This is a genomic window from Vibrio sp. 10N.261.52.C11 (assembly GCF_041471405.1).
GTDB lineage: Bacteria > Pseudomonadota > Gammaproteobacteria > Enterobacterales > Vibrionaceae > Vibrio > Vibrio crassostreae_C.
Genome location: NZ_JBFROI010000022.1, coordinates 57,672 through 150,477, shown reverse-complemented (window position 1 = coordinate 150,477; position 92,806 = coordinate 57,672). Strand labels below are relative to the sequence as shown.

The window sequence follows — 92,806 nt, the reverse complement described above, 5'->3', positions numbered from 1 at the left end:
GACCCTGTAAATAATTCTGTGTAACTGTCGGGGTTACATGTATTGAGTGAGTCGGTCTTCGAACATAATCATAAAGCGGTTTAGAGCTTGTCGCCAGTTTCTGATCGGCATCGTCCATTTCTTGGAAGCATCTCGGATAGCCAGGTAGATCACCTTTCTAGCTGATTCATCCGTTGGGAAGAGCTTGCGCTTCTTAATCGCTTTTCTAATAACGCTGTTGAGGGATTCAATGGCGTTAGTCGTGTAAATGGCTCGGCGAATATCCTCTGGGTAGTTAAACAGGGTGTTGAGGTTGTCCCAATGCGCCGTCCAAGAGCGACTGATTTGAGGATACTTACTATCCCATCGGTCAGAGAACTGCGCTAGAGCCAGCAGAGCCTCATCTTCTGTGGCTGATTGGTAGATTTTCTTCAGGTCAGTCGCCACCGCTTTATAGTCTTTCCAAGGGACGTACTTGACCGAGTTTCGCACCATGTGGACGATACAGAGCTGTATTTGCGTCTCTGGGAACGCAGTGTTGATGGCGTCAGGAAAGCCTTTTAGCCCGTCAACGCAAGCGATAAGGATGTCTTTTACCCCACGGTTTTGAAGCTCAGTCAGCACGTTAAGCCAGAATTTGGCACCTTCCGTTTCAGAGAGCCACATGCCGAGCAGCTCTTTTTGGCCTTCCATGTTGACGCCTAACGCAAGATAGACCGCTTTGTTGATGACTTGCTTGTCTTGACGCACCTTAACCACGATGCAATCGAGATAGACGATAGGGTAAATTTCGTCGAGAGGTCGCGACTGCCATTCAATCACTTGCTCAAGCACCGAGTCCGTTACTTTTGATATCAGCGTTGGCGAGACATCGGTATCATACATTTCCTTGAACGTTGCGACGATTTCACGTGTGGTCATGCCTTTCGCGTACAAGCTCAATATCTTGTCGTCCATGGATTGGAATCGAGTTTGGTGCTTGCGGACGAGTTGAGGTTCAAAGCTGGCTTCACGGTCGCGGGGAACGTCGATATCGATTTCTCCATCATCGGTGATGATTGACTTGCCCGAGTAGCCATTGCGGGAGTTGGAGCTGGTTCTAGATTGGTGTTTTTGATATCCAAGGTGCTCATCGAGTTCAGCGTTTAACGCCGTTTCAACGGTCACCTTGGTTAACATTTTGCGGAAGTCATCAAGATCAGATTCTGTCTTAATTGACTTTGCTGCTTCACGAGCAAAAGCTTCGAGTGCTTTCTTATCCATATTGTCCATCCTTAGCCTTTAAGGCTTAAGTTTAGACAGTTACACAGAATTCAGGACACTCTCCATAAAAAATCTCATTGATATGCGCTTTGAGCAACTGAAATAGCACAAGTTGTGGTTGCAATGCGACACTCTCGTTAACAAAAAATCAAACCTTTTTTTAAATAACAAAAAAGTCAACACTGAAAATCAGAATACTAACTGCTTTCAGCCTCAATTCACAACCTTCAATAAGGCCCTATTTATAGGGCTTTTCTTTATTTTCGTCCATCTGGTGCCCATAGTTATACGTTAAAAAACCGAATTCAAGTCCAAAAGCGAAACTTCACCATTTAAGTAACCACGCATATTTCTCTGAACATGAAGGCTCATTGCCAAAAACTCGAGACACTTCTTCGGCCTGCAATTAAGCATCTAATGTTTTGCCAATCGCTTCGAGATTCTTAAAATAACGATCATTGTCGGCTGTAAACCGTGCCTTCATGCCTTTTGTAAGGCATCAGTATATTCAAGGTTGTCTCTCTGCGACGCCTTTATCTAATTTACAGTACCCTCATAATAGCTACAACTTTAATCCTTTTACCTTTGCGATACTCTTTATGTCCTTGCCTAAAGTGTCGGCAGAGCTTATCTTTATTAGCCTTCTCTTCAGCTATATATCAATAAATCAGCACATGCCTCCTGGGTATTCCTACACCCGTTAAAACTCCTAAAATTTAGTCTGGACTCCAGTTACGCCCAACCAACAATCTGATGAGCTGAACCCGTTCAAGTAGAATGATGTATTTCGCAGACAGCTTCCACCTACCTAAGTGAAATTTATTAAATTGACTATGATTTTCGTCCAAACAGTTAAAGTGTTAAAATGATCACAACAATGTTGATGGGGCTTAAGGTGGTCGTAAAAATACTTCTAGTCCCCCCACTATCTGATTTTTTCTTTTGGTACCCCACCTGATACCCCATCAGATTTACCATAAAAACAAAAGGTATATTTTTCATATGGTTGCAAGTAAAATCCAATGGTTTCCGGGTCACATGCATAAAGCCCGTAAAGAAATCGAAGAAGTTATCCCACAAGTTGATGTGATCATCGAAGTACTGGACGCTCGTATCCCGTTCAGTAGTGAAAACCCAATGATCTCTTCACTGCGCGGCGATAAGCCTTGTGTAAAAGTGCTGAACAAGCGTGACCTTGCAGATCCTGAACTGACTCAACGTTGGATTGAGCACTTCGAGAAGGAGCAAGGCGTTAAAGCGATTGCGATTACGACTAGCGTAAAAGAAGAAGTTAACCACGTTATGGAGCTGGTACGTAAACTGGCACCGCACCGTGAACAGATGGGCAAAAACATTCGTACAATGATCATGGGCATCCCGAACGTGGGTAAATCGACCATCATCAACTGCTTGGCTGGACGTACGATTGCGGTTACTGGTAACCAACCTGCGGTAACTCGTCGCCAACAACGTATCAATCTGCAAAATGGCGTGATCCTTTCAGATACTCCAGGAATCCTTTGGCCTAAAGTAGAAAACCCACACAGTGGCTTCCGCTTGGCTGCAACAGGTGCTGTAAAAGATACAGCAATGGAATACGATGAAGTGGCATTTTACACAGTAGAGTACCTAGCAAAACAGTACCCTAACCTTTTGCAAGAGCGCTACCAAATTGAAGAGCTGCCTGAGTCTGACATCGAACTGATGGAAGCGATTGGCCGTAAGCGTGGTGCACTTCGTGCCGGTGGTCATATCGACATTCACAAATGTTCAGAAATCCTGCTTCACGAATTGCGTAATGGCACTTTAGGTAAGGTAACGCTTGAGTTGCCAGAAATGATCACACAAGAGCTGATCGAAGTTGAAGAAGCGGCTGCGCTGAAAGCGGAACAACAGATTAAGAAAAAAGAAGAGCGTCGTAAGCGTTACCTGAAGAACAAGCGTTAATCGCGATTAGTTTTTATAATCTGCTTTAATTTCTGTTTACCACTCTTACACCAGCCTCTAGATATTCACGCTCTATCGATAATAGAGCGTGAATATTGCCCGCTACCGTTTGTTGATCTAGCTAACATACTGACAAATCTATAGAAATGGTCGTTTACAATCCCAAAGACTGTGACATACTACGCAAATTATTGTGTATCAATCTCGGCTAATTTCTCAATGCGCTCTTATTCTGGGTTCAAGAATCAAAGATTTAAAACCTATTTCGATAATGAAATTTATTTGCCGTACATAAATTTCATCTACATCCCTATCTCAATATTCTGTGCTTTTATCGTCACCGACTACATCCACTTTGGTAGCGAGTGCATTACGCCTATCATTTTCCGAGTCATACTTTTTTTATTGATGATGGCCGCCGCCAGATACTGTATTACAAACAAACCCAACGTTTTGGAACTCGTAGAAAGTGCCTTCCTTGTAATTAGCTCACTTTTCTTGGTCTATGTCGGTCGACTAGCCATCGAGCTGAACAACTTCGATTACCAAGGTGGCATCATTTTAGTGATGATCTACATTGGTACGTTTTCAAGATTGTCAGCCAGATACAGTATATCTACGCTGTCGTTTATCTTTTTGGCTTATCTCATCGGCCTTGCGCCACTGCTTTATGAAGCGGAGCCAGAGCATGAAATAGAAACAATTTCCGTTTATATCTCGGCTTACATCCTAATCTCAGCGGCCTGTGTTAGACGTGACCTGGAAGTACACAAACGTTTCGCTCAATCCGAGCAACTCCGCAAACAAGCGATTCAGCTTCGCAAGCAATCTAATATGTTCGAGGCCCTTTCCTATCAAGACGCACTAACGGGCTGCTACAACCGCCTTTATCTTCATCAGGTGATAGAACCGAGCATAGACCGTCAGCGATCCATTACATCGCTCATGATAGATATTGATCATTTCAAATCGATTAACGACACCTACGGCCATCAAATGGGTGACATGGTGATTAAAGAACTGGCCGATGAGATTCAAAAACGACTACCGACTAGCAGTAACTGCTTTCGATACGGCGGTGAAGAGTTTTTGGTGCTGGTCCAAGGAGAAACCGAGGCTTCAATTGAATCGCTGGTTAATGCCCTTTTAGAATCCCCTACTCGCCTTAGATTAGAAGTAACAATTTCAATCGGTGTGAAACATGCCCCTCAAGCCCTTGGTTCTGTCGAGCAGCTTATCGACGACGCTGACCAAGCACTCTACATTTCGAAAAAAGGCGGTAGGAATAAGATCACATGGTGTGATTAATCGCCCAATATTTCACGCATCTTTGCGAATCATTAAAACGACCACTAATTCAATCAAAAAAGCCCCGAGCAACTTAATACTCGGGGCTTTTGTCTTTGTTCTTCTGCTTTAAAATAGCTTCGTTAAGAACCTGCTACTCAGCAAAAAAACAGTATTCAACAAGAATCGACTAAGAATACACAACGCTCGCTGTTTTCTGTTCAAGTTCAACGGGAGAGCTCCAAGAAATCACTTTTTCATTCACTTGGCTGCCACATGGTGCGTTCCAAACTTGCTCTAGTTCTTCTTTGCCACCAATCGCCTGATAAAAAGCAATCGCTTGGTGGTTCTCAGACATCACCTCTAGGTAAAGCCCTGAGTCCGAATAGTATTGCTGCAACCACTTCGACAATTCAGACAACAGACGCTTGCCTACACCTCGTCCACGATAATTATTATCTACATGTAACGCATCGATGAACGTACCACGCTCAAAGTTGTGATTACCGAACGCGCAGACAAAACCAACCAGTAAACCGCCTTCCTCAAGCAATAAAACATGTTGGTTGAAAGGAGGATTAATCAAACGAGTCTGCCAAATAACAGATCTGTCCTCCAAAACATCATGTTCTAGGTAATCATCAGCAAGAATGCCACGGTAATATAGCTTCCAGCTATCCGCGTGTAATTGGGCAATCCGCTCATAATCTTTATATTCAGCTACCTTAATTTCCATTTATTAGCCCTTAGTACTTCCATTTATGACTTGCTACTACATTTCACACTACCTTTATACAATATTTAAGCAAAACATACTAATACACGTTTACACTTTCAATATTGACTTACACGTGTACGCTGATATTCTAGCGCACAGATGTAAGCCCAATGGAAATTTGCTAATGAATAGTGCCGACAAACAATCTACAAAAAAGCCGCCATTAATCTGGCTCAATATTTTTGTGTTCTCTTTTAGTATGCTGCTTGCTGTTGTAGCGGCTCCCGTTTATGGCTACTTTTTTGGCTATGGCATGGAGCACTGGATATGGCTAGCAATCTGCTTTACGTTCTGTAACCTTTCAATCACGACAGGTTATCACCGCTTATGGTCACATAAAGCGTTTGAAGCGCATTCAAGCCTAAGATTCCTGTTTGCATTAGGTGGTGCATTTGCCCTGCAGAACAGCGCGCTACACTGGTCTTCTGATCACCGTGTTCACCACAAGCATGTCGATAACAACGACAAAGACCCATACTCTGCAAAACGTGGATTTTGGTACTCACACATTGGCTGGATGGTTCGTAATTACAGCACCTCAATGTACGAAAACTACGAAAACTGCCGTGACCTTAAAAAAGATAAGATTGTTATGTGGCAGCACAAGCACTATGTTCTGTTAGCATTACTAATGAATTTCGGTGTTCCTATCGCTTTAGGTGTGATTTACGGTGACGTGATTGGCATGTTGTTAATCGTAGGTGCAGTTCGTTTGGTACTTAACCACCACACAACATTCTTTATTAACTCTCTTGCTCACATCTGGGGTAGCCAACCTTTTACTGACAAAAACACAGCGCGTGATAACGGTGTGTTAGCAGTACTCACTTTCGGCGAAGGCTACCACAACTTCCACCACATCTTTGAGAACGACTACCGTAACGGCATCTACTGGTGGCAATACGATCCAACAAAATGGTTGATTAAGAGTGCTTCGTTGATGGGACTGGCAAGTAAGCTTAAGAAAACCCCTCAAGCTCGTATTGAGAAAGCTGAAGCGTCAATGTTACTTAAACGCACCCAGCAAAAAATCATGCATCGTGCCGACAAGCAACAAATCGCAGAGAAGCTTCAACAAGAGTTTGATGCTCTAGTATCAAACATGAACGAATATTACGAAGTTAAAAAACAGCTACTTGAAAGCAAGCGCGAAGACGTTGTGAAGAAGTACGAACACTCTGTTCTTAAGGTTCGTTATCAGCAAATCAAAATGAATTTCGAACAACAGAAGAAAAATTGGGCAATGACAGTGGAACAATATGCTTAAAGCAAAAAAATACGCTTAACACACCAATAACAACACAGTTTGATTCTTATTCTGAAGCCCTTATATTGCTATGAGGGCTTTTTTAATTCACAGTTCTAATTAAATTTATGAATTTTAAGTCTTTATTCTAATTACAGACACTAGTTCCAAATGTCACATTTTCAATGCAACAAGATATCACTTCAGAGCCTTGCCTGTGACAAGAATCACTTACAGAATGATATCCATCTCATAACATGCGCGTCCCAAATTTCTTTCAGCAATTAGCGGACCCACTTTATGAAATTGTTAAAAACATCTATCGCTTTCGCCATCTCTTCTGCACTTTTGATTGGTTGCAGCAGTGACACAGATTACGTTCAACCTGAAGAAGTAAAGATCGCGACTTATAACTTGTCTTTTGATCGTGCCACCTTCGAAGACCTTGTAACAGAAATGCAGATTGAACCAAGCGCTCAAACAAAGCTAGTAACCGACTATTTGGATAACACGATTGATGACGCTGACAAAGTAACAGCTGCCAAGGTTATCCAGATCCGCAACGTCGCTGCCGTGATTCAAAAGAATCGACCTGATGTGCTGATGATGGCTGAATTTAACAATAATGGTACTGGTACCGACAAATCAGCGCTCGAAGGCTTCCAGAAGAACTACCTTTCTGTTGCTCAAAGTATCGAAGGTGCAGGTGGCGACGCGAACCTAGAACCAATTTCATATCCATATTTTGAAAGCTACTCGACCAATACAGGTTTGTTGAACGAATTTGGTTTTGATTTAGACAATGACGGTAATTTTGGAACACTTCCCGGTGATGCGTGGGGCTTCGGTTTCTACCATGGTCAGTATGCGTTTGCTCTAATGTCTAAATATGAGATAGACACGGCCAACACTCGCACATTCCAAGAATTTAAATGGAAAGATCTTGAAGGTGCAACCATCCCAACAATCACAGTTTGTGATGATCCTAGTAAGTTCCCTGTCGGCATGAACTGTGGCGACGAGTGGTACACAGCAGCTGAATGGGAAGAAGTTCGTCTATCGTCAAAAAACCACGTTGACGCGCCGATCCTAATTCCAACTAAAAACGGGACAGAAACCGTTCACTTGTTGATGTCACACCCTACTCCTCCAGCTTTTGATGTGGGTAAGAACATTGAGCAAAACGCAGCGGAAGTCGACTTCTGGCACCAATACATCCAAAACAAGTCGTTCATCTATGATGACACTGGAAAAACAGGTGGCCTAGAGCAAGGCAAGCACTTTGTTATGATGGGTGACCAAAACCTAGATCCTGTTGATGGCGACGGCATTAGCTCTGTAATGCAAGATTTGCATAACGACTCGTTAGTTAACCAAGACGTCACCAATGGCAGCTTGTATCCAACAAGTTATGGCGCAGCTGAACATGCGGTAGATAAATCATCGTCTCACCCACAACCGAACCGTATCACTTCAACATTTGGACTTGCTGTAGATTACGCACTGCCTTCAGCAACACTTAACATCGTTGATTCTGGTGTTTACTGGGCCGCTTCTTATGAAGAAGGACGCAAGCTATTCAATGACTCACGAATTGGTGATTATGGTAACGGTAAAGATGTTTCATCTGACCACCGCATGATCTGGGTAAAGGCTGATTTCAGTAACTAATTCATTCACTTTTTAAAATGCCCGGCTTAGTGTCGGGCTTTCTTATGAGCGTAATTCATTAAAAATCTCGCGATTACAAAGAGAATTATGGACACAAACAGCCATAGTAATTGGATAGATCGTATCTTTTTCTTTGGTTTATAGATACTTATATTACCCGGACCCAGAGATTTATTGCGCTAGGAATTCACAATGACTAAGCTAACCATTATTGCAACGATCGTCTCTAAAGAAGATAAAACTGAGCTAGTTAAATCAGAGATGATTAAATTGATCGATAAAACCCGCTCCGAAGAAGGCTGTATCAACTACGACCTCCATCAAGATAACAGTAACCCTGCTCACTTCGTTTTTCATGAGAACTGGGATTCTGAAGCTCATCTAGAGAAACACTTAGCGAGCCAACACATCGCTGACTACATGGCTGCGACTGAAGGTTGTATTGAAACCTTTGTGCTTAATAAAATGACGCACATTGCCTAACCAGTCACTCAGTACTAATTCAATAAAAAGCCCTGCTCTGATCGCAGGGTTTGTCTTTTCTACAAGCTTATATCTGCTCATTCTAATAATGAAAAAACCCGCCAGAGTAGCGGGTATGGTCAATAATCATGACTGTCAAAGACAGATAGGTAACAACCATCAATCCAATATTGAGTACCACTTTACAGTGGCACTCTGACATTTCTTTTGCTGATCGCTAGCACGGGGGCACTAGTTAAAAGCACGAGCCAAAATGCCATTCCCTTGATATTGGTAAACACTTGAATTACTACTTACAAAGACCGATTCTCCGGGCTTAAGAGAAACTGACCGCCCTTCTGAAGTGACGGTCGCCTCTCCTTCCACACAGAACAAGATCTCCGCGCTACGTAGATACAGTGACTTGCTCTCATCAGTCGCAGACAAGATATCAAAGCCAAAGTCATCCACTGGAATCGGATAACTCATCTTGCCCTCTTTCAATACAGGCTTAAGGCGGATATCTTCTGGCTTAATCGGCTCAAAGATTGTGTTGTCGATAAGCTCAGGGACATCGATATATTTGGGAGTGAGACCGGCACGCAGCACATTGTCTGAGTTTGCCATAATCTCTAAACCCGTACCTTGAACATAAGCATGTGGGGTTTCTGCGAACAGGAACATCGCTTCACCGGGCGCCAGCTCAACCGTGTTAAGCATTAATGGCGCAAATAAGCCAATATCACCTGGATAATGCTGTTTGAATTCGATGCTGTATTGAAGAGCTTCACGCCCCATGACCGTTTTGGCTGGTCGCGCATGTGCAGCATAAAGCTCATTAAGCGCAGACGCTTTGCGGTCACCTTCAAGAGACATAATGGCGCTAAAGAACGACTTCAAAGAATCACTGTCGGCATTGGCTTTTAGTACATTAAGCTCAATCGCTAACGAAGGAATATCCGCTTCTTCGAACAAGGCAATAATGTCGTCGATTGGACGAAAGCCATTCATCGCTTTGTAGAAGGTCAACGCATAAACCAACTCAGGTTTATGGTTTGGATCTTTGTAGTTGCGATTAGACGCATTCAAAGGGATACCAAGTGCATTCTCACGCTCAAAACCTAATTCTGATTTTCGCTTGTTCGGGTGAACCTGAATCGATAACGGTGTTTCAGCGGCCAACACCTTAAACAAGAAAGGCAATTCACCGAAACGAGCCGCCGTGTATCCGCCTAAGACATCGATTTTGTTTTCATCAATCATGTGAGAAAGCGATTCACCGGTATCGCCTACCTTTGAACAACCATTTGGATGAGCACCCATCCAAATTTCTGCTTGAGGTTCCTGGTTTGGGTTCACAATACCAAACAATTGGTTAATGGAGTCTTTGCTTCCCCATGCGTAGTTTTGAATAACGTTGTCGAGTTTAAATAGAGACATAATTACTTCTCATTAAAAATCTGGCTACCAAGCTTGAGCGTGGCGGCGATATTACGGGCAGTGCGAGTCAGGTTTTGATTCGCTTCTGATAAAACTTGGTCTAAAGACTGAGGAGAACGTACGGTTCCAAACAAGCTAGACATTGAGCCGTAAAGCTTTTCAACCTCTTTACCCAAAGAGCCTGCAATACCAATGGTTGGAATATTCAGTTTTTGAGCGCGCTGAGCTATACCAAAAGGTGTTTTACCTTGCAGGGTTTGGTTGTCCATCTGTCCCTCTCCGGTCAAGACCAGTGAAGCACCTTCAAGAACCTTATCTGCATCCAAAGCATCTAGTACCATCTCAATACCCGCTTTAATTTGGATATTGAATGCCAGACTTAACCCCAAAGGTGTACCGCCAGCCGCACCAAAACCAGCGGTGTCGCGGTGATTAGTACCTGTATGTGTTTGAGCGATATCGGCAAAGTGATCGATCGCAGTATCAAGTTGTTCAACTTGAGCTTGTGAAGCCCCTTTTTGTGGACCAAACACGGCACTTGCTCCGCTTTCGCCACACAGTGGATTATTCACATCACATGCGACCACGAACGTCACTTCTTTGCATCTAGGGTGCAGTCCATCAAGATCGATGCTTGCTAACTGGCTTAACTCGGCGCCGCCACCAGATAGCTCGTTGCCTTTTTTGTCGAATAACTTGCCTCCCAACGCTTGTAAGATGCCAGCACCCGCGTCATTAGTTGCGCTGCCGCCCAGACCAATGATGATTTGTTCAACACCTTGATCTAATGCATCTTTGATCAATAACCCGGTACCAAACGAAGATGCGATTAGCGGTGCTCTTTCTTCTACTGTTAATCGGTCTAAACCCGATGCTTGAGCAAATTCCACCAAAGCAGTTTTTACGTTGTCGCCATCAACTGTCTGTTCTAAAGATGCCCAGTAAGCCGAGCAATCCCGTCCGATTGGATCCGTCGTTAGCAACTGCTGCTTCTTGCCATTGAGCGCCGCTAACAACACATCTACGGTGCCTTCTCCACCATCGGCGAGTGGCATTTTCACAAACTCTGCGTGAGGGAAAACGTCAGCAAATCCGCGCTCAATACAAGACGCTACTTGATGGGCGTCGAGTGATTCTTTAAATGAATCGGGGGCAATTACAATTTTCATTGTCGTTCACCATTCCCGCCCACTAAGGTGAGCGGGTCATTGAAATTAGAATTTGATTTGGAATGTTTTCGCTTGGCAAGATGCCAATTCACCAAAAGATAATTCGCCAAAAGACAAGTCACCAAAGGTTTCAATTGCTACATCACCTTCACGAACGCGCTCGTCCATACTTGTCTCTTTCCAGCTTGAAACCGCTTGAGTGAAAGAGATTGAGTCCGATACTGAACCACTTTCTGCTGGGTTGTAGACACGCATGATCAACGCATCTTCGTCTTCAGCTTTCTTAAGCACACTTAATACCGCACCCGCTTGTTGCTTCGATAGCAAGCTGAAGCTCATTGGTAGGTTTTGTTCGCCCACATTCAGCTTCATCGCGTTGTAAGGGATCTTGTTGTAGCATTCGATTTGAGTGACATTGTCACGTGCTTGCGCCATGATGTTCGCGTCAATGTGGTTACCCGAGAAGCCACACAGTGTGAATTCACACACTAACTTGCCGCGCACTTGTGAATCTGGGGTCGGGATCTTGATACCAGAAGGACGCCCCGGACGAAGCAATAGCTCTTCTTTACCCAACACGCCAATACCACGGAATAGTGTCAGTGCGAAGGTATCTCTATTTTCGTCACCTTTAGATGCAATCACTTCAAATTCACGCAGACCATTCGACATAATAGCCATACCCGCTTTGCCGTTTTCTAGCGCAGCAAAGTTCATTAACTGATACACAGGAACCGGTGCTTCTTTCCACTTCTCTTCTTCCCAAACCGCCATTGCAGGGTCATTGGTTGGTCGAGTAATACAACCGAACTGGTTATCTGCTACTACAGTTTCAGAAATAAATGGCGTAGGTACTAATACACGTACACGGTGGTCGTCGGCTTGGTTGTCCAATTCCATACGGACTTCGATGCGGCGAGAACCTTGCTTCAATACCACTTGGCATTGCGCTTCAACGAATCCATTTTGACCCGTGCGTTCTTCACGCTCTGTAAGGTTTGCTGGCACGTTCATGCGGAAAGCGATGTTTGCTACCGATTGGAAACCTTGGTGGTCAATTGATGTTTCTACCGGGAATTCATCAGAGTACAACAGCCACTCTTGACGAGATGGAGAGTAATCGTACTCATCGCCGTCATCAGAACCATCTTCTAAACGAAGTGCTTGGTCGAATACTTGCTCTGTCTCTTTATCGAAAATAGTCAGAGTACCGTTGTCGTTTACATTAATTCGGTAGTATTCGTTCTCTAGCAAGTAGTCTTTCTGCTCTGCGACTTTAACTGCGCCCTTCTCATTACCTTGGATGTGTAACGTGGTGAAACCCATCGCTGGCACAGTGCGTTTGATTTGAATATCAAACTCCATGAAAGGGTCGTAGTTGCCGTAGTGAACGATTTGACGGTCTACTTTACCTGGGTCGATTTGGCGCTTGTCTTGGATGAAGTATTCAACTGGGTTTTCGTTTTCATCAAAGATAGAAAATTCTTGAGCACGGATAGTGATGGTTGTGTTCACCACTTCTTCACGCTCATACGGAGAAAGGTTAAACATCGCCAGTTTGTCGCAACCTTCGCGATCCGGCATATGGTCAACGATTTTACGTTTGTAGAAGTGGATTAGGTTTGTCGCCATGTCGTCCGCAAGGATGTAACGGTTTAGGATTTCAGCGTGTACCTTGTCTGAACAACAGCAACCAATAGAGTCATGAGCATGGTTCTTCATACTCTCTTTCCACATTTTCTCAATCAAACCGTGGTGATATTCGAAACCTAATGTCCAAGCGATAGACGCTAGAGGTTCTAGGATGTTTACAATCTTGTTTTCGATTTCCGCATGGATCAGTTTGATGTCCATACGTGTTGACGAAATCGTGCGGTGAACACGCATGTATTTACCGTCGTTGAATTCGCCTTTGATTGTGTCGAGTTGGTCGCGCGCTGCTTCTACTTTCTCGAATACTTCTTCAAAGCGACTCATTGAGAACTCGCGATCTGGGTAGATTTCGCGAAGCTTGTCCATTACTTCAAAGATATCTTTTTGAATCGGCATTTGATCGTGGCCGTTCGGTAGCAAGATATCTTTAGTCACCGATGGCTTTTCTAGCACTGGGAAGTACTTATCTAAACGAGCACGCAAGCCTTCTTCGTCTTGTGGAAGGTATTTACCAATCGCGTAACCTAGCGGAAGCACTTGTGCCACCACTTCACTGCCGTCATTAGACTGCCATAAGAATTCTGTTTTGTTTGTGCCATGACGCTCTGAACAACCACGCCAGAACATTGCACGCGTGATGTCGAAGCCGTTGTAGATCATTGGCAGCTGTGAGCTCATGCTGAATGAATCTGGTAGGTAACCAATCTTCATTGCATCGCCAAACTTCATGCAGTCACGAATACCATACATCATGTTACGTACAATTGACTCACCAGAAACTTGCATTGTGTCGGTTTGAGAATACCAAGGGCCAATAATTAACTTGCCCGCTTCAACCAATGCTTTTACGCGCTCTGTGTTTTCTGGTTTGATTACAAAGTAATCTTCTAGAACGGCGGTTTGACCATCTAGAACGTAATATTTGTATTCTGGATCGCTCTCCAGACGGTTCATGATTTCTTCCATGTTGTTCACAAGAAGAATACGAGACTCTTCTGTTGTGAAATACCATTCACGATCCCAGTGCATGTGAGGAGTAATGTGTACGCGTGATGTAGTCATAATCATTTACCTAAATGTGTCGCTTCGAGTAAAACTAAAGTTCGAACCCAAATACGACTAAATTAAAGTTTTTCAAGGGGTTAAAATTGGCTGCCACTAAATTTAGGGTGCAGAAAACCACGCCCAGAATCTGTGTGAATAAAACCGTTAGGAGCACAGGCATTTAGGACAGCCAAGTTGTTCGTTATTTTTTATACGGTGTTTTAATTGCGAGCTAGAAGCTAGCTCAAAATTCAGTTAGTTCTGTGTTGCAGTACTTGCTTCAAACTTACCCTTTTTTACAGCGTGACCACGCCACATCAGAAGAGTAACAGTTGAAATCACTGTGCCGACAATCGCAGCACCGAACCAGATTGCAGCAGCAGAGAATGCGCCCAAACCTGAATCGTGTAACAAGAAGATAGAGAAGATACCTGCACCCGGAGTCGATAGACCAATACCTGCCGCGCCAACCATCGCACCTGTAACCACTGATCCTAGTAAGAATGAGCCGATTACACGGATTGGATCTTCAATCGCCATTGGGATTGCACCTTCGGTAATACCCGCAAGGCCAAGTAGCCATGTCGATTTACCGGTTTCAATCTCAAAGTCTTTGAATAGGCGTGGAGCAATCATGGTTGAAGCCGTTACAGTGAACGCCGATACCATTTTTACTGAACCAAAGATTGCGTAAGGGCCATAAACACCGTTCGCCATCGCACCTAAACAGAATGCGTAAGCGGCTTTGTTTACCGGACCACCTAAATCGAATGACACAAACAGACCAAGAATCGCACCCAATAACAGCGCATTGGTGCCTGACATACCGTTCAACCAATCCGTTAGACCTTGGTTTAGGAACGCTACCGGTTTACCGATAACAAATAGCATCAAGCTACCCGCTACCAAAGTACCAATCACAGGGTAAAGGTAGAAAGTAAGGAATCCGTTAAACGCAGGACCTAAGCGAACATGCTCTTTTACCCAACGCATCACATAACCAGCAATCAAACCACCAACAACACCGCCTAGGAAACCAGAGCCAATGATGTTTGCTGCAATACCTGCGGCAAAACCAGGGCCAAGTGCGGGCTTGTCTGCTAGTGAATAAGCTGTGTAAGCCGCCAGTACTGGCACCATCAATGTACCCAGTAGGCCGCCACCTAGTTTGCGATACATCCATAGCCAAGAATCTTTTGTTGCGTAAAGATCTTGCAGGTCAAAAATTTGTGCGATAAGAACAGCAACCGCAAGAACAGTACCACCAGCAACGATAAGAGGAACCGCGTAAGAAATACCAGAAAGCAGTGCTTGTTTAAGCTCAGTTTTCAGTGGCAACTTTTTAGGCTTGTTGTCAGTAGCCACTGTGCGTTCTGCACCATTACCTTTTTTCGACTCTTCAATCGCTTCATTAAGAATGCGCTCACCGTGTTTAATCGGTTCTGCAACTGGTGTTTCAACACGAGGAATGCCGTTAAAGCGCTCAGATTCTTTAATCGCAACTTCAGCAGCAAAAACACACGCCACAGCATTGTTAAGTTGTTCCGCAGTTAAGCGATCTTCAATACCGTTTGCGCCCTGCTTTTCAACATGAACCTTGTAGCCAAGCTTTTTTCCCGCTTTTTCTAGGTACTCAGCCGCCATATAGGTGTGAGCAATGCCTGCTGGGCAAGCAGTAACACATACAATTGTCGGCGCATTTGTATCTAATTTGTCTTGTTTTTCTTCTTGTTGATTGTCGCCATCAAGAAGCGCAAAGATTTCTTCAGCGGTTGTCGCTTTTAATACAGCTTCGCGAACATCGTCATCAACCAATGTAGTTGTCAATGCAGTAAGCAGATGCATGTGGGTAGAACCCGCTTCTGCATTTGGAATCGCAATTAGGAAGATAAGATTTACATCTTCGTCTTCATCCAAGCCTTTCCATTTCATGTCTTCTTTAAGCGTTGCTACAGCGAAGCCAGCTTCTTTAACCGCGTCAGCCTTACCATGCGGTACTGCTAAGCCTTCGCCAAGCGCTGTCGGGCCTTGCTCTTCACGAGCAAATACTGCATCAAGGTACTCTTGCTTGTTATGCAGTTTGCCTTGCTGATCCAGTTGGTCAGCAAGTGCGTAAATCGCTTCTTCTCGACTGCTAAACGTAGTTTGCAGATTTACGAGCGACTTATTCGTTAGAGTAGTAAGTTTCATAACCTTTGTCCCATAGTCACGGATTAGTACGACAGTCGTCCCTGCCGACGATAGTGATAATACAACTTCAAGACATTTAATCCGTGATCACGATCTCACCAATACATATTTGTATTTAATTTGTATTTAAATCGTATTGGTAAATCCTTTAAGAAAGCTTGTTATGTATCGTTTAATTTGTATTATATGTACTACAAAACGCCGATACGACGCTCACACTAACCTTTAAAACAAGGCTTATATAGAGCAAATTTACGTATTTAAGGTACAGGTTGTTAATCAAAGTCTAGTTGTTCTAGCGCACAAACGAGGCAAAAATGGCAAGACTCCCGATGTATCGCCAAATCGCAGATGCAATAAGAGAAAAGATCAGTTCTGGTGAGTATAAGGTTGGAGAAGCACTCCCAACAGAAGCGCAACTGCGTGAAGTTTTTTCTGTAAGCCGTGTAACGGTTAGACAAGCGCTCAAGCTCCTGATCGAAAATGATGAACTCGAAAGCGTTCAAGGCAGCGGCACTTATGTCAAAGAGAACAAAATCAATTACGACATTTACAAACAGTCGAGCTTTCAAGAAAAGTGGGCGCATTTGGATGTGGTTACACACAGTGATGTTCTAGCCTTTGAAATGAAGCCCTGTTCTTTGGCGATGTCTGAACATCTAGATATTAAAGAAGGCGAATTAGTTTTCTACGTAAAGCGTGTTCGCTTCATAGACAACAATCCAATCACGGTTGAAGAAACTTGGTTACCTGTTGCCCTATTCCCAGATCTCACCTATCAAGTGATGCAGACATCAAAGTACGACTTTATTGAGAACACCAAAGGCATGGTGATTGATAGAAGTGAGCAAGAACTGGTGCCGATTCTTCCGCCTGAAGACGTTGCTAAACAGTTAGGGATTGACCCAACTCAGCCTATCATTGAAAAACGTACTCGAGGTTACCTCGCCAATAACACGGTGTTCGAGTACAGCCGTAACTACTTCACATCTAACGATTACAGATTTACTTTGGTCGCAAGACGCCAGAGATAATACTCATCAGCAAGTTTCTATAACAGTAGATGACCAACACAGAGAGCGCCTTGTTCTCTGTGTTTCTGTGCTGTTATCTCAATCATAAACCTAACTTTCTCCCCAAAATATTCCTAAACCAATATCAAGCAACCTCACGAAAGATCATTCACGTTCATTTAAATACTGTTCGCGCACTTTGAACATAAACTAAGCGCCAAATGACAAGAACAACAGTCGACAGGAATGTAGATGAATACCAAACAACTTGAGGACGCTGTAAGTGAAGTGACCTTGTTCAACCAGCACCTGCACTTAATCCAATCCGTGCATACCATTCCGACCCCAAAAATGAATTGGGAGTCGATTGCGATAGAACCTGCACCAGTAATGCCAACAGTTCGATTCGATCATAAAGTCAAAGCCATAGAAGCGCTTGATGAATACAAACCATACTGGCTAGATATTCTGTTGGGTAACAAGTCTAAGTTTCACACCCTCACAAGCAATGTCGAGCGAGCAGCAGAAAAAGACATAGAGCAATATAAAACGGAATTTGTACATTGGGTTCAGAACTACAGCTACTGGGTAAAAAGCAATCAGTTATCGAAAGGCGTTTTGAATAACGATAGCCAAGCAAAGTTGTCTGCCCTTTCTAAAGCTCAGCAAAACCTGATGAACGTAGCGGTGGTCGACACCAAACTGATTAACCATAACTTCAATACCTATAAGAATGGTCACCTGTTAGAAATCAACATTCAGGTTAATAAGCACAACGTGATCCCTAAAGAAAAAAAGGTATTGTGCCAAGGCGAAGTAAAGCTTGAAACGATGTCTCTTTATGAAAGCAATACCTTATATCGTGAGTACGTGTGCAGCTGTATTCTTAAATGTGCGCAAGATGCTTTCAATGTCTTACCCGAGACGAGCGTCTTGGTCAACGTTGAACAGATTTCAGCAGATCAATCGAGCGAAACCATCGTTTCATGCCATGTAGAACAAGGACTACTCGAGTTCTTATTAATCGAAGACGATAAACCCTCTGAGACACTTGAATTCTTTGTCCACATTGAAGATTTTAATCCTCATCGAGGTAATGGGTTCTCAGCGATAAAAACGATCTTTTCGCCTTTGCCTATTGCGTCGTAACTCACTCGCATTTTCGATTCAATCATTGACGACTCTTCACGACTAACCTTGCGTTCATCGTGTTCAATCACCTTATATACCAAACCATTATGTCGACACACGCTATCTCACAAACAACGCGCCCATTAACCAACACAGTTTCATACACACGATCCTTAATAAAGCTACCTTTAGTTCTAATCGCTATCTCTATGCCCGTATTTGCCGAAGAAGTTGAAGAAGTAGAACTCGAGGGCGACATCGTATTAAGCGAAGGTTCTGACTTACAAGAAGAAGCTCAAGCATCCCCTTTTACAACCCTGACCAAACTCGGGTTTATCTACTCACAAAACACCAGCTCATCTTTGTCGATCAACTCTGGAATCTCTGTTGGATACAAAAAAGAGAACTGGGGCCAACGAGTTCAGTTTGATACCTACTATACCGATGCTGAAAACGATGAAGACGGCACCAATCGCTATACCACCAACTATGGCATCAGCTATGACTTGAACGAAGTCACCTATTTGGTCGCGACAACACGTTTTGAACACGACCACTTTGGTACTTATCGTAAGCAATTTATAACGGCTACAGGATTGGGTCGCCACTTTTATGATACTGAAAGAATCAAACTTCAAGGCTCTGCTGGTCCGGGTTACCGAATCAGTCAACGCCAATCCTCCGATGAAGAGTTCCCGAACAAAGAGAACTATGAACTGATCGTGAATGCCAGTGTTGATGGCTCTTTGACGATCACAGAAACGTTTTCTATGGGGGCAACGGCTAACATGGCTTACGGTGAAGAGAACACCAATTACAACCTCAAAGGCTATCTAAAGAACATCTTAATGGGCAATTTGGCGCTGACTTTTGATACAGAATACATCTACAACACCACTGTCGCATCAGACCAAAGTAACGCCGAAATCTACAGCTCAATGAACCTCAACTACGATTTCTAACCGCTCTCCTCACTTAATCTAGCCCACAACAGCAAAAGGCCCTCACAATGAGGGCCTTGAAGTATCTAGCTAAACCTAAAACATCTCGCTACGCTGGTTTCGTTCTCAATCGAGTCAACAAATCCATTTGCTTTAGGTTCGCCATACCGACATACGCGACTGGCACTAAGAACAATGAGAAAAAAGTTCCGACAGACAAGCCACCGACCAGAACCAAACCAATATTGATTCGACCTAAGGAACCCGGGCCATCCGCCAGTGCCAATGGCAATGAACCGAGGATCATCGTCAGTGAGGTCATCAAGATTGGACGTAACCTTGAACGTGCACTGCTGATCGCCGCTTCTTTCGCACTCGCGCCAGATTTGCGTTTCTCGTTGGCAAACTCCACCAGCAAAATACCGTGTTTGGTCACGAGACCAACCAGTGTCAGCAATCCTATCTTCGAGTAAATATTGAGGCTTTGACCAAATACCGAAAGCGTCAAAATCGCGCCCACAATACACAATGGAACCGTTAGCAAGATGATCATTGGGTCAACAAAGCTTTCAAACTGCGCCGCCAAGATCAAGAAGATGAAAATCAACGCCAATACGAACAGCACTTGTGCGCCCGCGGTTGAATCAACCAGGTCTTTAACTACGCCATTGAACTCGTAGCTCTGAGCAGGTTTCAACAGACTTGGTACCGTGTCATCAATGTATGCCTTCACGTCGCTCGCCGTATATCCGGGCATCAAGTCCGCGGTGATTTCAGCACTGTCTTTACCCATGAACGTCTTGAAATTAGATTCCGATGTCACTTGCTTGATTGATACAAACTGAGATAAAGGAAGCCTTTGACCCGACTGTGAATCCACGTACAGCTTATCGAGCACCTTGAAATCGCCAAGATCACTAAGATTTACTTGAACTTGAATTGGGTACGTATAGCCATCATCCGCTTGTAGATCTGCCGCTTTCACTGATCCTAAGAAAGTAGATAGCGCATTGGTGACATTACTGTAATCCACACCAGACAATACGATAGCATTGCGGTTAATCGACAAGTCATAACGCAATTGGTCACGCAACATCGAATTTTTAATGTTGGTCACGCCCTCATAACTCTCAAGCGCCTCCACCACCTCATTCGCCGTTTCCGACAATACGGTGGTATCACGGTTAACCGTCGTTAACTCTAGGATCATATTAGTGGCAATGTTCAAGTTATCAGCCGAGCGAACCTTGAAAGACATGCCATAAGCAGAGACCGAACTTTGCGCTTTAGCGATAAACTCGTTCACCAACTCATCAGCTGACTGGTCACGCTCGCCCCATGATTTCAATAAAACGTGATTGGTCGGAGTCCCTTCGATGTAAGATAAATTCGCTTCTACTGAATTATCACCTTTGAACACACTGTTGAGTTGCTCGTTGTTGTCTAGGTGATACTGACGTCCGACTCCTGTAGGAGGCGTTGAAGTGACCTCAACAAAACCAGTATCTTCCGTTGGAAGCAACACTTGAGGCATTGTCCAAACCGCTAAGGCCGATAAAGCGATCAGCACTAAAGCAATACCACTCATCAGAGCCTTACGATCAAACCATTTCCCTAGCTCTTTGGTGTATAAATCCGATAACACATTGAGTTTCGCATCAACCTTTTGATACCACTTCGCCGGGGTTGATACTGGCTTCATTAAGTAAGCACTCATCATTGGTGAGAGCGTTAACGCCACAAATCCAGAAATGATCACCGCTGCAGCAAGTGTGAACGCGAACTGCCTGAATAGATCGGCGGTTAAGCCAGCCATCAAGCCAATTGGTAAGTAAACAACCGCCAAAGTTAGCGTCATCGCAATCACTGGGAAGACGATCTCTCGACACCCTTTAATTGCAGCATTGAACGGCGTTTCACCCTCTTCGATATGGCGGTAGCAGTTTTCAGCCACAACAATCGCATCATCAACCACCAAACCAATGGCGAGAATGATCGCCAGAATCGTCAGTACGTTGATGCTAAACCCAAGTAAATGCATGACGGCAAATACGCCTATTACGCACACAGGAATAGTGATAATCGGAATTGAAGCAACTCGAAAAGATCCAAGGAACAGAACCACCACTGCTGAAACCAGAACAATCGCTTCAACTAAAGTCATGAAGCCTTCATCAATTGCCGTTTTAATGAAATCAGCTTGGTTATAAACCATCTTCATCTCAATGCCTTCTGGCAACTGAGGCTGAATCACATCAATTTGTTTCTTAACTTTATTCGCAACTGTAACTGGGTTTTCACTTTTTAGCGGTAACACCTGAATCGACATTGCTAGGTTGTCATCTACACGCAGAATACTTGGTGTAAGGCTCTCCTCACCCATTTTGACTTCAGCAATATCACCTATACGAATGATCTTGCCGTTATCAACACGAACCACCAAGTCTCGTACATCATCAACGCTGGTTACTTGGTTTACTGGGTTGATGGAGAAATCTCGCACCTGCCCCTTGATGGTACCTGCGGTAAACGTTGCATTGTATGAGCTCAATGTTCCAACAACATCGGATGCACTCATATTGAGCGCCATCATGCGATCCGGTTCCAACCAAACACGCACCGCCTTCTCGCTGCCACCATACGGTCCCCAAATACCACCCACACCTTGGATGTGCTTAAATTGAGGCACGACTTGCTGACTAATGTAGTCGTACATGTCTTGCTTAGACATCTTGCCAGTATTCACAAACGTGATGATGTTACTCGGCATACTGGTGTCAGAAGAGTCATCCGTGACCGTTGGCTTATCCGTCATACTCGGCGGGAAATCACCAATCGCTTCGACGCTGCTACGCAGGTTGTTCATCAAGCTAGTGTATTCGACGTCATTGATGTCATCTTCAAAGATGATTTTTAGATTACACGTGCCTTCCTGACAGTCCGTCGTCATGGTTTTCACGCTGTCGAGGCCCGTTGCAGCAGTAATGAGTTTATCTGCCACATTGCGCGACATGAACTCAGCACTAGCGCCATTGATCGCAGCCGTTACCGTTGCTGACGGTGTTTTATGTTCTGGAAAGTATTGGATTGAGAGCTTTTGAAACGACAAAAGCCCAAGCAAAACAATGGTGATGCTCAGAACAGACGCAAACACAGGGTGCTTGATACAAATCTCAGGAAGCTTCATTCAGATTCTCCTTTGTTACGGCTTCCTTGCTGTGAGTTTCCTGGCTTTGGATTTCGCTCGATGATTGCTCAGCGGCCGCATTAGTTTCCGCACGCTCGTTATTTTCGTTGACCGCTTCGTCTACACCTTTTGTTGCTTCCGTCCAATCAACCGAAGGCTCAACCGGATGTGCTTCATCAATCTGTGTTTCGGTCTTTTCTACCTCGGGCTTAACGGTCTGCTTAGTGACCACTTTATCTACCGGCTCCGTTATTAACTCAACCGTTTTCTGCTCCGCATTAGGGTTCATTACCTTAACTAGAGACGCTTTCTTTAGGTTCTGCTGTCCCGTCACTACGACCTGATCACCCAGTTTCAATCCGCTTTCTACAACGACATACCCATCGTTAGTATTCACGCCCAATTCAACAATGCGTTGCTCGATTTTTTCGCCATTCACAATCCATACAAAACGTTGTGTATTTTTTGCTTGAACGGAATTTTGGGAAACCACCATTTGAGTCGTGTCTTCGCTCGTCATTTGGCTTACTTTGGCAAACATGCCCGGAACTAAGCGATGATCTGGATTGGTCACGTGCGCGTGTACTTCTACGCGACCTGAACTCTCATCAACCGTGGGGGCAATGTAATCCACCACACCAGAAAACGCTTCATCGACAAAAGCATCAACTTGGATAGAGACATTCTGCCCAAGTTTTGCGTTGCCTAAATCCGATTGTCCAATGGAATACTGAACTTCGACAGGATCGAGTTTAATCAAACTCACCAACGCGGTTGCGCTATCAATCTTACTGCCCACTGAGTGGGTGAAGTTAGTTAACTGCCCATCAAATGGTGCTACCAATAAATAGTCATTCATCAGCGCTTCTTTCTGACGGAAATCAGCTGCGGCTAGGTTCGCCTGTTCGCCCAGTTCTTCCACATCTTGTTGAGACATAGAGTCAGGCTGTTTCTTTAGTAATTCTTGTACTCGCTTTAATTTCGACTTTGCTAACGCTAGAGAGCTTCTTGCTTTGTCTAAATCGGCTTTCGCTTTGGTATTGTCCAGTTGAGCGATCAACTCGCCTTTTTTAACTGAATCTCCATCTTTGAAATGGATGTTGAGAATTTTGTCGGAGGCACTGAATGTCAATGCAGCAGAATCCGTTGCCCTGATTTTGCCAACCTCGTTGATTGAAGATGTGAATGCTTGTTTGTGCGCTTTTTCGATAGTCACAGGAATCAAGTTTGAGTCTTGGGCAAACGATGGAGAGATATGTAAGGCAAACAGTGCCAAACAGATTGTTTTACTAAGCTTTGTAAATTTCATTTTTAATAACCATAACCGTTGAATTCGTCTGAATTAAAACGTTTTTCTAAGCAGCTATTTAAATAATGCTAAAACAGCTAATAATGAGAAAAGGGCTCAACTCACTGTCGAGCCCTACAATTTTTATATGATTCCTAAATTTTTACGTTCTGAACTCCAAAGTAAAAGTTAAAAACGATGTTGATATTGAACACCAAGCAAGAGAGCATCGGCAGTCACATCAGCAGTTATATTGGAACTCGTTCCTGGAATCGTCGTCAGGTTTTCGTCAATATCTTGTAATTCTCCGATGATAAATCCGACTCCAACGTCCACAGAACTGGCATTGGTGAAGTTATATGTCCCTCCGACCGTGAGCCAGTGACGGTTAACATCAGGAATAGAGAGCGATGTGAGTTCGTCAGTTGGGGAAATGTCGTACATGTAACCCGCTCGTAGAACGATGTCTTTCGACATGCTGTATGTACCACCGACAGAAACATGTCCTGCATCTTTCCATTGATACTCTTTAATAGAGTCGTCATAAGAGTCAGATGTTAGCGAGTCAAATTCAGACCAATTCACCCATTGCAGGCTGTAGTGAAAAGCCCACTGTTCGTTGAGCTGGTGCCAACCGGAAAACTCTAGAGTGTCTGGTAGAGGTACGTTCATCTTGTCGGCAGGGACACCGCCTTTGGTAATGTTACCTTCCACTTCGATATCTGGGCTGTAACGATAGGAAATACCAAATTTGTTATTCTCATTAACTTGATAGGTAGCACCAATATTGGCGCCCAAGCCAAATCCATCAGCATCAACACCGAGTAAACCTTGACGCGAAATTTCACCTTCACCGTAGATAACATCAATACCAACACCTAAGTTGAGCTTTTCAGAGATCTCATAAGCGACAGCGAAGCCAACATTGATACTGGAAAGCGCCGTTTTGCCTCCAAACTCATCCGCTTCGAACGAGTTATCAAATTCGACGTCGGTACCAAAGTTAGAATGAACCGTCGCACCCAGAGTGAACTTCGAACCCTCGATAGGATGAACATAATGAATGTTTGGAACTAATGTCCCTGCGTCTAATGATTGGTCATCCAACATTTCAGTATCACCAATCATTGGCGTGTAGCTAACATTAGACACAATTGCCACACTATCGGCCATAACAGCATCACCCGCGAATGCACGACCTAACCCTGTTACGGACTGTGCGTTAAGTTGAAAACCGGCCGCGTTAATCAGGCAAGGAACAAGAGCAACTGCAGTGCCCAAAAAAAGTTTATTCTTCATTTTGAGGCACCTCTGTTTCGATATGATCTTCGTTATTAATGACAACAAGCGAACCGTCAGTCATCACCATCGAAGCAACAGCTAACTGTTGGGTTGTCACGGCTTCACGTACATCTGACATATTTTCGCCAGGCATACCCGGTAGGCCATTTTCATCAACGGGGCCTTCATAAGGAAACAAATACGTACCGTGTCCACCGGTTGTCGTTCTTATGACTCCACCGAGTTCGATCTGATCACGCTTTGTACCCCGTCAGTAACAACGATCGAATAAGTCGTCCCCTCTTTTAATCCTGATTCGCACTGAATAATTATATTGGAACCATCGGCCGATATTTGAGTGTCAACTTCATCACCTGTTATTTCATCAATTAATACAACATTCCCGGCTAAGGTTTCGTTATTGAGTGGATAACGTTTATCAGAATTAACACTTTTTAGAGGAATCAAAATCGGTTCTGCACAAAGTCCCCAACCGTCTAGGGCTGCGTATGAGTTGTTGTAGTCCTGATAATACGCGTCGTTAGTCGATGACATTACGACAACGTCTTCACCGACACCGGATATTGTTCCATCCTCGTCATACCCATAACCATCGTTCGGTTTTGGTAATTCATTAATGTTGTAGGGAACCAATATCAATACGGCATCTTGAGCCGAGTCTTCAGACTGACAGCCGAGTAAGGCAAGCGTAATTAGTCCACATATATACGGCTTATTGAAATCTTTCAAAACAGCTCCTTCGTAGCTTTCGCATTTAACTGGTGTGGTCATGCGATTTATCGTTATTTGAATTGCCGATTGAGTCGGAGGTAAGCTCGACTTTTATTCGTAGAGAGCAAGGCAACACAGAGTTGGAATGACACGTTGATAAAACTACGTAAGAAATTTGAGCAGTTAACCCACACCCACTAAATCAGCGTCACCCGTTAATGATCTAATAGCGACTGGCGGCAAGCACCTGAAACCACATTAAACAACCTCAAAAAGGTTTATAAGGGAATATGAAAAGAGGGATAATCAAACAAATTCAATTATTTAAACATAAAATAAGACAAAGTGAGTGAGTTTATATTTATAGTGGTATTTGTTATATTTAAGTGAGAACGCTTATAACAATGAGAACCCAGATGTCTGCTGAATTTATTATCAATGATGATATACAGGTCAATTTAGAAGAGAGTGAAATCCATCACTTTAAGACAGGTCGTACGTACCCAATAGGTTCTAACGAATCAGAGCTACTTAAGTTTTTTATCTCGAGACCCACACGCGCCAAGTTCTTATTGAACAAGTGTGGGTGTCTAAAGGTATCTACGTTGAAGATGGCAGCCTAATGCAAACCATCTCGATTTGCCGAAAAGCGTTAGAAGATAAGAGGGGGATGATCATCGTCACTGAGCGCGGTAAAGGCTACCGATTTGCAGGACAAGTGACACAAGACAAAGAACGCGCGCTGCGTATAGTTCAATCGCAACCAATACAAGAAACGAAACAACCTGAAGACAACACAGCGCCAGAAAGATCACCAACCGAGACAACGGCCGCTACGAAAAAAACAAACAGTGTGTTAGCACTGGTTGCATTATTTGTAGTGGCTGCAGGTTTATCCCATTATCTGTTTTCTTATTTAGATAGAAATAGCCTAGGCGAAGATCTCGTGGGTCAACATTTTATCTCTTGTAAAATCGAATCCGACGAGTTCACTTTTAATGAGTTATTCAACGTGACGCTTTACGAATATAAGGGAAAAAAAATCATCATCGATAATTCAGGAAAATCTCTGAGCTTCCCGAGTGAATTTAAAGGAGTGACTTGTGAATAAAGAAAAACAGATCTTCGTTGCAATCGCCATAATCGGTATTATGGCCGGATAGATGACAACCTTTATTCCTCAAAGTTATCTTAAAGATCATTATTTATCCAACACAGCCTCGGTGGTCAACCCACAAGAAAAAGTCATTTATAATCAAGCTGCCGTTAATATCGAGTTTAAGAAGAATAACAGCTATGAATTGTTATATGTCTCTACGAAAGAAGCTGGCTTTGCGTCGTCAGGTACTTACGTGGTAACCCAACACGACATTTCTTTAGACGAGACTCAACATGAACAAATCATACCAAATAGAGAGCTCACATTTTACGAAAAGGTGATGATCAGTGAAGGTGCAGTGCTTTCTTCAGATGCCATGGCTTATATCCCACTAAATAATGATGAATTATTATTGGTCACTCAGCGCGGAATGATTCACTTTTGTAAAAAAGTGATATGCGCCGACCTGCCCACTTACTCGAATGTAGATCCTGAATTGAACATTAACTAATCGTTTAACTATCAACTATTTCGGTCAGTAGCTGTACTTAAGCCAATACGTTAGGAGCTATGCATTTCCACATCAATTCAACTCTCGCTGAAGCCTACTTAACTTTCCATTCCCAGTAGGCATCAGTTCATAAATTAATCCGATATCATGTAAAAATACACACTTCTTTTTAGTTCTGCACGTTAGGCTCCAAAAGTCATAGATTTATAAATCCACACCTCTGTATACAACTCCTCACTATAAAGGTGATCCAAGTTATATTCTATTGAGATAGATAATTTGTTTATTAACATCTAAACAACAGTAGTTGTTCATGATTTACAACCACAATTAACATCAAAGAAAATGTTTGTCTTAGATCATATCAACCTCAACTATGCCTCGTGCCACAGTGCAGTTTTCTGTACATTCATTGTCATATTCTGAAACACTTTCTTATATTTTTTTAAACTTTGTGGAGATTTCTATGTTAGAGCTCTTGATCGGATTAGTGATTACTATCGCTGTTGGTTACTTTATTGTGAAAGGCTATAAAGCGGCAGGTGTATTACTGACAGCTGGCCTTGCCCTACTTCTTATTACTGGCCTTATAGGTCACACAGTCTTACCCGCTAAGGTCGCTTCAACAGGTAACATGGTTACCGACTCACTAGAATTCGTTAAGTACATGCTTCAGTACCGTGGAGGCGGCCTAGGCATGCAAATCATGCTTCTTTGTGGCTTTGCTTCTTACATGACGCATATCGGCGCAAACAATGTGGTAGTAAAACAATTCTCTAAACCGCTTGCTGCTATCAAATCTCCATACGTACTTCTTGTTGCGGCTTACATCGTAGCGTGTCTAATGTCTCTAGCAGTAAGTTCTGCAACAGGCCTTGGCGTGCTATTGATGGCGACCCTATTCCCAATGATGACGGCAATGGGTATTTCTCGTCCAGCAGCGGTGGCGGTTTGTGCATCACCTGCAGCAATCATTCTTTCACCAACGTCGGGTGATGTGGTTATCGCAGCAGAAAAATCAGGTATGTCTCTTGATATGTTTGCTGTTCAAACGGTACTGCCTGTTTCTATCTGTGCGATCATCGTGATGGCGGGTGCGGCTTTCTTCTGGAACAAATACCTAGATAAGAAAGAAAACACGCCAATGGAAAAAGTAGACGTTTCAGAAATTGAAACGAATGCGCCGGCTTTTTATGCTGCTCTTCCATTCTTACCTATTTTTGGAGTATTTCTATTCAACGGTCGTACCATTCCGGGCCTTTCACTTGATATCTACACCATCGTAGTAGGTTCAATTTTCGTGGGCGCTGTTATCGATTACGTTGTGAAGAAGTTTGACGGCGAAAAAACACTAGAAGACCTAGATTCTTGCTACCAAGGTATGGCCGAAGCATTTAAAGGCGTAGTAATGCTGTTGGTTGCGGCGGGTGTATTTGCTCAGGGCCTAATGTCTATCGGTGCAATTGATAACCTAATCGGCCTTGCTGAATCAGCTGGCGCTGGCGGTATCGCATTAATGCTTATCCTGACTGGTCTAACAGTTGCTGCTGCTATCGCGACAGGTTCTGGTAACGCGCCATTCTATGCATTCGTAGAACTGGCTCCGTCACTTGCTGCGAAAATGGGCTTGAACCCAGCGTTCCTAATCATCCCAATGCTTCAAGCATCGAACCTAGGTCGTACAATTTCACCAGTATCTGGCGTAATCGTAGCGACTTCTGGTATGGGTAAAATCAGCCCATTTGAAGTCGTAAAACGTACGTCTGTACCCGTAATCTGTGGTCTTATTACGGTTATCTTCGGTACGCTTGTATTGGTTCCAATGTCGGCGTAAGCCTTAAGTTTCTAATCTCAAAGAACGAAGAACAAACGAACACCAATACTGAATATAAAATGCGTAAACAAAAAGGCGCTGAACTTAATAAGTTCAGCGCCTTTTTTAATGTCACTTTCTCAACATCGTTAAAACTATCGAGACATGTACAAAATGTATAAACAGTCAGGCTTGAAATAGTGTTATCTCAAAGGAACAAGCCCTACTTCATTTCACCATAGCGTTCTAGATACAGAACCGTGGCAGCGGTACGGGAAGGCACTTGCAGCTTTTTCAGTAGACTCTTCATATGTACCTTAACTGTCGATTCAGAAATGAACAGGTGATCAGCGATCTGCTTATTGCGGTAACCTTTCGCGACTTCTTGAAGGATCTGCATTTCGCGTTCAGTCAGTTGTTCGAAGATATCATTGCGGCTTCCAGCATCATTTAGGTAACGAGCAACCACACTGCTGTAAGCCTTGTCACCGCTGTGTGCTTGCTTAAGCAGTTCAATTAACTCATCGGGTTCAGTGTCTTTCAACAAGTAGCCATCAGCGCCTGCTTTTACAATCGCTTCAATGTCTGCAGGGCTATCAGAAACCGTTAGAATAACAATGTTTGCGCTAGAACCGTCAGTGCGAAGTGCTTTCAAGGTATCTAAACCAGACATGCCCTTCATATTGAGATCCAAAAGGATCAAATCAGGTTCTTCTTCATGAGCAAGAGCAACCGCTTCAGTGCCGTTACTTGCTTCTGCAATCACTTCGAATTCGTCTTCAAAGCTCAGTAATTGGCTTATACCTCTGCGCATCAATGGATGATCATCAACCAGCATTACTTTACAAATCGTCAACTTTAACTTCCTTCAAACTTTTATATTTCAATATGACTGTACAGCCTTCACCTTGCGCCGCTTCAATCGTCAAGTCGCCATTCAGTCTTGCCGCACGCTCCTGCATAATGCTCATCCCGTAGTGGTTCACCTTGGAACTACTTGAGTCAAAGCCATCTCCATTATCTTTTATCACGACTAATACTTCACCGTCCTCATCGATACAGCATACATCTATCAAGTCGGCATTGGCGTGTTTTATTGCATTTATTGTTGCTTCACGAATCAATTGAAGCAAGTGAACCTGACTATGCGCATCAAGCTCGATCGATGAGAGATTATTAGTGAGGTTAATCTTCGCATCGGTTCTCTCGCTGAGCGCCTCAAGCATGGTACTTAAGGCGTCTCCAAAGTTGCCCTCTTTAATGGTCAACCTAAATGTGGTGAGTAGCTCTCTTAACTGGGTATAAGCGTCGGCTAAGCCGTTTCCGATCTCAGACGCGATTTGTTCAGATTGCTCTCGGTGCTGTTGCTCTGGCAGTTTGCCAATCACACGCTTTAATAGTGTAACTTGAATTTTCAAGTACGACAGTGATTGAGCCAATGAATCGTGGAGTTCACGTGCAATCGTGGCACGCTCTTCCATGATAATAAGCTGTTCAGCTTTCTTTTGAGCACGATTGTAGTAGATCGCTCTCGATAGCAGTTGAATGAAGCTTTCGATCAGAGCTTTAGTTGAGTGCCCGTGGTGATATGAACAGTATAAATAGCCGAGAATAAGTTCGTTATCGTCGAGTTTCATCTCAAACTTTTCGTAGTCTAAATTCGAATCGTAACCTTCATCCATAATCAATGAACGGCCTGAGTTATCGACAATCTCGAGCCTCAGTGATCCAATCCCTTCCAAGCTCACGAGATGCTGCAAGATAGCTCGGAAGTTTTCAGGAGCAATACGCGTCACCGTGAGCTCTTGTGACGAGTTATAAAGTGCCTGCAGCGACTGGTTCGCATTTTGCAGCTCAATCGTCTTTGCATCCACCACATCTTCAAGGTTTCGATAAAGCACGCCTAAATCTTTGGCCATCGAGTTGAAGGTTTTGGTCAAAATGCCCATTTCGTTGTTACTGGTCACCTTGAGTTCTACCTCGAAGTCGCTGTTTTTGATTCTTTGGCTCGCACCGACAAGAGCATGTAGCGGTTTAACAACCTGTTTACGTACAAAGTGAACAACAAAAAGAGATATGACCAGAATCCCACCAAGGCCGATACCACCAGCCCACGCTAACTTTATTAACTTGTCTTCAGAGAACTCTTGCAGCTTATAAACGAAGCCATCGATTTCAGCCACGAAGTTTTCAACCAACACGAGATAGTGATCGCGCTCTTCGCTATTCAAGACCTGTTTTAGCTCATGCCAACGGCCGATAATTAAATAGTAATCTTCTGTGATGTCTGTCGGAACATTCCAACTGACCAAATTAGTCATGGATGGCGAGTAAAGAGAACTTTCGAATTCACGAATATGAGATTCATAATCGACAGATTCTATTTGAATATCATGGGCTAAACGGTAGCTTTGCATTCGCATTGAACCGGCCACGTTAACCGCTTCCGCATCATTCAAACTTGAAGCCAAAGTAAAAATGGCAAAGCCAGTCGTAGCAACCGACAACAGCAGTATAGAGAGCAAAGATTTTGCTATCGTACTTGTTACAGATGAAACCGGTTTTATAAGCAAAAGTGCCTTCCTATTGATAAATGACTTGCCAGCGATATCGTATTGTCACACATCAAAAATCATAGCTCCATTCAATATGTGATCACTCGCTCCGTAATTTATTGATCTAAGACAATATATGCCCCCAATTAGCCCTTAGGGGGTATTTATACAATTGTTTCTAAAACTACACTACTTGTGAGGACTCATTACAAGATATTAATAGAATAATGACCTACAATTACAACATCTTAGTAACATCTATAGGTATCTAGTGGTAGATCTATCAAAACGCCGTCTTTTTTCAAGACGAAAAGTTGACTCAAGCCAGATTCGTTTGCCTTGGATTGACAGCCTAGAAAGCTTTACAGATGACTGTACTCGCTGCGGTAAATGCATCGAGAGTTGTGAGACTAAGATAATCATTGTAGGCGATGGTGGTTTTCCCACTGTAGATTTCTCTATTGATGAGTGTACGTTCTGCTATCAATGTGCAGATGTTTGTCCCGAACCCATTTTTAAGCCAAAGCAAGGAGAGCCTTGGCAAGCAAAAGCACAAATCTCTGATAAGTGTTTAGCGCAACAAAATGTTGAATGCCGAAGCTGTGGTGACATGTGTGAACCTATGGCCATTCAATTTGAACTTAGAGCAGGCAGTGTTGCTCTACCAAAAATCGAGTTAGATGAGTGTAGCGGTTGTGGGGCCTGCGTAGCAATTTGCCCTACTTCGGCTATTCTTGTGAGTAATGCATAAAACAAAAATAACGAGAGCAATTTATGGCACTAAATGAAGTGCATATATCAAGTTTAGTCGTGCATGTGAGCCCTGAGCATCTAAATGAGATCAAAGCGGAGATCGATCAATTCGATAACGCTGAAATCTACGGAGATAGCCCTGAAGGCAAAATCATCGTGGTCCTAGAAACTGAAAACCAAGGTTTTGTAACGGACACCATCGAAGCAATAAACAACATTAAGAACGTTTTGGGGACAGCTTTGGTTTATCACCAAATCGAAACTGGACTCGACGAAACGGATTTAGAAACTGGAAGCAACAATTCTCAACTTGAGGGTGAAGTATGAAAATGACAAGACGTGCGTTTGTGAAAGCAAACGCAGCTGCATCAGCGGCAGCCGTTGCAGGTGTAACACTACCGGCAACAGCAACCAACCTGATCGCTAGCTCTGATCAAACAAAAATCACGTGGGATAAAGCGCCTTGTCGTTTTTGTGGTACGGGCTGTTCAGTACTAGTAGGTACTCAAAACGGTAAAGTGGTTGCGACTCAAGGCGATCCAGAAGCTCCTGTAAACAAAGGCCTTAACTGTATCAAAGGCTACTTCCTTTCAAAAATCATGTACGGCAAAGACCGTCTAGAACAACCTCTTCTTCGTATGAAAGATGGTGAGTTCCATAAAGATGGTGATTTCGCACCCGTATCTTGGGACAAAGCGTTCGACGTGATGGCTGAGAAATGGAAAGCTTCACTGAAGAAGAACGGTCCAACAGGTGTTGGTATGTTCGGTTCAGGCCAATGGACAGTAATGGAAGGCTACGCAGCCGTTAAGATGATGAAAGCGGGTTTCCGTTCAAACAACATAGATCCAAACGCTCGTCACTGTATGGCTTCTGCTGTAGTAGGCTTCATGCGCACTTTCGGTATTGATGAGCCAATGGGTTGTTACGATGACTTTGAACACGCAGACGCATTCGTACTGTGGGGTTCAAACATGGCAGAAATGCACCCAGTACTATGGACTCGTATTACAGACCGTCGTCTAAGCCACCCACACGTTAAAGTAAACGTACTGTCTACTTACTACCACCGTTCTTTCGAGCTTGCAGACACGGGTTACATCTTCAACCCTCAGTCTGACCTTGCGATCGCAAACTTCATCGCAAACTACATCATCCAAAACGATGCGGTTAACTGGGACTTCGTGAACAAGCACACGAACTTCAAGCAAGCAACGACAGACATCGGTTACGGTCTGCGTGACGATGATCCACTACAGAAAGCAGCCGCAAACCCTAACTCAGGCGAAATGACTGCTATCTCTTTCGAAGACTACAAAGCGTCTGTTGCTGAATACACAGTTGAGAAAGCGTCTGAAATGTCAGGTGTATCTCAAGAAGACCTTATCAAGCTGGCTAAGCAATATGCCGATCCAAACATCAAAGTAATGTCACTTTGGACTATGGGTATGAACCAACATACTCGTGGCGTATGGATGAACAGCCTTGTATACAACATCCACCTTCTTACAGGTAAGATTTCTACTCCAGGTAACAGCCCATTCTCACTAACTGGCCAACCGTCAGCGTGTGGTACAGCGCGTGAAGTTGGTACATTCGCTCACCGTTTACCTGCCGATATGGTGGTTGCTAACCCTAAACACCGTAAAATTGCAGAAGATATCTGGAAACTTCCAGAAGGCACCATTCCACCGGTACCCGGCGCTCACGCTGTTCTTCAAGACCGTATGTTGAAAGACGGTAAAATCAACGCTTACTGGGTAATGTGTAACAACAACATGCAAGCGGGTCCAAACATCAACACTGAACGTCTGCCAGGTTACCGTAACCCAGATAACTTCATTGTATGTTCTGACCCGTACCCAACGGCAACAGCTCAAGCGGCTGACCTCATCCTTCCAACAGCAATGTGGATTGAGAAAGAAGGCGCTTACGGTAACGCAGAGCGTCGTACACAAGCATGGTACCAACAAGTGAAAACTGTAGGTGAAGCTAAGTCTGACCTATGGCAAATCATGGAATTCTCTAAGCGCTTCACTATTGAAGAAGTTTGGGGTGAAGAACTGGTTGCGAAAATGCCTGAGTACCGTGGCAAAACCATGTACGACGTGCTTTACAAAAACGGCAACGTTGATGCATTCCCACTGTCTGAAGCTCAAGAGCTTAACGACGATGCACAAGCTCAAGGTTTCTACGTTCAAAAAGGTCTATTCGAAGAATACGCAGCCTTTGGTCGCGGCCACGGTCACGATTTAGCACCATACGATCGCTACCACCAAGTTCGTGGTCTACGTTGGCCTGTTGTTGACGGTAAAGAGACACTATGGCGCTTTAAAGAAGGTTCAGATCCATATGCTAAGAAAGGTTCTGATTGGGACTTCTACGGCAAACCAGATGGTAAAGCACTGATCATCAATGCACCATACGAAGCGCCACCTGAAGTACCAAACGATGAATACGATATGTGGCTATGTACAGGTCGTGTTCTTGAGCACTGGCACACAGGTACTATGACTCGTCGTGTACCAGAACTTTACAAAGCAGTACCGGATGCACTTTGTTACATCCACCCTGCTGATGCTAAAGCTCGTGGTCTTCGCCGTGGTGATGAAGTTCTTATCGAAAACAAACGTGGTGAAGTACGCGTTCGTGTTGAAACTCGTGGTCGTAACCGTCCACCACAAGGCTTGGTATTCGTACCATTCTTTGATGCAAGAATTCTGATCAACAAGTTGATCTTGGATGCAACGGATCCTCTGTCTAAACAGACGGATTACAAGAAGTGTCCAGTTAAGATCACTAAGGTCGCTTAAGGACAATATGTTCTTACCACTTAGCTCGTAGATCTGACGTTTTTAATATTGCGACTGCTTTTTTCGTTACTTTTTGAAAGAAGTAGTCCACTCAAAGAATTAGCCTTTAGGCGGAGAAATTAACCATGAAAAAACTGATTACTGCCCTACTATCAGCTGGTCTTTTGCTAGCTGGTGCAGTTCAAGCTGAAGCTGAACTGGATAACCCAGGCGGCATTGGTGGCGTAGAATCTCTACGTGGTGCAAGTGAACTTGAAGCAACTCGCGCAGCAGATGACTTCAAAAAGTTCCCTCGTGACCAAGTACTTGAGAGTGACTACGTATACCAACCACCTCTAGTGCCTCATACTATTCGTAGCTATGAAGTTTCTCTTAACGCTAACAAGTGTCTTTCTTGCCACAGCTGGAAAAACGCAAAAGAAATGGGTGCTACTAAAGTGAGTGTAACTCACTACATGAACCGTGAAGATGCGGTACTTGCAGACGTATCACCTCGTCGTTACTTCTGTCTACAGTGTCACGTACCTCAAGCTAATGCTAATCCACTAGTTGAGAACGAGTTCAAACCTGTAGATTCACTGCGTTAATCGTAGCCGGACTGTAAGAGAGGCTATATATGATAAAATTACTTAAAGCGTTTTGGAAAAGACTTGCGACACCAAGCAAAGCAGCCGTAGGCGTTGTTTTGTTCTTGGGTTTCTCGGGTGGTCTTTTGTTCTGGGGTGCATTCAACACGGGTATGGAGGCAACCAACACGGAAGAATTCTGTTCTGGCTGTCACGCACCTATCGTTGCTGAAATCCAAGAGACAATTCACTACTCTAACCGTTCTGGTGTTCGTGCTATCTGTTCAGACTGTCACGTTCCTCATGAATGGACAGATAAAATTGTTCGTAAGGTTCAAGCATCTAAAGAGCTATACGCACACTTTATTGCGAAAACCATCAATACTGAAGAAAAGTTCAAAGCACGTCGTGCTCACCTAGCGGAACGCGAATGGGCTCGATTGAAGAAGAACGATTCACTTGAGTGTCGTAACTGTCACCAGTTTGATTACATGGACTTCTCAGAGCAGAGCCCCCGTAGTGCGAAACAACACTCGACTGCGCTAGCTTCTGGTGAAAAAACGTGTGTAGACTGTCACAAAGGTATTGCACACAAACTACCAGACATGCACGGCGTTGAAGGCTGGCAATAAGGAGCGATTGAATGAGTACTTTAGAAAGCGTAATTTGGCACATCCTAGGTTACAGCGCTATGCCAGTTATCATTCTTGGTGGCTTTGCAGGTGTTGCAGCCGTATCTCTTTGGATTTTATCTATGGGTAAAGACAAAGAAATCGATTAACAATCGAGATTCCATCAACTTCTACCAGATAATTCTGATATGAGTTGATACGAAAAAGCCACTGATTTCAGTGGCTTTTTTTATTGTCTGGTGCTTCGTATTTCGACTGTTAAGGTATTCCTACTGTTAAGTAAGAGGCAAAACGTTAAGCTTGGTTTTCCGAAGCTTCTGGATCGACGTTCTCTTTATCGACATCTTCCTTATCAAGAATCGGCAGCACCTGCTTTACGGAATCCCGACAACAATACTCTCATATCATAAAAACTGTAGACCCATTGTTTAAACGGAATAGCCAGATACTGCTTATATCGGATTAAATATAATGAGGTGCCAATAAAGAAGCCCACTCTGCGATAAAGTAAGATTTCAAAAATTTTACTTATGAACGGTAACCCTAAAGAATATTAATACGTCCAACACTTAAAATGGGGCGATTTTTACTTCGTAAATATTTCATTTGTATTTACATCAAGATAAATTTTGTTTTCAAGGGACAACCCACCACAATAAATAAAATATACATCTCGATTGCTGTACTTAACAGATTTCACCCATCCGCCTAATTCTTCAAAATCACTTGGGGCACACTCCCCCTCAGAGATCAGTTTAGCCACCGAATTACGGAATTTTTCTTGATGGATCTTGAGATCATCAGACTTAACCAAATAGGAATCCAATATCTCTTTGCTTTCTTTTTCCGAAATAATGACTTCATCATTCGATAAGCCTGACATAGAGACCCATTCCGCCGTCTGTGGGCCGCCATCTTTAAGGACAATATAGTCTGAGATACGAGCCCATTCTCCCTGTTTCTCGAGTACCTCCACCTTTTCCCCTTTGTAGAGGTAATCCGTTATCAAGCCATCAATTTCAGGTTGCTCGACCACTTCTAGCTTTCTCTCCAAAACGTAAAATTCCGTCTGCTCTGGTTCAGGCTGAAGATCCATGATGGGTACGAGGTCAGATTCAGATTGCTCGGTAGCTTCTAACGCCGGCTCTTCCGTTTTCTCTTGTGGGATTGGTGCTTTATTCATGACTAAGAAGTAGTATGCCGCTCCTCCCCCTCCGCCCAATATCAACAACACAAGTAAAGCGATCAGCGCTTTTTTCATCAAATCCACCAGCTCTTCCGTTATAGGTATGTCTCAAGTGTACATCAACTCATGCTGCTGCTCATCTATACTCTCAGTAGAGCGCACGGTAAGTAGAGGAAAGTCATGAGTTTTTGGGGGAAAGTTATCATTGTAAGCGTAACTTTGAGTGCCAATGTCGCTCTAGCGAATCATTGTGACCGTGAAAACTGGCAAACACTGTTGGATCGTCAGCTCTCTTTTGAAGGTCGCTATAGTCAGTACACCAAAGAGTTCAACCAAGTTCTTTCAACCTATGAGTCACAGACATTGTTATCTAAACACTTTAATGAAAAGCAGATCATTGAGCTTTGGGCAAAGTACGAAGAAAGGTTTAATGTGCAGCTCAATAGTCATATGAATACCGCGTATGACGTCTCCGAGGTTTTGCTACAACAGGCGTATTTTGTGTCTAGTGAACTTGAAGGCGCTGACTCTCTAGCGTATTCATGGCAAGCCGTCGCCAAACACTGCACCAAAGCAAAACTCCCACGCCAGGCAGAAAGCGCGCAGGTGCACGTCCAAAGCTCACAATCACTCTCCCAAGATCTCCATACACTCAGTGAAAAATTCCGTCAGCTGTCTTCAAAATACCGCAGAGAAGCGACGATGATTGACGAAGCCCGCCACATAAACCAACCAGCAAACGGTGCATCAAACTGAAATCACCATTAGATTCTCTCACTCGTTCGACTGGACTTTTCCGATAAATATGCTCAATCCCATTCATAATATTCTAAGAACTCGTTAATCAAAGCTTTATCAATAGGTTGTGAAAGTAATGTGCTATCTATCAACAATGAGGTTCAATTTCCGACCAATGCAAGCGAGTATGTGAGATATTCATCACAAAATAGATTTACAAACGCCAGAAAATTGTTATCATGAATCTTCATATAACTTAATAACAAGAAACATTTTGGCTAGGTAATATGCAAAAGACTATGGCTTTCAACTGCTTGAGTAACACGGAATGGACTGCAGAGATAAGAGGTAAACTTTTATCTGTAGCTAAACACATGGAAGAGTTCGGTTCAGTAAGTGAGCTAGAGCTATGTAAGATATTTGGAGAGACAATTTGGAATGACGGCGTGGATTATCATTCACATGCTTTTTCATTCAGAATTAATGCACAAACTGGGGATTGTTCAATCTCTAACTTTAAGTATCACTAAGTTTTGCACCTATCATATACGGAGTACCTTTCACGAGGTGCTCCGTTTTTTATTGCTTGAAGCCTGACACTTAATGGATGATTTTTGATATTGACCGCGCTTCTACTTCAGGAGTAAACCATTTCGTTTTCAGCTCATTCTGCCTTCGTGTTACTGCTCAGAGTTTGGCTTAATCGGTATAAATTGGCAGTGGTGCATTGCCTTTTACTTGTCTTATCGCAAGGTGGGTATGAATATCTTTCACGTTAGAGAGCCTTTGAAGTTTTCTTGTAAATGCCTCGTAGGCCATCAAGTTCGGGCTAACCACTTCTAGCAAATAGTCATAAGCCCCAGATACAACGTGGCAACTGATCACCTCTTCCATCTCTACAACAGCCGCCTCAAACTTATCTATCGACACTTCTTGGTGGTTGTTTAGGCTCACCTCAACAAACACACTCATTGCGATGCCGACTTGTTCTCGTGACAAGCTCACACGATAACCGTCAATAATGCCCTTTTCTTCTAGCCTTTTGACTCGTCTTGCACAAGGCGAAGGTGATAAACCCACTTCATCAGCAAGTTCAGCCGTGGTTAACCTGCCATCTTTTTGTAGCAGTTCGAGAAGATGCCTATCAATTCTATCCATAGTAAATGCCAAACATTAGTTAAATCCGTTAATTATTTGGTGAATATTAGCAGAAATCATCAACGATAGTTCAATTTTAGCCAAAACTTGCCAACCTGTGGCACACCAACTGTTCCATAATGAGTCATCACCCACTCTCCTTCTATATTATGAATCTTGGCTACTTATCTATTACTGTCACCCTACTCATTTGGGCGAGCTTTTTTCTTTCTCTTAAAGGCGGCGCAAATTCAGATTTAACACCTGCCGATATCGCTCTCACAAGATTTCTCATACCGGCTTTGGTGTTATTGCCTTTGATGTGGAAAGCACGCAGCGCAATTGCCGTCGTCCCTAAACGGTATCTAACGGGTATGTTCGTAGGTAGCGGATTACCTTATCTGCTTGTTGCCGGAACGGCCATGCAGTTTGTTCCGGTATCTCATGGCAGTGCTCTTGTTCCGGGCACGCTTCCTCTGTTCGTTACAGGAATTGCGGTACTCTTTTTTAAGCAGCCACTCAGCCGACATCGTGTTGTTGGTTTAGGTTTGGTTTTGCTCGGCATACTGTTGTTTTTAGGGAGTAGCTTAAGCAGCTTCAACTTCGAATACACCAAAGGTCATTTGTTGTTTTTATGCGGAAGCTTAATGTGGGCGATGTTCACCATCTCAGCCCGTGTCGCTAATCTTAATGCGTTAGTCAGTGCCGGTTTTATTTCTCTCTGTTCTACTTTGCTTTTACTCGTCCTAATCCTGACTGGAACCCTCCCAAGCCACCTAATGGACACACCAATCGCTAATTGGCCCTTCACGGAGCTTGCCGTTCATTCAACAGTGCAAGGCGTTGGGGCGGGTTTAATCGCTGCGTTCACTTACCTTTATGCGGTTAATACCTTAGGGGCTGAACGCTCTGCCGCTTTTGGCAGTGCAACACCCGCAGTGGCGACCTTGTTGGCGATCCCACTATTCAACGAGATTCCTGATGCGATGACTTGGCTCGCCCTTGGTTCTATTTGCATCGGCAGTTTGGTCGCGAGCAACATATTCATGAGAAACGACCAGTCGATGCAGTACCAACCGCCAAGCCATAGCAAAGCCTGATACTGCGTTCAAACCTAAATACAGTTCCCCTAAGCATCGATTTTAGGGCTTGTAGTACACAGATAAGCCTGCCAACGCAGGCTTATCTAAAATCTGCTTTTTCTAAACTCGCTTCTCCATTAAACTGTCCGACCTTTTTGCAGATCCAAGAGAACACCATGCAACGCGACTACACCTTAAATTGCTTAATCACCATGCCTCGCCATGAACTAGAAGAATTTAGTTTAAGAATGATTCATCGCCTTGTACCTGAAGATGCAATGACGGAATTGTTTACGTTCGAGCAAGAAGAAGTCACCAGCGAAGAACGCATGCAATCAGCGAAATTTGACGCAATGCTTCGAATGACAGCTATCGCGCTTGGTGAAGTAAACCTAGCCTTCTCAGAGTCGGATAACTCGCAACAGAACATCGAGCGAATGACTCGCCTACTGCTTTGGCACTTCTACTCAATTTCTTTCAACCTTGAAGAAGCAATCGCAATCGAAGTGCACTGTGAGAAAGTAGAAAAGATCTTAAAGAACGCACCTAAAGATGCGTTTGGCTGGGTTAAAGAATTAACTGAGCTACTTCACTTCTACGCGAAAGTGAACGAAGGCAACGAAGACAGTAAAGACGCTTAACGTTAGTTCTACGTAAGTATACATCGAGCTAAACGAAGGCAGACAGAGCTATACTGAAGGCAAATAAAAGCTTTGCTGAAAGGAGTTCTCTGCCTTTGTTGTTTCTAGCACGCTGTGATGTAACATCAGTATCGACTGCGCGATCTTGGTTCCTATTCCCAAAGAACCATTCGGCGCTTCCAGTTCAACCTCATTATGAATCACCACCTTCACCCGTTTGGAATCCGCTTCAAAACCAACATCTAACGACACCACAGTGCCACTTGGGCTATGCCTCAATGCATTATCTAACAGATTCAAAATCAACCTCTCAAGCAGATCACTGTCACCCACAGCCTTGATTCCAATAGGCATATTAATGTTCAACTCAACATTTTTATGGCGATATTTGCTTTGTATCGTTTCTAAGCATTCGCTCATCAGCCCATTGAAATCGATTGAAGCGTATTGATGTGTGGGTACCGGGTTATCTTTCTTGGCGCTATCTAACAGCGAATGGAGCTGTTCAGATAACTTGTTGCCATTGCGATATGCCACATCTATGAGTGGATCCGAATGTGGGTTTTGAATCCTCCACGTTTCTAGATACCCCAATACACTCGACAATGGCGTTTTCAAATCATGACTGAGCTGTAATAAGCTTTGTCTTCGATATGACGACTGATATTCAAGTTGCAAAAATTGCTGTTGAATGTGCTTCGCCATCAACTGATACGAGCGTGCAATCAGCACCAATTCTGGTACTTGATGAATGAAGTTCGGGTCCAATCGAAAATCTTGCTCTGCTTGTTGTTGCAGCTTGTTTGTAACTTCTTCGATAGGGTTTAAGAGGCTGCGCTTCACGAGCAGGTAAGCCCCAATCGCAAAACCTAAGATAGAGATCAGCATAAGTCCTGCTAGCGCCATATAAGGTGTGTCGACTTGCGAATTAGCAATCACGGTATGGCGATTACTGCCAATCAACACATACAGATACCCAACTGTTGAACCCAACTCTTCAATCGCAGCAACGGAAAACACCTTACGAGAATCAGGATTGATAGGGTCTTCGCCAAGAATCGGATAAGGCTCTTCATTTAAAAATTGTCTAATGGGTGCTAAGTCTATCTGGCTTGCCAACACAGTGCCTTCTGGCGCAGCGTGCGTCGTGATATTTCCTTGGCTGTCGAGAAAATAAATGTCGAAATCGGGACCAATCAACATCAAGGTATGAAATATGGATTTAAGGGCTTTGGGGTTGTAGTCAGTCCCTATCATCAGAGGGTTATCATCGCGCATATGAACCGCGAGCTCTTTGTGTAAGCTCTGCTTAGTTCTTTGTTCTATGGTCTCTTTTTGCCAATTATAGGTATAAGCAATCACCACACTCATGAGCAGAAACCACAAACTGGTGAACAACACTAAACGCGATTTGAAACTCATGTTCTCTCCTCGATGGCTCTTAGGTCTTACTGGCCTTTTAGTAAACTTCGGACGCGACACATAGGCCTAAGCTTTCGACTCAAACTTATAACCAACACCCCAAACGGTTTTAATGAAATCATCATCACTATTCGGCATCGCAAGCTTGGTTCTTAGACGGTTGACTGTGCTACACACGGTATGGTGATAGCCAGAGTGATGAGTATTCCAAACATGATCGAGCAGCTCGTCTTTGCTATACACACGCCCCGGGCGGGTTGCTAAGAAATGAAGTAAGGTAAACTCGGTAGCTGTCAGCGGTACGTCTTGGTTATTGAGTGACACCTGATGGCGTTCAGGTTGAATAGTGAGCACACCAAAATTCATAATCGATTCTGCTGTCACAACCTCTTGAGTCGCTGATTCGACATGGCTTAAACGGCGAAGCACGTTCCTCACTCTTGCTTGAAACTCGAGAACGCTGAAAGGTTTCGTTATGTAGTCATCAACACCGGCTTCTAAGCCTGACACCTTATCTAACTCAGCGTCTCTTGCGGTTAGCATGAGTACTGGCGTCCAATCCTCTTGCTGACGCAACATTCGACAGAAATCGAGTCCGTCACCGTCTGGTAAGCCACGATCCAGTACGATCAAATCGAAATGACCCTCTTTATAGAGCGCCTGAGCCTTTTCAATCACATTAGCTCTGATTACGTTATGCCCTTGGAACTTAAGATGCATCTGCACCAGTTCAGCCAAGTCATCATCGTCTTCAACCAACAATATGTTTACCATCAAATTTACCGCAGCACTATTCATGATCCCTGCTCTATTCTGAGTCTGCCCACCTTTCAATTGACCGGAACAGAGCAGGAATTCTTTCATCGTACTTTGACCCTGTTACTCAGTTCGAGTAATGGTGATTCTTGCTCCGGGGTTAAGGAAACGATGATTGGCACTTAAAGTAGAAGTCGTAAGGCCGTCATCTTGGCTAATTACGCCAGAGTGGAAACTCACTACATCGGTGTCGTCTCGTGTGGTATTAAAACCTTCACCACCGCCTGCTGGTCCCGGAATGGTTGCAGCAAGCTCATCGTTCAGCTCAGTTCCCGAATCCCAAACATTCATGTTCATGGTAAAGGTATCACCCACCGCTAATGACTTGAGTGATAATCCGGATTCGCCGACAAACGCATCATTGGTGTTCACCAACATCGAAGCAACTGAGATATACCCTTCTTGATTTGGGTCGACACGAATAGACACCGTGTCTTGCTCACCTGAAAGAATCAGCCCATTGCCTGAGATGCCTTGATAAACATTGGCGTCACTGTCACTGAGCGCAAGCAATTGTGCATTACTACCCCCTTCCGCCAAGTATTCCAGATCGACAGAGGCACTTTGCCCAACTTCAAACAGATCAAAATTCGTATTGTGAGTCAACACCGCGAGTGGTGACATTGGTTGATTGGGGGTGAGGTTAGTAACACTCACATCATAGCGATAGTAATCGTCGTCATCGTCCGGACAACCCGCTAACACAGCTACTGATGCAGCGATAAATAGAATTCTAGCTTTCATACATCCCCCTTACTTCACAACAATGGTGATAGTTGCAACAGGGTTTAACCATCGATGGCTACTGCTATCGAGGTCACTGATGCCGCCCGCCGCATCACCATCACCAATGTTACCTGGATGAATATGAACCTTAGCGTTTGATACTGCCGTTTCTACACCTGTGCCACCAGCGCCAAAGGTAATGAATGGAGGGTTCGGCATACTGCCCGCCAGCTCATCATTGGCTTCTGTGCCTGCGTCATAACCATTTAGAGTCGCTTTGTAGGTGCCCGCTTGAGTTGGGATCTTCCAGCTATCTAGACCAACAAAGCCGTCGTTTGTCGGCAGCAACATTGCACCCAATGATAGGTACTCTAAATCACCAGTACTGATATCAAACGTAGTTGCGACGCCTGGATTGAGGATGCCGGCCGCTGGGTTCTCAACCACCACGCCTCCCGCGTTGGCAATGACACCAGATAAACCTGAAATATCGCCTCCTTCGGCCATGGACTCTAGTTCCGAAGAAGCCGTTTCACCCGTTCTAAACATGAACAAGCTTGAGTCATGAGCCGCCGCTAAGATAGGCGTAAAGTAGATCCCTTTCGTTGCATTAGTGACAGTGACTTCAAGCTCAGCAGCCTGAACTTGAGCCGCTCCGAAGGCCAACATAGCCGAGCTGATCACTAAGCTGATTTGAGTACGTTTATTCATTTTGATTCCATCCTTTATCGAGTCCTATCGTTGCCAACAAAACGAATAACAGCGATATACCGTTACCTTTGCCAGAACGAACTGTGGTGTTGTTGACTCTAAGAATGACGATCAAATCTATCAGCAACTTCATTGAATTCTCATAAAACTCTCACAAGTTTATCCAAACTTATTACTGCAAATAAAAATAGCGATAAAGTACTAATATTTAATCGAAAAATATCAATTTATCATTTACGTCAGAAGGGATAGAAAAGAAGATAAAGAATAGAAATGGAACGAATAAAACGCAAAAAGGCCGAATCGATTTAACGATTCGGCCTTTATTCTAGCGTACTGTTGTTACTCTTTCCTAAGCCGTATTTGGCCTTTCAATCGAGCTAACAACACAACATCAAATTAGAACGCGTAGTTTGCGTCAATCAGTTCGCTAACTTCCACTTTGCTTACTTCAGCACGAGCTTCAAGCCATTGAGCAACTTGCAGTTGTTCTGCTTCTGTTACTGAACGGTAGCGCTCAATTGAGCATAAGAAACCTTCAAACAGCTCAAGGCCGCCGCCACCAAAGCACAGACCGATGCTGTCGATGAAATCAATGAACTCATCAATGAACACATCGTATTGATCAAAATCAGTAATCGATGTCTTGCAGCTTACTTCAAAACCCAGAATCGCGAATTCACCTAGGTATAGCTTTTTGCGTAGGCGACGATTTTTGTTTTCGATTTTATCTAATTTCATAACTGCCTCTCTTTTCGTTTGATAAAGCATTTATACACAGTTCCACATCAATCCCCAAGAGTTTTGTATTACACAAGGGTGTTAATGGCAAAAATCGTGCTACAGAAACAAAACCTTAATCAAATCTATAAAAATCTGTCACTTAACTGCTTCACGATTAGTCACACATTGACCCAACTTATTAACCAATTAGTTAGTAGGTGGGTAAGTCATGAATAACGAATAATAAAATCAGCCAATAGGAAGCAGTAAAGATGAGCAAGGAAACATTTGATAGCACTCGTTTTAATAAGAGCAAAAACAAACCCTTCGAAGAAGTTTTAGATGCGAACCTTTCAAGAAGAAATGTTCTCAAAGGCGGTTTAGGCATCAGTGCAATGACGGCGTTTGGTGCTTTTGGTTTAGCAGGCCACAGCACAGCGCACGCGGCGACAGCATCATCTAGCGCACCGCAAAAAAGCACTGCTACACTTGCATTCGAATCGGTTAAAGGCTCACTGACAGACAGTGTCGTTGTGCCAAAAGGCTATACAGCACAAGTATTGGTTCCTTGGGGTACTCCACTTAACAAGCAAGGCAATGCTTGGTTAAAAGATGGAACCAACAACGCACAAGATCAAGCAAACTCACTGGGCATGCACCACGACGGCATGCACTTCTTCCCGCTTAATGGCAACAGCAACGACGGTTTGTTGGTGATTAATCACGAATACATCGACCAAAAAGCACTGCACGCTAATGGTCCTACATACGATGAAGGCAACCGCCCTAGCCTTGATGAAGTACGTAAAGAGATCAACGCACACGGCGTGAGTGTGGTTCGTGTAAAACTTGAAGGCAACCAATGGGTGATGGTCGATAACGATCCTCTGAACCGCCGCTACACAGGCGCGACCGTAATGGATCTGTCTGGTCCTGTTGCACACAGTGAATTTACCAAAACCAAGTTCTCACAAGACGGCAGCCAAGCTCGTGGCACGTTGAACAACTGTGGTAATGGCTACACACCATGGGGCACTTACCTAACGTGTGAAGAAAACTGGCCGGGTTATTTCGTTAACAAAGGCGAGACAACACCAGCGCAAGAACGTATTGGTATCGCTACCGACAAAACACGTTACGGTTGGGACACGCTTTCTGGTGACAAACAAGAACGCCTAGACGAATTTGCTCGCTTTGACGTAACACCAACAGGTGAGTCAGCAATGGACGATTACCGTAACGAAGCACACGGTCACGGCTACATTGTTGAAATCGACCCATACACAGCAAACTCTCGCGCTAAGAAACGTTCTGCACTGGGTTGTTTCCGTCACGAAGGCTGTACGTTTGGTAAGTTGACCGAAGGCGAGCCGATCGTATTCTACTCTGGTCACGATTCTCGTTTTGAATACCTATACAAATTCGTTTCTGAAGAGAAATGGGACCCGCGTGACGCAGAGCCGAGTAATCGCCTAAGTGCGGGTGACAAGTACATGGATAAAGGCACGCTGTATGTGGCTAAGTTCAACGATGACGGTTCAGGTACGTGGCTACCACTAACGTTGGGCAGCAAGACTACAAACGGCGGCAAGCTAGGTGATTCATTTGACTCTCAAGCAGCGCTTATCATCAATACAGCGGGCGCTGCCGACCTTGTTGGTGCAACGCCAATGGATCGCCCTGAATGGTGCTCTGTTGACCCAATGACGGGTACGGCTTACCTAACGCTGACTAATAACAACAAGCGTAAAGAAGCGAACTCTGCGAACCCTCGCGTAGACAACAAGTTCGGTCATGTTATCCGTTGGGATGAAGGCAAAACGGCAGGCGAGTTCGATTGGGATATCTTCGTATTTGGTTCACCAGCAGTGGAAGACAAGTCTATTAACCGCTCTGGTCTAACAGACATGAACCAGTTCGCGAGCCCTGACGGCTTAGCGTTTGATGCTCGTGGCATCTTGTGGATTCAGACAGATAACGGCGCAGACGAAGTAACTGGCTACACCAATGACCAAATGCTGGCAGTGGTTCCATCTCATTTAACGGATGACAACGGCAACAGTGCGGTGATTGATGCAAACAACCAAGCACAGCTTAAACGCTTCTTTGTGGGTCCAAACGGTTGTGAAGTGACTGGCTTTACCATCAGCCCAGATTTCAAGTCACTGTTTGTGAACATTCAACACCCGGCAAACTGGCCATCGTCTGAAGATGCAACCGCACAAACTCAAGGCAAAGTCCGCCCAAGAGCATCTACGGTTGTGATTCGTCGAGAAGACGGCGGTGAAATCGCGGTTTAAATATACAACGCAGGCTAAGATCAGAAACATTTCTGTTATCTAGTCTCTGTTCGCTAGCTAAGTAAAATCAAAAAGAGCGATAAGGCCAAATGCCCTATCGCTCTTTTTATATTCTATGCATTCTTCGGTTTAAGTAAGAATCCGAATTTTCAAAACTCACCGTAATCCTAAGTCGTCATCATCCCACGTACGCGTCACCCTCGAGAAGGAGGAACGACTGAGTCGGGGATCTCTGCTCGTTGTAGGCTAACCAGAATTAGCTCACGAACAACCAAACACCAACGCCCATCATCAACGTACCTGCAATGCGGTTCATCAACTTAACATTGTCGGCTTTGCCCAGCATATGCTTTAAGCTCTTTCCGCCTGTCGCGTATAAGGTCATGCAAACAAACTCAGAAACCAGAATGATTGACACGAGAATGAACAACTGCGGTGCTAAGTCTTTATTGCTGTTAATAAAAGGAGGCAGCAAAGAAATCATAAACGCCCAGCCTTTTGGGTTCGCAATTGCAGTGACAAAACCTTGAACCACCAAGTCCCAATCATTGCTGACTTTTGTTGTTTGGTTGTCAGTACTGATCGCCAGTTTGCCTCTCGAACGCCACATCTGAACGCCTAAATAAAACAGGTAACCCGCACCAACAAATTTAAAGCCCGTAAATAGCCATGGGTAATTCAACATGATCGAAGCGATACCCAATACCGCGGCAATAGAAACCACAGCGACACCAGCCAGTTCACCGATCATCATCCATAATGTACGCTTGTATCCAACACTCATTCCAAGTGTCAACGCCAAAGTCATACACATACCGGGCGTGATTGACACGAAGAAAAACGTGGGAATAAAAGCCCAAAGTAGTGCGCTATCCATATTATTACCTTATCGACTTGTTTTTATTTATTAGTTCTTGTTTCTTGATCGGGCTTGAAATGAAGCGAGGTTGAAACGAAGCAGTAATGACAATAAACAATATTGCGATCAATACAAACAAAAAGAGCCACATAACAGTGGCTCTTTTCAATCACCAACCGTAATTACTTACGACGGTTTTTAATTCGCTTCATCATAGTCAAACGACGTTCAGCGCTTGCTTGATCTTGTGGCTCTTCGTTCGCGTTGTTCTTACGACCCTGACGGTTTTTGTAAGCCGATTTAGTGTTCAGCTTCTCGATGTAAGCATCACGTTTCTTCGGTTCATAACCCGGTTGTTCAACACGACGAATGCGCTGTTGAATCAGTTTTTCAACTTGAACGACAGTCAGCTCTTCTTCGCGGTTAACGAAAGAGACAGCGTGACCTTGCTTACCTGCACGACCTGTACGGCCAATACGGTGAACATAGTCTTCTGCTAGGAAAGGCATGTCGTAGTTAATTACGTGTGGTAAGTCTTCGATATCAAGACCACGAGCCGCAACGTCGGTTGCTACCATTACACGCGCTTTACCTTCTTTAAAATCGTCTAGAGCACGACGACGAGCACTTTGCGCTTTATCACCGTGACACAGTACTGCTTTAATGCCGTCTAGCTTAAGCTCTTTAACTACATCGTTCGCTGTTTCTTTGTAGTTAACAAAAACAAGCACTTGGCGCCAGTTTTTACGACCAATCAGCTCAGAAAGCAGTTCTGTTTTACGCTCTTGATCCACTGGGTAAACCACGTGGCCGACAGTAGCAGCCGTTGAGTTTTCGCGCTCAACACTAATACGTTTTGGTTTACGCAGAATATCAACAGACAGTTGGTTTAACTGAGTAGAAGTCGTTGCAGAGAACATCATGATTTGCGGTGATGTTTCTACATCCAACATGATCTTACGAACGGCATTGATAAAGCCCATATCAAGGATACGGTCAGCTTCATCAAATACTAGAAATTCTAGGTTAGCAATAGACACGTTACCCGCTTCTAAGTGCTCTTCTAAACGGCCAGGTGTTGCAACCAAAATATCCACACCCAGTTCTAGTTGACGAACTTGTGAAGACATCTTGTTACCACCGTAAACCGCAGAAACACTTAGATCTGTGTATTTAACGTAGTCTTTAATGTTTTGAGCGATCTGCGCAGCAAGCTCACGAGTTGGAGCAAGAATAAGGCCGCGAGCCGTTCCTCTAGACGCCTTTTTACCGCTGTTCAAAAGGTGCTGAATAACAGGCAATGAAAATGCCGCTGTTTTACCCGTACCGGTTTGAGCAGTAGCAAAAATATCATGGCCTTTACGAGCCATTGGAATCGCTTTTTGTTGAATTGGAGTGAGTTTTTCATAACCACACTCAGTCAACGCTTTGACTAATTCAGGAGCAAAACCTTGAGAGGAAAATGACATTGTTACGGGTTCCTTAAGCAGACAGCCTACATTCTTATTTCAGCCGAGCACTATAAAGTAATTAGAGTGATTTATCTCACATTTATCGTGATATAACGCAAACTTTCTCATTTAATCTGGTGTTTATCCCGCCTTCAACGAGGTAAACACCAAGATCCTTGGTTCAAACAGCAAAAACAGGGCTATTTGATGCCACACAGCTTGAGTAGAATCTGCTCGAGATCGCCCCATGGCATGAGCTGCGAGTCGATCACTTCCAGTCGAGATTCAAAGCCATCAAGCGTAATTTCGTTCACAGACACGACTTGATTCGCCACATTGAATGCGTAGCAACCTTGGTCGGTGTTCACGACAGCTTTTACACGCTCGGCCGTTAGATCTGACAACATAGAGAATAGCGCATCGAAGTCGAACTTATGCTCTGCGCCAAACAACCAACCACAACTGAAATAGCCCTGTCCTTTATTCTCTTTACGGATGAAAGCTTCACCAGGAGGAAGTTGGAATTGAGGCTCTTGTTCAGCGTGATCGTGATGATGCGCTTCAATATGAGATGAAGCACTGCCGTATACTCTTTCAATGTCTAACACTTCCAATGGCACTTCACCATCGTGAATTAGCTTATGGAAGACTTTTGCTGGCGTTTGATCCGTCACCCAATCATTGAACACATCGATGTCTTCAGAATGAACAAGGTCAACCTTAGTACCAAGAATCACATCTGCACTATTTAGTTGATCATTAAAATTCTGATTCGAGGTGTACTTTTCATTAGACAGATTTCGTGGGTCAACCAAACCAAGCGTCGCTTTTAAATCGACATATGGTGTGTACTGATCGGAAGTCAGTGTCGCTATAACCTGTTTAGGGTGACCAAGCCCTGTCGGCTCAATCAATAAACGGTCTGGCTTTTGGCGAAGTAAGGCATTAATACCCACTGACATAGGCACGCCCGCAGTACAGCACATGCATCCACCCGGCACTTCTTTAATCAAAGCGCCTTGATCTGTCATCAATGCACCGTCAATGCCGATTTCCCCGAATTCATTAACCAGAACAGCCCAGTTTTCATTCTCAGGTTTATTTTTTAGCAGGTTCAAGATGGCTGTCGTTTTACCAACACCCAAGAAACCCGTAATGATGTTTGTAGGAACTTTTTTAGTCATATCAGTTCTCCTTTTTAAGGGAGTATATACTCAATCACCAAAAAGTTGACCCCAATCGATTGTTTACACTGAGATTCGTTAATAGAGGTTGGCGCGAAAATAATCAGAAGAGATAAAGCAGTAGAAGCGGAATGAGGAAATGGGATGCTCCAGACGAACTAAAGGCGTACTTACTCAGTACGCCTCACCCTCGTTACTCAATCGTGAGTTCGCGAATCAGGAAGCCTTAAATATCGACCTGAACATTTAACGAGGAACTAAAACTTTGTTTCTGAATCCATCCAAATTGTGTGTAAAACCTCACTTCTCCTTGCGGTTCGTTATGTTGCTTTACGATTTAACTATGGTTCATTTTTGGGGATATTCAAGCCGCCGCCAGAGAATCGATCAAAACTGTGACGGTGATTCCACTATTGAGCATATATTCTATTTATGTAACACGTACATTCCATAAATGAAATTCAACTTTTCAACTTTGTTGCTATAGGATATGCAGAGGAAGCGTATAATTTAATGCAACCCCGCCTTAACTCATTCAGGAAACTTATCTTTATGATCAGAAGAGAGAAAATTAAGCAATCCTTATTAGCCAAAATGCCAAGGGATGCTATTAATCAATTTCTCTCAAGAGATAAGACACCCGCTTCCGTTCTCTTTCTTTCTTGTATTGTAGGTGTACTTGCTGGCGTAGTGGGTACCTATTTCGAAGTCGCGGTTCATTTCATCACAGAAACTCGTACCGATTGGCTTAAAGATGAAATCGGTAGCTATTTACCCCTTTGGTTGGCCGCTTTCCTTATTAGTGCTGCATTTGCCTTTATTGGTTACTTCCTCGTTCACCGCTTTGCTCCAGAGGCTGCCGGTTCAGGTATCCCTGAAATCGAAGGTGCAATGGACGGCATGCGCCCTGTTCGATGGTGGAGAGTATTACCCGTAAAATTCTTTGGCGGCATGGGCGCGTTAGGCTCTGGTATGGTTTTAGGCCGTGAAGGGCCAACCGTTCAAATGGGCGGCAGTATCGGTCGTATGGTCACTGATATCTTTCGAGTCAAAGACGATGACACTCGCCACTCACTGTTGGCTTCAGGTGCCGCTGGTGGCTTAGCCGCCGCATTTAACGCACCACTGGCAGGAATCATGTTTGTGGTTGAGGAGATGAGACCACAGTTTCGCTACTCACTCATATCAATCAAAGCTGTCATCATCTCAGCAGTTTCAGCCAACATTGTATTTCGTTCTATCAATGGCCAATCTGCCGTTATCACAATGCCTCAGTACCAGCCGCCTGAACTCGACGCACTTTGGTTATTCTTATTATTAGGTGTGTTGTTCGGCCTGTTTGGTGTGATTTTCAATAAACTGATTACGCTTTCCCAAGACCTGTTTGTGGCGATCCACAAGAATGACCGTAAACGCTACTTGATGACAGGCACCCTACTTGGCGGTTGCTTTGGCTTGTTGCTCCTTTATATACCTGAATTAACTGGTGGTGGTATTGGTATCATCCCGAACATCACGAATGGCAGCTACAGCGCCAATGTGTTGTTGTTGATTTTCTTAGGCCGAGTCCTCACTACCCTGCTTTGTTTCGGCTCTGGTGCGCCAGGCGGTATCTTTGCACCAATGCTTGCGCTAGGAACACTCTTTGGTTATGCGTTCGGGCTTATCGCAGCGGCATTCTTTCCCGAACTGAATATTGAACCGGGTATGTTTGCAATTGCTGGCATGGGAGCATTATTTGCCGCCACCGTGCGAGCGCCTATCACTGGCATACTGTTGGTTATCGAAATGACCAATAACTACTACCTGATCCTGCCGTTGATCATCACCTGCTTAGGTGCGGTAATCATTGCTCAAATGTTAGGTGGGCAGCCAATTTACAGTCAACTGCTTAACCGTACGCTGAAAAACGAAAAACTAAGACAACAAGATCTCCCTCAACAAGAGGAAGTACGTTAATTACAAATGACTCATGAAACAAAAGCACACATTCAACGTGCTTAATCTCCCGATTCCGTATCAAAATCAAAAAAGCAAACGTTAAACTTGGTATCATCCACTCAAAATTAGTTGAGTGCCCTCAAAATCTATTGATGGAAGACCTACACACTCTAACTAAGGCAAATAGTCCAATATTCTGTAATTAACTAAGTCGGAGCAAGTCGTTGAACTGGAGAAGATTAACCCAAGTAAAAAATGTGCCGCCATCTCAGGCGTCTTTAGCACTTGGCGTTATTGGGTTAGGACAAGCTTGGGCGTTATATATCCCGGGCATTGGTGAGATAATTCGTCCCTACCTCGCTGCATTCGGCGCGCTATTATTGCTGCCTGTTTTACTGCGCTATTTAACGAGCTTTAATACCTTCCTTAATGATATTCGCCACCCGTTAAGCGGAAGCTTGATGGCACCAATGAGCATGGCTTTACTGATTCTGTGCGACTATTTAGCCGAGATATCGCCAGCTATCGCCTACCCAGTTTGGTTCTGCGCGCTATTGCTGCACTTTACCATGATGGTGTTGTTCTTCAGTTTTCAGATCATCAACTTCAAAATGTCGAACATTGTACCGAGTTGGTTTCTGTATCCGGTCGGTTTGATCAGCAGTTCCTTAGCTGGCACACAGTTCGGGCACACCGTATTTTCAGAAACACTTGCGGTCACTTGTATTGGTATCTATTTCCTTATGTTGCCAGTGGTGTTGTACCGCTTGGTGTTCGAAGGCAATCTTCCTCGCCGAGCAAGACCAACACTCGCTATCATGGCAGCTCCGGTTAACTTATCTTTAGCCGCTTACTTGGTTAACTTCGACAACCCAGACCCGATTCTAACAGGTGCATTGGCGGGCATTGCCATCACCATGACTTTGTTGATTTACTTGTGTTACATCCGCCTGATGCGTTTGAAGTTCCAACCTTCGATTGCTGCCGTCACCTTCCCATCTGTGATCAGCGCTATTGCCATGCATCGTCTAACTACATTTTTCGGCGCGGAATACCCACAATGGTATTGGCTACACAAGTTTGGTTTCTTTGAGCTAACCATCGCCACCATTCTAGTGATTTGGGTTGCCGGTGGTTACGTAAAAATGTACTGGCCTGAGTTTTTCGATTCCGACTACATGTCCAAGAAGATGAAACGTTCTTAGATAGAAGCGAAAAGATCTTAGCTGAACCATCGTGTTCTGCAGTAGTCGATGATGTCAGACAAAACCAACCAAACCCAAAAAGGCCTCACACTGTGAGGCCTTTGAATAGGCAAGGTATTAATAGTTCAGGCGAGTGTTACTAGAAATGCCGAGACCTATTAGAAGTTAGCGTGAGGGCCGAATACTTCGTAGTGAACGCGTGAACGGTCAACTTTCATTGCATCTAGCTGCTCTACGATATTCTTCATGAAACCAACAGGACCACAGATGTAGAAATCGCTCTCTTCAAAGCCTTTAGTATCAGAGATAGACGCTAGATCCATTTGACCTTGATGCGTGTTTTCACATGCAGATTCATCTTTGTTCATGTACCACGTTTTCGCTTCCCAACCTTTGTCGGCAACAATATCTTTAACACGAGTCGTGAAAGAGTGTTGGCCTACGTTCTCACAAGCGTGAAGGTAAAGTACTGGCTCGTTTTTATCTTCCGTGTTTAGGAACTCAAGCATAGACTGCATTGGCGTTACACCAACACCTGCAGAGATAAGTGTTACTGGCTTGCTGCGCTCTTGATACATGAAGTCACCCGCTGGTGCGTATAGGCTAACCTCATCACCAACAGCAACCGTATCGTGTAGGTGGTTAGATACAACGCCTTGTGTCTCTTGGCCTTGTCCTTCACGTTTAACAGAAATACGGTATTGCTTGCCGTTTGGCTTATCAGACAGTGAGTATTGACGAATCTCGCTGTATTGAGAGCCTTCTGGTTTCACTTCGATACCGATGTATTGACCTGGTGTGTAATCCAGAACTTCACCGCCGTCTTTTGGCTGAAGGATAAAGCTTGTTACTAGCGCTGACTCTTCGATTTTGTCTGCAATCACAAACGCACGCGCTGCTTCCCAACCACCAACAGCTTGCTTACGCTGTAGGTAAAGTTCAGCTTCACGATCGATGAATACTTGCGCCAAGAATAGGTAAGCGGCTGTCCATGCTTCTTCCACTTCTGGAGTAAAGGCGTCAGCAGCTAGTTCACGTAATGTCTCAATCAGGTGCAAACCAACAATTTGGTAGTGCTCTGGTTGAATGTTAAAGCTTGTGTGTTTCTGAGCAATACGTTCAACGGCAGTTGTTAACGCTGCTAGATTTTCAATGTTCTTTGCATATGCCGCGATAGCTTCAAACAGTGCTACGCCTTGGCGACCTGTTCTTTGGTGAGTCATATTGAAGATATCTTTCAACTCAGGGTTATGCGTGAACATACGTTGATAAAAATGCTGAGTTAAAGCTGGGCCTGCGCTCTCAAGTAGAGGAATAGTAGATTTGATGATTTCGATATGTGCATTGTTAAGCATGAATTTACTCCGAACACTGAGCCTTATGACCTATATGTCATTTTGACTACTAAAAATTAAGAATGACTTATCGATTTTCTGAAACCTTAGTTATTTTTAGAAACTGAGTTATTTTGACTCGTTTTCATTTCAAAAAATCGCGAAACCTGATTAATGCAACCTGATTGATTGAGATCAAGAATAGTCTGTTTAATCAGCGCTATAATTGGGCTTCTCTGTATCTTATGCACAATCAGTGCCAACTTTATCAATCCCCGTCATTACTGGTTTTCTTCTCAAAACTCATCTTATAAAAATGTCAAAAAGACCTTTTTTTTAAGTCAATAAGACTCTATTATGTAGATAAACACACAGTTAGAGTTTTTTATGCAAGATATCTCCGCATCTACCCTCATGGAAATGACCATTGGCCTCGCAAGTGGTGTCAACGATCAAGATCGTTTCAATCGCCTGATCGATGCCATTCGCAAAACCATAACGTGTGATTGTGTCGCGCTTTTAAGCCTTCAAGGCGACACGCTAGTACCTATCGCAATGCAAGGGCTCAGCCGAGATACATTCGGTCGTCGCTTTATCATTTCAGAACACCCACGATTTGAAGAGATCTGCGCGTCTCGCTCTCCTGTTCGTTTCGATGCTGACAGCTCCCTACCCGATCCTTTCGATGGTTTGCTTATTGACCATGATGGCGATTTACCAATGCATGCTTGTATGGGCTTGCCTTTGCTATTTGGCGACAAGTTATTGGGCATTCTGACTCTAGATAGCTTGAAACCTGATGTCTTCGCGAATATTCCGGCGCGGAACCTTGAAGTACTGGCAGCTATTGCAGCCTCAACCATGCAGATGGCACTGACCTTCTCGCAACTTGAGCATCAAGCAAAACAGTCAAAGCAATTACTCGAAGAATTGAACGTAGAAGCGTGGGAACGTGACGGCGGTGAGTTGATTGGTAACAGTGACACCATGGTCGCGCTTAAGAACGACATCGCTGTTGTAGCTCCATCTGAGTTTAATATCTTGATTCATGGTGACACCGGGGTTGGTAAAGAGCTTGTGGCTCGCACCCTGCACCACCAATCTCAACGTAAACGTAACCCACTCGTCTACGTAAACTGTGCTGCAATTTCTGAAAACTTAGTAGAGAGTGAACTGTTTGGTCACGTTCGTGGCGCGTTCACTGGCGCAGACAAAAACCGCTTAGGTAAATTTGCTTTAGCCGATGGTGGCACACTGTTCCTTGATGAGATTGGTGAATTGCCTTTGGCCGCTCAAAGTAAGCTCCTACGTGCGCTGCAAAACAACGAAATCCAACCGGTTGGCCAAGACAACATTCAAACCATTGATGTGCGAGTATTGGCAGCGACAAACCGAGATCTAAAACAAGAAGTTGAAGACGGTCGATTCAGAGCCGATTTGTACCACCGATTGAGTGTGTATCCTATCGCGGTGCCAGCACTGAAAGATCGTGGTGACGACATCAGCCTATTAGCGGGTTTCTTCTTAGAACAAGCGCGTCGTAAGCTTGGTATCAACCAAGTTAAGTTCCGCTCCGACGTTCTTTCTTTCCTAAACCGTTATGGTTGGCCGGGTAACGTGCGTGAACTTGAGCATGTGATCAGTCGTTCCGCATTGAAAGCGTTAGCGCGCAGCACCAATAAAAACCTGGTGACAATCACCAAGGAAGATTGTGGTCCTCTAGACCAAGATCAGCCAATTGCGACGACTCAGGTGAAAAACACACCATTATCGACACCAACGATCGACCTTTCTGCAGGGCTACGTGGTGCAACGGACGATTTTCAACGCAGTATCATTACTGAGGTGTTGGAAGATGCCAACTTTAACTGGGCACAAGCAGGGCGAGTTCTGAAAACAGACCGAGCAAATCTGACTCGACTGTCTAAGCGTTTAGGGCTAAATGTGGCTAAGTCTCATACGATCGAACGGACAAAATAGATATTAGCGGTTTGTTGCGAGCATCTGACAAAACTTGTGTATATAATGCTGCAAATTGTAACGCTAATTTTAAATATGTAGAGAGAGTTATGAAGTTTATCCGTTGGTTCTTAGGTCGTGTCATCTTGTTATTGAATTTTGTTTTCAGCCCACGTGGTGTGAAGCGTTCTCAAGAAGAACAAAGCAAAGTAAATGAGCAAGCAAAAACGCACACGTTATACCAATTCGAAGCGTGCCCATTTTGTGTGAAGGTGCGCCGCGCGATGAAACGTCAGTCGGTTCAATTTGAACTTCGTGATGCAAAAAACAACGAGCAACACCGTGCTGAGCTTGAAGCTGGCGGCGGTCGTGTGAAAGTGCCTTGTCTACGTATCGAAAAAGACGGTAAAACTGAGTGGATGTACGAATCTTCAGATATCGTGACTTACTTAGAAAAGCAGTTTGCATAAGCAATAAAGCAACAAAAGTCAGATACAAAAAATCCCTCGAATGTGAGGGATTTTTTATGTCTGTTATTTGGCGTTAATCGCTTCAAATTGGGAGCGAAAACTCAAACGACTACTTCGCTACAATCAGCATCAATTCCACACGGCGGTTACACGCCTTGCCTTGCGCAGAAGCGTTCGTACAAGCTGGAACATACTCACCGAAGCCACGAGTATAAATAGAACGACTCGACACATAGTTACTCTCTAATCGAGCCTTCACTTCTTTTGCTCGTTGATCTGAAAGCGGATCATTGATTCGATCTGTGCCCGTGTTATCGGTGTGCCCTTCAATCACCACATCAATATCTTGGCGCTGAGCAAGGTAGCTGCCTAGCGTATCTAGCCATTGATTATAAGCTGGCTCAGGGAATGCTGAACCTGTTTTAAAGTTCACGTGCTGCTCAAGCTTTACCATCACATGGTTGCCCGGCAACACTTCAAAATCGATACGGTTTTGTCTTAAAAAGACTTCCAGTGGATCGTTAGTCGAAACGCCACGTCCGTAGTTGGTCGTGATGGTTCTGTGTTGATGAGTGCTGCTCTGAATCGAGTAGCCACGATTACTTGCTACATGAGTCGTTTGAACCACACCCCATTCAGGATGCATCAAGTCGTAATCGGTTTGTGGTGCAGTCTCTAGCATGTCACCGCCAAGTAAGTCAGTTGGTGACGTGGCTTCACACCCAGCCAAAGCTATGCTTAACATTATCGCTAAATATCTCATTACTTCACCAACCACTCATGCAGATAAACCATTCACTAATGTCTATATCGGCACCGAGGGAAAAACTTTAGACGAAAAGAAAGCAGAACCCAAAAAAGTGCTGTTGATCACAGTTAACCGTCTACTAGCTTGTCTTCAGCCGCTAGTTCGAACTGTTTGCATTTATTTACCTTATAATTGTTTTCCAATTCGTACTAAATAGTTAGAATCTCACGACTTCTCAACGCTAGAGCAAACATTATGTTTAAACCATTTACTAAATTCATCACAGCACTCGCTGCCGTACTCATTATCGCGGGTTGTAGTGAAACAGACGAGCCACAAAAAGGCGTTCAATACGAAGCGCTTCCTACTGCTCTAACAGAATTTAACTTGTCTCCGATCACTGAAATCTTCTCTCTTAACTGTGGTCACTGCCGTCAAATGGAAAGTGCCATTCCAGAGATTGAATCTCTAACAGACCAAACTATTGGCAAGATGCACGTGACGTTCAACGAAAGCGCTCAAATCAGCGCAATGATCTACTACACAGCAGTGATGCAGCTTGATGCGACGCCTGACCACGCATTCATGGACGACCTATTTGGTGCCGTTCAAATGGGTGCAGATGCAACACCTGAGCAGCGTCAACAAGCACTAGAGACAGCGTTTACTTCTCGTGGTTTGGTTAGCCCATACCAGCTGAATAAAGAACAGCAAGTCGCTCTTTTCGACTACGTTAAGCAAGCAGAAGAGATCTCAGTAAAAGGTCAGATCAACTCAGTACCAACCTTTATCATCAACGGTAAATACCAAGTACTAACAGCAGGTCACCAAGACGTTGCTGGCATTGCAAAAACGATCAACTACCTTTTGACTCAACCATAATCACGGCTTTAGTCAACTGATTAACACATTTTGTATTAACTACGAAATTCAGCACTCAATATAAATAGGTTTTACTATGTCTAAATTTGTCATCCCGGTCATTGTCTTTCTTTTGGCGGGTTTCATGATTTACCGTACTTGGACGAATCATAAGTCTGGCGGAGAAAACTTCGAACAAGGCCAACAATTTCTAATTGAAAACGGCACTAAAGAAGGCGTGATTACGACTGAAAGCGGTCTTCAATACCTTGTTCTTGAAGAAGGTACAGGCACAGAGCACCCAACTAAGAACAGCAAAGTAACGGTTCACTACCACGGTACGCTGTTAGCATGTATACCACAGTTTTTAAGTTTGCTTTAGTGTGCCACTTTACTCAGTAGTCTTTCATGGCATACTACGGCCTCCTAAAAGGTAGTAACATGAAAGCATATATATACTCTCGCATTAGCTCCGCAATACAAAAGAAAGGCCACGGCCTTGACCGCCAGCAAGACATCGCGCTCACTTATGCCGCTCAACTAGGTTTTGATATTTCAGAAGAAGTCCTTCAGGATGTTGCCAGTGGCTATCATGGCAAACAAATGGAAGGCCGCCTCGGGGTTTTCTTAGAGGGTATCAAGCGAGGTAAAATCGAATCACCTGCGGCATTAATTGTAGAATCCTTAGACCGCCTCGGTCGTGAACACACAATGGATGCCCTACCACGCTTTATAGACATCGTTAACCATGGCGTAGAGATTCACGAAGTTTCGACTGGAATCGTTTATAACCGCGAAGAAACACACAAGATACACATTGCAATCGCCATCATGGAGCGTGCTCATAATGAATCGTTAATGAAGTCAAAGCGAGCGCGTGCGGCGGCGAACAAGCGCCTACAACGTGCTCAGCAAGGCGAAAATGTTGTTATAAATGTCAACTTACCTTGTTGGATTAGAAGCCAAGATGACAAGCTAGAACTTGTTCCTGAATACGCTGTCGTTATACGACGCATTTTTGAGCTTTACCTAGAAGGGAAAGGTTCGAACACAGTCGCTCAAATTCTGCGCGAAGAAAATCATCCGTACTTTACGTCCAACATACACTCGAAGAAAATCCGTAGTCGAGTTTGGACAGATCAGCGTGTCATGGACATTATCAAAAAAGACTCCACATGTGGCGTGTTTAGAAGCACTGCCAATCCTGATACTGTAATCGACGGTTACTACCCTGCCGCCATAGATAAAGCGACTTTTGAGCGCGCACAAGTACTTAGAATGTCCAGAGTACGAACGGCGAAGAAATCAAAGAAAGGTCTTAACATTCTGAGTGGCTTACTTCGCTGCGGTCACTGCGGTAGTTCGCTACAATATACTCGCTCATACAGTAACAAGAAGAAAACAAGAATGTATGAGAACCTACGCTGCCGCGATCGAGCTGCAAGAATGAACTGTGACAGCCGCTCCGTTCCTTTACGTCCTTTAGAGAAACTCATACTAGGCTGGGTAGGCACCATACCCCTCTTTGATATCAAAGCTGCAAGCAATGATGAGCTAGAGCAGAAAAAAGCAGAACTCACCCAACTTGAACAGCAAGCAGAAAACCTCGTAGAACTCTTGGCAACTGGCCTGACTCGTGTAAAAGACAAATATCTTCAACTCGAGCAACAAATTGACTCCGTCAAGAAAGAGATCTCTTCACTCTCAGTAACTAACAGTTCTTCAGTCGATAAGATTGATTACTATCAGGCAATAGACCTTGAAAATGAGGAGTATCGTGAACAGGTTCAACAAGAGCTGGCGTTAATCATTGATAGAGTCTCTGTAAAATGCGATGGCGAAGACGCTGAAATCGATATCTTTCTGAACAGCAAAATTCACAATCATCAGCGTTTTATCGGGAAGAAGAAACAGCTCGATAAAGCACGCCAGACCATACGTACACTGCGCCCTTGCGCTGCTCATGTTGATAGTTTCGTTGACTAGCTGTTGATACGTAAATTCGGTTGAAAGGATGCAATCGAATTACTTCCATGATATTGCTCAGTACAAATACTTGTATTAGTTAAGAATAGATTTGACAAAGTTTCCTAAGTTATTTTTATTCTTTTTATTCTTTTTATTCTAAATGATAATATTTGGCCAGACTCATTTTTATAGATAAAAATGTACCATTCCTTTTAGTCTACCATATATAATACATGGGAAGTTATTAGCCATTTAAAAACAGTTCAATGGTAGTGATAAAACTAGGTTTCTTATCTCTAGTATCCAGTTCACAATATTTTTCAGCAAAACGAACTTTAATCCCTTCCTGATCAAAAAATTTCTTCAAATTATCTTTCTCAGACTGCCTCAGATCGAAAGCTAATCCAGATGGGAGATCATAGTTTATATCATCATTATAGATGAAATTACACTCAGTATTTTTTTCATGAGTATTAAAGAAGTTCAAAGTTTCTTCAAAAACCTTTGCATCCAAAACATCTTCTATTTCTGTAGGGGGGTTTACTATTGAATCTGAAGGTTTAATTAGCTTAGTGCAACTATCCAAGTTAATTAGTCTTCTAAACAGAAGTTTTTTAATCGGCTCCTTGATAGTAAAGCAACTATTCTCTACATCGGTATCAACCATGAAAAAAACTTTTCCTTTGATATCACTTTTTATCTCGTCTAAAGCTAACAATAAGTACTCATATAATTTTTTGACGTATGGACACCCTCCCATAGAGAGCACAGTTAGTTCTTCATATTCGGAAAGAAAATGCTCTAGAAAAATTTTATCAGAATACCCTTCGCAGACAACCCATTTTCTTTTAGAATACGTAATCGATGCTACTATTGACTGAACAAGATCATTTATACTCTTAAGTTCAATGTTCTTAGGTGAATTACCGTTTGTTTTTCTTCTTATATCTTTTATGTCTTCTCTAAATCTAGATAACTCGATTAAATGGGAAATTTTCGAATCATCCTGACTAGATATATAGACCGCAGATCCGGATGACACTGCGGGAAAAAATCCATACCAATGTGTAGATATTATTGTTTGGACATAGTTTTTGGATATGTTCTCTAGTTTGCTAAATTGTTCAAAACACGATGATGTATGTAGAGACACTTCAGGCTCATCCATGGCTAGAATAACCGTTTTACTTTTAAGATCTCTGTTTGAATTCAAAATAAATGCTTGAGCTAAATCGATAACAGCTTTCCTTTTTTCACCTGAGCTTAGGTTATATATTGGAGTAATCTTGTTACCTTCCACAAGATTTAGAACTTTCGATTCGAAATATGTTTCTATTATCTTAGAAGTCAAATGACTTAAATTAAATAACGTTTGTCGCTTTGTTGGCTTCTTATATATATATTTATTAAGATTTTTCCCCACTTTTTCTAGGTATTTATCCAATCCACTATTTATATCTTTTATTGCTGTTTCATTTATACAATCTTTAATTATTTCATCCACAGACGTTCCCATGAGAGATTGAATAGTCTTTCCTTCTATTTTTGTGTAATGCTCGTAATCAATCTCAGAAGGTATGTATATATACTCCATTTCATTTTTAATGTATTCAAACAATTCTTTTAACACATCAACCACGTCAATGTCATGAATACTCTTTAAATCATCACTATACTCACGAATATTATCTAAAGCTCCCATTGAGAACTGAGAACCATTATCAATCTTCGTAAACCCACAAGGTACTAGGAAGTAATTCTCGTCAACCTTACTATTAGTCTTTTTTATTTTCTCTATATGCTCAATTATAGGCAAAGCTATATGATGCAACGAAGAGTTGAAATTTTCAGGTTCTACTTGCCATGTTATATCACTAATTGTTTCTAGTTGTTTATATAACTTTCTTGCCTTGCTTACCTTCTCTTTTTTGATTATAAATATTGGGCAAATGCTAGGTTTTGACGTATTTATCCCACTTTTACTAACACTATGATTGTAGTTCCATTCAGTGTGAGGTTTATTGAAAAAAGTATCTAACGCCTCTAGAACAGAGCTTTTTCCAACTCCATTCTCACCTAAAAGTGCACTAAAATTTCTACCATTTGACAATGGAACATAATGCCAACCTTTATAGGTTTTATAGTATCTAATCAATAAACCAAAGATCATATATATCCTGCATTTTAAGTCTGAGATTTGTAAAAGCTCTACAATAAATTGTACTTTTCCCTGAATATTATCGCATTCTCAGTGGCTAATGTGTTACGTACATAGAGAATGTGCAAATCATGTCACATAAAACCTGAAGGTAGTTGAAGAAGATAGTATCCCTTTGCTCGCCCTAGTTTTCGTATACTTGCTACAATTCGTAGATTGTCGAAGTTGCAAAATCATAGGCTCACTACTGAACAAGTTTGAGTAGCCACCTACAAAGTTAAAGTCATGATTAATCGTTTATTTTTTATATCGTATGAACTAGCTCACAACTAAAAGCCGTCATATCGATGCGCTTTCAGCAAGTTGATCAAATATTGGTGAACCAATTGCTATCTAAAGTACCGTATCATCTCTGTTAAATTTGGAAAATGATGGCCAACGCTTGCCCTAACACATTGCGCACACAACAACCCCTTGCCATAGTGTCCCTCTCTGATACCGCAGCAAGCACACATCGTCGAATCTCTGTGCTTTGAAGGCCCATTGATTATTTCACTTTCAGTCGGTTGTACTCTGGCAACTGTTTTCTCTGTAAAATCACTCTGAACAACAGGCCACCGCAACATAGTCACCCAATCTTCCCACCGCTCTAGCAACTTAAGAAAAATTTCCTCTGCGCTTAGCAACTCAGGTTTTCGGTCAGACGAGTAAAGTGCCCGAGCTATCGCGTGAGTATCAACACTCAATACAATGTCTATATCATCTGGTACTAACTCAGAGCCCAAGCCTTTGTCATTTGCAAAAGGTATGTCGAAGACGACCTTCCGTTTACTATTGAGGTCTTGCGTATAAGCATCGAAAACAATGCCGTCCCTAGGCACATCAAATTGCCAACAAACATCGCTGAATGACCACTCATCCAAATCGAATGTTTGTAGGTGTGGTAACTGCTGACGAATAACTAAAGCAATCGCGGTGACGGGCGAGAACTCACACTCACTAGCTGTTGTCGTTTCATTGACACGATGAGCAAAATGCCACTGGTTTACATCTGCCTGTCTCGCAGTAACTGGAGTTGCGCATGATAAGCATCGACAATCACATTTATCACCTCTTTCGGCTTCTTGGATTCCAATGATCTTTCCGGTTTTATTGCTTTTCGCAAAGGGCATCAAAACTGCAAACTCTGACACAAGTGGTTTCCCTACAGTTACTCTGGATATGAATCAGTACTGAATGATATTCACTGACCTGCGCATTATGCAACAGAACTCTATCCAATAATCCCACCAATTACTAACCCTCTGTTGGATAATGAGATTTAGACAAGATTTGTTAGTAAATCCAACCAAGCTTTCTCCGCTTCGAAGCTGTAGTCAGAGATATCAAATGTTGGTTCGTATCGTTGCTCGTACAGCGCCACTAGCTCACTTGTAGATGAAACCTTATCGTAAGGCAGCCCTTCATTCCAAAAGTACGGCATCACAGCTGCTCGTGTTACTGCGACTGATTCAAGCAGCACGTAAGGGTAAACTTCAATACATGATGGCAAGAACAGTATTTTGTGTTTTGCTATCTCATTAGTAATTTGGCTGTTCGGTAGCACTTTTTGAGTCCAGTTATCCGGCAGGTTTAACTCTGCACTCGAAAGAAGCGTTACTGGAATATCAGCTGGTATTAACTCAATGGCTTTGTGCAACTGCTTACGAGGCCAACCAGCACCAACAATGATGATTCCATCTTTGTGTTCTGGCACTGTGTATTCCGAAGGATAGAACGGCAACGGTATCACGTCTGTTTCTATACCCAGCTTGGTTAAGCCAGCCTTAAAACTGTTATGTAAGCTGACGTTTGTGCCTTCGAAGCTAACTTGTTTGTTCAGATAGTCAAAAATATACTCACGCGGATAATCCACTTTATCAGGCGTATGCATAACTCCAAGCACATCACCCATGTGATTAACATTGATGATGTTTTTACCATTTGCAAAGGCAAAGCTATAGGCATCATTTGCAATATAGATGTCACTACCATGCTGATAATTGCGTTCTTCCGTTGTCACTTCCAGTTCATGACCATGCTTTTCAAGGCAAGTTCGCAAGTGATGAATAAATGTATTCACACCACTGGTTTGATTAATAATCGTACTACTGCTCGCTACTGCAACTTTCACCTACGCCTCCTTCTTGTTTTATTTCTCGGTCGATTAACTGGCGTAGCATGTTGCGTTCCGCTGATAAGATACTGTCGTTATCGATCCAGCGACGCTCGAACTCTCGAAGCATTAGCCCATCAGTGGCATACAAATGATACAAACTGGGCGTAATACCGCTCGCTTCATGCAAAAAGCAATGCTGATAGCACTCTAATCCATATGAATCCATCGTATTGTTTGTCACATAGCAATCAGCCTCTAGCGCATTTAGCTCATCAACTTGTTTGTCTAGCAAACTAAAGAATAGAGAAGCTGGCTCACCGACCACATAGATCATATAGTCAGCGTCAGCTCCAAAATCGTCATAACCATAAGACTGTGTATAGTTGATATGGTCGTAAGGCACGTGCATTCTGGAAACCAATAAAACGGTAGTCTCCATATCAACGACCGTTTTAATGACCCGCTGCGCAAGCTGTAAGGATGCGGACGCATCCCCAGCTATCACGATAATTTTTTTATCCGGAACTAACGGTAGTTCCTTTGTTTTTGGTGTAATGAAATGAAACATCCTGTCTCCTTATAGGTAACGTCCCGTGTTATCCTCGAACCAAATCCATGCGTGTTCTCCTGCATTTGGGGCTTCAAAACCTGCAAATGCACGAATCGCACTCCGATTTCCGCTATAGTCGATATCCCGCGTTCCATTACTGTGAACGACTTCAATTTCAATGGAGCGAGGATATGAGCGGCAGTACCCGGTATAGAAACCACCTCCACAACCACCCTGCTGTGTGAAGTCGACTTTGATAGCCCATGCGTAAGTAATGGTGCACCTTGCAATCACGCCTCTCGTTAGCGCTACATTAACCACTTTAGTGTTTGGCGCTGCACCAGGATTAACACCGTGTGTCTGATTCCGACTTCCATACTGATATCGATTACCTGATACCTTTTTAGCGATAGACGCACCTGTATCGATGGTAAATTGATAGGTTTTGATTCGGTGACCACCGCTTGCATCCAGAGCTATCGTGGCTGAAACTTTTCGACATTCGTAAGGGTAGCCACGGCTAGGTATGGTTGGCTTGTCGATATAGCAAGTTGCTTTGATTCGTGGTGCAATGTAACGCTTCGGGTAACGATTTGTATTTTTGTACAACGTGGTACCTTCAAACCTTTCGATTCCTTCCGCTGTGTAGTTATAGGTCGCGATAGACTGATAGTCCGTCCACACACTTTTGGCCGCAGTTCGTCCACCAGCAGAACGCGTTACGCTGTAATTAGATGAAGCAAGATAGCGAGTCCCTTTTCCTTTATCAGCCTCCGTTGGTACAACCGGAGCATTGACATTACTGTTCGTAACAAAGTAAGCCCCTTCAATGATACTACCCATGATCCGCGAGCCATATAGTGTGCCACTACCTACTAAGTTCTTACACTTGATGACACCATCTTTGTTGATGTGCCAACCAGAAGTCGGAATGCCTTTGCTGTCTTCTGCATAGGAGATAGATTCAATTACGTTGCCGATTTTGCCGTTTGTAATCGCACCATCATCAATTAAAGCCGAATTGGCTTTAATCAAACGCGCTTCAAGTTTGTCAGCCTTGATACTACCCGCTGCTATTTTACTTCCGCTTAAGTTGTCGATAAGCGCTTCTTGGACAACCAGTTTACCGCTTTTGACCGCAAACGCCGCGACATCACTCTTTCCATCGTAAATCAGAAACTTGTCAGCTTGCACACTGAACGCTGATGTTGAGCCGTCATTCGATAGACCAAAACCAGCCACCTTTTTGTTCGATGTCAGCCTAAGCGTATACATCGATTCAACCTTGCCATCAATGGAAGCTGCTGTTCTGATAGCTTGCTCAGCTTTTGAAGTCGCGGTATTCGCTGTTGCCTGTGCTGTGCCTGCCTTGCTACGTGCTGTTTTAGCTGTGGCCTCCACAGTCGTGATCTTACTTGCGTTTGCTCCTGCTTTTGAATTAATAAGATTAACTGCTTCGTTAAACTTGCTGTTTGTATGTGTAACGGCCTCTTCCGCTTTGTTGTAAGCGTTCGCGCCCACATTTGCCATCAATGCCGAAAGTGGCGGTTCATTACCATTCACTTCATCAACACGAGGCATCCAAAAGTATTGCTTTGTTGATGGTGTTTTAGAGTAGTAATGATAAGCCCTCAATAATTGGTCACCGTAACCCGCACGAATTCGAAACTCACTTCCATCCAATATTTTGCGACCCGTTTCAGGATCATAGACACCAGCAATGCCACTCTCAGCGGTAGCCGCATCATGGTGAAGGACACCAACAATCAAGAACCATTTGTTTTGCTCTGGTAGGTCACCAGTCCAAAAGTATGGGTTGCTGTTATTTGAACCACTTAAATCTTGAGTGTGGTTTCCCTGACAACCAAGATAGGTTGTACCGCTGCTAGCTGTTGTTTTCGCGTAAATGCTGAAACGGTACGTTTTCTTGCTATCACACTTAAACCGAGCTGTTGAGATACCTCCATCGGCATCACTTGTCGAAGATGAGTTGGTATTCATTTCCCATATCGTTGACCGAGTACCAAATGGATCAGAATCAACGATAAATCGATTTTCGTTCGAGTGACCATTTTGACCCCAGCCACAGTCACTGGGATGCTTACCGACTTTCCAATTAGCAAAGTATTTCTCAAGCAAATTCCCCCGCTTTTCTAGCTCCTTAATAGCCGCATTACGAGCTTCGTTTGCCTTGTTTTGCGCATCCGCTTTTGCGGCTGTTATCGCATCAGCTTTCGCTTGATTTGCCCTACTCTGGCTATCACTTTTCAGTGATGTTTCCATACTGGTCACGCGGCTAGCCATTGCTGAGTTTTTGCTATTAATCAAGTTAACGGCTTCGTTATATTTACTGTTCGTGTAGTTTTTAGCTTCGGTTGTCTTGGAGTTTGTGTGAGCTTTCGCATCAGCCAATGCTTTGTCCGCTTTCGACTTAGCAACAGAATCAGCATGTAATTTCGCGCGCTGCTCTGCATTATTGGCTTTTGTTAAGCTGTCAGAAGTTACCGATGCCTCCATCTGAGTCACACGTCGCGCCATTGCTGTATCGTTATCAGTAAGCGTCTTTTTGACTTCATTGATTTTTGCAGTCACTTCTTGGCGAACAGGTTCACAAATTTCATCAGGGGACAAGTTCTCAACCTTTGACAAACCCGCGTATTCTTTCTTACCCACCAACCGAGCATTGATTTCTTCGGTTGTCCAAGCTTGCGTTCTTGGAGCGTCAACAAACTGCTCGTAAGTTGCATGTGATTGAGCTGAACGGTAAAGCAGCTCGCCAGTGTTTGTACCCACATGAATTGGACAATTTACTTCTTGATAAACATGATAAACAGCACCACCGCCACGCAACCAAATACAAAAATACATCTGATAAACTGCGTTGTTAGCACCAGCAAACAGTGTTGTGTATTGCTGTTGGATTTTGTTGATGTTCCAGTTGTAAGTTTGGCCACCCCATCCACCGAAGTTAGCGGTCAAATCAAGTAACAAAGCCCCTTTGTGCGTCTTGGTATGCCAATCATTAGGCCCGTATTCACTGTAGTTGCGCGACACAACAATACGACGAGCTAAGTTTTGATTACCTCCCTTAAAATACACAGGGTAATACTTGTCACTATCACCGCCTACGGTTATGGTTTGCTTGTTCGCAAAGCCAGAAGTCTTCACGTTGTTTGTAACTGATTCAAGGTTACTGATTTTGGCCGCTGTCGCTGAGTCCTTGCTGTTTACTAAGCTAACCGCTTCATCGAATTTAGCTGATGTGTATTGACGCTCCTCATAGGCTTTTGTATCGGAGTAACTTTTCGCTGCTTTGATAGCATCAGCTTCTGCTTTGTCTGCTTTCTTCTGCGCTTCGTTGATAGCTGCTTGTTTGGCCGCGTTTGATTTGTTAGTTGTATCTGCCTTGGCTAGAAGTAGTACTTCATCTGCTTTACGTTTAGCCTCATCTGCTGCCTCTTTTCTCGCTTTAGCAATCGCAGCATCTGATGACGCCTTGTTCGAGCTAACTTTAGTTTCGAGCTTAGTCACTCGACTCGCTTGAGCAGATTCATTCTCACTGACGGTCTGCTCTACAGTGCTAATTCGAGCATGAGTTTCATCACGCTCGGTTACGTCTTCAAAATTGACCCAAGAAACGCGAGCTTCGCCCTTGCCACCACTGTAGTTCGCAATAAACATGATCTTGATAAAGCAAGTGTCAGGACGAAAGGCATTTCTGCTGTAGCCATTAATGCCCGTAATTTGTCCAGAGAATGTTGTCCATTCTTCAGGAGTATTACCGCCACCTTTACCACAATAAGTGTATGTACCTGTATAGGGTTTAGTATCAGCACCGCGCGGAGACGTTGAGATTTCTTTTTTGTCTTTATCGTAACATTTGACGCCTAAGTAAGAGCTTTTGGAACCATTAACGATTTGCTGCTTGATACGAAAGCTTAGCTCGTAGACTCGATTAGGATTAACTGGAATGAAGAAGTCATTGGTAGGCCATTGACTGGAAGTCAATTTCATACAATCGCCTTCGTCTGGATCAGTTACGTGTACAATTGTTGAACCTTGCGTCCAATTACGTAACCCATCTTTAAAATCCCAGTTGGCATCTTTCTTATTTAGCGCTGCGAGTGAATAGCTTGTCGCGGAATCCAATGTCGATATACGTTTTGCCAGTACTTGCTCTTTATCCGCCAGAGAAATTTTAGTTTCACTAATATCTGCTGATGCTTTGTCGGCTCTCGCTTTCACTTTGCTGATTTGTGCAGATAAAGCACTGTCTGCGCTTGTTCGGGCTGTGCGCTCTTTGGTTAGCTCCGCACTAGTAAATGCCTTAGAACCCGATAGAGCGGCGTCTGCAGCGTTATTCGCATGGGTTTTGGTTTCTGCTTTAACTTGCTCGATTGCTGTAGTCGTCGCTGACTGGTTATCCGCTACAGTCTTTTGCAATGAACTGATATTGCTGGCATTTTGATTGGCTTTCGCTTGAACTGTATTTACCTTACTGGCTAACGCCTTATCTGCATCTTTGGAGGATTTCTCAACAGTATCAATAGCAGAGTAAACAGGCGTAAGATCTGTCTCTTTCTCATCAATCGCTTTTTGTAGCTGTCTCTTGGCTGCATTCAGTTCACTACGTGCGGTTTGCAGTGCCTCGACTGCCTTAGTGTCTGCTCTCACGCTTGCTGCGTCAGCCTTTGCTTCTACTTCCGCTGCCTTTTCATCGGCATATTCACGTAGCGATTGTTTACTGCCCTGTAGCTCTGAGTTAACGCTATTAAGGTCTGATTGATCCGCTTTGCCATTAATCACATCAAGTAGGTCTTTGCTTAACGAATCACTGCTAATCTCTTTCAACACGGATTGTGCTGATTGGGTTGATACCTGATACGCTGGTGTATAAACCAAGTTGTCACGACCAAAACAGTCATATGATGCCAAACGGATGAAGTAAGTATCATCGTCATCGATAACAGCGGTGTAAAAGTTCGCGTTAGTTAAGTCTTTCAGTAACGTTGCTGATGATGGCCTGAAATCGCGTTGTTTGCTGATATGGATTTCAGTACCCACATAATCAATATCCGCTGACTTATCAAAGCTAATATGCAAGCTTGCTGGAGCTGCTTCAATCGTTACACCATTAGGTACTTGGTTCTGCCTGTTTGTCGCTGTTGCTAACGCTGCGGTATGCGACTTAGCACCAGCTTTACCTTGTATCCTTACTTCAACGCTTACCGTGCGAGACAAGCCATCTGTGACGTTTTTATCAAAGGTATAAGTGTAGGATGTGTCTTTGACTAATTCCGTGCGAACCGTTGAGCCATTTACTTTTACAACGACTTCATAAGCTCTAAAGAACGCTTCTACTTTCTTATTACCAATAGCAAGTGCTGAGTCGATAGTGTGTAACTCGACACCAGACATATCATCCCAACTGAATATAAAATCACGTTCCGATGAATCGACTTTCAGTCCGGTTACTGTTGGGAAAATAGTATCATCACGTAAATCAATATCACGCACGAATGTACTTTCAGAGCTGATACCAAATAAGTCAGCCGCTACGACTTCGAAATCATAGTTGTTGCTGTTGAGTCCGGTAACCACACACTGCTTTTGGGTCACGGTATCGTAGTAAGTGAACCCTTCGTCTGGTTGTTCACTGAGTTTATAAAATACGTGGAACTGGCGTGCTCTTGCGTCTTTGTGCTCCCAAGTCAGTAAACCAGTGAAACTGTCACCAGCTTCAACAAACTGAAACTTCAGGTCCGTTGCTGGTTTCAGTGTGCGGTCAAATGGACGAATACTACGGCTGATACCCTGCCAGTTTTCAGAATAGATATTACTGCTATATTCAACGGCTTTGATGTTAACTGTACCAGCCAAGTTACCGTTATGATTTCGCTTGATCTCGATGATACGGAACTTACGGTTGTTTATGCGCTGCTCCGGTAGATCAACGGTGATCACGTCAAATACAGAGCATAAGAACCCATCAATGTTTCCGGTGAACTCAATAACATCACTGTACTTGGACTTCATTACTTCTTTTGAGGACAGTAAATCCAGTGCTGCCTTTGTTTTGGTAAACGGCAGCTCTAAGCGTTGCGTGATCACTTTACCGTCAGCAACGATACTCGGATCATCATCACGCGGTGGATAGCATACGGTGTCTTGGTTGTAGGATTTGCTTGGGTCAAACCATGTCGTCTCAAGCTTGTTGAAATACTTCTCTATTGCTTGATATTGGATCTTGGTTTTACCCACTACGTTGTCTGCATTAAACGTGAATGTGCTTGCTGCTGGCTGGTCAGTTACACAGAAAATGGTGCCATTGAAGTCAATCAGGAAACCGCAAAAAGCAGATAACAAAGCATCCAAGTTTTTCTTATAGGACTGCTTCTGATTGACCACACCATCACAATACAAATTATGGGCATCGCACCAGTTAGCAGCTTGAACAAACGACTGCTCGTCAATATCAAGCGGGTCAATACCACAGCCGTAACGAGGATTAGTCAGGTAGTCATATACCACCAGCGCGGGATTACGTCCAAAAGGTTTTGTGTGCTGAAAGCCAACAGGTTGTGATTCATAACGCAGATCTTTAATCAGCTTACCTTTAACTTTTGCTGATATTTTGAAACCATCATTCTTGATGCGACCTTTCCACGGATCTAACTTCACTTTTAAGCAGATAGCCGCTCGTCCATAAAGCTTATCGGTGTCCGTCCAGCGACCATCGCTATTCGCTTTAGCCATAGAGAAGAAAAACGGACTGGTTTCAGAGCCGGTACTGATTTGAAGCTGTACGTGCTGACGGAAATGATGACTGATATCACCTGCACCTATAGTGCCATTTTTGTAGTCTTTCTCTGTGGCAAACAGTGGAAGATCATCAATATAGATCTGGTTGATCGCATGGATTTCCCCTTCACCTAATGTGTAGATGAAGGTCGCGGTGTCGTTACCATCACTAGTAGACACAATTTCTTTGAAAATACGGTGTGCGCCTACACCACCCGTTTCACCATATATGACAGGTATCTCTGTCTGTGAGCCTGATGAGTTTAGTTTTGTTGCGTAGTCGGATGTTGCTAGCGATGGTGCCATTGAAGCCGCAATGACAGCACCGGCAACCATGGCTATCGCAAATGGAATAGCTTGAGGCATTCTTGACTCCTTTATTATTATTTTTGGTGGAGTTGTTTTGTTTGTTCTGTTGTTTATTTAACCCGATATACTTTGTGCACTTGTGCTTTTATCTCGTCATAGTCAACGTGACCGAGTTCGATTTTGTTCGTGATGTGGCTTGCCATTAGTACCTGCTGGCCTAAATGGATAACGCAACTGCTGAAGTGCTTTTCTTTGATAACGATGATGTCACCAACTGTCGCACGCTCTAGTGGTATTTGCTCCAAGCAATCAAGTTCACCAAAAGCATCCAAGATATTACTGTAGCCCGTCTCTTTTTTAGCAACGCGAGCACCACCAGCGTAGGTTTTATAGCGATTGTATAAACGGTCATACCAATCAATATCTGCCAAGTGTTTAAGAACCTTCAAAGCCACCATGTTGCAATCGGTTTGACCTATGACGAATGGCTGGTGGACAAGTTCATCAATCAGTTCGATAAGAGTGACTTCGTGTTGTAAACCGCTCATTAGTTTTTCACCTTCCATTCTTCATCCTCATCAACTGTTGCATGAGTAAATGCGGTATCACCGGGCCATATGCTTTGTTGTACGGCATCAGCTGGTTTAGTACCGGGGATTTGGTCTAGCATTTCGAAGAAGTTCGTCGTTTCGAACTCGATTTCATATTGGCCTGATTTTGGATCAAAACTCACACTAGGCACTTTGATAAAGCCTCTATGCTCAATAAACATCGCAAGACACTTATTATTTTTGTCCACCATTGCAATGCTGACCGTGATACGTGCTCGTGTGGTCTTTTTGGCTTGGATTAGCTGAATAAAGGTGTCATCGATAGCCGATAAACGAACGCGACCACCGCTGCTGTTAATTTGGTTGGTTTGCTTGTGCGCATCCACATTCTGTAAGTCCGGCGTTGCTCTGTACGTCTTAGTGTCATGCGTGATGTCCAGTGCGTTATCAGTCAGGCGCAAAGGTGGCATATCATCGAAATACACGTCTATGCAAGTAGCAGGAATACCGCCGCCGTATCTCAATGCTTCCTGCTCGGTTACTTCTAAAAGAGAGCCAACTTCAATATTCTTGGCTATTGCTACATTAGTTTTTACATACGGAGCATTACGATAGCTCTGCATGTTCATGTAGTTCTTATCTTTTCCTTTTTTGCTTTTTGAACCCATTACAACGCCTCCTTCCATTTCAGCGTCACTCTCATTACTTGTGTGCTGCCTTTCTCAGCTGTAACCGTGAAGTTATTTTGCTCAAGGCGTACCACCAGCCCAAAGCCACTGAAGAGTGCTTTCTCTCGCGCTCTGTGCGTTTTTCTCAGGCTTGGAGAGATAGCAACCGACTGATTACTGGTTGCGTCTTCTAACGCCCTGTAGAGCTTGTTGTCGTTGCTTAAACGGAAGTAATCACCTGCTGATATCTGACCGCTGTAACCATCAAAGCTGATCCTGCTTACCCCTGCTGGATAATCAGCGCTAAGTGCTGGCACACCGGATATGTGTTCTAAGCTGTTGTTGATATCAGGGATGAACAGTTCAAAGGTTTCTTGCTGCCCGTTAAGTGATTCGAGAAAAGCTTCTAGCTTGCGCTTTGCTGTTTTGTTCCTGGCGAACAGTGTGATTTTGCCGCTGTAGTATTGGATGTTGCGATATAACGCATCGACTTTTTCATTGTGGGATGTTGTGACGATATTAGGTTTGTTGGATTTCAGCTCGTAGTCACTGATAGTAATACCGTCACCAATCGGTAACTGTTTCATTGTATGCCCTTTATGATTATTGTTATGGACGTACAGGTATTTATAAAAAGGAAAAGGGAGCGAACGCTCCCTAATGATCTGGTGGATTAATTGAGACTATAATACGCTAGGTTCTTTGACCATTTCGAAAGTAGAGCTTTGCGTTCAGTAAGTCACTAATTCATTAAAACTGAACACTCAAACATAAACTAAACTTACTTAAATTCAGACACTAACTTATGCCCATTTTTATCTATTTCTAGCTGTCTAAATGAAACTAGACCTTGAGTTAGCTGCTCTATACTTATATCGTGCTGCTCCTTATCATCATCATATCCTTTTGTTGACTTGGAAATGGCAAATATAATCTGCTTATCTGTAACTTTCTCAGCATTAAGGAGTAAATTTCTAATAGAGTTAAAACTCATTGCATGTTGGCCAGGCTCATCAAAAATTAAAACTCCCGGATGGACGGTCGAGAATTTTAGCAGAGATAAGTAGTAAGACCATTCTGAACGAATAAAGTCACTTGCTGAAGAAGCGAGTCTAATTGGTTGATGACTGTTTGCCGAAGCATTAAAAACACTTGGAAAAACTTTATACGGATTTTCCGTCCTTATATTCACACTTCCTATACGGTTGCTATTGTAATGAAATTCTTTCAAATGCTTCCTGAAAACTTGTTGAAACTCCAGAATTTTAGCATTGTCTTTATCTGAAGAATTTCTCAAATCTTTTAATTCGACATCTATGTCGATAACTCTTTTGTTTATTCTAGTAAGATCAACTTTGAACTTTTCAAACTCTTCATATAACTTAGATAGTTTTTCAAGAAAATCACTATTCCTAATTTCCGCCTTAATGAGAGAACGATAAGATTCACCATCAACTCCGGAGTTAATGTCTCTATCAATATCAGAGATTTCATCTCTAATGCTATTGATTAATTCATCATAGTATCTACAGTTTTTCGAATAATCTTCTTCAAAACTAGAAAAACTCTCTAAATAGTTTTTAACCATAGATATCTTCGAACTCAGAAAGTTAATACTATTATCATAATCTTGTGATGTAATTTCTTTACCATGTTCATCGAGCACGATTGAACTATCACATAAAGGACAGTGTTCCTTTTCTACCAACTCACTAAAAATCCCATCTACTTTACTTGCTCCAATTAAGCTTTCGCGTTCTGTAACAAGCCGATTTAGATGTATAGTATAACTATCCCTTTTCATTTTCTCTGCTATATATGATCTTTCTAGGTTCGATCTAACTCTATTAAGTTTAATCAGATTCAATTTTAGTGTTCTACGTCGTTCACTAGTTATAGACAAATCTTTCCTTTTTTCAGAAGCTCTATTGCCTATTCTCAAATTATTAAGTCGCTTATTAACATTCTTAATTACTGTTGATATAGGCTCCCACTCAGAATCTGCTTTAACTTTAAGGTTAATACTACTAAAGTATCCTTCTTTGGCCTTTTCAAATCTTCGGCTTATACCATCAGGCTTATAAATAATACTATATTCAAATCTCTCAAAGCTTTTAACTGTGCGATTCCACTCCTCTACTAGCTCAGATCTTTCTATCTTTAACTTATCTTTTTCAATATCATTCTCTAGACACTCTAGAGATAGCATATACTCGATGAGCTTGCGCTTGGAGTCTTTTATATTAAAGGATGGCATTTGAGCCATGAAATCAGACCAGCCTTTAGTTTGTTCTATGAAGCAACTGGAAAATAGATTCTGTAAATATAACGTGTACTTCTTTCCACTCCCCTCTGTAGGCAAGTCAATTCCGATAAAACTCTGCAACCAACGATAAAACCCATGTTTATCATTATGATCGTTTGTGTTGTGTATATAATATGGCTTCCTTTCTCCGTTAGCTTCGACTATGATTCTATTTTTTTCTTCTGAGTCTGGAGAAACTGCTATGCGTTCTAGGAGCACGGTATTTCCTAAGTGGTTTGTAATACCTAAACTGATAATTGATTGAGTTACAGAGTACGTTTGATCTTTATGTAAGAACTCACTAGTTAAACACTTATCTAATAAGCTTTTCTTACTAGTGCTCATACCTAGGAGTTGTTCCATGCCTAGATTGTAGTATATACATGATAGAATGCTGGATTTACCTGAAGAGTTTTGTCCTGTAATAATATTTAGACCACTAGAAAAATCAAATCTAAATCCAAACTTCTTATCACTACCAACAACCCTAATGTCAGAAGAGACAAAATTAATTTTTATCATTTATATATTACCTTAGATTTTTCAAATTCATTTGTTTTTACTGACTTGCAGAGGTTCTTGACTCGATCAATTAGAGAAGTTAGTTCTTCTATTTTCTCAATTTGAGAAAGTGTTAAATCACCTTTTTCAGTTAGAGAGTACCTAACTTTATTACCAGAATGAGATTGCTCGACAATATCATTCTGCACTAATATAATAAGTAATTTTTTCAATTCCTTATCAATATTCCAAGGTGGTATCATGAACTTTGGTAAACCTTTAAACTCTTGATCGCATAGTAGCAGGTCAAACATAAAATGAAGCTTATCTAGATAGATATACCTTTTAACTTGACTTTCTCTATTAGTCTTGGTGTAACCTATTAGCAAAATAATAGATGTAATTCGATAGCTATCTAGTGACCTTGGATTAATAAAAGTCCTAAATGATTTTTTCTCTATAGAAATAGTCATTATTTTTCTTCAAACCTCAAATTACAAACTGCCATCCAAGTCGCAATATCATATTGAGCTAATCTCATTCGTTGTGATTTCTTTAAACCAAATTTACCTAGATCTTCTGTGATTGAATCAAAATGGTCATTATAAGTTTTATCATAATATTCGTAAGCTTCCTGTGCATTGCTTACATATTTAACTTGAGTATGACTTGCTGCTGCATCAGTAACTTCTTCATAATCTAAGAATAATTGTGATTCCTTCTCAATTGTAGTCTTAATCAACTCATCTCCTACCATTATTTTTTTCAATTCTTTCTCTAGCTCTTTATGGTAGTCATCTCCATAGATTACCTTTAGCTTTTTCTCTAGGTTGTGATAATAACCATCATTTTCAGGTTCATTTTTCCATTTTTCAACCCACTGCTCTAGCATCAATTTATCTATTCTCGCGCCACTAAATTTTATAAGAGAAGAATTCCCATCAAAATCTAATTTTTCAACAACCTCTAAGGATTCAATATATTTTTTTAGTGGAGCAAGTCCTCTAATGTCAACTAAATCACCTGTTCCTTGATTTGGAATTTTTTCTATTATACCGTGGAAGACTAACTGGTTGTCATTAGTAAGCAAAATTGCTGGGCTGCCAGATATACCTCCCATAGCGGAAGCACCAAATTCGTCTACTTGGAAGTTATTAAAGCTATTTGTAGGAACTTTGTATCTCACAGAACTCTCAAATAATTTTTCACTACATGTTATTGGATCGATAAAAACACGCTCATCTAGATCTGTAGCTTTTATATAAGCAAGTGTTATTAGCTGTGGGTTTACTATTTGCTCAGATATTGTCACTAGGTTTAAGTGACTAATAACACTGTGAACTTTATATAATGCCAAATCATATTCTTTAGCAAAATTTAAGTCAGAAACGAGAGAAATATCAGAAAGTCGTTCTTTGTTTACATTATAGATCTCTAAGTCAATGCCCTCATCATACTCATACTCTCGACCAAAAACGACATGTCCTGCAGTCACACAATATATATTGCTATCTACTTCAAATAGAAAGCCACAACCTTTATGTATATTTTGTGCCTCTAACACTACAAAATTATGTTTTATTTTTTCTTTTAGCTCTATCATTATAGACTCAGCAAGTTAGTATGAATTAAGTTTACTTTTATTTTTTCAGGAATGTTTTTCAGCCTAATCCTGTCTTTGACCTTTTTGTAGTTGAAGTACAAGTTACACTCACCGAAGCCGTGTGCTTCACAGGATTTAATAAGTCTAACTAAACTCTCTGCATGAGGATGTCCATAACTCCTAGGACCATTAGTCGAAACAATAAAATTATTACATTCAATCTTCTCTAGCATCTTCAAGCTAGTATTGTTCTTACTTCCATGGTGTGAAACTTTCACAAGGTCAAACTTCGTTTTCTTTTTAAGCTTTGTCTCAATTGAATTCGAATCAGAGTCAGATAGAAAGAGTACACGTTTTTCTTGGTGTTCGAGAATAAATGATGTTGAAGCAATATTAACAATATCTGATTGAACGTGTGGCTTAGGCTCTTTAAACATTGCTAAATAATCAACTTCAATCAAATCGCTTGAAACTAACCCACTATCCTTATCTGATTTCAACCATTCTTTATACAAACTGGTTCTATCTTCAATACTAGGTGTCAATATTTTTAGCTCGATTGAACCCAACTTTATGACATCGTCTTCCGATGCTTGCCTTACACAATAGCCTTTATCATCCAATAATGTTTTGAGTGTATTTCCATCATCAAATGAGACTAAACCCGACTTATCTTCTTTCACGGGAACTAGCGAAGGATGGTTGATGTAGATTGGCACATGCTTAGGGATGAGGGATGAATGATGTTGAAACATCTTTACAATGCCACCAACATGATCATTATCTACATGAGATACAATGATAGCCTTCAACTCCTGACCAACATTGTTTTGAAGTTTGCGTCTAATAGATTTCGCAACACCTCTAGTACCTCCATCAATGATTATTCTGCTGTCTCCACAGTCAACTATGAACGCGTCACCTGTCTGGGCCTCAAGAAGATGAACCTGCAAACTAACCTCTACTCACTAACTTATGCAATGCATCACTATTCATCGTGTCACTTTAACATATTGAAGACCACATGGTGTTTAGTATCGCATGATCTGGGTCATTATTTTCGTTCTAATAACTGTCTACTTCTATGTTTTTAGGCGCTTTTTGTTGCTGATGTTGAGTTTTGCTTTGCTTGTTTAGTTGCGTGCTCAAGTCCATTACCCAAAGTTTTATATCGTGGACAAACTACACAGATTAAAAGTAACCGGATGCAGACGCTTGGCGCATGTTGTAGGCCAGATCTTCGCGGTGTAGTGCTAGTTGCTCTTTGAACCAGTTCTCATCTGTCACGTTGCCGTTTACTGTTACACCTGCGTCTACAGTAACGCTTGCTGTTTGCTGTTGTGAATTACGGTTGTTGTCGTACAGGTATCGTTTTAAATCTGCGTTAGTGCGCTTATCAACGACGCGTTCTCCTGTTTCTAAGTTCCATGTACCCGTATTTGGCACATAATCGATACCATCGTGAGCCTGACCACTCCATTGCATCTGACGGATAGCGTTTACCTGCAAAAAACCTTGAGCACCAACCATTGCAGCAAATACGGGCCCCATCGGCATCCCCCACTCCATTGCAGCAGCCATTCCTTTATAAGTTGACATCAACGCATCGGCTATCTTCATCGACTTGTTCAACTGGAATAGTTTCTTGTTCTGCTTGGCACCTTCCGCTAATAGCTGATTACCACTCGCTTTCATGATATCCAGCTTTTGATCTTCACTATCTGCTGCGGCGGCAATGTCAGCATTGGTATAACCCTTGGTCATTGACTCTTGCTGCGCGTAAGCATTGGCTTTTGTTTCCGTTAAACGATTGAACATATCGAAGAAACCATTACCCGCGAACTGCTCAGCTTCTTGCTGCTCTTGTTGTTTAGTAAGTAGTTCTTCTAATGCCGCAGCTTTTTCCTGCTGTAAGTGTCTGTATAGCTCTGACTCCTTGCTGTAAGCCGCTTCTAAGTTCGCTAAACGCTGATCGTAGTAAGCTGTCAACTTTGTTAGCTCAGCTTGGTCTTCAAGCTCCTGTTCATCACTGATATCAAGTCCGAACTGTCGTCTGACACCCAGTAACTGATTGTGAAATACTCGCTCTTTATCCAGTACTGCTTGGCGCTTATTGTCTGTATCTACGTCAATACCTGCTAAAGCGGTTTCGCGCTCTGCATTGATATGAGCGATGGCTTGTTGAACCGCTTGGACTTGTTGGTCAGTTGCACTCGCTAACAGGTTGTTATTTGCGTCATAGACACGTGAGCGCTCAATAGCGATATCACGATCAGCACCAGCGTTAATCAATACACGCTGCTCCGCAGCTCGTTGCTCGATATTGGCTTCGGTGGTTTTGCTGTCTTGCTGTATTTGGATAAAGCGCTGCTGCGCCGCTTTATAAGCGTCTAAGCCAAGCTCTAACCCCTTAAAACCAAAGTCCTGTGTGCTTGCCCTAAAACCATTGTTTGCGCGACTACGTGTGGCTCTGACGCTCTCTGCACGTTGCTCTTGCGCTTGTTGTTCCGGTGTTTTTGATACTTCGGTTACGTTATTGCTGTCAGCAATCGCATCACGCTGAGTCAGGAAAAACTCTTGAATGGATTGTGTTGCGCTAGCTGTATCGTTTAGCTCACTAGCGACCCTGTTCGCTTTATCAACGGCTTCGTTGTACTTGTCCAAAACGGCTGATGAAATGTTATCGCCATTAGCCAATATTCCGTTGATACCCTCATTGACGGCAAGCTGTTGAAGCATTGACTTGTATGTTTGAACATTGGCTTTTTGGTGGTCATAACTGCGCGCCGCTTCACGATCCGTAATGGTGCCGAACAAGTTACGGCCACTATCCATTTGGTCTAACTTAGCTTGCTCTTCATCACGTAAGCGTTCATATCGGCGTGCGTTGTTGTAAGAGCGACCTCGGTTATCAATATAGCTTTGCTGACTATCAGTCAGTAATGTTTGAGCACGTGAAGTCAGCTGATGTTTACCACCAAATGTTGGCAAATCGCGTAGCTTGTTTAAGAAATCCGTTACTGAGTCAAATGCTGAGCTAATTGAGTTAATGACTGTATCCACGCCGCGAAACATCGCGACGGTTGTGTCAATGACATCCAGTGTGAAGTTGTTAACGAAGCGCTTGAAACCCATTGCTTCGTTACCGTCACCAAACTGCGAAATATACGCGCGGAATCGTGCGATAGCTGAGTCAAACGCATTCAGAATAATTGGAGCTAAATTCGCACCGACACCAGTAAAAAAGTTTCGCATGGTGTACTGGATACGAGTAAAAACAGACTGGATTTGCTTTATCTGGTCAACACCGTCAATGCTTGCTCCGAATGCCTGCGCTTCTTCGCGCATACTCTGAAAGTATTCAGCGCCTCTGTGCAGTAACGGCGTCATTTCTGTCATAGCACCGTTAACTTCATCAGCCCAATACAGCGCGGTGTTGTAATCCATTTTTGATAGTTCTTCACTAAAGCGGAGCAATTGCTCTGTTGGTGATAAGTTCTGCCATTCAGTAGCTTCTTGGTTGATAGCAGTAAAGAACGGTAACAGTGCGCCTGAGCCTGCATATGCTGCGTCTTCGATCTTTGCAGTTAGATCTTTCATACCGTCTGCTAACTGCTCGTTAGAAATACCAAATTGCGCAGCGGCGTATTGAAGTTCATTAAGCTCTGCGTAGCCAATACCAAGCATGTTCGCCCAGCGACGCATTTCTAGGCTTTGCTTACTGAAAGCCACGGTTAAAGCAGTAAAGCCAGCAACAGCGCCCGTTACAGATAAGGCAAATGTGCGTAAGCCATTCTTTGCACGCTTAAAGGCACTTACAAATGGCCCACTGATATAACGCGCTAAGCTTTTAAATGGTCGGATTGAGTTGCTGACTATGTTTTTGATCTGCCTGATAGCGAGTTTGAATGGCGCGGTTGCACGTTTAAAGCCATGAAACGGACGCCACAAAGCATCAGTCATGTTCTTTTCAAAACGCTTAGATGCTTGTTCAAGTCTGCCTAAACTACGGTTAATCGCGTTACTTGAGGTGGCGGCTTGTCGTTGTGCTCTATCAAGTGCCTCAGTGAACTTGGCCGATCTCGCTTCAAGATCAACCGTCACTTTAGCGGCTCTTATTTTTGCCATAAGTACCCCTTTTATTATTTTTGTTATTCGGGTTTGGGTATAAAAAAGCCCCGCATTAGCGAGGCTGGTGTTAAGTGATTGCGCTCATCAAAGCGTCTATTGCTTTCTGCTCTTCTTCGTTCTCTTTGGCTTCGAGTTCAGTTTCAGTTAGGTAATCATCCGGTATGGTTTGATCTGCCCACGGCACAAAATCAGTAACCTTGAACGGCTCTGTTTTCTTACTTGTTCCGTTGACGTTGGCGATGAGTGCCATGAGCTGACCGAAGTAGTAAGCTTGTGCTCTTGCACCTGCTGGCTCTTTTTGGATGTAGGCTTGATATAACTTGAAGTCTGAGTAAGAAAAGTCTCTTACTTGTTCGAGGGTGTACCCAAAGCGGTCACATATCTGGAGCTGTGCCAGTAGTTCCTTATTTCTGAACAGCTCCTTTACTGGTTTGGGTTCAGCTCTTCCTCATCAATATTTGGAATGTCTGGGTTGATCTCAGCGTTATAGCTGGCAACGAACTTATCAATGGTGTCGTGTTTCGCGCCTTGTGTAAGCAGCATGATAATGGCGGTACTTATACCGACTATCGTATCTGGCAGTGCCTTGGCTTCTGCTTCCGTCGCTGCGGGCTTTCCCTCTGCATCAAATGCACAAAGAGTGAAGGCTAAGATCTGGCTTTTGGTTTCGTCTTTCTGCTTTTGTACTTTGCTGCGCTGCTCTACAGTCAACGGCGCTAAGTAAATCTTTTCATCAAATTCTTCAAAATAAAGTTCGTATAAGTTCTTTGTAAGCTTCTGCTGAATACGTGCTGCTAGGCTCATCGGGTTGTCCTTTATAATTATTGTTGTGGAGGCGAAGAAGTTGGCTTTTGAGGTGATCGCCAGCCAAAGAAAGAAATGGCTTATGCTTTAACTAGCGTAGGCTTGCCAGACACTTCAAAGCTGATAGTAGTGTGCATGAAGCCCGATTCTTCAACGGGTAAGCCTACGTTAGTAATCACCGTGTTAAACAGGAATGTTTTCCCTGCGATAACGGCTTTCAGTGTCTGTTGATTGTCACCGTCCATCGCTGTATAGAAGGTTTCAAACAGCGTGTCGCCATCGGGAATACGGACACTGATCTCAAGTGCGTCTACTGATGTGTTACCAGCGGCTTTTACCTGATCGCCTGTTTCCAGATCGATTTCAGAAATAGATTCACGTGATACAGTGACACCACTGAAACTGTTTACGCCTTCGAACTTGGTAGTGACTTCGTCAGCAGCTTTGCCCCAGCCAGTTAAGTCGTAATGCACGACTGTGCCTTTAGAAAGTTTAAAAGCCATAGGTTGTTACCTCTTTTATTATTATTGTTATTAGAGTTGTTCAGCCAATCATATATTCGACTTGAATATCTATGGCTATTTGATTTGCATTTAGACTGAATAAGTCAACGACATTGACGACATAACTTTGCAGTGTGTATTCCTGTTTATTTATGGTTTCTACTGCATTGCACTCATCAAAAACATCTTCCACCTGCTGTTGTAATAACTTTGCTTGTTTATACGAATCTGCAAACACATTAACTTGAAACGTCAATGTATAATGCTTACTTTTATCTAAGTGCTTATGCTTATTTTTATTTATTACTGTATAAACGAGAGCGGGCTTAATCGCTTTTTCAGGTAACTTTATAGGGTAATTGTTTGTCGTTATGTCATTGAGCTTATTAGCAAGTAATATCTCAATCATTCAAGTGCCTTTTTCGCTTTGCGCTCCTTTGCTTTGATCTTTGATCTAGCCGTCCTGTTTCTGTTTTGTCCGATGTTATTCGCTTCATTAATGATGCCTGTCGTAAAGGTATCAACGACATTATCTTGATGTTTATTCATTGCAGGTCGCATGAATGGATTAGCGGCTGTTGGCTTAACCGTGACACTAAATGGGCTGGTGGGAATGCCATAAGCGTTAGTTTTCACCGTTGTAAACTCATGCCTGCCGAACTCAACCAGAGCGGCATATCGCTCAACATCTTTGTTTGATGTCTGGACCCTTGCTCTGAGAAACGTCGTGTTATCTTTGCGTCTATCTCTTGCTGTTCTGCCCGTTACACTTAATTTAAAATGTTCTCGTAAGTGAATACCGTCATCGGTTAAAGCGTCATAGGGAGCCGTTTGCTGTATTTCATGCAATACTGGTGTCATGGCTTGTTTGGCGGCTGTTCGCGCGGCTTTTTTACCTAAGATACTTTGTAAGTCAGCCAGCATATCGTTAGCTTCCTGAAAGCCTTCCATGCTGGTACTAATCATCTGCTTTACCTCGCACGATAGCGACTATCACCAGTGATCTTTTGCTGTGATCAAAATCCACCACTGAATCAATTTCGTATAGCTCTTGTTGCCATTTAACAAGCAGATCATCGGTAATTTTACTGATGTACCTTGTTCTGATTTCAATGACTTTCTGAGCGATAGGCGCTTTGTCTTTCGTAGTGGAATAGCTTTTGTTGGTGACCTGAGCATAGCGGGTCACGACATCCGTATAGGTTTGTTCTATCTCGTTGAACTCGTTGCGCTGCTCTGCTTGTTTCACGAAGGTCACGCAGTGGTTCATTCGTCCGAAATTGACCATATGACCTCCTGCTTAATAGAGCTTGTGTGGTTGTAGCAGGTGCTCAGAGCTGAAATGTGCTTTGTAGGTCTGAATACCTATGCTGATGTCCATACGCTGCTCGTACAGCGTCCCGACAAGTAATAACAAGGCGTGTCTGATGTCTGCCGGACAAGTTTCTTTTGTATAGCCACATTCAAACGTCACGGTGACGCTCTGCTGTTTGCTCGGAAATACAACACGGCCACAACCTTGCACGTAATCCGTTGGTGCAGCTAGCGGCTTCTCGTCTGTTGTTACTTTAGCGACATTAGTTTCACCGTAAGGCAGTAAAATAGCCCCATGTACTTCCTTGATGAAGTATGTGGCTCGGTGTCTGCGGATCTTACGGTTCAGCTTAGTTTCAACATAGGCAATAGCCGCTTCAATAAGCTTTGCCAGATAAACATCATCAAAGTCTTCTTCAATGCGTAAGTGCTGTTTCACTTCAGGCAAATCAACAGGAGATTCACTCTGGATACATTCAATATGAGTAATCATGTTCTCTCCTTTTTACACGACAAAATGCCCCTCACGTGTCTAGCAAGGGGTAAATGTCTAATGGACTACGCTTTGATCTTTACGATTTTCACTGCCTGAACATCGTTCACAATCGTACCGACGCGAATAGCGTGGTAGAACTGCGTGTTGCCCGGTGCAACGTATGGATTAGGTAACACTTTCATGCCTTGAACGTTCAGCAAGGTAAAGCCACGATTCAGGTCACCAAATACCATCTCACCCACTGTCATGTTTGGATCGATGATGATTTCTTTGCCTAGCAAACGGCCTTCTGGCATCTCTGTAATGTCTTCGTTGATGATTGATTTGCCATCCGCGTAAGTAAAGCCAGCCAGAATGTCGCGCTGCTCTTCGTTCATCATCCACACGGCGTTGGCGCGGTAGCTAGGTTTAAGCGCTCGAACAATGCTGCGCAGTGCTTTAACGGCTGCGGCAGTGTTTGCGCCTAGCTTGCCCGTTGCGCCCACCTCAAGAACTTCAAACTTCTCATGAGCTGCACCAGTGGTGTGTGCCATTAACCCTTTTGGCTTCTTGTTACCGTCACCTTTTAGTGCCGCAAGTGCAATACCGTCTGCAATTTCATCCAGTACGGATTCAGAGAGTTCAGCAACAAGATTAAACTCGCTGTCATGCAGCATTTCATCGGTAATGAAGGGGTAAGCTTCGGCTTTACCGTATGTTCCGGTTACTTCTGCGTAGCCTTGAACACCAGTATTCGCGATGGTGCCGTTAGCCGTGTTTTCACCGCCCCAACGAAAATCAGCATCTTTGATTTTCACCAGACGTTTAAAATCTTCGTTTGGCACTGCACGTGAACCAATACGAGACAGGAATGCTGAACGCTCTTTTAGTGGCTTGATGATGCCTTGCTCGTATTGTGTGCGGATAGTTACGCCAGCTGATTCAGCGTCGGTACGCATTAGTCCTTCATTATTTGCTTTAGATAAAATATCTGCCTGTGGGTTAGCGAGTGCTAATGATTTAACCTCAGTATTAAGGTCAAAAGTTTTGGTTTGAGCATTCATTGAATAGTGTCCCTTTACTTCCATGTCGGCGATTTGTTCTTTTAGTTCTTCAACTGTGTTTGCCAGATCAGCGTTTTTTGTTGCTAATTCTTGCAGTGCTGATTTATTTACAAACTCATCCAGTTGGCCTTTTACTTCTGCCAATTCTTCAGCGGTAGCCTCTTTTTTCTGTGCGATCGCTTCGACAGCTTCTTTTAGTTCTGTAAAATCCATCTACATTCCTTTGTTTTTGTTATTAGTTGGAAATAGAAAGAAAGGATCGTTTAGGTATGTGTGAATACATGCCGAGCTAGCATCACGCTATTCGGATATATTTGATTGATTAGCATCCCGCTAAAAGAATCGACATTTGAGTTGAATCCGTTTCTTTATTTTTATTATTGGTTGCCACGGTCGGCATACTTATTTATGCAAGTTTATTTATTAGGTCTAATAGTTCACTTGCTTCTTTTGTACTTACAGTGTTATTTAGTTCAATCACTTCCGCTTTATTTTCATCGTCATTCGCTGCCAGTGATTTATAACCCTCAGCTAAAAATGCTTTGGATTGCTTGCGAGACAAGCCAAGTTCACGCAGTGCTTTTTCCATTTCACGTTCAGTCGGTAGCTCTTCCTGTTCAAATCTGGATTTCACGACTTCTACACGGCTGATATCTGAGCACGGCATGGTGACCAATGAGGTTTCAAGCAGCGTAAGCTCTTGCAGCAAGTTGGCTTTCTGCTCGCGGTCATAATGTTCTTTGGTTGTGATATACCCGATTGATAAGCCGCTTAACGCGCCCATTTTCATTAAGATGTAGGCTTCATCGGCTTGCTGTACACCCAACGCTAATTGACCCTTAGCGTATAGCCCGTGTTCGTCTTCATACATCTCTGTCCAAACACCAATAGGCTGATCCATTTTGTGTTGCCACAGCAATGCTGGCATTGTGTTTTTATCTTTATGCTTCTTAAGTGACTTAGTGAAAGCTCCTGACTGTGTGATGTCGCCAGCATAATCTTTGAAATCAAAGACGTTCGCATAACCTTCAAAGCATCCAGTATCCGCATCAAATGATTTGATATCGAAAGACATCTGTTTGTGTTTCAACGTCATAGTGAGTCCTCATTTTCTTCACCAGATTCAGGCTCTGGTTGATCGTTATTGTTATCAGAGGTTGATTGCCCTGTTGCTTGCAGCTTATCCAGATCAGCTAAGTGACCTAACGTGATGTTGTTGGTCACAATGGCTCTGACATCGCCACCAGCAATAGCATCTAAACCAAGCTGTTCGCGTGCTTCATTGATACTGAGTAAGCCGTTTTTGAAGTGCTTATCGATGACATCCGCTTGAGTTTTACTATCACCACGTAAGATCTGTGTATCGTCTAGCTGTACTTCCAAGTCATCCGGTAGCATCGCGTTTAAGCGACTGACAATTCGTGTAATTAACGGCATGAGCGTGTCACGGTGAAAACTCAGTACTGCTTGTTCGTAGTTGCTGTATTTCTGCTCACCAACGCCCACCATTGACGTAGGCACGCGGAAGATCGAGCAGATTTCCTTTTTCTGGAACTCGCGTGTTTCAAGGAACTGACTGTCTCGATGTGAAATCGCTATAGGCTTGTATTCCATCCCTTCTTCAAAGACGGCTGTCTTGCTGCTGTTCCTTAAACCTTGGAAGTTCTGAGCCCAGTTTTCACGTAAGCGTTCAATCGCTTCGGCTGATAGCTTTCCGTCAGTCGTGAGATAACCATTCGGTGTGGCTGAGTTATTGAAAAACTCCTCACCATGTTTTTCTGCCGCTAGTGATAAACCAATTGTTTTCGCAGCGTTCTGAATTGGCGTAATACCACGTAAACCATCAATGCTACTGCCTTTGATATGCAGGATTTCATTAGCACTGAACGTTGATTTAGACAGTTTGATCACCGTATCCGGTGCGACTTGGTATTTGATAGTGCCTTTTTGCATCAAAATGCTGACTGAACTGGGCGTTGGGATCGGAATGATCTCTACAATCTTGCCGTTTCTGTTTTTGTTCACGAAAGCATAAAAGTTACCGTCAAGGTTCAGATGAGTAACAATCATTTCCAGCAGCTCTTGCCACGTCATGTAGTCGTTTGGCATTTGAGTTAATACCGACGACATTCTGTGGCTTAGAACGCGCTCTCTGCCGCTCTCCGTGCGTTTGTAGAGGCGTACTGGCAGTTGACCAATACTTTCCGCTAACACGCGGATGCAGCTATAAACGATGCCGTGTTGATAGGCTTTAAGGGGAGACACATCAACACCAGCAACGTGAAAGCCGGAGTGCATGAAGCTGAAATCGTAGTTGTAGTTACTGAATGATTTTTCTGAACTGAGCGGATTTCCTTGGTGATCTAAAATCATGTTGGAATCCTTTCTATGGTCAGCTGTAGCTGACTCTTGTTATTGTTTTCTTTGTATTTATAGCCAGATCAATTCTCTGGTCTCATATACCGATTTCTCCTCCGGCTCTTTCAATACGCATAAACTGAGGCCCGTAATACAGGCGACAACAGAGTCTATTTTCTGGTTAGACATTTTGTTTTCTTTGATGGGCTTGATGTTCTCATTGGCATCAACATAGATATTCGCATTAGCACAACAGTATTCGAAAACACTGTCACCGCTATACCGAATGTTCTGAGTCATTATCAGCTGTTCAAACTCTTTGCTTGGCTCGCTCAGATTCTTGATGTTCTGCGGCACTGATACCATCGGTAAGCCTTCGTCTGATAGCTCAAAGCTGAGTTGTGTTGCTGAATAGGGATCGTAACCAATCGACTGAACATCAAACTGCTCGCAAAACTGCCGTAAATCGTCTTTGATAATGCGATAATCAGTAGCAATACCTTCCGTTAGTTCAAGGTAGTCATCTTGCGACCATTTTTGATATAGCAACCGTTGTCTGTCTGAGGTGCTTAGTAATGCGTCTTCCGGTAAATAGTGCCTGAAGAATACGTCGATACCACCGTCATCACGCGGGAAAATCAGGCTCATTGCTGTTAAGTCGAGCTTCTGTGCAAGGTCTAGTCCGATATAGCATTCGCGCCCCATGTAATCAGTCAGGTTGATGTCTGCTTTGCACTTTTGTACTTCTTGGATATCCAACCATGCATCGCTTGAGTTAACGAAGATATTGCAGTGTTTGGTGAGGTAGTTACCACGCGCTGACACCATTGCCTGTGCTTTGTTGCAAAGACGTTCCATATCCTCGTATTTCTTTGAAACACCAAGACACGGATTAGCCTTAAGCCAGCTATCAGGATCAGTGAAGTCATCTCCGGTATCCATGGTGTAAAGTGCCGCGAAGAACGTGTCATCGGCTCGTATACCTTCCAGAATTTCTTCGCCGTATTTCCATAGCTCATTTGCGATTCCATCCAAGATGAAACCTGCGGTTGATATAACGAAAATAAGCGGCTGTGTTCTCGCGCCTGTGGCAGTTTCGATAACGTCATAGACTTCACGTGTTTTATGAGCGTGGATCTCGTCTATCAGCGCACAATGGACATTGAGACCGTCGAGGTTGTTAGCGTCACTGGATAACGGTCTGAACTTGGCGTTTAGCTCTCGGCTGTATAGCTCCGCCTGATAAGCTTTAGCGACTTCCTTTAGATCACTGTTCACCAACATGTGCTTGGCATCATCAAAGACAATTCGGGCTTGGTCACGTGTCGTTGCGGCTGAATAGACTTCGGCACCCAGCTCACCATCAGCCAGCATTGCATAGAGACCAATACCAGATGCTAATGTCGATTTACCATTCTTACGGGCAACGAATACTTCTGCGGTTCTGAATCGGCGTGTTTGTTTCTTAGTAACCTTATCCTTCTGCTTTGTAACCCAGCCGAATATAGAGCCAACAATAAACTGCTGCCACGGCATGAGTTTCATTGGCGTTCCGGCGAGCTCTCCTTTTGTGTGCTTGATGAACTGGTAGAAGTCGATGGCACGTTGAGCACGCTTAGCATTGAATTCGTATTTAAAGTCTTTGGATTTGGCTCGTTTTAGGTCATTAAAGTGTCTTTCAGCAGCTAGCTTGATCCATTTGTTCGCTACGATCTCACCGGACAAGACTTGGTAACAGTATTTATGAACCCATTTAGACGACTGCTCTTGCTCCTTGAGCCTCGGGTATCTGTACTTGTCAGGAGGCATATCACTCCCCTTTCAAGAACTTCAACAACTCCGATTCGGTGTGTTCTTCTAGCTGTTCGACTTGCTTGCGTGATTTAGGTGTCATGCCAAAGTCACGAAGGCCATCCATGATGCGTTTGTGCGTATCGTCCATGACCTTGATAGCTGGATTCGGTATTCGTCTTACTTGGCCTTTGTCACCGATTTGTTGAATGACGACTTCCGGCTCTCCTGTTTCTGGATTGAACAAAGCCAGTTGTGCTTCTTTGTAGATGAAAAACATGTCAGCAATCATCATCGCTGCTAGCTTATCGGCTTCAGTGGCTTTGTTTTGTTGCTCGGCGAATGCCATTAAATCCTTGTAAAACCTGCGAATAATCTTGTTGGTTTCAAGTGTTTTGGGGGCGTTTTCCAAGCTGGATAAATCTGTTGTTTTTGCCATTTTGCCTCCTCTTCTTGTTGTTATTGGGTAAAAGGCAATGTTTTGTAGTGTATTTAGTGCTGGAAACGCGGAAGTTTACTGGAATGGCGGGTGTGAGCGGATCGGGGGAAAAAGTTTCAGAATCTCAGTTTGTAAAAATCGTACTGACGGTGCGCTTTGACAGCATACCTAGAGATATTTCTAGGCTACCCCCTTACAATCTTGTACGGTTTGAATATGAAAACCTAACGAATAGCAATAGGTAAAAACTTGTTATCTCACAGCTTTTCTTCAAACAGATTACTTACGAATTAAGTATCTGGTAATATGAATTCAATTTAACTGCATCAGCGCGTAAATATGAAATTAATCACTGACAAGCAAAGACATAGGGATGTAATTCGTTCTCTGAGAGCTAGGAAGAGCAAAAGTGCACTA

The 92,806-nt window shown here is 43.2% G+C and carries 78 protein-coding genes and 3 pseudogenes (1 of these 81 running past the window's edge); 30 read left to right on the top strand and 51 right to left on the bottom strand.

Features of this window, described 5'->3' with window-relative positions; translation table 11 throughout:
* Positions 1-33 precede the first annotated feature (33 nt).
* Positions 34-1,242, bottom strand: coding sequence for an IS256 family transposase (locus AB4323_RS08910; RefSeq protein ID WP_372152216.1), 1,209 nt, complete (start codon positions 1,240-1,242; stop codon positions 34-36).
* 1,002 nt (positions 1,243-2,244) lie between these two features.
* On the opposite strand from AB4323_RS08910, the gene ylqF reads away from it, so the two are divergent.
* Positions 2,245-3,189 carry a ribosome biogenesis GTPase YlqF gene (gene ylqF, locus AB4323_RS08905; protein ID WP_086714176.1) on the top strand — a complete coding sequence of 315 codons (945 nt, stop codon included), beginning with the start codon at positions 2,245-2,247 and terminating at the stop codon, positions 3,187-3,189.
* Positions 3,190-3,471: 282 nt separating this feature from the next.
* Positions 3,472-4,497: a GGDEF domain-containing protein gene (locus AB4323_RS08900; protein ID WP_017070587.1), complete on the top strand. Its 1,026-nt coding sequence runs from the start codon at positions 3,472-3,474 to the stop codon at positions 4,495-4,497.
* A gap of 169 nt (positions 4,498-4,666) precedes the next feature.
* On the opposite strand, the gene AB4323_RS08895 is transcribed toward AB4323_RS08900, so the two are convergent.
* A complete protein-coding gene (locus AB4323_RS08895; protein WP_017062600.1) occupies positions 4,667-5,212 on the bottom strand; it encodes an N-acetyltransferase in 546 nt (181 codons plus the stop codon).
* A gap of 166 nt (positions 5,213-5,378) precedes the next feature.
* On the opposite strand from AB4323_RS08895, the gene AB4323_RS08890 reads away from it, so the two are divergent.
* From AB4323_RS08890 to AB4323_RS08880, 3 genes are all read left to right on the top strand, one after another.
* A complete protein-coding gene (locus tag AB4323_RS08890) occupies positions 5,379-6,521 on the top strand; it encodes a fatty acid desaturase (RefSeq protein ID WP_137002044.1) in 1,143 nt (380 codons plus the stop codon).
* A 279-nt stretch (positions 6,522-6,800) separates the two neighbouring features.
* On the top strand, positions 6,801-8,171 hold the full coding sequence (locus tag AB4323_RS08885; RefSeq protein ID WP_065584769.1) for an endonuclease/exonuclease/phosphatase family protein: 1,371 nt from the start codon (positions 6,801-6,803) through the stop codon (positions 8,169-8,171).
* Between the two features lie 192 nt (positions 8,172-8,363).
* A complete protein-coding gene (locus AB4323_RS08880) occupies positions 8,364-8,654 on the top strand; it encodes a putative quinol monooxygenase (protein ID WP_372152215.1) in 291 nt (96 codons plus the stop codon).
* A 231-nt stretch (positions 8,655-8,885) separates the two neighbouring features.
* Here the strand turns inward: AB4323_RS08880 and manA are convergent, their stop codons facing one another.
* The 4 genes from manA to mngA form a co-directional block, all read right to left on the bottom strand.
* Entirely contained in the window at positions 8,886-10,073 is a 1,188-nt protein-coding gene (gene manA, locus AB4323_RS08875; RefSeq protein WP_372152213.1) for a mannose-6-phosphate isomerase, class I, read from the bottom strand.
* 2 nt (positions 10,074-10,075) lie between these two features.
* The gene (locus AB4323_RS08870; RefSeq protein WP_372152211.1) at positions 10,076-11,242 is read right to left on the bottom strand and encodes a glycerate kinase; all 1,167 of its coding nucleotides are present in this window, start codon (positions 11,240-11,242) and stop codon (positions 10,076-10,078) included.
* A gap of 45 nt (positions 11,243-11,287) precedes the next feature.
* Positions 11,288-13,957, bottom strand: coding sequence for a mannosylglycerate hydrolase (gene mngB, locus AB4323_RS08865; protein ID WP_372152209.1), 2,670 nt, complete (start codon positions 13,955-13,957; stop codon positions 11,288-11,290).
* A gap of 237 nt (positions 13,958-14,194) precedes the next feature.
* A complete protein-coding gene (mngA, locus tag AB4323_RS08860; RefSeq protein ID WP_010430022.1) occupies positions 14,195-16,129 on the bottom strand; it encodes a PTS 2-O-a-mannosyl-D-glycerate transporter subunit IIABC in 1,935 nt (644 codons plus the stop codon).
* 317 nt (positions 16,130-16,446) lie between these two features.
* On the opposite strand from mngA, the gene AB4323_RS08855 reads away from it, so the two are divergent.
* The 3 genes from AB4323_RS08855 (at position 16,447) to AB4323_RS08845 (ending at position 19,235) form a co-directional block, all read left to right on the top strand.
* Complete coding sequence (locus AB4323_RS08855) at positions 16,447-17,163, top strand: GntR family transcriptional regulator (protein WP_010430026.1); 717 nt, start codon at positions 16,447-16,449, stop codon at positions 17,161-17,163.
* A gap of 231 nt (positions 17,164-17,394) precedes the next feature.
* On the top strand, positions 17,395-18,291 hold the full coding sequence (locus AB4323_RS08850) for a hypothetical protein (RefSeq protein ID WP_010430029.1): 897 nt from the start codon (positions 17,395-17,397) through the stop codon (positions 18,289-18,291).
* A gap of 191 nt (positions 18,292-18,482) precedes the next feature.
* Entirely contained in the window at positions 18,483-19,235 is a 753-nt protein-coding gene (locus AB4323_RS08845; protein WP_010430032.1) for a YdiY family protein, read from the top strand.
* 88 nt (positions 19,236-19,323) lie between these two features.
* On the opposite strand, the gene AB4323_RS08840 is transcribed toward AB4323_RS08845, so the two are convergent.
* From AB4323_RS08840 to AB4323_RS08820, 5 genes and pseudogenes are all read right to left on the bottom strand, one after another.
* A complete protein-coding gene (locus AB4323_RS08840; protein WP_372152207.1) occupies positions 19,324-22,401 on the bottom strand; it encodes an efflux RND transporter permease subunit in 3,078 nt (1,025 codons plus the stop codon).
* On the bottom strand, positions 22,388-23,710 hold the full coding sequence (locus AB4323_RS08835; RefSeq protein WP_372059112.1) for an efflux RND transporter periplasmic adaptor subunit: 1,323 nt from the start codon (positions 23,708-23,710) through the stop codon (positions 22,388-22,390). The genes AB4323_RS08840 and AB4323_RS08835 overlap by 14 nt, the downstream gene beginning before the upstream one ends.
* A 168-nt stretch (positions 23,711-23,878) precedes the next feature.
* Positions 23,879-24,988: an OmpP1/FadL family transporter gene (locus AB4323_RS08830; protein WP_372152205.1), complete on the bottom strand. Its 1,110-nt coding sequence runs from the start codon at positions 24,986-24,988 to the stop codon at positions 23,879-23,881.
* Positions 24,978-25,169: a hypothetical protein gene (locus AB4323_RS08825; RefSeq protein ID WP_372135347.1), complete on the bottom strand. Its 192-nt coding sequence runs from the start codon at positions 25,167-25,169 to the stop codon at positions 24,978-24,980. Before AB4323_RS08825 ends, AB4323_RS08830 begins: the two co-directional genes overlap by 11 nt.
* 59 nt (positions 25,170-25,228) lie before the next feature.
* Positions 25,229-25,762: pseudogene (locus tag AB4323_RS08820) on the bottom strand (lipase); the annotation flags it as partial.
* A gap of 356 nt (positions 25,763-26,118) precedes the next feature.
* Here AB4323_RS08820 and AB4323_RS08815 point away from each other — a divergent pair.
* The 3 genes and pseudogenes from AB4323_RS08815 (at position 26,119) to dcuC (ending at position 29,146) form a co-directional block, all read left to right on the top strand.
* A pseudogene (locus tag AB4323_RS08815) lies at positions 26,119-26,813 on the top strand (transcriptional regulator).
* Positions 26,814-26,865: 52 nt separating this feature from the next.
* Positions 26,866-27,312, top strand: coding sequence for a hypothetical protein (locus AB4323_RS08810; protein WP_372135346.1), 447 nt, complete (start codon positions 26,866-26,868; stop codon positions 27,310-27,312).
* Positions 27,313-27,778: 466 nt separating this feature from the next.
* On the top strand, positions 27,779-29,146 hold the full coding sequence (gene dcuC / locus AB4323_RS08805) for an anaerobic C4-dicarboxylate transporter DcuC (protein WP_372152203.1): 1,368 nt from the start codon (positions 27,779-27,781) through the stop codon (positions 29,144-29,146).
* A 202-nt stretch (positions 29,147-29,348) separates the two neighbouring features.
* Here dcuC and AB4323_RS08800 read toward each other — a convergent pair whose 3' ends face one another.
* Positions 29,349-29,981: a response regulator gene (locus tag AB4323_RS08800; protein ID WP_017062609.1), complete on the bottom strand. Its 633-nt coding sequence runs from the start codon at positions 29,979-29,981 to the stop codon at positions 29,349-29,351.
* Complete coding sequence (gene narQ, locus AB4323_RS08795; protein WP_017062610.1) at positions 29,968-31,698, bottom strand: nitrate/nitrite two-component system sensor histidine kinase NarQ; 1,731 nt, start codon at positions 31,696-31,698, stop codon at positions 29,968-29,970. Before narQ ends, AB4323_RS08800 begins: the two co-directional genes overlap by 14 nt.
* A 253-nt stretch (positions 31,699-31,951) precedes the next feature.
* On the opposite strand from narQ, the gene napF reads away from it, so the two are divergent.
* The 6 genes from napF to AB4323_RS08765 all read left to right on the top strand — a co-directional run bounded on the left by napF (position 31,952) and on the right by AB4323_RS08765 (position 36,593).
* Positions 31,952-32,431 (top strand): ferredoxin-type protein NapF, encoded by a 480-nt coding sequence (gene napF / locus AB4323_RS08790; RefSeq protein ID WP_017062611.1) that lies wholly within the window; start codon positions 31,952-31,954, stop codon positions 32,429-32,431.
* A 23-nt stretch (positions 32,432-32,454) separates the two neighbouring features.
* Positions 32,455-32,760, top strand: a complete 306-nt coding sequence (locus AB4323_RS08785) for a chaperone NapD (RefSeq protein ID WP_017062612.1) — start codon at positions 32,455-32,457, stop codon at positions 32,758-32,760.
* Complete coding sequence (napA, locus tag AB4323_RS08780; RefSeq protein ID WP_017062613.1) at positions 32,757-35,246, top strand: periplasmic nitrate reductase subunit alpha; 2,490 nt, start codon at positions 32,757-32,759, stop codon at positions 35,244-35,246. Before AB4323_RS08785 ends, napA begins: the two co-directional genes overlap by 4 nt.
* Before the next feature lie 125 nt (positions 35,247-35,371).
* Positions 35,372-35,833: a nitrate reductase cytochrome c-type subunit gene (locus AB4323_RS08775; protein WP_102428554.1), complete on the top strand. Its 462-nt coding sequence runs from the start codon at positions 35,372-35,374 to the stop codon at positions 35,831-35,833.
* 29 nt (positions 35,834-35,862) lie between these two features.
* Positions 35,863-36,444, top strand: coding sequence for a NapC/NirT family cytochrome c (locus AB4323_RS08770; RefSeq protein ID WP_009845456.1), 582 nt, complete (start codon positions 35,863-35,865; stop codon positions 36,442-36,444).
* 11 nt (positions 36,445-36,455) lie between these two features.
* A complete protein-coding gene (locus AB4323_RS08765) occupies positions 36,456-36,593 on the top strand; it encodes a TIGR02808 family protein (protein ID WP_010430103.1) in 138 nt (45 codons plus the stop codon).
* Between the two features lie 437 nt (positions 36,594-37,030).
* On the opposite strand, the gene AB4323_RS08760 is transcribed toward AB4323_RS08765, so the two are convergent.
* Positions 37,031-37,714, bottom strand: coding sequence for an SH3 domain-containing protein (locus AB4323_RS08760; protein WP_372152201.1), 684 nt, complete (start codon positions 37,712-37,714; stop codon positions 37,031-37,033).
* Positions 37,715-37,810: 96 nt separating this feature from the next.
* Here AB4323_RS08760 and AB4323_RS08755 point away from each other — a divergent pair, with 96 nt between their 5' ends.
* Both AB4323_RS08755 and AB4323_RS08750 read left to right on the top strand, forming a co-directional pair.
* Positions 37,811-38,386, top strand: coding sequence for a hypothetical protein (locus AB4323_RS08755; RefSeq protein ID WP_102428556.1), 576 nt, complete (start codon positions 37,811-37,813; stop codon positions 38,384-38,386).
* 269 nt (positions 38,387-38,655) lie between these two features.
* The gene (locus AB4323_RS08750; RefSeq protein ID WP_017062621.1) at positions 38,656-38,898 is read left to right on the top strand and encodes a hypothetical protein; all 243 of its coding nucleotides are present in this window, start codon (positions 38,656-38,658) and stop codon (positions 38,896-38,898) included.
* Positions 38,899-39,067: 169 nt separating this feature from the next.
* Here AB4323_RS08750 and AB4323_RS08745 read toward each other — a convergent pair whose 3' ends face one another.
* A complete protein-coding gene (locus tag AB4323_RS08745; protein WP_017062622.1) occupies positions 39,068-39,526 on the bottom strand; it encodes an Lrp/AsnC family transcriptional regulator in 459 nt (152 codons plus the stop codon).
* 149 nt (positions 39,527-39,675) lie between these two features.
* Between AB4323_RS08745 and AB4323_RS08740 the strand changes: the two genes are divergently transcribed.
* A complete protein-coding gene (locus AB4323_RS08740) occupies positions 39,676-40,605 on the top strand; it encodes a DMT family transporter (protein ID WP_017064490.1) in 930 nt (309 codons plus the stop codon).
* Positions 40,606-40,763: 158 nt separating this feature from the next.
* The gene (locus tag AB4323_RS08735; RefSeq protein WP_017062624.1) at positions 40,764-41,228 is read left to right on the top strand and encodes a hypothetical protein; all 465 of its coding nucleotides are present in this window, start codon (positions 40,764-40,766) and stop codon (positions 41,226-41,228) included.
* Between the two features lie 48 nt (positions 41,229-41,276).
* Here AB4323_RS08735 and AB4323_RS08730 read toward each other — a convergent pair whose 3' ends face one another.
* The 6 genes from AB4323_RS08730 to AB4323_RS08705 form a co-directional block, all read right to left on the bottom strand.
* A complete protein-coding gene (locus tag AB4323_RS08730) occupies positions 41,277-42,650 on the bottom strand; it encodes a sensor histidine kinase (RefSeq protein ID WP_372152199.1) in 1,374 nt (457 codons plus the stop codon).
* A gap of 66 nt (positions 42,651-42,716) precedes the next feature.
* Entirely contained in the window at positions 42,717-43,448 is a 732-nt protein-coding gene (locus tag AB4323_RS08725) for a response regulator transcription factor (protein WP_372100958.1), read from the bottom strand.
* Between the two features lie 81 nt (positions 43,449-43,529).
* A complete protein-coding gene (locus AB4323_RS08720; protein ID WP_017062627.1) occupies positions 43,530-44,210 on the bottom strand; it encodes a spondin domain-containing protein in 681 nt (226 codons plus the stop codon).
* Positions 44,211-44,219: 9 nt separating this feature from the next.
* On the bottom strand, positions 44,220-44,903 hold the full coding sequence (locus AB4323_RS08715) for a spondin domain-containing protein (RefSeq protein WP_065583911.1): 684 nt from the start codon (positions 44,901-44,903) through the stop codon (positions 44,220-44,222).
* Positions 44,896-45,036, bottom strand: coding sequence for a hypothetical protein (locus AB4323_RS08710; RefSeq protein ID WP_017067451.1), 141 nt, complete (start codon positions 45,034-45,036; stop codon positions 44,896-44,898). Before AB4323_RS08710 ends, AB4323_RS08715 begins: the two co-directional genes overlap by 8 nt.
* A gap of 266 nt (positions 45,037-45,302) precedes the next feature.
* Positions 45,303-45,644: a YggL family protein gene (locus AB4323_RS08705; protein ID WP_017062629.1), complete on the bottom strand. Its 342-nt coding sequence runs from the start codon at positions 45,642-45,644 to the stop codon at positions 45,303-45,305.
* Positions 45,645-45,898: 254 nt separating this feature from the next.
* Here AB4323_RS08705 and AB4323_RS08700 point away from each other — a divergent pair, with 254 nt between their 5' ends.
* Positions 45,899-47,926, top strand: coding sequence for a PhoX family phosphatase (locus tag AB4323_RS08700; RefSeq protein ID WP_372152197.1), 2,028 nt, complete (start codon positions 45,899-45,901; stop codon positions 47,924-47,926).
* Between the two features lie 256 nt (positions 47,927-48,182).
* Here the strand turns inward: AB4323_RS08700 and AB4323_RS08695 are convergent, their stop codons facing one another.
* The 3 genes from AB4323_RS08695 to AB4323_RS08685 all read right to left on the bottom strand — a co-directional run bounded on the left by AB4323_RS08695 (position 48,183) and on the right by AB4323_RS08685 (position 51,420).
* Positions 48,183-48,803 carry a LysE family translocator gene (locus AB4323_RS08695; RefSeq protein ID WP_017064486.1) on the bottom strand — a complete coding sequence of 207 codons (621 nt, stop codon included), beginning with the start codon at positions 48,801-48,803 and terminating at the stop codon, positions 48,183-48,185.
* A 164-nt stretch (positions 48,804-48,967) separates the two neighbouring features.
* Entirely contained in the window at positions 48,968-50,254 is a 1,287-nt protein-coding gene (locus tag AB4323_RS08690) for a DEAD/DEAH box helicase (RefSeq protein ID WP_017062632.1), read from the bottom strand.
* A gap of 182 nt (positions 50,255-50,436) precedes the next feature.
* Positions 50,437-51,420, bottom strand: coding sequence for a GTP-binding protein (locus tag AB4323_RS08685; protein ID WP_017069160.1), 984 nt, complete (start codon positions 51,418-51,420; stop codon positions 50,437-50,439).
* Positions 51,421-51,972: 552 nt separating this feature from the next.
* On the opposite strand from AB4323_RS08685, the gene clcA reads away from it, so the two are divergent.
* Together clcA and AB4323_RS08675 are read left to right on the top strand one after the other, a co-directional pair.
* A complete protein-coding gene (gene clcA / locus AB4323_RS08680) occupies positions 51,973-53,379 on the top strand; it encodes a H(+)/Cl(-) exchange transporter ClcA (RefSeq protein WP_102333494.1) in 1,407 nt (468 codons plus the stop codon).
* A 206-nt stretch (positions 53,380-53,585) separates the two neighbouring features.
* Positions 53,586-54,566, top strand: coding sequence for a TDT family transporter (locus tag AB4323_RS08675; RefSeq protein ID WP_104216296.1), 981 nt, complete (start codon positions 53,586-53,588; stop codon positions 54,564-54,566).
* Positions 54,567-54,724: 158 nt separating this feature from the next.
* Here AB4323_RS08675 and hmpA read toward each other — a convergent pair whose 3' ends face one another.
* Complete coding sequence (hmpA, locus tag AB4323_RS08670) at positions 54,725-55,921, bottom strand: NO-inducible flavohemoprotein (protein ID WP_017062636.1); 1,197 nt, start codon at positions 55,919-55,921, stop codon at positions 54,725-54,727.
* Positions 55,922-56,287: 366 nt separating this feature from the next.
* Between hmpA and norR the strand changes: the two genes are divergently transcribed.
* Both norR and AB4323_RS08660 read left to right on the top strand, forming a co-directional pair.
* Positions 56,288-57,880 (top strand): nitric oxide reductase transcriptional regulator NorR, encoded by a 1,593-nt coding sequence (norR, locus tag AB4323_RS08665; protein ID WP_017062637.1) that lies wholly within the window; start codon positions 56,288-56,290, stop codon positions 57,878-57,880.
* An 89-nt stretch (positions 57,881-57,969) separates the two neighbouring features.
* Complete coding sequence (locus AB4323_RS08660; protein WP_017062638.1) at positions 57,970-58,329, top strand: glutaredoxin; 360 nt, start codon at positions 57,970-57,972, stop codon at positions 58,327-58,329.
* Positions 58,330-58,438: 109 nt separating this feature from the next.
* On the opposite strand, the gene AB4323_RS08655 is transcribed toward AB4323_RS08660, so the two are convergent.
* Positions 58,439-59,074 (bottom strand): OmpA family protein, encoded by a 636-nt coding sequence (locus AB4323_RS08655; protein WP_102333492.1) that lies wholly within the window; start codon positions 59,072-59,074, stop codon positions 58,439-58,441.
* A 258-nt stretch (positions 59,075-59,332) separates the two neighbouring features.
* Between AB4323_RS08655 and AB4323_RS08650 the strand changes: the two genes are divergently transcribed.
* The 3 genes and pseudogenes from AB4323_RS08650 to AB4323_RS08640 all read left to right on the top strand — a co-directional run bounded on the left by AB4323_RS08650 (position 59,333) and on the right by AB4323_RS08640 (position 61,924).
* Positions 59,333-59,959 (top strand): thioredoxin domain-containing protein, encoded by a 627-nt coding sequence (locus AB4323_RS08650; protein ID WP_017062641.1) that lies wholly within the window; start codon positions 59,333-59,335, stop codon positions 59,957-59,959.
* Between the two features lie 76 nt (positions 59,960-60,035).
* Positions 60,036-60,287: pseudogene (locus AB4323_RS08645) on the top strand (FKBP-type peptidyl-prolyl cis-trans isomerase N-terminal domain-containing protein); the annotation flags it as partial.
* A 92-nt stretch (positions 60,288-60,379) separates the two neighbouring features.
* A complete protein-coding gene (locus tag AB4323_RS08640) occupies positions 60,380-61,924 on the top strand; it encodes a recombinase family protein (RefSeq protein ID WP_372152195.1) in 1,545 nt (514 codons plus the stop codon).
* Between the two features lie 226 nt (positions 61,925-62,150).
* Here AB4323_RS08640 and AB4323_RS08635 read toward each other — a convergent pair whose 3' ends face one another.
* The 25 genes from AB4323_RS08635 to AB4323_RS08515 form a co-directional block, all read right to left on the bottom strand.
* Positions 62,151-64,076, bottom strand: a complete 1,926-nt coding sequence (locus AB4323_RS08635; RefSeq protein ID WP_372152193.1) for an AAA family ATPase — start codon at positions 64,074-64,076, stop codon at positions 62,151-62,153.
* A 377-nt stretch (positions 64,077-64,453) separates the two neighbouring features.
* A complete protein-coding gene (locus AB4323_RS08630; RefSeq protein ID WP_372152191.1) occupies positions 64,454-65,257 on the bottom strand; it encodes a phosphatidylinositol kinase in 804 nt (267 codons plus the stop codon).
* 128 nt (positions 65,258-65,385) lie between these two features.
* A complete protein-coding gene (locus tag AB4323_RS08625) occupies positions 65,386-66,237 on the bottom strand; it encodes a hypothetical protein (protein WP_372152188.1) in 852 nt (283 codons plus the stop codon).
* The gene (locus AB4323_RS08620; RefSeq protein WP_372152186.1) at positions 66,212-66,790 is read right to left on the bottom strand and encodes a hypothetical protein; all 579 of its coding nucleotides are present in this window, start codon (positions 66,788-66,790) and stop codon (positions 66,212-66,214) included. Before AB4323_RS08620 ends, AB4323_RS08625 begins: the two co-directional genes overlap by 26 nt.
* A 9-nt stretch (positions 66,791-66,799) precedes the next feature.
* On the bottom strand, positions 66,800-73,939 hold the full coding sequence (locus AB4323_RS08615; protein ID WP_372152184.1) for a DUF1983 domain-containing protein: 7,140 nt from the start codon (positions 73,937-73,939) through the stop codon (positions 66,800-66,802).
* A gap of 53 nt (positions 73,940-73,992) precedes the next feature.
* On the bottom strand, positions 73,993-74,430 hold the full coding sequence (locus tag AB4323_RS08610; protein WP_372152181.1) for a DUF6950 family protein: 438 nt from the start codon (positions 74,428-74,430) through the stop codon (positions 73,993-73,995).
* The gene (locus tag AB4323_RS08605) at positions 74,430-75,101 is read right to left on the bottom strand and encodes a hypothetical protein (protein ID WP_372152179.1); all 672 of its coding nucleotides are present in this window, start codon (positions 75,099-75,101) and stop codon (positions 74,430-74,432) included. Before AB4323_RS08605 ends, AB4323_RS08610 begins: the two co-directional genes overlap by 1 nt.
* Positions 75,101-75,688 (bottom strand): hypothetical protein, encoded by a 588-nt coding sequence (locus tag AB4323_RS08600; protein WP_372152177.1) that lies wholly within the window; start codon positions 75,686-75,688, stop codon positions 75,101-75,103. Before AB4323_RS08600 ends, AB4323_RS08605 begins: the two co-directional genes overlap by 1 nt.
* A 194-nt stretch (positions 75,689-75,882) precedes the next feature.
* Positions 75,883-77,928, bottom strand: coding sequence for a hypothetical protein (locus tag AB4323_RS08595; protein WP_372152176.1), 2,046 nt, complete (start codon positions 77,926-77,928; stop codon positions 75,883-75,885).
* Entirely contained in the window at positions 77,925-78,380 is a 456-nt protein-coding gene (locus tag AB4323_RS08590) for a hypothetical protein (protein ID WP_258619247.1), read from the bottom strand. Before AB4323_RS08590 ends, AB4323_RS08595 begins: the two co-directional genes overlap by 4 nt.
* A complete protein-coding gene (locus tag AB4323_RS08585) occupies positions 78,380-79,510 on the bottom strand; it encodes a hypothetical protein (RefSeq protein ID WP_372152174.1) in 1,131 nt (376 codons plus the stop codon). The genes AB4323_RS08590 and AB4323_RS08585 overlap by 1 nt, the downstream gene beginning before the upstream one ends.
* On the bottom strand, positions 79,510-80,463 hold the full coding sequence (locus tag AB4323_RS08580) for a ComEC/Rec2 family competence protein (protein WP_372152172.1): 954 nt from the start codon (positions 80,461-80,463) through the stop codon (positions 79,510-79,512). Before AB4323_RS08580 ends, AB4323_RS08585 begins: the two co-directional genes overlap by 1 nt.
* 238 nt (positions 80,464-80,701) lie before the next feature.
* Positions 80,702-83,638, bottom strand: coding sequence for a hypothetical protein (locus AB4323_RS08575; RefSeq protein ID WP_372152171.1), 2,937 nt, complete (start codon positions 83,636-83,638; stop codon positions 80,702-80,704).
* Positions 83,639-83,708: 70 nt separating this feature from the next.
* Positions 83,709-83,891 (bottom strand): hypothetical protein, encoded by a 183-nt coding sequence (locus AB4323_RS08570; RefSeq protein WP_029795032.1) that lies wholly within the window; start codon positions 83,889-83,891, stop codon positions 83,709-83,711.
* A 173-nt stretch (positions 83,892-84,064) separates the two neighbouring features.
* Positions 84,065-84,445: a hypothetical protein gene (locus tag AB4323_RS08565; protein WP_053302710.1), complete on the bottom strand. Its 381-nt coding sequence runs from the start codon at positions 84,443-84,445 to the stop codon at positions 84,065-84,067.
* Between the two features lie 80 nt (positions 84,446-84,525).
* On the bottom strand, positions 84,526-84,948 hold the full coding sequence (locus AB4323_RS08560; protein WP_053302709.1) for a hypothetical protein: 423 nt from the start codon (positions 84,946-84,948) through the stop codon (positions 84,526-84,528).
* A 40-nt stretch (positions 84,949-84,988) separates the two neighbouring features.
* Positions 84,989-85,357, bottom strand: coding sequence for a hypothetical protein (locus tag AB4323_RS08555; RefSeq protein WP_225468982.1), 369 nt, complete (start codon positions 85,355-85,357; stop codon positions 84,989-84,991).
* Positions 85,354-85,914, bottom strand: a complete 561-nt coding sequence (locus AB4323_RS08550; protein WP_053302707.1) for an HK97 gp10 family phage protein — start codon at positions 85,912-85,914, stop codon at positions 85,354-85,356. Before AB4323_RS08550 ends, AB4323_RS08555 begins: the two co-directional genes overlap by 4 nt.
* Complete coding sequence (locus AB4323_RS08545; protein WP_372152168.1) at positions 85,907-86,236, bottom strand: head-tail adaptor protein; 330 nt, start codon at positions 86,234-86,236, stop codon at positions 85,907-85,909. The genes AB4323_RS08550 and AB4323_RS08545 overlap by 8 nt, the downstream gene beginning before the upstream one ends.
* A gap of 12 nt (positions 86,237-86,248) precedes the next feature.
* Positions 86,249-86,755 (bottom strand): head-tail connector protein, encoded by a 507-nt coding sequence (locus AB4323_RS08540; RefSeq protein WP_372152166.1) that lies wholly within the window; start codon positions 86,753-86,755, stop codon positions 86,249-86,251.
* 65 nt (positions 86,756-86,820) lie between these two features.
* Positions 86,821-88,014 (bottom strand): phage major capsid protein, encoded by a 1,194-nt coding sequence (locus AB4323_RS08535; RefSeq protein WP_053302704.1) that lies wholly within the window; start codon positions 88,012-88,014, stop codon positions 86,821-86,823.
* Positions 88,015-88,207: 193 nt separating this feature from the next.
* Positions 88,208-88,897, bottom strand: a complete 690-nt coding sequence (locus AB4323_RS08530) for an HK97 family phage prohead protease (protein ID WP_372005900.1) — start codon at positions 88,895-88,897, stop codon at positions 88,208-88,210.
* The gene (locus AB4323_RS08525) at positions 88,894-90,174 is read right to left on the bottom strand and encodes a phage portal protein (protein ID WP_053302703.1); all 1,281 of its coding nucleotides are present in this window, start codon (positions 90,172-90,174) and stop codon (positions 88,894-88,896) included. Before AB4323_RS08525 ends, AB4323_RS08530 begins: the two co-directional genes overlap by 4 nt.
* A gap of 57 nt (positions 90,175-90,231) precedes the next feature.
* Positions 90,232-91,968, bottom strand: coding sequence for a terminase large subunit (locus AB4323_RS08520; protein WP_372152164.1), 1,737 nt, complete (start codon positions 91,966-91,968; stop codon positions 90,232-90,234).
* Position 91,969: 1 nt separating this feature from the next.
* On the bottom strand, positions 91,970-92,389 hold the full coding sequence (locus AB4323_RS08515; RefSeq protein ID WP_137034107.1) for a P27 family phage terminase small subunit: 420 nt from the start codon (positions 92,387-92,389) through the stop codon (positions 91,970-91,972).
* 339 nt (positions 92,390-92,728) lie between these two features.
* Here AB4323_RS08515 and AB4323_RS08510 point away from each other — a divergent pair, with 339 nt between their 5' ends.
* Positions 92,729-92,806 carry the start of a hypothetical protein gene (locus tag AB4323_RS08510; RefSeq protein WP_258619237.1) on the top strand. It continues 1,128 nt past the right edge of the window, so the window shows 78 of its 1,206 coding nt (coding positions 1-78); its start codon is at positions 92,729-92,731; its stop codon lies off the right edge, out of view.

Excerpts from the sequence above, each read along its gene's own strand:
- AB4323_RS08910 (WP_372152216.1), bottom strand. The coding sequence starts at position 1,242 with ATGGATAAGAAAGCACTCGAAGCTTTTGCTCGTGAAGCAGCAAAGTCA.
- ylqF (WP_086714176.1), top strand. The coding sequence starts at position 2,245 with ATGGTTGCAAGTAAAATCCAATGGTTTCCGGGTCACATGCATAAAGCC.
- AB4323_RS08895 (WP_017062600.1), bottom strand. The coding sequence starts at position 5,212 with ATGGAAATTAAGGTAGCTGAATATAAAGATTATGAGCGGATTGCCCAA.
- AB4323_RS08890 (WP_137002044.1), top strand. The coding sequence starts at position 5,379 with ATGAATAGTGCCGACAAACAATCTACAAAAAAGCCGCCATTAATCTGG.
- AB4323_RS08885 (WP_065584769.1), top strand. The coding sequence starts at position 6,801 with ATGAAATTGTTAAAAACATCTATCGCTTTCGCCATCTCTTCTGCACTT.
- AB4323_RS08880 (WP_372152215.1), top strand. The coding sequence starts at position 8,364 with ATGACTAAGCTAACCATTATTGCAACGATCGTCTCTAAAGAAGATAAA.
- manA (WP_372152213.1), bottom strand. The coding sequence starts at position 10,073 with ATGTCTCTATTTAAACTCGACAACGTTATTCAAAACTACGCATGGGGA.
- AB4323_RS08870 (WP_372152211.1), bottom strand. The coding sequence starts at position 11,242 with ATGAAAATTGTAATTGCCCCCGATTCATTTAAAGAATCACTCGACGCC.
- mngB (WP_372152209.1), bottom strand. The coding sequence starts at position 13,957 with ATGACTACATCACGCGTACACATTACTCCTCACATGCACTGGGATCGT.
- mngA (WP_010430022.1), bottom strand. The coding sequence starts at position 16,129 with ATGAAACTTACTACTCTAACGAATAAGTCGCTCGTAAATCTGCAAACT.
- AB4323_RS08855 (WP_010430026.1), top strand. The coding sequence starts at position 16,447 with ATGGCAAGACTCCCGATGTATCGCCAAATCGCAGATGCAATAAGAGAA.
- AB4323_RS08850 (WP_010430029.1), top strand. The coding sequence starts at position 17,395 with ATGAATACCAAACAACTTGAGGACGCTGTAAGTGAAGTGACCTTGTTC.
- AB4323_RS08845 (WP_010430032.1), top strand. The coding sequence starts at position 18,483 with ATGCCCGTATTTGCCGAAGAAGTTGAAGAAGTAGAACTCGAGGGCGAC.
- AB4323_RS08840 (WP_372152207.1), bottom strand. The coding sequence starts at position 22,401 with ATGAAGCTTCCTGAGATTTGTATCAAGCACCCTGTGTTTGCGTCTGTT.
- AB4323_RS08835 (WP_372059112.1), bottom strand. The coding sequence starts at position 23,710 with ATGAAATTTACAAAGCTTAGTAAAACAATCTGTTTGGCACTGTTTGCC.
- AB4323_RS08830 (WP_372152205.1), bottom strand. The coding sequence starts at position 24,988 with ATGAAGAATAAACTTTTTTTGGGCACTGCAGTTGCTCTTGTTCCTTGC.
- AB4323_RS08810 (WP_372135346.1), top strand. The coding sequence starts at position 26,866 with ATGACAACCTTTATTCCTCAAAGTTATCTTAAAGATCATTATTTATCC.
- dcuC (WP_372152203.1), top strand. The coding sequence starts at position 27,779 with ATGTTAGAGCTCTTGATCGGATTAGTGATTACTATCGCTGTTGGTTAC.
- AB4323_RS08785 (WP_017062612.1), top strand. The coding sequence starts at position 32,455 with ATGGCACTAAATGAAGTGCATATATCAAGTTTAGTCGTGCATGTGAGC.
- napA (WP_017062613.1), top strand. The coding sequence starts at position 32,757 with ATGAAAATGACAAGACGTGCGTTTGTGAAAGCAAACGCAGCTGCATCA.
- AB4323_RS08775 (WP_102428554.1), top strand. The coding sequence starts at position 35,372 with ATGAAAAAACTGATTACTGCCCTACTATCAGCTGGTCTTTTGCTAGCT.
- AB4323_RS08770 (WP_009845456.1), top strand. The coding sequence starts at position 35,863 with ATGATAAAATTACTTAAAGCGTTTTGGAAAAGACTTGCGACACCAAGC.
- AB4323_RS08765 (WP_010430103.1), top strand. The coding sequence starts at position 36,456 with ATGAGTACTTTAGAAAGCGTAATTTGGCACATCCTAGGTTACAGCGCT.
- AB4323_RS08755 (WP_102428556.1), top strand. The coding sequence starts at position 37,811 with ATGAGTTTTTGGGGGAAAGTTATCATTGTAAGCGTAACTTTGAGTGCC.
- AB4323_RS08750 (WP_017062621.1), top strand. The coding sequence starts at position 38,656 with ATGCAAAAGACTATGGCTTTCAACTGCTTGAGTAACACGGAATGGACT.
- AB4323_RS08745 (WP_017062622.1), bottom strand. The coding sequence starts at position 39,526 with ATGGATAGAATTGATAGGCATCTTCTCGAACTGCTACAAAAAGATGGC.
- AB4323_RS08740 (WP_017064490.1), top strand. The coding sequence starts at position 39,676 with ATGAATCTTGGCTACTTATCTATTACTGTCACCCTACTCATTTGGGCG.
- AB4323_RS08735 (WP_017062624.1), top strand. The coding sequence starts at position 40,764 with ATGCAACGCGACTACACCTTAAATTGCTTAATCACCATGCCTCGCCAT.
- AB4323_RS08730 (WP_372152199.1), bottom strand. The coding sequence starts at position 42,650 with ATGAGTTTCAAATCGCGTTTAGTGTTGTTCACCAGTTTGTGGTTTCTG.
- AB4323_RS08725 (WP_372100958.1), bottom strand. The coding sequence starts at position 43,448 with ATGAATAGTGCTGCGGTAAATTTGATGGTAAACATATTGTTGGTTGAA.
- AB4323_RS08720 (WP_017062627.1), bottom strand. The coding sequence starts at position 44,210 with ATGAAAGCTAGAATTCTATTTATCGCTGCATCAGTAGCTGTGTTAGCG.
- AB4323_RS08715 (WP_065583911.1), bottom strand. The coding sequence starts at position 44,903 with ATGAATAAACGTACTCAAATCAGCTTAGTGATCAGCTCGGCTATGTTG.
- AB4323_RS08710 (WP_017067451.1), bottom strand. The coding sequence starts at position 45,036 with ATGAAGTTGCTGATAGATTTGATCGTCATTCTTAGAGTCAACAACACC.
- AB4323_RS08705 (WP_017062629.1), bottom strand. The coding sequence starts at position 45,644 with ATGAAATTAGATAAAATCGAAAACAAAAATCGTCGCCTACGCAAAAAG.
- AB4323_RS08700 (WP_372152197.1), top strand. The coding sequence starts at position 45,899 with ATGAGCAAGGAAACATTTGATAGCACTCGTTTTAATAAGAGCAAAAAC.
- AB4323_RS08695 (WP_017064486.1), bottom strand. The coding sequence starts at position 48,803 with ATGGATAGCGCACTACTTTGGGCTTTTATTCCCACGTTTTTCTTCGTG.
- AB4323_RS08690 (WP_017062632.1), bottom strand. The coding sequence starts at position 50,254 with ATGTCATTTTCCTCTCAAGGTTTTGCTCCTGAATTAGTCAAAGCGTTG.
- AB4323_RS08685 (WP_017069160.1), bottom strand. The coding sequence starts at position 51,420 with ATGACTAAAAAAGTTCCTACAAACATCATTACGGGTTTCTTGGGTGTT.
- clcA (WP_102333494.1), top strand. The coding sequence starts at position 51,973 with ATGATCAGAAGAGAGAAAATTAAGCAATCCTTATTAGCCAAAATGCCA.
- hmpA (WP_017062636.1), bottom strand. The coding sequence starts at position 55,921 with ATGCTTAACAATGCACATATCGAAATCATCAAATCTACTATTCCTCTA.
- norR (WP_017062637.1), top strand. The coding sequence starts at position 56,288 with ATGCAAGATATCTCCGCATCTACCCTCATGGAAATGACCATTGGCCTC.
- AB4323_RS08660 (WP_017062638.1), top strand. The coding sequence starts at position 57,970 with ATGAAGTTTATCCGTTGGTTCTTAGGTCGTGTCATCTTGTTATTGAAT.
- AB4323_RS08655 (WP_102333492.1), bottom strand. The coding sequence starts at position 59,074 with ATGTTAAGCATAGCTTTGGCTGGGTGTGAAGCCACGTCACCAACTGAC.
- AB4323_RS08650 (WP_017062641.1), top strand. The coding sequence starts at position 59,333 with ATGTTTAAACCATTTACTAAATTCATCACAGCACTCGCTGCCGTACTC.
- AB4323_RS08640 (WP_372152195.1), top strand. The coding sequence starts at position 60,380 with ATGAAAGCATATATATACTCTCGCATTAGCTCCGCAATACAAAAGAAA.
- AB4323_RS08635 (WP_372152193.1), bottom strand. The coding sequence starts at position 64,076 with ATGATCTTTGGTTTATTGATTAGATACTATAAAACCTATAAAGGTTGG.
- AB4323_RS08620 (WP_372152186.1), bottom strand. The coding sequence starts at position 66,790 with ATGTTTCATTTCATTACACCAAAAACAAAGGAACTACCGTTAGTTCCG.
- AB4323_RS08615 (WP_372152184.1), bottom strand. The coding sequence starts at position 73,939 with ATGCCTCAAGCTATTCCATTTGCGATAGCCATGGTTGCCGGTGCTGTC.
- AB4323_RS08610 (WP_372152181.1), bottom strand. The coding sequence starts at position 74,430 with ATGAGCGGTTTACAACACGAAGTCACTCTTATCGAACTGATTGATGAA.
- AB4323_RS08605 (WP_372152179.1), bottom strand. The coding sequence starts at position 75,101 with ATGGGTTCAAAAAGCAAAAAAGGAAAAGATAAGAACTACATGAACATG.
- AB4323_RS08600 (WP_372152177.1), bottom strand. The coding sequence starts at position 75,688 with ATGAAACAGTTACCGATTGGTGACGGTATTACTATCAGTGACTACGAG.
- AB4323_RS08595 (WP_372152176.1), bottom strand. The coding sequence starts at position 77,928 with ATGATAAAAATTAATTTTGTCTCTTCTGACATTAGGGTTGTTGGTAGT.
- AB4323_RS08590 (WP_258619247.1), bottom strand. The coding sequence starts at position 78,380 with ATGACTATTTCTATAGAGAAAAAATCATTTAGGACTTTTATTAATCCA.
- AB4323_RS08585 (WP_372152174.1), bottom strand. The coding sequence starts at position 79,510 with ATGATAGAGCTAAAAGAAAAAATAAAACATAATTTTGTAGTGTTAGAG.
- AB4323_RS08575 (WP_372152171.1), bottom strand. The coding sequence starts at position 83,638 with ATGGCAAAAATAAGAGCCGCTAAAGTGACGGTTGATCTTGAAGCGAGA.
- AB4323_RS08570 (WP_029795032.1), bottom strand. The coding sequence starts at position 83,891 with ATGGCACTCATCGCCAACGTCAACGGAACAAGTAAGAAAACAGAGCCG.
- AB4323_RS08565 (WP_053302710.1), bottom strand. The coding sequence starts at position 84,445 with ATGAGCCTAGCAGCACGTATTCAGCAGAAGCTTACAAAGAACTTATAC.
- AB4323_RS08560 (WP_053302709.1), bottom strand. The coding sequence starts at position 84,948 with ATGGCTTTTAAACTTTCTAAAGGCACAGTCGTGCATTACGACTTAACT.
- AB4323_RS08555 (WP_225468982.1), bottom strand. The coding sequence starts at position 85,357 with ATGATTGAGATATTACTTGCTAATAAGCTCAATGACATAACGACAAAC.
- AB4323_RS08550 (WP_053302707.1), bottom strand. The coding sequence starts at position 85,914 with ATGATTAGTACCAGCATGGAAGGCTTTCAGGAAGCTAACGATATGCTG.
- AB4323_RS08545 (WP_372152168.1), bottom strand. The coding sequence starts at position 86,236 with ATGGTCAATTTCGGACGAATGAACCACTGCGTGACCTTCGTGAAACAA.
- AB4323_RS08540 (WP_372152166.1), bottom strand. The coding sequence starts at position 86,755 with ATGATTACTCATATTGAATGTATCCAGAGTGAATCTCCTGTTGATTTG.
- AB4323_RS08535 (WP_053302704.1), bottom strand. The coding sequence starts at position 88,014 with ATGGATTTTACAGAACTAAAAGAAGCTGTCGAAGCGATCGCACAGAAA.
- AB4323_RS08530 (WP_372005900.1), bottom strand. The coding sequence starts at position 88,897 with ATGACGTTGAAACACAAACAGATGTCTTTCGATATCAAATCATTTGAT.
- AB4323_RS08525 (WP_053302703.1), bottom strand. The coding sequence starts at position 90,174 with ATGATTTTAGATCACCAAGGAAATCCGCTCAGTTCAGAAAAATCATTC.
- AB4323_RS08520 (WP_372152164.1), bottom strand. The coding sequence starts at position 91,968 with ATGCCTCCTGACAAGTACAGATACCCGAGGCTCAAGGAGCAAGAGCAG.
- AB4323_RS08515 (WP_137034107.1), bottom strand. The coding sequence starts at position 92,389 with ATGGCAAAAACAACAGATTTATCCAGCTTGGAAAACGCCCCCAAAACA.